The following is a 115,343-nucleotide window of genomic DNA, read 5'->3' on the forward strand; positions in this document are numbered from 1 at the left end:
CATCGTCGCGGCTCAGCTGACGGCCCAGACGGGAGTCGAGCACGGGGCCCAGCCAAGCCAGCTGGTCGCGGGCGGCGAGCTGGGCGTAGCGCAGGGCCTGCAGAAAGGTGTAGCCCGCCGGGGCCAGGCGCAAGTGGTGCTCGGTTTTGCGGCTAAACCCCACCGGCAACCCGGTAAAGGTGCGTAAGGCTTCACCCCGGCCCAGGTGCACGGTCAGCTCGGCCACGTTGAGGCCGTCGTGTAGGCGGCCGGCCGTCCAGGAGCTGATAACCCAGGCCGGCACGTCGCCATACTGGTCGAAGAGGTGGCGCACCAGGCTTTCCAGCTGCCGGAAGGGGTTGCGGCTGCGGGGTTGCCAGCTGGCCAGCTCCCGGCAGCGCCGGGGCAGTAGCCGGGCCACTGCCGCCAGGGCCGGGGCCAGCTCGGGCCGCCAGAGCAGCTCGGTGCGCTTGGCAGCCAGGCCGCGCAGCAAGCCGGCGCACTGGTCGCGCTGCGCGTCCTTTTGCTCGTGGATGCAGCGCCGGTAGAAGGGCGCCAGCGCTGAATTTTCACCCAGGTGGGCATTGATAACGGGCAATGGACCGTAGAGCGAAAACAGATAGTCTACCTGCCGCGGGAGCGGCCAGCGGCGCCAGTCGAGGCGCTTGGCCGCCGAAAGCACTATGCGGGCTTGCTGGGCTTGCCAGGCGGCGTGGGGTAAGGGTTTGAGACGGTTGGACATCGGGGCGGATACCCTTCACGAGGGCGGTTACCGATTGAAAAATCAGATTGGGAATTGGGCCCGAAGGCGGGCACACTGAGCAGAATCCGGAAGCTTTCGTACATGACGCAGGCAGTAAAAGAGTGGGGTTTATAATTCGCGTTTGATGGCGAATTCAATTGTTATTTTTAATTTATTAATCCCGAAAATACATACCTCTTCCAGGCCGCTGGAAATTAATTTTCAGCGAATAAATACCATGAAAAAAGCCCAACTTCTGGGAGAAGCCGGGCTTTTTTCACGAATCAGTCACGTAGTATTTATCTACGCGGATTGTTCGACGAAAAATCCCGGCCACACCGATTCCACTCACGGCTAACTGGCCGTTTGGGTTGTGGTTGGTGTATAGAGCTGTCCTGCTGGAGGTACATGGCCGAAGGATAGAAAGGGCTGAAAAACAAACCACCCGAACCTTCTGGGGTTCGGGTGGCGGAAGTATCAGAGGAAGCCTGCTGCTACTTAGCTATACCGAACCGAGGCCGAAGCCACTGGCTTCATACCTTCTTGCTTGCTGGTGTAGTTAAAGTGGCGGAGCATGGTTTCGAGTTGTCTTTTTGTGGTTGAGTGATGCAAATATGAAGGTAGTTTTTCTATCCACCAAATTAGTTCGAAAAATAATTCAAATATTTTTCAGGCGAACTTAATTACACGGAATTACCAGCGCAGCAATTAAGGAAATAGGCTCTTTCTAAATGATTACACACGGCTAATCCCGCACTTATTTAACCGAATGCAAAAGTATAGTATGTCAGGAGCTACTTACCCAGAAACAAACACGGGTTTTGGCCGACCGAGGAGAATAATTACTCCTCGCTGGTAGTGGTGTGGGTAGCCGGAAAGCCCGCGGCCTGCAGGGCTTGCTTGATGGCGGGACAGTCGGGCTCGGTGCCGGTGGCCACGGGCGCCGGCCCCTCGGTTAGCTGATTGACCAGCAAGTGGTGGCACTGCAGAATTTCCCGCACCGCTACCAGGTTGTCCAGAGTGGTCATGGCGGGCACCGCAATGCTGTAGCGGACTAGCTGGGTGTTGTTGGCGGAAGGATTCGGAGAAGGAAGAAAGGTGGGCGGGTGCTGAGCCGGAAAGGGGGCATGGCCTTCCCTCCCTGGAGGTGTACTACGCCGGGCAGCTTTGGTTATGCTTCACGTGCGTGGCCCCAGAAGCGCGAACAGGTAGAAATACGTGGTTTTTAAATCCCGTGCTTCTACGCTGAGAAGCCGCTCCGCGGGGCTATTCCTTTGCATCGTTAAGGCGCTTACGCATTTGCCGTTACAAGTCGCCGGTTGCTGCAACCAGGCGCTTTCCGGCGCTTATCTTCCACCTTTTCTCCCCGATTACTATGGGCTTTCTTGGACTTATTCCCGCCACCGATCTGGCGGCTACCTACAACGTGCGGACGCGTCTGCTCACGCTTTCTGCCAGAGGCGAAGCGCGAGATTTTACGTATGGCATCACCTTCGACCGGGTGCCTTACATGGGCGGACTCAAGTTTCAGCTGATGGGCTGGACGGGGCCGCTGAAAGACCCTGAGTCGTATTCGCCCTACACCCACCAGCAGTCCTATGCTATTCAGCTTCCCTCCCCGGCGTTTCCCTCCAACTCCTTGCTAATCGTGGATGAAAACCACCCCGAGGGTTTGGTCGTCGATATTCGCTTTACGGGTGGCATCCCTACGTCGCAGGCTGACCAAGGCAACGCGGCGGCTCCGGCGGCCAGCCCGGACTCCGGGCCGGCTACTCCCCTGGATGAGCACGTGACGGTAATGCTTGGGGAGAATTTCAGCATTAAGGCAGCGGCCAGCTCGCCTCCAATCGGTACTGTCACCATCAAATACGACACGACGGTGCTGGAGCTGCTGCATTCCCGCATCGAAAACCTCTACATCGTCTGGACCCTCAGGCCTCTGCGCAGCGGTAGTACGCAGGTATTTGTCACGACGTACTTATCCTTGACCGTTGACCCCGTTCCATTCATTACGTGCTACGACGTGAAGGTCATTGAGTATAGCGAAGTCAAGGAAACGACCAATGCCTAGCGCGTTTGGCCCACGCCTTGCCTTAGTCTGACCAGGCGCGGGCTTCTTCCCCTACCTACGCGGGCCCGACTCACCGATGAGTTGGGCCCGCGTAGCTGCTTTAGGGCAATTGGGGCCGGGACTACGGAAAACCGGCCGCCAGCGGCCCGTACGGCAACAGGACGTGACTTTCGGGCGCTACTTCCCGTACAGACGGCTTATCCGCTCCACTGCCCTGCTGCCGCTCCATGCCCTGCCTTGCTACTTCCGAACGCTACACCCTCGACTTACCCACCGGCCACCGCTTCCCTATTGCCAAGTACGAGCTGATTCGGGAGCAGCTACTGTGGCAGGGCATCGCGCCGGCCCACGACTTTTACGACCCGGGCCTGTGCGCCGAGCAGGACGTGCTGCGGGTGCACACGCCCGAGTATTGGCACAAAGTGCGCGACCAACAGCTTTCCGCGGCCGAGGTGCGCCGCCTGGGCTTGCCGCAGAGTGAGCGGCTGGTACTCCGCTCCCTGAGCAGCTCGGCCGGCACGGTGCAGTCGGCGCGGCGGGCCCTCACCGATGGCGTGGCCCTGAACCTGGCCGGCGGCACCCACCACGCCTTTGCCGACCGGGGCGAGGGTTTTTGCGTGCTCAACGACATTGCCATTGCTGCCGCCCACCTGCTCCACCACGGCCTGGCCCGACAGGTGCTCATCGTGGACCTCGATGTGCACCAGGGCGACGGTACGGCCAGCATTTTTCGGAACGAGCCGCGGGTTTTCACCTTCAGTATGCACGCCGGGGCCAACTACCCGTTGCGCAAGGAGCAGTCGGACCGGGACGTAGCCCTGCCGCTGGGCCTGGACGACACCGGCTATATGGAGCAGCTGAAGGCGGCGCTGCCGGGCCTGCTGGAGCAGGTGCAACCCGATTTCGTGTTTTACCTGGCCGGCGTTGATGTGCTGGCTACCGACAAGCTGGGCAAGCTGGCCCTCACCAAAACCGGCTGCCGCACCCGCGACGAATACGTGCTCGGGCTGTGCCGCCAGCACCAGCTGCCGGTGGCCGTGAGCATGGGCGGCGGCTACTCCGAGCGTATCGGCGACATCGTGGACGCGCACTGCAATACGTTTCGGGTGGCGTATGAGCTGTATGGATAAGTGGTGAAATGGCGAGATAGTGAAATAGTGAGCTTCGTTCGAACCGTCTGATTTCTGTTTCCAGCAGCCGTTAGGTGAGCACAAGACATATATAGCGAGCGGAAAAGATGACCAAGAAAACAGCTCACCGTCTGGCTGTCTACCTTTGCCCTATGAATCTGCACAACCCCGCCACCGATTTACCCGCTGCTAACTCCCTGCCAACCCGTGCCCCGGAAGCGGCGCCCGGTACGCCGGCTCAGCAGGCTTTCCGGCAGGCTATTCAGGAGGTCGAAAACCTGCGGGAACGGCTGCGGGAGCTGGAAGATGGGCAGGCTGAGGCCCGGCGGCGCTACTGGCAGCAGGTAGGGCCGCTGGCCCAAACGGTGGTAGCGGCCCGGCGGGCGTTGTTTGAGCCCTTGGAAGAAGCCCTGCTCCTGCCTTATTTCAACCGCGCCGAGCACCGGCAGCTGGAGGAGCTGATTCTGACGAATGCCCGTTCCCTGCAGCAGCGGTTTGGGGAAGATGTGGCCGATATTCTGCGCCGCCACGCGCCGGTTGGGCAAACTTCCCGGCCCGAAATGACGGATGATGCAAACCCCGAAGCATCTGCCCAGCCGGAGCCCGGCGCGCCGGATGGTGGCTCGGCCAAGCGCAAAACCAAAAAGCAGAAGGCCAAAGAAGCCGCGGCTCAGGAAGAACAGCAGAAGCTAATGGGCAACACCAAAAACCTGTACCGGCAGCTGGCCCGCGCCAACCACCCCGACCTGGAGCGTGACCCGGCCCTGGCCCAGCTCAAAACCGAGCGGATGCAGCAAATCACGCGGGCCTACGAAGCCAACGACCTCTACACGCTGCTACAGCTGCTCTCGGAACACGCCCCCGGCAGCACCGATTCGGAGTCGGAAGACCTGCTGGCCCGCTACACCCAGGCGTTACGCCAGCAGCAGGACGAGCTCAAGCAGCGCATGAACGAGCTGAAATACGGTACCACCAGCGCCTTTGCCGCCACTGGCAAAAAGCAGGAAGCCGAGCTGCGCCAGGTGAAGCGCAGCCTGCGGGCCGAAGCCGAGTACCTGCAGCGGGTGCTGCCCCTGCTCCAGGAGCCCGACGACCTGCGCGACCTGCTGCGCCAGCTAGCCGCCGAAGGCCACGACTCGATTTAATGTGAGAATGTGGTTGAATGTGAGCAATGTGCTTAAAATGTGTCATTGCGAGCTTGCGAAGCAATCCGTCCTCTGCGCAGGTAGTCATGTCCTTTTACCACAAAGCTCTTTGCTACCGCAGTAGTAAAGGGCTTTTCACTTAAGGACACTCAGCACATTTCAGAGGACGGATTGCTTCACAAGCCCGCAATGACACAAGAACTTCAACTCACCAGCTCACTATCTCACTGCTCCTCCAGAAACTCCACCACTTGCCCAATAATTTCCGGGTCGCGCATGATGCGGTTGTGGCCCAGGCCGGTGGTGGGCCGGAAGTCGAGGCCGGGCCAGCTGTGGGCAATGGCTTGCGCCTCGCTGAAGGGAATGGTTTCGTCGGCGCGGTCGTGGAGCAGCAGGGCGCGCTCGGCCGGCACCTGGTAGCCCACCTGCGTCAGGCTGAAGCTCTCGGCACTACGGCCGTGGCGCGCTTCGGCAAACTGCGTCATGCGGGCCAGCACTTTGTTGGGCAGGTGCAGCAGCTCGGCAAAGCGCCGGAATACGGCCGGCGTACTGCCCGGCACACTCAACAGCACCAGCCGGGGCAGCAGCTGCCCGCCGTTGAACTGCACCGGCAGCCCCGCCGTGGCTGCCGCCCCAAACGAGTGCGCCACCACCGCCCAGATGGGCCCCACCTCATCGGCTACGGCCTGAATGGCGGCCCCGAAGGCCGGCAGCGTCGTGCGTCGCCCCGACGAAGCGCCGTGGGCGGGCCCATCGAGGGCCACCACGCGGTAGCCGGCTGCCACCAGGCCCTGGGCCATAGTGCCCCAAAAGCTGGCCCGGTGCTCCCAGCCGTGCACCAGCAGCACGGTGCGGTGACCGGTCGGATTCCATTCGTAGGCCACCACTACACCTTTGCCAAATGGCACCTCAAACCACCGTGCTTCGGCCAGCGCCGCCGTTTCCCAGGGCTTCACGGGCAGTCGGCGCGGCGTCGTAAACAGCCGCCACGCCGACTGGAAAGCCAGCGTAGTAGAAACCGTTGCCAACAGCCGAAACTTGAGCCGCAGCAGCTTGAGTTCGGGTGGTTCTGGGGGCGGGGCGGGCGTAGTGGTCGTCGTCATGGGCCGCAAATATCCGTACTCCGGCCGACTCACGCATTCGTAGACGGTTTAGTCTTCCTGCTCGCTGAGGCGGGCCAGCAGCTCTTCCACCTGCCGCTCGAGGCGCGTGAGGCGCTCTTCCATGGTGGAAGGCGGGCGCAAATGGGTGGTGAACACGGCCTTGACTTCCCAGATTTCCAGAGCCTGCTCCAGGACAAATTCCTCGGTACCGTAGTCGGGGTTGTCGGCCCGGAGCCGGAGCCGGGAGTCCGAAATCCGCTCGGCTAGGCGGCGCACCAGCAGCTTGCTTTGCGTTACAAACGCATAAATGCGGTGTACGCGTAGGTTGGGTGCAGCCAGATCCACGCGGCGGCACAGCACCACGTCCTGGTGGCGCAGGCCCTGCTGCTGGTGCTGCATTTCGGCCCCTACTATCTCAAACGCGCGCGTGGCCGGCCCCAGCGCGTGCGGAAACGTGAGCGGCGGCAGCGCGTCCAGAAAAGCCGAGTCGTGGTGCTGCACGATGTATTCGAGCAGGCGGGCGGCGGGCACGAAAGGTGTTACCCCGGTTTGCTGATCGGCGCGGGCAGCCGGTTTGGCAGCAGCAGCCGGTACCGTTTCCTTCTGGAAAATATCGAAGTGGTAGAGCTCATTTACCGTTAGCTCTTTCGTTAGTAGCAGATCTACCGACAAGCCAAAATGCTGAGCAATCTGGATCAGCGTCTCCATTTTTGGCTCGGAGCGCCCCTCTTCATACGCCCCCACACTAGGGCGGGCCAGACCAAACAATTCGGCAAAAGCAGCTTGACTCAGCTTTTTAACCGTTCTGATCTTGCGAATGTTCTTGCCGACGTAGGACATAAGAGAAAAAAATTATTCGCTCAAAGTTTGAGCATCATCTAAACTTTGAGTACACTTGCATCGTAAAGCTACCACATTACGCTCAAGCCTACTTATTAGCTCGCTATTTTTTTGAGCCGCCAGCCTAGCAGTATCGCCTCCGGTTTCCTGCTCAGCTTTACTTACCTTCTGGCTTTCCTTGCACTTTATCCTTTTCTATGGCCGACGCCTACTTCGCCAAAATTCAGCGCTACCTGCTGGAGCTGGACTTCGACATTCAGCACCAGGACCCGGCCACCAACATCTTCGTCGTGAGCAAGCCCGAACTGGGCATCGAGCACCTGGTGCTGGGCTGCGGCGAGCCGCTGCTAATAATGGAGCAACACCTGCTGGACTTGCCCGGCCCCAGCTGCGACGTGTACCAGCGGCTACTCCAGAAAAACCGCGACATCATCCACGGCGCCTTCGTGCTCGACGAGTCGGGCCGCAAGGTCATTTTTCGCGACACGATGCAGCTCGAACACCTCGACCGGCCCGAGCTGGAAGCAGTATTCAACTCCCTGGCCCTGCTGCTGAGCGAATTCAGCGACGAGCTCATTGCTTTTTCCAAACATTCCAGCCCTGCATAGCCATGAATATTTTCAGCCGCTTGTTCAAAATTGGTCAGTCGGAAGCCCATTCCGCCGTCAATCAGCTCGAAGACCCGATTAAGCTGACCGAGCAGGGCCTGCGCGACCTGCGCCAGGATCTGGAAAAAAGCCTGCACGCGCTGGCTGAGGTGAAAGCCCTGGCCATCCGGGCCCGCAACGAGGCCGAAGCCTTCCGCGCCAAGGCCCTCGACTACGAAAACAAGGCCGTGCTGCTGCTGCAGCGCGCCCACAAAGGCGACCTGCCCGCCGCCGAAGCCGACCGGCTGGCCAGCGAGGCCCTGCTGAAAAAGACCGAAAACGAAGCCCACGCCGCCCGCGCCACCGCCGACCAGGAGAAGTTTGCCGCCTCGGCCGCCCTGCTCGATCAGAACGTGCAGCAGCTCAAGCAAACCATCAGCCAGTGGGACAATGAGCTCAAAACCCTGAAGGCCCGCGTGACGGTGAGCACGGCCACCAAGACCATCAACCAGCAGCTGGCCCAGATTGACTCTTCGGGCACGGTAGCCTTGCTGGAGCGCATGAAGGAGAAGATTGCCACCGAGGAAGCCCTGGCCGAATCGTACGGTGAAATAGCCCAGGAAAGCCGCTCGGTAGACCAGGAAATCGACAAGGCGCTGCAGGCCAGTGCCGGTGGCCAAGCCGCCGCCGATTTGCAGGCGCTGAAGGAAAAGCTGGGGCTGAATTCGCCGCCGCAATAAGCACCGGAGCCAATGGGAGGAAATAATTCGGCTTCGGCACCGGGCTTCCGGGTTGGCCCGCGCAGCAAATCCGCTACCTTTAAGCTGCCCTTTTTATGCCCATGACCGAACTGCTCCAAGCTGCCGTTGCTCCACCTAATCTGCCGGCCACGGGCCTGCTGATTTTCGTGCTGCTCTACTGGCTTACGGTTATCATCGGGCTGCTCGATTTCAAGACGCTGGACCTGGACCTGCACGTCGACAGCACCCACGACGTGGCCCACGATGCCCACCTGAGCGTGGCCTGGCTCAACCACGCGCTGGCCTTTTTCAACCTGGGCCGGGTGCCGCTGATGCTGTTTCTGAGCTTTGTGGCCCTGCCCCTATGGGTGGGCAGCATCCTGACCAATTACTACACCCACAATACTTCCCTGCTGCTGGGCCTGGCCTTCGGCGTGCCGCTATTTCTCGGCAGCCTGCTGGTAGCCAAGGTGCTGACGACGCCCTTCGTGAAGCTGTTTGCCACCTTGGAAAAAGACCCGGCGGGCGGCGTCAGCCCCATCGGCAAGATGTGCACGGTACTGCTGCCGGCCTCCTACGAGCAGCTGGGCCAGGCGGTGGTGAAGGCCAATGGCGACACGCTGATGCTGAACGTGAAGGCCGCCTCGGCCGCCACCGAGCTGCACAAAGGCGACACGGCCCTCATTATCGACTACAGTGCCCGCAGCCGCTGCTACTTGATTGAGCCCTACGATGACGATGCCCGCTAAGCGGCGTATTTCCCACTCCTTTTTCTTCTCCAACTGACATTACCTCTACCCTCCTTATTATGATTGGTCAACTCTCACTCGTCGTGCTGGTCGTGCTCGGCATATTTCTGCTCGGTTTCCTGGCCATTGTGGCCCGGATGTATAAGAAAGCCGTGCAGGGCGAGGCCCTGGTACGCACCGGCATGGGCGACACGAAGGTGTCATTCACCGGTATTTTCATCGTGCCCGTGCTCCACAAGATGGAGGTGATGGACATCAAACTCAAGACCATCATCATTCAGCGGGCCGGCTCCGAAGGCCTCGTCTGCAAAGACAACCTGCGGGCCGACGTGAAGGTGAACTTCTTCGTGCGCGTCAACAAAACCCACGACGATGTGCTGAACGTGGCCCAGAGCATCGGCGCCCACCGCGCCTCCGACCCGGCGGCCCTGGAAAACCTGTTCGACGCCAAGTTCTCGGAAGCCCTCAAAACCGTGGGCAAGCACTTCGACTTCATCGAGCTCTACAACTCCCGGGAGCAGTTCAAGCAGGAAATCCTGCGCATCATCGGCACCGACCTCAACGGCTACGTGCTCGACGACTGCGCCATCGACTACCTGGAGCAAACTCCGCTGGCAGCCCTGAACCAGGACAATATTCTGGACGCCGAGGGTATCAAGAAGATTATTGCCCTGACCTCGGAGCAGAAGATTCAGGCCAACTCCATTCAGCGGGAGCAGCAGAAAACCATCAAGAAGCAGGACGTGGAGGCCCAGGAAACCATTCTGGAGCTGGAAAAGCAGCTGGTGGAAAACCAGGAAAAGCAGAAACGCGAAATTGCCAACATCAAGGCCCGCGAAGTGGCCGAAGCCGCCAAGGTGCAGCAGGAAGAAACCCTGAAATCGGAGAAGGCCCGTATTGCCACCGAGGAGGAAGTGGGTATTGCCGAGCAGAACCGCGACCGGCAGGTGCTGGTGGCCGAGCGCAACAAGCAGCGCACCGACGTGGTGGAAACCGAGCGGGTAGCCCAGGCCAAGGCCCTGGAAGTCAACGAGCGGGAGCGAATTGTGGCCCTGGCCCAGATTGAAAAGGAAAAAGCCCTGGAAGAAGAGAAGAAGAACATCCAGACCATCATCCGGGAGCGAATCACGGTGGAAAAAGCCACGGTGGTAGAAGAGGAGAAAATCAAGGACACCCGCGCCCAGGCCCAGGCCGACCGCGAAAAGATGGTAGCCATTACCGCCGCCAAGCAGCAGGCCGAAGCCGCCACGGTGAGTTTGGTGGGCAACGCCGACATGGAAAAGCAAGCCGCCGAGTTCCGCGCCAAGCAGGTGCTCATTGATGCCGAAGCCGAAAAAGCCGCCTCCGAGTTCAAGGGCCAGGCCATCCGGATTCTGGCCGAGGCCGAAGCCAGCAAGGCCACGGCCGTGGGCCTGGCCGAAGCCCAGGTGATGCAGGCCAAAGCCACCGCCCGCCAGAAAGAAGGCGAAACCGAAGCCAACGTGCTCCAGCTCACCGCCGCCGCCGAAGCTCAGGCCATCCAGTCGAAAGCCGGGGCCCAGGCCGAAGCCGACGAGAAGCTGGGGTTGGTAGCGGCCAAAGTCAACCGCGAAAAAGGCATTGCCGAGGCCGACATCATCCAGTTCCGCGCCGATGCCGACCAGAAGAAGGGTCTGGCCGAAGCGGCCGTATCGGAGCAGAAGTTTGCCGTGGAAGCCAAGGGTATCGAAGCCAAGGCCGACGCCATGAAAAAGCTCGACGGCGTGGGCAAAGACCACGAGGAGTTCAAGCTGCGCTTGGACAAAGACAAGTCGGTGGAGCTGGCCCAGATCAACATCCAGAAGGACATTGCCGCCTCGCAGGCCGAGGTGATTGGCGAGGCCCTCAAAGCCGCCAAAATCGACATTGTGGGCGGCGAGACCATGTTCTTCGACCAGATCATCGGCTCGATTACCAAGGGCAAGATGGTGGACCGCACCGTGCACAACAGCGAAGTGCTGGGCACCGTGAAAGACGCCTTCTTCAGCACCGACGGCGGGGGCGACTTCAAAACCAACCTGCGCCGCTTCGTGGATCAGTTCGGTTTGAGCTCGGAGGAAATCAAGAACCTGAGCGTCTCGGCCCTGCTGCTGAAGATGATGAACAAAGCCGGCGACGACGCCACCCGCAATACCATCACGGAGCTGGCCAGCACGGCCACGGCCCTGGGTATCGGGGATAAGCCGGCGAAGATGCTGGAGCTGAAGTAAAGGGCGCCTCACCCCTAGCCCCTCTCCTTTTCGGAGAGGGGTTGGGGTGAGGCGGCTAGAACTAAGCCCCGAAACTCTGGCTATATACCCATGCAAGCACCCAATTCTACCACCCCTCCAACTAAAACCCGGCAAATAATAAGCCTCGTCCTCGGGCTGGCTGTCGGTATTGCCTTCTTCGCGGGGGGCGTCTACTTCGTTAAAAAGGATAGGGCCGAAAAGCGGGAGTTGATTCTGAAAAATCCGGGGTACGCCACGGGCATCATCACCCGAAGAAGAACCTACAAGGGCAGGCGCATATCCGTGCGGTACACCGTTGGCGGAGTGGAGTATTCCCTTCGAACGAGGGTGCCCAGAAACTTTTTGCGCACCCACGAAAAAGGCGATACTACTGCTGTCATTTATTCTACAGTCGATCCATCAAACGCCATTCTGAAGGCCAAACTCCGGTCTTCAGCTAACTAGCCGTTTTTCTCCCTGCAAGGGTCTGTGCCTTGCCCTCCTATGGAAGCTCAAGCCCCCACCCAACTCGAAACCGGCACCTACGAAATCCTGCGCAACCGCCTGCAAAAAAGCAGCACCGACTTGCGCCAGCGCCTGGACCTGCTCAATACCGAGCGTAAGCAGGTGTTCGGGGCCGTGGATACCCGCCTGATTGGCACCGGCCGCATTACCACCGAAAACAACTGCGTGCCCTGGGACATGGTGCCGGTGGGCCGACGGTTCATCTTTGGGTATAACGTGGTGCTGGGGCTGAAGGCGGAGCCGGATTTGGCCGACGTGTTTGGCGTGTACGAGTACGCCGAGCACGACTTCCGGCCGCTGGGCCTGGAGCTGCTGCAGAACCCGCAGTTTCTGGAGGAGTTCCGCAACCTGTACCGCTACTACAAGAACACCCAGTTCGTGAAGTTTGCCGTCATCGGGCACCACTTGTTCATGGTGTTCCGGGTGGGCAAGAGTGCTTCCGACGTGAAGACGTTCAAGTGGCTGATTCAGGGCGAGACACTCAACTACATTGATAACCGCTCCGACCACGAGTACACCTTTCCGCCCCAGCACGAGTTCCAGTGGAAGCGCGCCACGCGGGACATGCAGCGCGGCGGCCGGCACCCCCACATCAGCATCGAAGACAAGGTGTTTGTGGAAACCGTGGGCGGCGACCTGACCATCAAGGTTGAAGACAACACCACTTCGGGCCACGGCATTCTGAGTGAGCCGGTGGACGACAAGGACCAGACCCTGGACGACTCGGAAATCTACTATGCCGTGGTCGGCAACCTGATTCTGCTCAAAATCCGGCCCTACCAGGAGCAGCAGTACCGTTATTTTATCTTCAACCACAAGCTTAAAACGGCCCAGCGCCTTGATGCCCTGGCCGATGCCTGCGTGCTGCTGCCCGACGGGCAGGGCCTGATTTTCCCCCACGGCTTCTACCTGCAAACCGGCGACAACAAGCTCTTCGACAACGGCCTGCGGGAGATGCTGTTTGAGAAGCGGGTGGTGTCGCCCAACGGGGAGGATTTCCTGTACGTGTTCTTCAACAAGGACCACGGCACCTACCTGCTGCTGAGCTACAACCGCATTGCTCAGCACGTCGATAACCCGATTGTGTGCCACGGCTACGCGCTGTTCGAGAACGGGGAACTGTGCTACTTCCGGGCCGACGACGAGCCCAAGAAGCACCACGCCGTGCAGATCTGGCAGACGCCCTACACCGCGCCGGATTTCCAGCTGCCCGTCACCTCCGACTCCTACCTCTACAAGCTGGGCAACAAGGAAATTGTGCGGGCCATGAGCGAGGTGCAGGAAGTGCTGACCCTGACCGGCAAGGACGACAGCTACGCCGGCCTCTACCTCGACCTGATTCGCCAGACGACTAGCCTCACCGACGCCTACCATTGGCTGCGCGAGCCCGCCGCTCAGGCGTTGGCCGAGCCCCTGGGCGAAATCCGGCAGACGGCCACCGCCGCCGTAGAGGAGTTTGAGAAGGTGCAGAGCATCCGCAAGAACACGGCCCAGCAAACGGCCGCTGTGTTCCAGAAAGCCGACGAGCTGACCGGCCGAATCCGCCGCTCGGCGCCCGACTCCGTCACGGAGTTCGTGCAAATGCTGGGTGAGCTGCGCGGGGTGCGGGGCGAGGTAATTTCGCTGAAGGAGCTGCGCTACGTGGAGCTGCCGGCCGTGGAGAAGCACGCCGCTGACCTCGAAGCCCTGAGCAAGGAAGTGGCCCTGCAGACCGTGGACTTCCTGCTCAAGCCCGATGCCCTGGCGCCCTACTCCCAGCGCGTGCAGGCCATTGCCGACGGCGTGGAGCAGGTGAGCAAAACTATCGAAGCCGACCAGCGCGAGCAGGAAACCGCCGCCGTGGCCCAGGAGCTGGAACTACTGATTGAGGTCGTGAGCAACCTGCCCATCCCCGACCCCACCCAGACCACGGCCATCATCGACAACATCTCGACGGTGTACGCCCGCTTCAACCAGATTCGGGCGGCGCTGAAGCGGCGGCGGCAGGCCCTGGCCGGCACCGAGGCCCAGGCTGAATTCACGGCCCAGCTCAAGCTGCTGGAACAGGCTCTCACCAACTACCTCGACCTGGCCGACACCCCCGTCAAGTGCGACGAGTACCTGACCAAGCTCATGGTGCAGCTGGAGGAGCTGGAAGGCAAATTCCCCGACTTCGACCAATTCATTGAGCAACTTACTACCCGGCGCGAGCAGGTAGTGGAAGCCTTCGAGTCGAAGAAAACGGTCCTGGTAGCCGCCCGCAACCAGCGCGCCACGGCCCTGCTGCAAAGCGCCGAGCGGCTGCTGAAAGCGGTGCAAAGTCGCCTCACCCGCCTGGAATCGGTGGCCGACATCAACGGGTACTTTGCCGCCGACGTGATGGTGGAAAAGGTGCGCCAGACCGCTCAGGAGCTGCTCAACCTCGGCGACTCGGTGAAGTCGGACGACGTGCAGAGCCGCCTGAAAACCCTGCGCGAGGACGCCGTGCGCCAGCTCCGCGACCGGGCCGACCTGTTTGCCGACGGTGGCCAGACCCTCAAGTTCGGTCCCCACGCCTTCACCGTGAACACCCAGCCCCTAGAGCTGACCGTGGTGCTGCGCGACGGCGACCTACACTACCACCTCACCGGGACCAACTTTTTCCAGAAGATAACCGACCCGGCCCTGCTGGCTTCTAGGCCAGTCTGGGAGCAAACCGTACTGTCGGAAAACCAGGACGTGTACCGGGCCGAATTTCTGGCCTGGCGCATCCTGCAGGCGGCTCAGCACCCCGCGCCGGCCGATGCCGAAGCGGGTCGCGCCGCCGTGCTGTCGGTAACCGAGCTAGGCCACCTCAGCTCCGCCGAACTACTGGCTTACGTGCAGCAATTTATGGCCGCGCGCTACCAGGAAGGCTACCTCAAAGGCGTGCACGACCACGACGCGGCCCTACTGCTCACGGCCCTGGTCCGCCTCACCCGCACTGCCGACCTACTCCGCTACCCCGCCGATACCCGCGCCGCGGCGGCCCTCTACTGGCTGCGCTTCGCCAACCCCGACCAGCGGGCCCACTGGGAGCGGCAGCTCCAAGGCATCGGAGTGCTGCTCCAGGTGTTTCCCGATTCCCAGGAATTCGATGAGCTCAAAACCGAGCTGCAAACGGCTGTAAACCACTTCGCCGAGCAAACCGGCCTCTTCACGCCCGCCCAGGTGGCGGAAGCCGGCGACTACCTTTTCCACGAGCTGACCCACACCGGCACCTTCATCATTGCCGCCGAAGCCGCCGAGCTCTACCAGCAGTTCCAGAAGCAGCTGCAGGAGCGCCAGGCCACGGAGCTGTTTCAGCAGTCAGTGATGGGCCTCCAGGACCAGCCCGCCGCCCAGCTCCCCCTAATTCGGCAGTGGCTACAGGCCTACCTGCGCCAGGCCCCGGCCGCCGCTACCCTCTCCGATTTCTGCAACGAGTGCGCCGTGCTTTTGCTCACCGGCACCTACGACTCCGCCCGCGTAGTACACACGCCTTTGCGCGAAACCCTCGAAGGCTTCCAAGGCACCCACCCGCGCATCATCTCCACTAACAACGGACAACTAACAACCAACAACTACCACCTCGACTTCCCCGATTTCCGCCGCCGCCTGCTGCACTACGACCGCGCCACGGTGGCCCAGTACGAGCAATTTCAGGAAGTGAAAAAGCAGCTGCTGGCCCGGGCCGCCGAGGACATGCGCCTGGAAGACTTCCGCCCCCGCGTACTCACCTCCTTCGTGCGCAACCGCCTCATCGACCAGGTGTATCTGCCCATCATCGGGGCCAACCTGGCCAAGCAGATCGGGACGGCGGGTGAGGGCAAACGCACCGACCTGATGGGCTTGCTGCTGCTCATCTCCCCGCCCGGTTACGGCAAAACCACCCTCATGGAGTACGTGGCCAACCGCCTGGGGCTCATCTTCATGAAAATCAACGGGCCGGCCATTGGGCACGCCGTGACCAGCGTGGACCCCGCCCAGGCCCCTAACGCCGGGGCGCGGCAGGAGCTGGAGAAGCTGAACCTGGCCTTCGAGATGGGCGACAACGTGATGATTTACGTGGATGACATCCAGCACTGCAACCCCGAGTTTCTGCAGAAGTTCATCTCGCTCTGCGACGCCCAGCGCAAGATTGAGGGCGTCTACCAGGGCCGCCCCCGCACCTACGACTTCCGCGGCCGCAAGGTGTGCGTGGTGATGGCCGGCAACCCCTACACCGAAAGCGGCGACGTATTCCAGCTGCCCGACATGCTAGCCAACCGCGCCGACATCTATAACCTGGGCGACATTCTCACGGCCGGCTCCGAAAACGCCTTCCGCCTCTCCTACCTCGAAAACGCCCTGACCAGCAACGCGGCCCTGGCCCGCCTCGCCACCCAAAGCCCCCAGGACGTGCCCGCCCTCATTCGCCTGGCCGAAACCGGGCAGCAAGATGGCCTCAGCTTCGAGGGCAACCACACGCCCGAGGAGCTGAACGAGTACGTGGCGGTGCTCCAGAAGCTGCTACGCCTGCGCGACGTGGTGGCCCGCGTAAATGCCGCCTACATTGCCAGCGCCGCCCAGGCCGACGCCTACCGCACCGAGCCGCCGTTCAAGCTGCAGGGCTCCTACCGCAACATGAACAAGCTGGCCGAGAAAGTGCGCCCCGTGATGAACGACCAGGAAATTGAGCAGCTCCTGGCCGCCCACTACGAAAGCGAAGCCCAAACCCTGACCAGCGCCACCGAAGCCAACCTGCTCAAGCTGCGCGAGCTGCTTGGCTGGCTCACCTCCGAGCAAGCCGCCCGCTGGCAGCAAATCAAGCAAACCTACCTCGACAACCTCCGCAACTCCGGCGCCGGCCAACTCCTGCAGATGCTCGATAAGCTGGAAAACATTGCCGGCGGGTTGAGTGGGATTCGAGAAGCGCTAAAGCGGGAGTAACGTACACCCCATGTCCGCAATGACGACCAACAACCTCGTGTTTCTTCTCACCGGCACCGGTCTGTTCTTTTGGGGCTTATGGCTCTGGCGGCAACGACAACGGCTTGTCCGCCACGGACAGTTTACAACGGGCATGGTCATCGGCCACGACGAAGGTCCCATTGTTAGGTTCTACACCCAGGACCAAAAACCGGTATCCGGTAAATCTGCCGCTAGTCCATCGAGTAGATACCATCCGGATGGTGCGTCCATCGGCGTGTACTATGATCCTGAAAAGCCGCGGGATTTTGTGCTTGATACCACAGAGCACAAGGTAACTCCCCTGCTCATCATGCTTATGGGCATTGTCTTTTTTTTGGGTGGACTCTTTTCCAAAATAGACTAGTCTTTCCCTTGATCCTACTTTATTTAACAACCTGCGCAACTCCGGCATCGGGCAGCTTCTGCAGATGCTCGATAAGCTGAAAAACATTGCCGGTGGGTCGAGTGGGATTATTAATATAGCTACTCAATACTCACTTGCTGTTTTTTTTATCATTCAATAAAGCCTCTAACTTGACTTTGGTTTCCGGAATAACTTGCAGAGTCAATGCTTTTTTGAAATTCTCGATGGCTTTGGTTTTAGACCCTGTTTCAAGATAAAAGTCACCTAAAGAATCATAGCAGTTGGCGCTGCTTGGATTGTTGACCACGTTAAGCTTAAATAAAGCCTCTGATTTTTTAAACTGCTTGGTCCGCAGCATTTGATACCCAAGGTTATTAACTTGACTTTCACTTGGCTTGATAGTATAGCCCATTTGCTCCGATACTCTTTTGTAATGAGTAGTCAACAATGACTCTAGATTAAATTTAGGATCCTGTAACTCACTATCATAGATTTTTAGCTTGTAGAAATCGTATACAAATCGAAGGGCATCATACTCTCCAATCAACCTTACGGAGGAGTGATTATCGTCTTCATAGAATTTGTACTTAAAGCGCAGTTCGTTTTTCTTGTTCCTAGTAAGCTCTTTAATGATGGCTATATTGCTACGAATAAGAGAGGTAGTATTACTTGTATCCTTTTGAACGCTTAGCGTATCTACTCCTCTTTCCAAACGATTGGCCATCGCCATGAATAACTTTTTCCCTTTGTAGGTACGGCCAGGTAAAATTATCTTAGCTTCTTTCACAACTTTTTGGTCACTCCACCACAAAGCGCCGTCGAGAGAAACATACGAATTAAATAAGCTTGGATTGTGCAGAAGCGTATTCACAACCGTCAACCCTCCAACCGAGTGACCGATAAGTGTCCTATACGTTGTGGTTGGATACGTCGCATCGACGTAGGGAATCAATTCCTTTTCAACGAACGACATGAACTTATCACCACTGCCAATGAAGTTAGGAAACTCCTTTTCAGTGCCCGTTGTGAGCTCACTCAACCTATCTGTATGTACAATTCCAATCACAATCGTAGGAGGGCAAAGGCTTGATTCCTCCATATGCTCTACTATACTTACGACCGAGTTGAAATTATCGCTTCCATCCAGTAAATAAATAACTGGATAACGCCCTCGGTCTTTGATTTTATTTCCTCCATTGCTTGTAGGAATATGAATCAGCACGGCGCGCTTTTGTCCTAGTATTTCCGAGGACATGGTTTCCTCAAATCCAAGAATTAAGGGGCTACCCTCTTGTGCGTTTGCACAAAAATAAGCTAATAAGAATGCGCAAAAGAATAGGATAGATTTCACAGGATTATGCAAGCAAAAATGAGAATAAAACTGATTTAGAGCGCCGAAGGTAGGAATAAAAGCCAGACGAGCATTACTTCGAATCATTAAGCCTTTGTTTTCGATTCTAGTAGCTAATATGCTTCCTGATTCCTTCTTACTGGCGCGGGTTTAGCACTGCGTAACCCATAATCAGCCTTGTGGGGAAACTTGGCACCAACCCGCAGCAGCCCTACCTTGCCCCCTCGCTAAACTCCTCCTCTATATGGGCAAGCAATATCCTACTATCAGCGCCGACATTCAGGCTTTTATTGAGCGGCAGCACGTGTTCTTCGTGGGTACAGCTGCCGCCGATGGGCGCGTCAACATCTCGCCCAAGGGCCAGGATACTCTGCGCGTGCTCGGCCCCAACCGCGTGGCCTGGCTGAACTTAACCGGCAGCGGCAACGAAACGGCTGCCCACTTGCTGGAGGTGAACCGCATTACGCTGATGTGGTGCGCCTTCGAGGGCAAGCCCAACATCCTGCGCCTCTACGGTACGGCCACCATCTACCACCCCCGCGACGCGGAGTGGGCCGAATTGCTGCCGCTGTTCCCAGTGCTGCCCGGTGCCCGGCAGATTCTGGTGGTTGACGTAGACCTGGTGCAAACCTCCTGCGGCATGGCCGTGCCCTTCCTCGACTACCGGGCCGAGCGCGACGAGCTGAATAACTCCATGGAAAAGCGCGGCCCCGAGCAGGTAGCAGAGTACTGGCACAACCGCAACGCCCGCAGCATCGACGGCAAGCCCACCAGTATTTGAGGTGAGTGCCTGGAAGAAGCGTAAGGCATTCATCCTGCCGCCATCAGGTGGCTGGACCACAAAAACGCCCTGCAACTTACGTCACGGGGCGTTTCTTCAGGGTTATTTGTCAGGGCAAGGGTTATCGAACTTTGTAGTTCACGTGCCAAAACGATTCTACCGGGTTATGGACGCGAACTACAAAGTTTGCCCTACTGCTGCCGCTACGGCAGGCCCTTGCCGCCGGCCGCGCCGTACACCTGCCCCGTGGCGTAGCTGGCCTGCGGATCGGCGAGCTGCACGTAGATGGAGGCCAGCTCCACGGGCTGTCCCGGCCGCATCATGGGCGTATCGCCGCCGAACTTGACCAGCTTTTCCTGGGTAGCGCCGCCGCTCACCTGCAAGGGCGTCCAGATGGGGCCGGGGGCCACGCCGTTTACCCGGATGCCTTTCGGGGCCAGCTGCTTGGCCAGGGAGCGGACGTAGTTGGTAGTAGCGGCCTTGGTCTGGGCGTAGTCGTAGAGGTCCTCGGAGGGGTCGGTGGCCTGCTCGGAGGTGGTGCCGATGATGGCCGAGCCCGGCTTGAGGTGGGGTAAAGCGGCCTTGATAATCCAGAACGGGGCGTAGACGTTCGTTTTCATTGTGGCGTCGAAGTCCTCGGTCGTCACGTCCAGAATCGACTTGCGGGTTTGCTGCCGGGCCGCGTTGCTGACCACGATATCCAAGCCGCCCAGCTGCTTCACAGCTTCATCCACCAGCTTTTTGCAAAAGGCCTCCTCGCGCAGGTCGCCGGGAATGGCCACGCCCTTCTGCCCGGCCGCCTTGATGAGGGCAATAACCTCCTTGGCATCGGCTTCCTCGGCGGGCAGGTAGTTGATGGCCACGTCGGCTCCTTCGCGGGCGTAGGCAATGGCGGCGGCGCGGCCCATGCCCGAGTCGCCACCCGTAATCAGAGCTTTGCGGCCCTTCAGGCGGCCCGAGCCCTTGTAGGTTTTCTCGCCGTGGTCGGGCTTGGGGTCCATCTGCGAGGCCAGCCCCGGCCAAGGCTGGCTCTGACTCTTAAACGGCGGCTTGGGGTAAGCCGTGGTAGGGTCTTTAAGCGGCTCGGCGGCCGGTTCGGCGCTGCCGCCGCCTTCCGCGCTCAGCACGGGTCCTACGGCGGCTACGGCCAGGCTGGCGCCCAGCCCACTGATTACCTGCCGGCGGCTAAGCTTGCTTTCTTCTTTCATAGCAATAGAGTTTAGGTTGGAATAAGCACGTACGGAGGGAACCGGCTGCAGAGTTTTATATTCCCCCAGAAACGCCCTGTACTGCCGCCGGCCCAACAAAAAAGGGCGCCCTGCGGGTGCCCTCTTCTTTGTGGTAAAAGCTCTGTTCTGCCGCCCGCGCGGCAGTTGGCGGCCACGCCTTTACGCAAGTTATTGCCGCCTCGCTACTGCTTCCACTTCTGGGCGATGCGCAGAGCCGTTTCCAGCATGTGGGGCGCCCATTCCTCTATCTTCCAGGCTGAGTGCGCCAGGCTGGAAGCGTGGAGCTGCTGCCGGGCGGCCTCGAACGAAGGGGCCGTTTCCAGAATGCGGGACAACTGCTGCTGCTGCTCGTGCAGGTGCGCATCCTCGGCCACCGGCCCGGCCAGCCAGGGCTGCGGCGGCAGAAACAGCTGGCTGGCCCGAGGCGCCGCCCGCCGGCGAAACTCACCTACCAGGGTTTCCATGCGCCCGAAGTCGGCCCGGAATTGAGTGCGGCTGGCTTCAGTTTTGAGGGCGTTGCCTAGCTGCTCCAGCACCACGTACTTCAGGTTGGGGCAGCGGGGCAGGGTCAGCGCCAGCAGCTCAAACACTTCTTCCGGCACACTGTCGTCGTGGGTGTCGCGCCGCACCTGCCGCCCCGGCTCCTGCCCCGATTTCTCCCAGCTGCCGCCCGAAATATGGATTTCCCGCACCCGCTCCAACGGGTACAGCTTGATGAGCTCCTCGTAGGGCACGGCAAAGTTGTGGAGTTGGCAGAACAGGTTGTGCAGATCCAGAATCAGGAAGCCGTTTACCGGCTCCACCAACTGGTCCAGAAACTCGCCGTGCCGCTGCACTTCGTCGAGGGAGTAGGCAAAGGCCAGGTTTTCTAATCCTACCGGGCACCCGGCGGCCTGCTGAATGCGCCGCAGGCGGTCTTGGCCCAGGCGCAGCGCGGCGCTGGTATAGGGAATGGGCAGCGGGGCCCCGGAGTGGAAATTCTGCCCCGTAAAAAAGCCAAAGTGCTCGGTGATGTGGTCGAAGGCGAAGCGCCCGGCCAGCTCCCGCAGTTGCTCCAGCCACTGCTGCTGCTCCCGCGTCCAGCGGCCCGAAAGCAGCGAAAAATACACCCCGTGGCCTACCAGCCGCTTTTGGTCGGCAAAGGCCCGCAGCAAGTCGGTAAACCACTCGGGCACCTGCTCGGCCCAGAACAGCGCGTCAAACGACCATTCCAGGGCTTCCACCCGGCCCTGCTCCAACAACGGAAAGGACGCCGACAGGATGTCGGCGTCCAGGTTGCAGGCTATGGCCGACAGGATGCCGGGCTCCGACACTGCGGCGGCTGGCACTTGCGTACTCACCGTTTAGCCCAGGCCGCAGGCGGGGCAGTTGTCACCGGGGACCGGTGTTTTCTTGCCTTTGAGGGTACCCTGCTCACTTTTAGGGCCGGGATTGTCTTTTTTGCAGCTGGTCGTGGTCTGGGCTACCATCCCAACCAGGACGGCTCCGAGTAATGCCTGTGAGAGTTTCATTGCGTAAAGGTTGGGTTCAGAATGATACGATAAAGTGGTAAGCCGGACGGAGCGGTCCGCGCGTCCAGGTATAGGAGCCTGCCAGTAGCGGCGGGGTTGCATCGGCAAATCGAAAAAAGTGCCACCGGCTATCTACGGCGCAGCGGGCAACTATATTCAGGTAGCAAAATAATTGTTCTTGCGCGCCGTTAACAGCCCGCGTTGCTACCCTGGCTACCTGTTGTTTATTCCTTAGCATTCCTTCGTGTACACTATTTCTTTGCCCCCGCTACTGCGCCTGCTGGTGGCGCTGGCATGCCTGCTGCCGCTGGTGGCCCGCGCCCAAACCGCTCCTACCTTCGACATGGCCGTGCAGGTGCTGGCCCCTGCCGGTAATGCCCGGCCCCATTCCCAGGATGTAGCGGTGGATGCGGCCGGCAACAGCTACATCAGCGGCGCCGTCTCGGGCACGGTGCGCTTCGGCAACACGACCGTTTCGCCGGGCGCAAATGACACCTACATTGCCCGCCTGGATGCGGCCGGCGGCTACCGCTGGATAGTGCAGTTGCGGACCGGCAATACCAGCGGCGCCTACTCCACCAGCCTGGCCGTTGACGCCAGCGGCAACGTGTATGTCGCCGGCATCTTTTCGGTGGCCTCCCTCACGCTGGGCAGCACCACGCTAACCAATACCGGCAGCCGCCGCATCTTCTTAGCCAAGCTTGATGCCGATGGCAGGTGGCTCTCGGCTGTGCAGGTCGGCGGCGGCAGTGTGAGTGACATTGCCCTCGATGCCGGCGGCAACGTCTACCTCACCGGCCAGTTTGAGGGTACTGCCACTCTCGGCAATACTACCCTAACCAGCGTGGGGCGCTCCGACCTGTTTGTGGCCTGCCTCGAGGCCGGCAACCGGTGGCGCTGGGTGGTAAGCGGCGGCGGGGCTGGCGACGACTGGACGGCCGGCATCGGTGTAGATACTCAGGGCCATGCCTACATCGGGGGCAATATGATGGCCGGGGGCAGGCTCGGTGCCCTTAGTGTGCCCGCTACTACGTACGTTGCCCGACTAGATGCGGCCACGGGCAGCTACCAACGGGTAATTACCACCAGCATTGCCAATGACTATGCCTTTATGAACCGCTTCACGGCCGATGCGAAGGGCAACTGCTACGTTACCGGCAGTTATCTGGGCAGCATTAGCTTTGGCAGTCACACGCTTACCAGCGTCGGCAACGGCATTTCCAACGATGACGTGTTCGTGGCCAAGGTCGATGCGGGGGGGAGCTGGCAGTGGGCGACTACCGCCGGGGGCACCTCGGGCGAGTACAGCACCGGTATTGCCGTCGACGGCCGGGGCAACAGCTACATCACCGGTGGCTTCCGCGGCCCCCAGGGCAGCCGGTTCGGAGCCGCAACGCTGTTTCCCCGCAACCCCTCCCTGTATTTCGACGATGTATACGTGGCCAAGCTCGACGCCAACGGTAACTGGCTGTGGGCCGTGCCGGCCGCCGGTGAGCAGGCCGACATCAGCACCAATCTAGCCCTGGGACCTTTTGCCACACCCTATATCGTGGGCGAATACTTCAGCCCCACCATGAGCTTCGGAGCCATCAGCGTGCCCGGCGACGCCAGGTACCAGACTTCGACCTACGTGGCCCGCATGCAGCCCAACGAACTGCGCATCACCGGCGACTCGCTCGTCTGCAATGGCGGCACCGTGCAGCTCACCGTGACTACGCTGGCGCTGGGGGCCCCGGTTGGCTACCGCTGGAGCACGGGCGCCACAACGGCCAGCATCAGCGTGACGCAGCCGGGCCTCTACTCGGTTACGGCCATTTTCAAGGATGGCTACAGCCTCACCGAGCAGTTCCGGGTGCGCGGCCTCACGCCCAGCCTGCAGATTACGGGCAACACCGGCGCCCTGTGCCCCGGCACCCCACGCCAGCTGACGGCCGTGGGCTCGGGCGCGTTGGCCCTACGCTGGAGCACTGGGGCCACTACTCCCAGCATTACCGTCACGCAGCCGGGCACTTACTCTGTGCAGGCTACCTACAGCGCCGCCTGCACCCTCTCCACGCAGGTAGAAGTGCAAGCCAACAAGCTCAGCATCAGGGGCCGCCAGCAGCTATGTCCGGGCCAAAGCACTACCCTCACGGCTACCGCCGAAGGCAGCACCGTAGCGGGCTACCGGTGGAGTACCGGCGCCACCACCCCGACTCTGGTGGTGGCGCAGGCGGGCACGTACACCGCCACGGCTACTTTCGCCGACGGCTGTACCCAAACGGCTACTCACACCGTGGGGCCGCCGGTTGCCAAAGTGGCTTCTATCAACGGCGACACGCTGCTGTGCGCCGGGGCTACCCTCTCGCTCACAGCGCTGAACCCCGACGCCAGTAGCTACCAGTGGAACACCGGCGCCACTACCCCCACCATCACCGCCGACCGGCCCGGCACCTACGCGGTAGTACTTTCCTACCCGGGGGGCTGCACCAGCCGCGACTCTCTGCTGGTGCAGCCCGTGCCCGGCGCTCCGGTCTTCACACTGGGCCCCGATACCACCTTGTGCCTGGAGCAGCCGCTGCTGCTGCGGGCACCAGCCTTCAGCGGCCCGGGCGTGTTTCGGCGCTGGTCGGATGGTAGCACTGGCCCCACGCTGCTCGTCAGCACGGCCGGCACCTACTCGCTGCAAATCAACACGCTCTGCGGTAGCCGTACCGAAAGTCGGCGCGTGGATTATGCCAGCTGCCTCTCTATTCCGAATGTTATTACTCCCAACAACGACCAGCTCAACGACCGGTTCGTCGTCCGGAATCTCACCCGGGGCGACTGGGCTCTGACGCTCTACAACCGCTGGGGCAAGCAGGTATACGCTACCGGCATCTACCGCCACGACTGGGGTGCTGACGCCGCACCCGGCGTTTATTATTACGTGCTGCGACAGGGTGCCATCCGCTACACAGGCCACCTCGAAGTTATCCGCTAAGCCGCTCCAACGAATTACGCACGCAGAACTTCTACCACTTGGTAGCAGCAACAGCATACGGGCTATTGCCGCAGAAACTCCACTATTTCCTGCAAGAGCTGGTCGCGGCCTTTGTCGGGGCGGTCCAGAAATACGAAGTGGGTGGCCTGCGGCAACGTCACGACCTTGTGCCGGGGTGAAAGCACCAGCGCAGCATCGAGGGCGGCCAGGTCGGCGGGCCGCGACCAGAAATCGAGGGCCCCGCGCAGACCCAGCACGGGCATGAGTAGGTCGCTGGCCCGCCAGTAGGCCGTGCCCAACGACTGGTTGAAGCTTTCTTCCCGCCAGCCGCCGGGCACGCGCAGCGTAGCAGGCGTGCGGGTGGCGCTGCCCTGGTCGGTTTCCACGGCCGTTTGAGCGTAGGCCTGGGTCACGGCCGGGTCGCGCCACCGGGTTTTGTCGGCAGCCGGAATGAGCCGGTCCCACTGGGCGGGGCTCATAGCGGCCACGTCGGCCAGCCGCCACGGCCCCAGGCCCCGGTTGAAGCGGGTGGAGTCGCGGGGGTGGGCAAAGCTGGCCCGCAGTGCCCAGGGTGCCCGCACGCCGTAGAGGGAATTGAGGCTGATAAAGTGGCTGATCTGGGGGGCGTGGTGGCTGGCGTAGTAGCCACCCCAGTGGCCCCCGGTAGCCCAGCCAAACAGCGCCATCTTAGGCACGTTTTCCCGCCGCCGAATGGTTTGCACCACGCGGTCAATGTCGGCGCTGGCCTCCCGGCAGGTCACGTTCAGATGAGTCGTATCGGTGGGGGCCATGGTGGGGTCGTCGGAGCCGCCCCAGCCGCGCACGTTCATCAGGTACACCGTGAGGCCGCGCTGGGCCAGGTCGACAGCCAACGAGCCGCCGGGTACCGGCAAATCGAAGGAAGCCACGCCGCCTGCGCCGCCGCCGTGCAGCAGTAGCAACACCCGGGCCCCGGGGGGCGTAGCGCGCGACGTTACGCGCCGCACGGCCAGGGCTCCTACCGGGCCCTTCACTATGAAATCTTCCCGCCGAATAGAGTTCAGGGCCGCCGAGGGTGCCTGCCCGTGGGCCGGGGCCACGGTTAAAGTCCACCCCAGCAACCCCAGCACCAACGCCCGGCCCGGATTCAATTTATGCAGCATACAAGCAGTAAATGGTAGCAACCGCGTAGCGGGCCTTGGTGGCGCCGCCGCGAGTGAAGATACAAGCCGCCCCGGTTTTTCCCAGGGTTCGGGCGTTGCGCGGCGGTATCCGACGAGCCTGGTCGATACCTGATTGGTGCGGGGTGGCGTTGCCAGGGCACCGGAAATGCCATCAAGCCGCCTGGTATACTACAGGCCCCCCGCCGCTCCCGTTACCGAGCAGTTTTTATACTACTGCTGGCCGCTACTCCAGTACCCGCTTATTGTCTAGCTTTGATGCGCGCTATGCCGGCCGGCTTATCCTCTTCGCTTTTTCCCGCCTCTATGAAATACTTTTTCGCCGCTATTCTCCTTTTCTCAGTACACGTAGCCGAGGCCCAGATTCGGGGTCTGATGATGGGCGTGCAGGGCGCAAATGCCGCCTACCGCTTGGCCAACCACAAGAAGAAGCCGACCTCCACCAAGGGGAAGCAGGCGGCCAAAGCGGAACCCGTACCCGCCGTAGTGCTGCCGGCCGTGAAGCAGGTCACACCCTTCACCTACCGGGGCCAGAGCGTGTCGCACCAGCGCACGGCCCCCGACCAGCTCAAGGGCAAGGGGAAAGCCGAAATCCTGGCCCTCGAAGCTCTGCTCGACGAAACCCACACCGCCATGCAGGCCGACACGCTACAGCCTTTCCTGCCGGCGGGCCGCTTCGAGGCAACCGTAGCGGCGGCCCGTACTGCCGCCGCGGCTCGCCCCTCTTGGGACTATGCACCCTACCAAAATGAGCTGGCCTTCTACCAGCAGGAGGAGGCCCGCCGCCAGCTCGTGCTGAACCCACCCCCACCGGCCCCAGTACGCGCCCCCCGCAAGCCGCCGGTCAAACGCGGCAAGTAACCGCCTCGCCTAGCTAGCTAAAAAACACCCCGCAACGTGAGCTGCGGGGTGTTTTGGTTTTTACGCGTACTCTTTTCGAATCATGTAGCACTGCCTGCCTGCGGCTCACCGTTGAACGATGATGTCCAGATATAACCAGAGCAAACACCGTCAGCAACGATTGAGACGCAACCTTACGTCTCTACAGCGGGGCTACTTCTGGGTGGCGGCCCAGGCGTCCATCGACTTTTCGGCAATGGCCAGGGGCATGGCGGCGTTTTCCAGCAGCTGGTCGTGGAAGGCGCTGAGCTTGAACTTGGGGCCCAGCTGCTTCTGGTACTTGGCGCGCAGCTCCATGATTTTCATCTGGCCGGTTTTGTAGGCCAACGCCTGCCCGGGCCAGGCCATATACCGCTCAATTTCGGCCGTGGCGGCCTGCTCGTCGATGGAGCGGTTGTCCATCATGTACTTGATGGCCTGCTCGCGGGTCATGTTTTTGGTGTGCATGCCCACGTCTACCACCAGGCGAATGGCGCGGTGCATCTCCCCGTTCAGGGCGCCCATGCGTTGGTAGGGGTCGGTGTAGAGGCCCAGCTCTTTGCCCAGACTTTCGGTATAGAGCGCCCAACCTTCACTAAAGGCGCTGTAGAAACCGAAGCGGCGGAACTTGGGCAGCTTCTCATTTTCCTGCTGCAGGGCAATCTGGTAGTGGTGGCCTGGAATGGCCTCGTGCAGAAACAACGACTCCATGCCGCGCGTCACGTTGTACTTGGTGGCGTCGATGATGGGCACGTAGAAGATGCCAGGGCGGGAGCCATCGGCCAGGCCGCGGTTGTACTGAGCACTGGCCGAGGCGGCGCGAAAGGCTTCGGTCTGGCGCACCTCGAAGCCGGTTTTGGGCGTGCGGCCGAACATCTTTTTCAGGTTGGGGTCAATCTTGGCCTGAATGCCCCGGTACACGTTCAGCACCTCGTCGGCGGTTTTGAAGGGCATGAACTTGGGGTCGGTGTTGAGGTAGGTGAAAAAGGCGTTCAAATCACCCTTGAAGCCGGTTTCGGTCTTAATCTTCTCCATTTCCTGCCGGATGCGCTTCACTTCGCTCAAGCCAGTCTGGTAGATTTCCTCGGGCTTTTTGTCGGTGGTCGTCCAGAACTTCACGGCATAGCGGTACATATCGGCCCCGCCGGGCACGGCCGAAATGCCGGTGGTGGTGCGGGCCTTGGGCAGGTACTCGTTCTTGAGAAAGTCGTGCAGCTTCTGGTAGGTGGGCGCCACCTGCTCCCGGATGGCTTGCTGGTAGGCCGCCGTGAGGCGCTGCTGCTCGGCGGCGGGCACGGCCGCCGGAAACTTGGCCACGGGCCCGTAGAAGATGCTTTTGGCCGGGTCCGTCGTGACCATGGCCTGGAGCTGGGGCAGCATTTTCTCAACCAGCGGCCGGGGCATCACCACGCCGGCCTGCATACCGCGCCGGAAGTTGCTGATGGCCGTATCGGCCCACACGGGGTAAGCCCGCACCCGGCTCAGCCAGTTGTCGTAGTCCTGGGTGGTTTTGAAGGGTTGATTACCGGAGCCCGCGCCCAGCTGGGCTAGGCCAATAGGCAGGCCGCTGAACTGGTTGAAGGGCATCATCCAGTCATTTTGCTTGAGGCCTTCCAGGCGCATCTGCATCTCGTAGAGGAAGATGTCGTAGCTCACCCGGTCGTTATCGGAGAGCTTGGCGCGGTCCACCTTCTTTACCTGCTCCAGGTACTGCTGAAAAAACTGGCGCTGGGCCGTGCGGTAGGCCTGGGTACCGGTGTTGGGCAGCTGGTCGTTGTAGCGGTTGTCGCCCTGGGAAGTGGCTTCCAGCGGAAACAGCTTGGCGCGCTCATCCCAGTACTTCTCGAACAGAGCGGCCAGCGCCGGCGAATCGGCGGCTACGGGGGCGGCGGTATGGCTCATCAGGGGGCCCAGCAGGGCCACGGCTACGGCGGCCGACAGAAACAGATGCTTCACGGAAGGTAGAATGGTGGTGGAAGCTTAAATGTAGGGCGGTTTGGGCGGGGCTACTATCCGGCGGTGCCGGAAAAACTTTTTCACCGACAGTTTCCCCAATTTCGGGCTACCTTTATAGAAGGATTTCTTGCGTCGTTTATTCCGTATTCCCACCTCATCTTGATGAAACACTTTTTACTTTTTACCCTGCTGCTCAGCAGCCTCGGCGCCCGGGCCGCGCAGCTGACTTTCCGGGTGGATATGCGCCTGCAGACGGTGGCCGCCAGCGGTGTGCACGTCGCCGGCAACTTCCAGGCCGCTGCTGGCTTTGCTGGCGACTGGAACCCGGCTACTACCCTGCTCACCGACCCCGACAACGACAAGATTTACGAGGTGACGGTGAACGTGCCGGCCGGTACGTACCTCTATAAGTTTGTGAACGGCAACGCCTGGACCGGGGCCGAGCTGCCACCCGCTGCCTGCGGCGTGGCCGACGGCGGCGGCAACGTGAACCGCCAGGTGCTGGTAGCTGGCAGCAACGTGCGCCTGCCTGCCCCGGCCTTTGGCGAGTGCAGCACCCAGGTGAAGTTTGCGGTGAACATGCGCGGCCAGACCGTGTCGCGCAACGGCATCCACGTTATCGGCAACTTCCAGCCCCTGGCCGGCTACGGCACCGAGGGTGATGCTACCGCCCTACCCCTGACCGACGACAACGGCGACGGTATCTACGAGGTGCAGATTGCCATGCCTGGCCCCATCCGTTTCCTATACCGCTTTGTGAACGGCAACACCCCGGCCGACGCCGAAGCCGTGCCCGCCAGCTGCGGCCAGCCTGATGGCGCCGGCGTACTGAACCGCTTATTCGATGCCACTGCCGCCGTGAATACCATGCCGGCCGTGTGCTTCAACACCTGCCAGACCTGCTCGCCTTCCCTCTCCGACTACAGCACCCACTGGTGGAACGACGCGGTGTTCTACGAAATCTTCGTGCGCAGCTTCTATGACACCAACGGCGACGGGCAGGGCGACTTTGCCGGCCTCACCCAGAAGCTCGACTACCTCAATGACGGCAACCCGGCCACCACTACCGATTTGGGTATTACCGGCATCTGGCTGATGCCCATGATGGAGTCGCCGAGCTACCACGGCTACGACGTGACCAACTACAAGGCCACCGAGCCCGACTACGGCACGATGGCCGAGTTCGAAGCCTTTATGGCCGCGGCCCACGCCCGCGGCATCAAGGTCATCATCGACCTGGTGCTCAACCATACCTCCAGCCAGCACCCCTGGTTTCAGCAGTCGGCCAGCAGTGCTACCAGCGCCTACCGCGACTGGTACCGGTGGTCGGCCACCAACCCCGGCGCGGGCTGGTACCAGCGCAACGGCAGCTACTACTACGGCTACTTCTGGAGCGAAATGCCCGATTTGAACTGGCGCAGCGCCGGCCTGAAAGCTGCTATGTGGGACGCCACGCGATTCTGGCTGAAAAAGGGCGTGGACGGCTACCGCCTCGACGCGGTGAAGTTTCTGGTCGAAAACGGCACCACCATCGAAAACACGCCCGAGACGATGAATATTCTCGAAGTGTTTCACGACTCGGTGCGGGCCGTGAATCCCAACGCTTTTACCGTGGGCGAAGCCTGGTCGAACACGCCGGCCGTGGTGCCCTACGTACTCAATCAGCGCCTCGATGCCTGCTTTGAATTCGACCTGGCCTCGGCTATCATCAGCAGCGTGAATGCCGGCAACCCTGCCGCCTTGCGCACCCAGCTCGACCTCGTGGACCGCTCCTACCCCAAGCTGCAGTACGCCACTTTCCTCACCAACCACGACCAGAACCGCGTGATGGGGCTGCTCGGCGGCAACGTGGCCCGCATGAAGCAGGCCGCCGCCCTCTACCTGACCATGCCCGGCGTGCCTTTCCTGTACTACGGCGAGGAAGTAGGCATGCTCGGCACCGGCGCCGACGAAGACAAGCGCAAGCCCATGCAGTGGACCAGCGGCGCCAACGCGGGTTTCACCACCGGCTCGCCCTGGCGCGGCGTGAACTCCAACTACGCGCAGTTCAACGTGGCCACCCAACAAGCCGACCCGACTTCGCTGCTCAACCACTACAAGCAGCTCATCCGGCTGCGCAACACCCACGAGGCCTTGCGCAAAGGCTACGTGCTGCCCGTAACTACCTCGGCCTCGCCCCTGCTCGGCTACGCCCGCGTGTTCAATCAGGAAGCCATTGTAACGGTGACCAATATGGGCACCGCCGCCAGCAGCCCCACGCTGGCCCTGAGCGTATCCACGCTGCCAGCCGGCATCTACCAGGCCACGGAGCTGCTCTCGGGCCAGACGGCGGGCACCGTGACGCTAAACGCCCAGGGCGGCGTGAGCAACTGGACGCCCACGCTGGCGGCACTGCCCGCTAACGGCACCTGGCTGCTGCGTCTGGTGCCCACGTTTGCCACGGCCACCAGCGGCAAGCAGTCGAGTTTCACGGCTCAGCTCTACCCCAACCCCGCCACCAACCAGGTGCGCCTGGAGCTGGGCGCTGCCCCCACGGCGTCGGCCACGGTACAGGTATACGACCTGCAGGGCCGGCTGCTGCACACGGCTTCCTTCGCGGGCCGCACCCACCAGCTGAACACCAGCGCCTGGGCCGAGGGCGTGTACTTCCTGCGTATCCAGTCGGGCACGGCCGTGTCGACGCAGCGGCTGCTGGTGACGCACTAATGGTTGCTTAGCTAGTTGTTGGCAGAAGCAGGTATTTAGCATCAAAAACAGAACGTCATTCCAAACGACTTTCCGAAGCTTAGGCCATCAACAAGGTCATACCGCCCATCAACAAGGCCCGGCGCTACGGTAGCGCCGGGCCTTGTTCGTGTTTGCCAACAGGTTTGCAAAGTCCTGCTTACTCGGCCCGCAGATTGGTGACCGGGTTGGCTGTGGCGGCCCGCACGGCTTGGTAGCCCACGGTAAGAAAGGCCACCACCGCTGCCAGCAGGCCCGCGGCTCCGAAGGCCCACAGCGGCATATCGATGCGGTAGGCGAAGTCCTGGAGCCAGCGGCTCATGGCCAGCCAGGCGGCGGGAAAGGCAATAACGGCTGCCACCAGCACCAGCAGCAGAAACTCCTTCGAGAGCAGCGCCACGATGGTGGGCACGCTGGCTCCGAGCACCTTGCGAATCCCGATTTCCTTTTTGCGCCGCTCGGCCGCGTAGGTAGCCAGGCCAAATAGTCCGAGGCAGCCCACGAAAATGGCAATGCCGGTGAAGGTCCAGAGCAGGGTTTTGAGCTTGTCCTCGGCCTTATACATCTCGTCGAAATTGTCGTCCAAAAACCGGTACTCGATGGGGCTCTCGGGGTTGAACCGGCCCCACACCTGCTTGACGCCCTCCACCGAGCTGCCGACGTTGTCGCCCTTCAGCTTCACGGCCACCTTCCAGTAGGCTGGTGGAAATATCTGCAGCACGGCCGGTTCCAGCTTGTCGTAGAGACTCTTGTAGTGGAAGTCCTTGACCACGCCGATGACCTTGCCCACCTTCAACGAGTCGGGGTTTTGGTCGCTCCACACTTGCCATTTCATGATGCGCCCCAGGGCCTGCTCCGGCGTGCCGAAGCCCAGCTCTTTCACGGCCGTTTCGTTGATGATGAAGGCCTGGTCTTTGTCGGTTTTCAGGTCCGGAGAAAAGTCGCGGCCCGCCACCAGTTGTAGGCCCAGGGTGTTGAGGTAGTCATAGTCTACCATCAGCTGCGTGACGCCGTAGTTTTTCTGCTCGCCGTTGGTGGGCACGATGATACCGTCGCCGGCCACCTGGTCGCCGGGGAAGCCGTAGCCGATGCTGGCCGACACCACGCCGGGCACCTGCCGCAGCTCGTTTTTGAAGGTTTCGTAGTGTCGGCTCATGTTGTCGCCGCGCATGGGAAAGAACATGATTTGCTCCCGGTTGAAGCCCAGGTCCTTGTTGTGCAGGTAGCTTACCTGCCGAAACACCACAATGGCGCAGATAATGAGAAACACCGACAGTGCAAACTGCACCACAATCAGCCCGTGCCGCAGCCACTGCACCCGGCCAAAGATTCCATCCGTGACGACGGCGCTTTTCAACACCTTCACCGGCTGAAAGCTGGAGAGCACCAGCGCCGGGTAGAAGCCGGCCAGCAGCCCCACCACCACCGTGAGCACCACCAGAATACCCAGCAGCGCAGGGTTACGAAGCAGGTCAAACGTCATTGTTTTACCCGTAAAGGCGTTCAGGGCGGGTAGCAGCAGGGCCGTGAGCAGCGTTGCCAGCAGCACGCTCACCAGCGTGAGCAGCACCGTTTCGCTCAGAAACTGTAGCATCAGCTGCTGGCGGCTGGCCCCGATGGTTTTGCGGATGCCCACTTCCTTGGCCCGCTGCATCGATTTGGCCGTGGCCAGATTCACGAAGTTGAAGACGGCAATCAGCAGAATGAAAGCGGCTATGAAGCTCAGGGCCTTCACATAGGTGATGTTGCCCTTCACCGTCAGATCGTACTTGAAGGTGGCCGAGTACAGGTGAATATCCCGCAGCGGCTGCAAAAACGGCTTGTCGTTCATTTCCTCATCCTTCATCGTGGGCTTCACCTGCTCCACGATGTAGCGCTGCAGCTTGGCCTGGGTTTGGGCAGCATCGGCACCGGGGCGCAGCCGGGCGTAGGTAAAAAACTGGTGCCAGCCCCATCTTTTCATGCGGGCTGCCGGTAGCTGCGCCGCCGCCAGCGGCACGAGGTAATTTACCTTCAGGTGGAATTTCGACAAGTCGTTGCGCAGCACGCCTTTCACCACAAAGCCCGTAGTGTCTATCTTCACCTCTTTGCCCACGGGGTTTTCGGGGCCAAAAAAGCTGGTGGCCACGTCTTCAGTGAGCACAATGGAGGTGGGCGCATCCAGCGCGCCGGCGGCCGAGCCGTACTTAAAGGCCAGCGGAAACACTCCGAAGAAAGTCGAGTCCACCAGCAGCCCGTCTTTGACGTAAATCTTTTTGTCGCCCACGACCAGCAGGTTGGTGGTTGGATTCATCAGGATGCGCGCGGTTTGCTCGACTTCGGGAAACTCCTGTTTTAGGGTGGTGGCGTACATGGGCGACACCGGGCTGTAGGTTTCCGGCGTTTCCTTGCTGGTTTGCTCGGTGTAGATACGGTACACCCGCTCGCCGGCGGGCAGGAATTTGTCGAACTGTAGCTCGTCGTACACAAACAGGCCGATGAGCAGGCAGGCCGTGAGGCCCAGGGCCAGGCCGGCAATATTGAGAAAGGAAAAGCCCTTGTGCCGGACGAGGTTGCGGTAGGCCACCAGGAAGTAGTTCTTGAACATGGCGGTGAAGATTTAGAAAGGAAACAAAGCAGAAACACCCAGTAAAAGCTGCAATGGCCGCCGCTTATTCGTCGCGCAGATAAAGCGTGGGCGCCACCCGCGCGGCCCGGATGGCCTGGGTGCTGATGGTGAGCCAAGCCACGACCAAGGCCAGCACCCCGGCCCCGGCGAAGTACCAGAGCCGCAGGGCAATGCGGTACTCGAAGCCGTTGAGCCACTGCTGAACCACCCAGTAGCTGATGGGTAGTGCCACAACAATGGCTACCAGCACCAGCCGGGTCAGGTCGCGGGAAAGCAGGTACACGATGCTGGCCTCACTGGCGCCCAGCACCTTGCGAATCCCGATTTCCCGGCGGCGGCGCTCGGCGGTGAAGGCCGTCAGCCCGAACAGACCCAGGCACGAAATCAGAATAGCTAAGCCGGCGAAGTAGCGGGCCAGCACCCCCACGCGCCGCTCGGAGGCGTACTGAGCCTGGTAGTCCTCGTCGAGAAAATGGTAGGTGAGAGGCGTCTGACCGGGGTTGAAAGCGGCGTAGAATTGTTGGATTCGGCCGATGGTTTCCTGCTCCCGGCCCGGGGCCAGCCGCACCAGGATGGTGCCGGCCGTTTGCGGCTCCAGCCGGAAAATAAAGGGCTTCACCTTCTCGTGCAGCGACTCATAGTGAAAGTCCCGCGCCACGCCCACAATCCGCTGGTTGTCGAGCAGCTGGCCCACCGGGTTTTGCAGGCCCAGGCTGGCCACCAAGGCTTCGTTGACGATAATCTGCACGCTGTCGGTGCGGAACTGGGGCGAAAAGCTGCGGCCTTCTTTCAGCGTAATGCCCAAGGTTTCGAGCATGTCGTAGTTCACGCTCAAATTGTTGGCGAGAATCTTCCGGCCCTCCCATTCCACCGGACGCCCCGCGCCGTAGGTACTCACTAACGAGCCCCACATGCTGGAGGCATTCACCGCGCCCGGCAGCCGCTTCAGCTCGGCCAGAAACGTGGTAGGCTGCTGCTGCGCCCTACCCGCCGCCTCAAAAGACACAATGCCGTTGCGGTCGTACCCCAGGTCTTTGCTTTCAACGAAGGCAAGCTGCCCCTGAATGACCCACACGCAAACGATGAACAGCACGGAGAGCATGAACTGGAAAACCACCAGCCCTTTGCGCGTCCACAGGTCGGCAACCGAACCGGCGAGCTGCCCCTTGAGCACCTCCACCGGCCGCAGCCCCGACAGGTAAACAGCCGGATAGCTACCCGCCAACAGCCCCGTAATCAGCGTAATGCCAAGCGCCGAAAAAACCAGGTGCGGCGTGAAAGCCAGCGCAAGGTGCTTGCCGGTGATGTCGTTGAACTGCGGCAGCAGCAACTCGACCAGCACCAGTGCAATCAATAGCGCAAGGAAGCTCATGAGCACCGATTCGGCCAGAAAGTGCGCAACCAGCGAAAAGCGGCTGGCACCCAGCGTTTTCTTCACCCCGATTTCCTTCAGCCGGCGCGAGGCCTTGGCCGTGGCCAGGTTCATGAAATTGATGCAGGCAATGACCAGAATAAACACCGCAATGGCTGAAAACAGCTGCACGTACTCAATCCGCCCGCCCGACGGCACGCCGTTGGTGTACTCGCCGTGGAGGTACATGTCGGCGTAGGGCTGCACGAGCAGAGCCCGTTCCGTATTCGTGGCCAGTTTGCGTTGGAGCAAGCTCGAAATCTTGGTTTGAAACTGCGCTTCGTCGGCGCCCTCGTGCAGCACCACGAAGGTGTTGAAAGGCCCGTCCTGGGCCCAGTCTATCGACTCGCCCATTTTCATGATGTCTTTGAAGGCATCGAAGCTGAGCACGCAGTCAAACTGGTCGGTAGAATTGGGCGGAATGGGCCCGAACACGCCCGTTACGATGACGGTTTGCTTGAGGTCAGCCAGTTGCCACTCCACCGTTTTGCCCATGGCATTGGCTGCCGTGCCGAACAGCGCCGCGGCCATTTCCTGCGAGAGCACGGCGGCGGTTTTGGTGGCCAGCACCTGGCTGGCGTCACCCTGTTGCAGGTTGTAGGAGAAGATGTGGAAGAAGTCTTTGCCGGCAAATTTGGCGTCGGCCCGCACGGTTTTTCCTTTGGCCACCAGCGTGAGACCGGGAAAGAAATCGGGCGGGGTGGCCACGGCCGCGTACTGGATTTCGGGCATTTCCTCGGCTAGCGCCTCAGCCAGCAGCGGCGCCGTGCCATAGGTGTTGAGGCCTTCCGCCGTGCGCTGATTTTCCAGCACCTGAAACAGCCGCCCGGTAGTGGCGTGGTACCGGTCGAAGCTCCATTCATCATGCACCCACAGGTAGATAGTAAGTGCCCCCGCCAGGCCTACCGACAAGCCAACCAGATTGATGAAAAAGGTGGTTCTGAACCGCTTGAAGTTCCGGTAAATCAGAAGTAGGGAATGCTGCAGCATAGGGCCGGCGAAAAGCGTGAATACCTCGAACTATGAGGGCCGCTAGGCCCGAGCGTGCTCCAGCACCACCTGTCCGTCGAGCAGCCGGATAACGCGGTGAGCGTAGCGGGCGTCGTGCTCGGAGTGCGTGACCATGATGACGGTGGTGCCGGCCTCGTTTAGCTCGGTGAGCAGCTCCATTACCTCGTTGCCGTTGCTGGAGTCGAGGTTGCCGGTGGGTTCGTCGGCCAGGATCAGGCGCGGCGAATTGACCACAGCCCGGGCCACGGCCACGCGCTGCTGCTGCCCGCCCGAGAGCTGCTGGGGAAAGTGGTTGCGGCGGTGCATCACCTGCATTTTTTCCAGCACCCGCGTCACTTTGGCCTGCCGCTCAGCCGCGCCCACGCCCAGGTAAATCAGGGGCAGCTCCACGTTTTCGGCCACGGTCAGCTCGTCAATCAGGTTGAAGCTCTGAAACACGAAGCCGATGTGCTGCTTGCGCAAGGCGGCGCGCCGCCGCTCGGGGGCGTGGGCCACCTCGGTGCCGGCAAAGGTGAAGCTGCCGCCATCAGGCTCGTCGAGCAAGCCCAAAATGTTGAGCAGCGTGGATTTGCCGCAGCCCGACGGCCCCATGATGGCCACAAACTCGCCCTCCGCCACTTCCAGCGACACGTTGTTCAGGGCCTTGGTCTGCACTTCGTCGGTGCGGTAAATCTTTTCGAGGTTTTCGATTTTAATCATCGGCGTAAAGGTGTAGGCAGAAGGGAAGTTACGGGTTGGATTCAAGGATTAACCGGGACAGTAGCGCCCACGGCGCCGCAGCTTTTCTACCGCTTCGTTGCAGCGAAGGAAGGTTGTTCTTCCGGGTAGAAACGCCATTCTCCGTTCACCATCAGATCGGCTCCGCAGGCGCTAGTTGACCGGCTTTTATTCGGTGTTCAGTTTAAATCAGGCGGCTACTGGGGCTTGGCGCGCAGTTCCAGCTCGCCCATCGTGTCGTAGCCCTCGTAGCTGGAAGTCACCACTTGGTCGCCGGGCTGCAGGCCTTCGAGTACCTCGTAGTAGTCGGGGTTCTGGCGGCCCAGGCGAATGTCGGTGCGGTAGGCCTTGGAGCCGTCTTCGCTCACCTTAAAAATCCAGTTGCCGCCGGTTTTCTGGTTGAAGCCGCCCTTGGGCACGCGCACAGCCACCGTCGGATCGCTCAGGGCCAGGCGCACGGCCACCGTCTGGCCCCGGCGCAGGTCGGGTGGCACGGGGCCGCTAAACTCCATATCGACCTGCACGCCCTTGGTTACTTGGGTGAATATCTTCTTCACGCTCAGGGCGTAGGGTTTGCCGTCCACCGTTATTTCGCCCTTTTGCCCGGGGAAGATGCGCGAAATGTAGTACTGGTCGAGGGTGGCGCGCACCTTCAGGCCGGTAAGCATATCGAGCTGGCCGATGCGCTGCCCCCGGGTTTTAAGCTCCCCGATTTCGGCGTTGAGCGAGGTAATGCGGCCCGCCGCGGGGGCCTTGATAGTGAGGTCGTCGAGCTTGCGGCGCATCAGGGCCAGGTTGCTTTGCATGCGCCCCACCGACTGGGTCATCTGGCTGATTTGTTCGCGCATAGCCAGCGAATCCTGGCGCAAAGCCTGGCGGCTGAGCTGCCGGCGGCGGCGCTGGTAGTCGTAGTTGTTTTTGGCTTGCTGGTAGTCCTGGCGCGAAATCACCTTTTCCTGATACAGCGTCTCATTCAGGTCGAATAGCCGCTTGGCCTCGCGCAGCTGGTTGTCGATTTCGGCCTGCTGGTTGAGTTGCTGAATGCGGTTTTGCTGGAGCAGGTTGCGGGTGTTGTGCAGGTTGTTCATCAAGTCGAATACGGCCGTTTCGCGGTTCACCATTTCCAGCTGCAAATCGGTGTTGGCCAGCTGAATGATGGGCTGCCCCGGTGCGAGGGCCGCACCATCTTCCACCAGAATGTGCTGCACCGTGCCGCCCTCGGGCGCGTCGAGGTAAATGGTCTTGATGGGCATCACCACTCCATCGACGGGCACAAACTCCTGAAACGGCCCGCGCGTTACCTTGCTGATCGTCAGCCGCTCGGGGTCCACGTTGAGCTTGGCTGGGCCGGCTGAGGTGCGCAGCCCGGCCACCACGGCCACTACCAGCAGCAGCAGGCCGGCCAGCAGCAGCAGGCGGGTCGGCGTCCAGGTTTTTTTTTCAATTCGTTCATCCATGACCAGGCAGCAATTGGCAGCAGCGGGCTATTCGGCAGCCCGCCCAAAATGCTCAGGAAGAACGATGCCAACTTGCTAAAGCATTAATTATCAAATTCTTAATTCCAAGCTTACCGCAACTGCCGCTAAAACTGTTCGGTTTCGATACAATCTACCGTCCGGTAGTGATACAGCCGCCGCACCGGGCCAAGCCAAAAGATGCCGCCCAAGCCCGGACGGGGCATTTTTAAAATCTAGTACAATTGTGGCGGGTATTTCGGTGCTTCGTAGTCGGGCGCGGGTGGCCGCCCATTTTTGCTTTAGCTAGTACACGGTATGATCTTGAAAAAAGCGCGGGTTTTGGTGGTAGACGACGACACGGACGTGCTCTTTGCCATGCGCATGCTGCTGCGCACGGAGGTGCAGGAAGTGGTGACGGAAAAGAACCCGGAGCTGCTGCTTTCCCTGCTCAGCAAGCAGCGCTTCGACGTGATACTGCTCGACATGAACTACAAAAGCACCCTGGGCACCGGCAACGAGGGGCTATACTGGCTGGGGCGCATCCGCGAAAAAGCGCCCGGCAGCGCCGTAATCATGATTACGGCCCACGGCGAAGTCAGCACGGCGGTCCGCTCGCTCAAGGCCGGGGCCACCGATTTCCTCGTCAAGCCCTGGCACAACGCCCAACTGCTCGATACCCTGGCCGCCGCTTTGCAGCCTCTCGAAGCCGGCAAAGCGGCCCCGGCCGGCCCGGCCGCGCCCCGGCGGCCGGCATCCTTCGCCGAATTTTCCCTGCTGGGCGAGTCGGCGGCCATGCAGGAGGTGTTCCACAAAATAGAAAAGGTGGCGCCCACCGAGGCCAACATTCTGCTGCTGGGTGAAAACGGCACCGGTAAGGAGCTGGTAGCCAAAGCCATCCATCAGAAATCCTTCCGCGCTGCTCTGCCCCTGGTTACGGCCGATTTGGCCGCCATGAGTGAGGGAATCTTCGAGAGTGAGCTGTTTGGCCACCGCAAAGGCGCTTTCACCGATGCCCGGGAAGACCGGACCGGGCGGTTTGCGGCGGCATCGGGCGGCACGCTGTTTCTGGATGAAATCGGCAACATTTCCCTGGCCCAGCAGGCCAAGCTGCTCACCGTGCTCCAAAACCGGGAAGTGCTGCCCGTGGGCAGCAACGTGCCCGTGCCCATCGACATTCGCCTGATTTCGGCTACCAACGCCCCGCTCTACGAGCTGGCCGCCGAGCAGCGGTTTCGCAAAGACCTGATTTACCGCCTCAACACCGTCGAAATAACCCTGCCGCCCCTGCGCGCCCGTGCCGATGACGTGCTGCTGCTGGCCCGTCACTTTGCCGGTATCTACGCGGCCCGCAACCGCAAGCCCACCCCCGACTTTGAGCCGGCTACGCTTACCAAGCTGCGGCAGCACCACTGGCCGGGCAACGTGCGCGAGCTGCAGCACGCCGTGGAGCGGGCCGTCATTCTGGCCGAAGACGACGTGCTGCGCCCTCATGATTTTCACTTCTCGGCTATGGATGCCCTGGCGGTTACCACGCTTTCAGAAGGCCCGCTGCAGCTCAACGAAGTGGAAAAGGCGACTATTCTGCGGGTCATTGAGCGCCACAACGGCAACATCACCAAGGCCGCCAAGGAGCTGGGCCTCACGCGCACCGCGCTGTACCGCCGCCTCGAAAAACATGACCTTTAATGACGTTTAAGCGGCTCGAAATCGGTATTGTACTGCGGCTGCTCGGGCTGTTGGCGCTGCTCTACGGGGCCCAGCGGGCCCTGGAGCACGGCCATTACGCCCTGCTGGGGCTGGCCACGCTGCTGCTCGGGCTGGCCGTGTGGGAACTGGGCCGGCACCTCACGCGCGGCACCCGGGCCCTGGCTGATTTTCTGCTGGCCGTGCAGTACCGCGACTTTTCCCTGCACTACAACGAGGCTCACCCCAACCGGGCGCTGCGGCCCCTGCACGCGGCCTTCAACCAGCTCAGCACCACTTTTCGCCAGCTCAGCGCCGAGCGGGAAGCCCAGTTTACCTACCTCCAAACCGTGCTGCAGCTCATCGACACGGGCATTATTTCCTTTGATGCCACCGGCCAGGTCGAGTCCATCAACGAGTCGTTTAAGCGCACCCTGGAGCTGCCCTACCTCAAGCACATCAGCACGCTGCACAAGCGCCTGCCCGAGCTCTACGAAGCCATAAACCGGCTGCAGCCCGGCGCGGCCACGGTGGTGAAGGTGACGGTGGGCCGCAACACTATGCAACTGCTGCTTTCCGCTACCACGTTTCGGCTGCAGGGCCGGGAGTTTACGCTGGTGGCATTCAAAAACGTGAGCCACACCCTCGACGAAACCGAAACCGCCGCCTGGCAGAAGCTGCTGCGCGTGATGACCCACGAAATCATGAACTCGGTGGCCCCCATTGCGTCCCTGGCCGATACGCTCCGCCGCGACCTGAGCCGGGAATTGGCCCAGTCGGAAGCAATGCCCGCCGAGCGGCAGCGGTTGGCCGACGTAGCCGAGGGTATCGGCATCATTCAGCACCGCAGTGAGGGGCTGCTCCGCTTTGCCCAGGTCTACCGCAACTTCAGCACCATCAATACCCCTGCCCTAACGACCGTGTACGTGCAGGAGCTTTTTAACAGCATCGGCGGGCTGCTGAGTACGCAGCTCAGCCAGGACGGAATCGAGCTGCTCACCGTCGTGGAGCCCGCCGAGCTGCACCTGCAGGCCGATTGTCAGCTCATGGAGCAGGTGCTGATTAATCTGGTGCTGAACGCGGCCCACGCCGTACGCCCGCAGCCCCAGCCCCGCATCCGGCTGCGCGCCTACCAAACCGATGCCGGGCGGGCCATTATCGAAGTGGCCGACAACGGCACCGGCATTTCGCCGGAAGTAATGGACAGCATCTTCATTCCCTTTTTCACCACCCGCCCGGGCGGCACCGGCATCGGCCTGAGTTTGGCCAAGCAGATTCTGCACCTGCACCAGGCCAGCATCAAAGTGCAGTCAATGCCCAACGAAGGCACGGTATTTCAGCTGGAGTTTTAGGTAGTCATCTACTAATAAGCTCTGAGCTTATCAGGCTGTGGCTACAAACTCTCTTTGGGCAAAAAAAAACGTCATGTCGAGTAGCGCGAGACATCTCGCGTGGTATCGTTGTTTTCAGACCTAGCCACCGCGGGCCCCGGCTTTACTGCTTCAGCAGCTTCACCGTGGCCGTGCCCGCGGCGTTGCTCACCCGCACCACGTATAGTCCCGCCGTCTGCACCACGGGCACCGTCAGCGCCTCAGTGCTGCTTCTGGGTTGGAGCTGCTTTTCCCAGACCACCACGCCCAGCAGATTAACCAGCTGCACCAGCGTGGGCTGCCCCTGCGCACCCCGGATTTCGATTTCGGCTTGGCTGCCCCGCACCGGGTTTACCAGCGCCGCTACCTGTAGCCCCGCCGCCGCCTGCCCCGGCCGTACTGAAGTCACCACGCACGCGGCGGGCACGTTGGCCGACCAGTCGGTGGGGACCATGCTGATGAGCGTGCCCTGGTGGCCGTGGCCGGTCTGGTCGACGGCTACCGTGCCGCTGCCTTCGTTGAAGGGCCAGTAGCCTTCCAGCCCCGCGGCCGTGGGGGCCACCGCGCACATATTGGCCTGAATTTCGGCCGGTGTCAGGGCCCGGGTCCACACGCGCACTTCGTCGAGGCTGCCGTTGAGGATGCGGCTGTTGTCGAAGTTGCGGCCCATGTAGAAGATGCTGTTGGCCGTAAACGAGCCCGTGGCATTCAATGAGGCGTTGAGCTGCCCGTTCAGGTAGAGCCGCAGCACGGTGCCGTCGAAGGTGGCCGCCACGTGGTACCAGGTGCCCGCGACGAGGTCGGTAGGCGAATTGACCTTGCGAGTAACGCCGTTTACGAGCATCACAAACTGTAGCCGGCTGGCGGCCAAGCCGGCGTCGCCGAGGCGGATAAGGGCCGTATTGGCCCCGTCTTCCATACCCAGCACGCTCGAAATAAAGGGCGAAGCAGTTTTGAAGGCCGTGGGTTTCAGCCAGCATTCCATGCTCAGGGCGGTGCCGGTCAGGTTCACGGCTCCCGCATCCACGAACTTGGTGGCCCCGTCGAATACCAGCGCCGTGTTGCCGGTGGAAGTACCGGGCTGCACCACCGTGATGTAGCCGGTGCGCGTGAGCGAGTCGCGGCCCGCGGCATTGGCGGCCCGCAGCTTCACGCTGTAGGTGCCGGGCGAGGCGTACTGCACCACCGGAAACACGGCCGTGCTGGTAGCCGGCGTGCCGCCCTCAAACGTCCAGCGGTAGGAGTCGGCGTTGGTCGAGGCGTTGGAAAACGTGACGGACTGATTGGTCGTCACCACCGTGGCGCTGGCCGTGAAGCCAACGGTGGGCGCGGCCGTTACCGCTGCCCCGTTGTAGAACTTGAGCCGGCCCAGGTTTAGGCGGTAAGTGGCCACGGCCGCCGAAGCCGCCGCCCGCACCCCGATGACGGCCACTTCCCGGCCGGCATAAGTAGTCAGACTCACGGTGCGCGTGTTCCAGAGCGTATCGGGCGCGGTGCCCAGGTCCAAGGCGGCGGGGTTCAGCAAATCGTCGGCAAAGTAAAGCAGCAGTTGGGCATTGGCGGCCCCGGCCGCGGCCGTTTTGAAGGTCACCTCGCAGCTGGTTTGGGCCGCTACGGGCAGCTTGGTCTGGAACAGCTTCACGGTGCTGCTGTTGGTGCCGCTCAGGCTGCCCTGCAGCTTCAGGGACGTGCCGGCGTACACGGCCCGGCTGAAATCGTAGCCCACGGTGATAGGCGCGGCGCCGGTTTTGTTCCACTGCCACGAGGGCAGCAGGCTTTGCTTGCTCATGTCGGTCCAGCCTTTCACGAGCTGGGTACCGTTGTTGGCAAACATCTTGCCCTGGCCCACCGAGAAGTAGGTTTCAAACGGCAGGGTGTTGATGATGCTGCGCACCGGCACATACTGGCCAAAGCCTTTCCAGCCCGTAGCATCCTCAGTAGTCACGTCCAGGTCGTTGCCGGCAAAGAGGCGCTGCTCGGTCTGGTAAAAATTGGCGTAGTCGGCCGCGTTGCTGTTGAACGAGTTCAGGCCGCCGTTGTAGGTCAGGTTGGTAGCAAACAAACCCAGCGACAGGCGCGGCTGGGTCAGGTCGCCGCCGGTGAAGTAGTTGTTGATCCAGTTGGTTTGGGTAAACAGCGCCTGCGGGTTGCGGCCCGGCCACAAATCGGCGCCCATATATACGTCGAACGGGCTCCGGCCCAGGGCCGTAGCGGTATTCACGGAAGTGGTGATGTTGGTAGCACCCGACCAGAAGTAGTTGGTAAACATGGCATCTGACACGCGGGCCGTACCATCCTGGAGCAGCAGCTGGTTGTTGGCGTTCAGCGCGTTCTGGTACGAAACCGCGCCGCCGGGCAGCATGGCGTCGTACCAGTGAATCTCCATGCCGGCCGGCCGTAGCACCTGCAGGCGCTTGAGCAAGTTGCGCAGCTCCAGGGCCGTAGCCGCCGGCACCGACGATTCCTGGTTGAAAAACCACCCGTCGAAACCGTAGTAGTTGGCCACTTCCACCAGCTTTTGAGCCGCCGTGTACTCGCCACTGCCGTCCTTCTGAATCAGCAGGGCCACGTCGGCCGCCGAGCTAAACACCGAGCCGATAACCTTCACGCCGTTGCGGTGGGCCGCCTCCACCCAGGGCCGGGTCGGAATGGCCACCGGCCCGTCGAACCAGGTCAGCACGTCGATATATTGCCAGTGGGTGAAGTTGTAGAGGTTGAAGCGGGGCTGCTCGTTGAGGTAGCCCGCGAAGCCCGCCATACCGTCGGGAATGTAGTTGATCTTGTGGCTGAAGCTCTGGGCCGGGTTGAGCTGGGTGGTCAGCGTGTTCTGGCGGGCGGCCAGCGGCACCCGGCTCACGTTGGCCGGCACGGCGGTGGGGCCGGTGGGCGTCCAGGCCAGCAGCTGGGCCACCGAGAGCTTGGTAAACTGCGCCGCCGGCTCCATCTGAGCCTGGGCCGTAAGCGAGCAAACCAGCAGCGCCAGCAGCCCGCCAAGGCGCCAGGACCGGAGAGAAGACAAACGAATTCGAGAGTAGCGTAATAGCATCGGCTTGCGGGTTAATGGCTAAGAATGATTCACTTGCCGGTCAAGGTACAACTGAATTCAATTTCTCCTATACTCTTCCCTGCATTTGCCAGCAGCAAAAAAGAACGTCATGCAGAGACGCAGCCGAAGCATCTCGCGTGGCGTTGTTGTTGGAAAAAGAACGTCATGCCTGGCGTCCGCAAAGTCGAAGCATCTCTACCGCTTCGTCTGTCATCCTGAGCCTGCGAAGGACCCTATGGGATATAAACAACAGGCACAACAAAGACTCGTGCTGACGTGATAAGGTCCTTCGCAAGCTCAGGATGACAGATTAAACAACATCAGAAGCTGATTTATATAATTATTTTATTTATAAATAGTATTTTGTCAGACATACCTACCTCCCATCCTTACGCCCGCCACCCATGCCTGCTATCCGCCCTATCCTCCTATCTATCCTGACCTACTTATTATTCATACCTCCCGCCGCTGCCCAGGCTCCCGAACCCGCCGTTACCCGCATCGGCACCATCCAGGGCAGCGGAGCGGCGGCTAAGCCGGGCAGCTACACCGTCGAGGGCATCGTCACGGCCGTGTACCCGGGCCTAAACCCGGCGGGCTTCTACGTGCAGGAAGCCGCCCCGGCCACCGACGGCAACTCCGCCACCTCCGATGCCCTCTTCGTGGTGCAGGCCGCACCCACCGTCGCCATCGGCGACAAAGTCCGCATCAGCGGCACCGTGCAGGAAGCCGCCGCGGCCCCGGCCTTCGACCAGGCGGTGCTGACCGAGCCCGTCATTCGGGTGCTGAGCAGCGGCAACGCCCGGCCCGCCTTCACCCCGCTGTCCACCACGTCCCTGGCCCCGGCCACCCTGGAGCGGCTCGAAGGAATGCTGGTTGAGGCGGGCGGCGCCCTTACCGTCTCCGACGTATTCAGCCTCTCGCAGCGCGGCGAAATCATCCTGACCCTGGGCGGCGTCACCTACCAGCCCACCCAGTTCATCGACCCCAACGACAACTCTGCCACCGGCACCACCAGCACCGGCACATCCAACGTGGCCGCCGTGCTGGCCTACCAGGCCGCCAACGCTGAGCGCAGCATCCTCCTCGACGACGGCACGGCGGCCACCAGCCCCAGGCCCACGCCCTACGTGAGTGCCGCGCTGAACACGCTGCGGGTGGGCAGCACCATCAGCCAGCTGCGGGGCGTGCTGGGCTACGGCTTCGGCAAGTGGCGCGTCCAGCCCCTGCCCGGCCCCGACGCCCCGGTGTTTGCCGTCAGCCGCCCCGCCATGCCTTCCTTCGGCCGCCTCGACCTTAAGCTGGTCAGCTTCAACCTGCTCAACTACTTCAACGGCGACGGGCAGGGCGGCGGGTTTCCCACGCCCCGGGGGGCCAAAACCCCGGCCGACTTCGCCCGGCAGCGCAGCAAGCTCATTGCCGCCCTCTCCCAGATGAACGCCGATATCGTGGGCCTCACCGAAGTCGAAAACGACGGCACCGGCCCCGCCTCAGCCCTGCACGACCTCGTAACTGGCCTCAACCAAGCCCTGGGCGCGGGCACCTACGCCCTCATCGACGACGGCGGGGCCACCCGGCAGCCCAATAATACCGACGTCATTCGCTGCGCCCTGCTCTACAAGCCCGCCGCCGTGCGCCCCTTGGGTTCCGCCCTGGTCGCCACCGTGCCCGACGTGTTTGAGCGCCCCCCGCTGGGCCAGCTCTTCATTACCCGCCGCAAAACCCGCCCCGATACGGTAGCCGTGGTCATCAACCACTTCAAGTCGAAGGGCGGCAACGCTACCGGCCCCAATGCCGACCAGAACGACGGGCAGGGCGGCTCCAACGAGCGGCGGCGGCAGCAGGCCCACGCCCTCGTTAGCTTCCTCAACGGCCAGGTTCGGCCCGCCGGCACCAGCCGCCTCATCAGCATCGGCGACTACAACGCCAACTACGAGGAAGACCCCATCGACATTCTGCGGGCCGCCGGACTGGTCGTCGTTACGCCGCCCACCAGCGCCTCCTACGTCTTCAAGGGCCTCACCGGCTCCCTCGACCACTGCGTGGTGTCTTCTAACCTGGTGGGCTTCATCGACGTGCGCAAGTGGCATATCAACTCCGCCGAGCCCCTGTCGCTGCAATACGACCAGGCCGGGGCCGCCACCGACACCCGCAGCCCCTTCCGCTCCTCCGACCACGACCCGGTACTCATCGGCCTCAACTTCGACGGCCTGGCCCCCGCCAACGCCGCCGCGCCCCGCCTCTTCGTGTATCCCAACCCAGCGGCCGGCCCCACCCTGTTCACCCTACCCAAAATACCCGCCACCGCCGGCCCCGTCACCCTCGACGTATCTCTGCCCCAGGGCCCGCCCATGCTCCACCTCCACGGCCCCGTAGCCCTCGTCCGCGCCGAGCTAAACCGCTACACCGCCCACCTTGCCCCCGGCATCTACCTCCTCCGCCTCCAGGGCAAAAGCCTCAACCAGACTAGGCGGATTATGAAGGAGTAGCAGGAAACGTGTCATTGCGAGGAGGCACAATTCATAATGACAGCGTATAGAATATCTCAAGCATTATAAATTTCAATTTTTTATGCAAAATCATAACTATTTCATTTAATAATGAATGACATACGGTTACTCGCTAATAATCCAACATTTCTCGTTCTTGATATCGGATTCTAACTTTTTATATTTCCCGACGACAACATCACCATTGTTATATACCACAGTTATGTTTTTATTTTTAAAACTTTTAGGAATTACTACCTTATTCTCAAACAATGGCAAAAATTGCTGATAACTCTCAATAGCAGATTCCTTTAGAAAGACAAGAGCTTCATTACCCACAAATGAAGAAGCAGAACTTTCTATCTCATTCTTACTGTACAAGTTAAGTATATTTCTTGCCCTCCTGAATACAGAAAGAAACTTAGACTGATTTCGCATCAATTGCATTTCATAATAATCTATCAACATTATCTCTAAAGCGGGCCTATCCGCCAAATCAAAATATTTTTTCCTCAACGTAGTCAATAACACTTCAGCAAACGACAAATCACCCCTGATTATACTTTCTCTAAGGAGCATAGACATATAATTGGCATCCTGGGCATCCATTTGCTTAAGAAGATCCTTCTTCAATAATGGCTCAATAAAAAATTTTCCAGATCCAGAAACCGTAATCAACTTCGATTTTTTATACACATAATATCCAAATAAAATTTGATCATCGCTTAACAAACTGTGTTTATGTTCAAAAATGAATGAGTACAGGTTATCTCGAAATCGAGTATTTATGGTATCAAACTTATCATCAGAATTATTCATTTGCTCATAAACACTAATCATACTCATATCTATTGACACAATATACTTGACAAGGGACTCACACAATACGATATCATAGTTATTTAATTCAACAAGTATTTTGTATATCACTTCATAACCTACGCTCATAGGCTTTTCTATGTTATATTCTTGAGGCTTCAACTGATTATCAATTATTATATTTGCAGCAACTCTTAAATTATCTACTGAGGCCGCTTTATCAGAACCCAACAAATAAAGATGATACAGAATAATAGGACGATACGCAATAAAAGGCAATTTTAGAGCTGCTTCAAAATTCAATTTAGACAGGTCTAACATATTGTTGTCATAATAATACTTACCAAGATTGTAATATGCAATATTCTTCAACTCCTGTACTTCATCAGTTTTTAACTTTAATTGCATTTGAGACAACTCACTAACAATATTATTAAATACAATAACCGAATCCGCCGAGCCATTTGCATAATCAATATTTAAAAGAGAGCTACCCATGTTTAGCATTGACCTATAATGAGTCAAGTCTCTTCTATTGTAAGAAACTATTTTATCAAACGCATTAGCAGCCTTCGCGAATTCCTTAATATAATACCAAGACAAACCGTATAAATATATTGATTTGATATCAATATCAGCCTTAGCAGGATCAATAATCACTTCATTCTTTTCATATATTTTAATTACACCTAAAAAATCTCCTGTATTATAACAAGCGGTAATAAGCAAATGCTGAATAGTTAAAAACGTTGAATCAACTGGCAATTGATCAATTACTCCATCTACGATTGAAATAACTTTCCCATAATTTCCTTCAAGAAAAGCAGCATTGACAGCTTCTACCAGTTGACCGTTTTCATCTGAACGCAATTCATATAACCACTCAATAGAAAGTGCATTATCAAGAACTCTATTTTTAATTTCCAAAACCTCCTTTTCGAAATCAGGGCCAACTACTCCAGACAAATAAAGCTTTCTTCTGGTTGACTTCTTAATGCTAATAAAATCTTGCTCCTTGATTGAAATCACTGCATCCAGCATTTCTGAATCATTTTCAATCAAACCACGAATATGATCTATGGGTGCTTGATCAGATGAAGAAAGATACATATTACTAATAACTTCGTCTATTAATTCAATATCAACAATTGAATTGGTAATAACGAAATCTTCAATAGCAGAACATATGTCGTATGTCATACGGGGATTACCGTTTGTCCAATAATAAATTCTATCAATCACTTTGGCATCTAATTCAAGACCACTCTTTTGAATAAAACTATTATACTCATCCAAGCTAAAATCGCCTAATAATATATTTTGCCCAATGTTGAAAGGCGAGATTCTAGGATCCTTAATCAAGCTTGAAGGCTCAGCCACTCCAGATAATATATAAGTTAATCTCTCAAGTTGTGGATAATTGGTACGGGAAAAATAGACGCTTCTAATGTGCTTGAATATAGTATCCGAAAAAGTAATTTTTGACAGTGCATCTACTTCATCTAGAATGATAACAAGTTTACCTCTGATAACGCCAAGAAGCTTCCTCAATTCAAACAAATGTTCCAAATGATCAACCAGATCATTATCTGATCTAGATTTAACTATTTCATTGTACAGGAATGAGAAATTATCAGGGTTCGTTTCAATTGCGGTATCAATTATATATCGAAAACATTCCCTTGCACTTCGAAAAGAATTTGATAAATCTATATAGACAAATGCATCTTCCTTTCCTGCCAAAGTTCTTTTAGCATTAATTAGCAAATTGGTTTTACCCATTTGCCTAGCAACAAGAACATAGCCTGGCCTTCCCATATCCTCAATGATATATTGGAGAAGCCTATCTGCTTCTCTATACACATATAGTGTGGAGGGCACAATAGTATGAGATCTTAATTTTTTTGAATTCATCATTTAGAAATTAGATTTAAACTCGTTAAGCGAAATATTAAACAAAGCACTATTAGCTTTATTATATACCAAAAAATGATATATAAATCTTTTTAAAAACCTAGGATTTCCGTTAGACTCCCGCAATAATTCAGCTGCATTCTCACTAAGCAATTGGAAGCTCAATGATTGTTGTATTAAATTCAATAATCTTAACATATCCTTTTCATCCCACTTGCACAGTTCATGAAATCTAATCCTTTCATGTATTTTCGCATTTACGCCTACAGCAACTAGTTTGGGATTGCCGATAGATGTACAAGCAAACCTAACAGTTGACCTAGGGAAGGCATTAACATGCTTTATCATCAGGGAAAATATATATTTAACAAAATCAACATCATTTTCATCCACAGGCATCTCTTCGAAGACAATATATTTACCCTGGTAATATCTATTTAATGTAGACGAAACGACATCTATAGCCTGCATAATATTTTGCGGCTTAAATTTATCAGAAACATTAACTTGCTCAAGGAGCTTAGAATTTATATACTCAAATGAAGAAAGAATATCTGCATCACACAAAGACAGATCAATAACATGAATACCCTTGCTAATCAAATTCCTATACACTAAAGAAGTTTTACCATAACCACTACCACCATATACCCATATATTAGCTTCGCTGCTGATTAAATTACAAATAAAATCATCTTGTTCTCTCTCGATGTAATACATTTCAATATCTTGTGAATATTGATTAAATAGGGCATCACTTACTTTCTTTATATCAATAACTTTTGGCAGAGAAACTATTGGTGCAATAGCGTGTATATCCAAATCGCTAAAGGAATCAAGACTAAAAACTGAATGACAAAGATCTACAGCAGCTCTCGCCGCCAATTTTTGGCGCTTTACTTTATCTTTTGCTTTATCACCATCAGCAAAATCGCATATACCTTTTACAAGAATCCAACTTTTATTAAATGAATATGCTGATGAGACCAAACCAGCCCCTTCCATTTCACCGCCAATAGCAGTAGGAAATTGTCTGATTATATTATTTCTGTACTTTATATTATCAACAAGAACTTCTCCAGAAAGTATATCTCCAAAAATAACATTTGATAATCTCCTACTCCCTATAGAAAATTTCCAATCTTTTATATTAGCAAATCTATTGATCAGTAACACGCTTGACATATGTTTTGAACCTCTATATTCAGTTTTGAGGCGTCCTACCTTTTTAACTTCATAAGATATTATTTGTTCTGAGACGAGAACATCACCTATTCGCTGCTTTTTATCATCAACTCCAAAGGCAATTCCGATCATAATAATAGCCTCTGGACTAATATGCTCAATTGCTAGCCTTGTTGTCAAGACAGAAGCACCTACTCCAATACTACCCATTCTAGATTCCACATGGCAAACTATATAAATACCAAATACACCAATGTAATAAGTCATGATATCTTTTTGGTACACTAATATCGATTCGGACCCAGTTATGGGACTTAGTTTCTCATGAAGGCAAGTAGTCTCGATTTTTGTAACCGTAATTAAAACAAGCTGTAACTTGCCTTTTATTTTTTCAAAATCTGCAGTGTTGATATGCAGATATGGATCTTCTATATTCATTGAAGCAATAATGATGTACACCAAATATAACTATTAATTTATTCACAATAAATTAATAGTTATATTTGAATAGACAATATCTTCAAAGCCAGCACAAACAGCCGCCATTGAACTGTTATTCAAATACATACAAATATTTTATCTTCAACCCTCCCTCACTATACATCTCCCAACAAAAAGGCCCCGGCAAACGCCGGGGCCTTCCTCATTCCCAACACCCGCGGCCCCTCTCCCCTGGCGAGGGGGCCGGGGGGTGAGGCCCTACCGCACCACCCAACGCCCTTCCCCATCCACCTGCTCCAGCACCACCAGCAAGTACGGCGCATCCTCCGCGCCCAGCTGGCTGTAGTCCGAAAGGTGAGCCTCGGTCTTGTGCTTCACCACCAGCCCCTGCCCCGGCGCGGGCAGCGCCCCGGCCGTGGGAGCCGTGTAGTAGCGCAGCGTGAGGCCCTTGCCGCTGCGGTTGCCCAGCGTGGGCGCCACCACGCCCGCCTCCCGCCTATCGAATACCAGCGCGGGCTTGCCGTAGAGCACCGGCCCCCGGTACTCGGCCCGCCGGCTGGCCGCCGTTTTTACCGGCGTCCGCACTGCCTCATACTGCCGCACCAGCTCGGGCTGGGCCAGCTCCTGAGCCCGCACGAAGGGGTCGAGGGCAGTTTCGAAGGTTTCGCGGGCCGCCGCCAGCAGCTCGGGCAGCGTGGCCGTGGCCGCGCTGGTACCCGTCTCAATCAGCCGCGCCTGGCCCTGGGTAGCCATCAGCTCGGCCAGGTCGGCCTGCAGGGTCTGGCGCACCGCCGGGTCGTAGCCGGCATCGGCCAGGTCGGCGGCGGCCAGCGTGCCAATGGCCCGGTCAATCTTGCCCAGGTACGCCAGCAGCTCGGCATCCTTACCGGGCAGCACCCGGCTCAATGGCGCTTTCAGCTCCCCGCGCAGGGCCGCGTCGGCAGTCAGAGCTACGGCCAGCAGCCGCAGAATCTCGGCCTTCTGCGCAGCTTCCAGTTTCACCACTTGCCGGTCGCGCGTTACGCCCGTGGTGGTGTGGTCCTGCGCCGTGGCCGTCTGCCCGATGCGTTCCACCAGGCCCGCCAGCGCAGTACGCCCCATGGCAATCCGCTTAATCGTCGTCAGCGGCGCCCCCGCTTCTTCCAGAAAGCGCAGCACCGCCCCGTACATCGTAATCTGATTCTGCTGTTTGGTATTCATAAAGCAACGGTAAATAGGTAAAAGTGAAGTACATCCGACCCATCACGGCCGGCCGCAAAAGCTACTGCTTTTATACATAGCCTCAAGTCTATACTTAGTTCACACCCCCGCTTATTTTTGGGTCGTCAGCTACCTCCTGCAGCCCGCCCGCTATTCCCTGCAAAGCGCCAGACTACCGCTGCACTTCGCCAGACATTCCCTGCACCCCGCCACCCTTGCCCTGCAGCATGTCAGACATCTCCTGCACCCCGCCACTTATCTCCTGCACCTGGCCAGACATATCCTGCAAGCCACCACGCATTTCCTGCCACCCGCCACTCAGCGCAAGGCGTATGCCAACGCCGAGCTGTAGAAACGGTAGTCTCAGCGGGGCAACACCAGTCGTTGAACGGGTGATGTGCCGCCCCGCTGGGCTAAAAGCCAATAGTCCGCCGCCGGCCCAGGCAGGCGCACCATTTCCCGTCGTCAGGCTCCCCCTCTCCTCTTTCATTCCGCGCATCAAGCGGCGTAGGGGGCCGGGGGGTGAGGCGCACGTAAGGCACCCGCCCGAAACCCACTATTTTTACCCCATTATCCTTTCCTTTCCCTTAACTCCATGGACGCCAACACCCGCCAAACCATCGTGGCCGAGCTCATCGGCCTGCTCGAAAAAGGCTACGCCCACTCCTCCCTCGAAGACGCCTGCGCCGACATTCCCGCCGCCGCCCTCAACCAGCGCGTGCCCCAAGTGCCCTACACTATCTGGGAGCTCACCGAGCACCTGCGCATCGCCCAGCACGACATCCTCGAATTCTGCCGCGACCCGCACTTCGTGTCCCCCGAGTGGCCCGCCGGCTACTGGCCCGATGCCGCCCAGCCCGCCGACGAAGCCACCTTCCGGGCCACCCTGGCCGCCATTGCCCATGACCGCGCCGCCTTCATCACCCTCCTCCACGACCCCCAGCACGACCTGCTCGCCCCCTTCCCCCACGGCACCGGCCAAAACCTGCTCCGCGAAGCCATGCTCATCGCCGACCACAACTCCTACCACATGGGCCAGCTCGTGCTGCTACGCCGCCTGCTCGGCATCTGGGAATAGGCAATGAAACGTAGCGCGTATTCCTGGCCGTCATCCTTCCTCAATAGAACGTACTTCCATATTGGTCGTCCTTCCGCATCGGCCGTCATTCCGAGCGAAGCTGAGGAATCTCGCGTGCAATGGTAATCACCATCGGCTACCATCGTTGCTCCGTCTGTCATCGTTGTTTGCTCTGTCATCCTGAGCTTGCGAAGGACCTTCCTCACCTATCCCGCCGCAGCTAGTACCAACGTAACAAAGCCCTTTACCGCACCAGCAGTAAAGGGCTTTGTCACGTTGGCAACATGCTTGTCACTGAGACGAGGAAGGTCCTTCGCTGCACTCAAGATGACAGACCAAGCAACGATACCCTAAGAGCCGCCAGTCTCAGCCCGCGCGCCCACCGCCCCCAACTGCCATTTAATGCGGGTATACGCCACCCGAAACCCGTTCTTCTCCGCATTGCGCTGCGACTGGCTGCCGGGCAAGGCCCCCATCATGGCCAGCGTGCAGCCCTGCTTAGCCGCGTAGCCCAGCCGCGCCCCCAGCAGCGCCGACTGTGCCCCCTGCCGTCGCCCGGCCGGTACCGTGCTGGCCCCCATCAGCAGGGCCGTGCCCTCGTGCAGAAACAGGCCGCCGGCGGCTATTGGCTGCCCGCCCAGTTCGGCCAGAAACGGCGCGGACCCGGCGCTGGCGGCGCTAAGCTGGCCGTAGTGAAACATGAAATCTTCGTACTCCTGGCCCTCAGTGCTCCAGCCCTCGGCCGAGGTGCGGGCCCAGAGGTCAGCTTCGGCATCCTGGCTGCGGCGCATAGTCAGGCCCGGCGTGCGCACCGGGGCCGGCTCGTAGTCGGGGCCCAACGGGCGGTAGAGCACGTTGGTATATTCCAGCGGGTAGTAGCCCCGGGCCGGCAGCAGCGCCAGCAGCGCCGCATCGGCCAGGGGGCTCACCTCGTGCAGCACCAGTGCCTGCCGCTCGGCAAAAAATTGCTCTAGTCGGCCCATTTCCTCGTTTCCCACGGGGTCGAACAACCCGAGGCCAAAGCTCTGCGTCAGCGGCGACTCCAGCCCGTCGAACATGGCGTATGCCCCAGCCACCGCAATCCAGGTGGCGTTGCTTTCGGGTAGCAGCCGCTGGCGGGCTTCCACGAAGTTGGCGTTGGCCTGGGCCTCGGTACGCTCAAGGCGCCGGGCCAGCGACCGGTCGGCAGATAGCAGGGTCATCACAGGGAGGGTAAAGTGGGCAGGCAAGGTACGCGGCCCGCTCGAAAAGCGCAGCAGCTAGTGGCAATACGCCGCCGCCGCTTGTCAACCAGCAGGAGTATATTGCCACTACCGTCTGGCCGGGGCAGCGCATAGCATAGCGCCCATCCGTGCGGCCCCGGTTCATTTCTATCCTTCCTTACCCACCAATTATGCTCGTAAAACTTCTGATTCCTGGCGTAGTGCTGGCGGCCTGCGGCAGCTTGTTTTCGGACCCGGCCTCCACACCGGCTCCACCCGCGTCGGCGGCCATCCTGGTGTTCTACAAAACGGCCGGCTTCCACCACAAGTCCATTCCCGACGGCCTGCGCGCCCTGCAAAAGCTGGGCAAGGATAACGGGTTCCGCGTTGATACCACCGCCAACAACGCCCGCTTCGCCCCCGCCCAGCTGACCGCCTACCAGGCCGTCGTGTTTCTCAACACCACCGCCGACGTGCTGACCGCGCCCCAGCAAACGGCCTTCGAGCAGTACATCCGGGCCGGGCACGGCTACGTGGGCATTCACGCCGCCTCCGATACCGAGTACGACTGGCCCTGGTACCACGGCCTGGTAGGTGCCTACTTCGTGAGCCACCCGGCCGTGCAGCCCGCCACCATCCGCATCCAGGCCGGCGGTGGCCACCCGGCCACCGCCGGCCTGCCCGCCGCCTGGCCCCGCACCGACGAGTGGTACAACTTCCGCGACATCAAGCCCGACCTCACCGTGCTGGCCACCCTCGACGAAACCACCTACACCGGCGGCACCAACGGGCCTACCCACCCCTTCGCCTGGTATCACACCTACGACGGCGGCCGAGCCTTTTACACCGCCGGGGGCCACACCCCCGAAAGCTACCAGGAGCCCCTGTTTCTGCGGCATCTGCTCGGCGGCATCCAGTACGCTATAGGCCGGTAGCCGCCCTGCCTGTTGCAGAGCAAATGTGGCTTGTTGGAGCTAATGAAGGGCCGTTAATCAAAAGTCTTTGTCCTTGCTTACTACTGCTGGTAAACCCCGCTTGGTAGACCACTCAGGACGCAGGAAACCGGACGGCAACCGGCTTACCTAAGAAGCGGCCGTAGCGGCCGGCGGCCTCGGTTATAGCTGCCACCTGGGTCGTCGTCAGCACTACCGCGGGATACACGTCAACCACTACGGCGGCCTTCTGCACCGTGCGCCGCCACCGGCCCACGATACGCCCATCCAGCACCACCATACGGTTGTACTCCGAGTTGGGGTCAATGACCTTGACAACCGCGCTGGCCGGGTGAAATAACGCACTGCGGTCTTTGTAAGCCATACCATACTCGTCGTAGTCGGGCATCAAAAACGTGGCGCTGCCCGCCGGCCTACCAGCCGCTACCGCCTGCGGAACCAGGAAGTAATCCTGCCCCTGCATTTGCACTTGCTCCAGGTGGGGCTTCACCAGCGCCACACCCGTTTTCACCTGCTTCATCGTCAGGCTCGACCAGCCGGCAAAATCGGCCAGCGTGGCCGGGCCGCGGCTGGTGTAATAGCGCAGCGTTAGGGCGGCCAGGGCTGCTTCCGGAGTCAGGGTGGCCACCGGTGGCACCCGCTCGTCCAGCAGGGCGTAGGTAAACTGGTTGCCGCGCCGCGGGCCGCTGCAAATAAGCCCATCCAGCTCGGCGCGCATCATCAGGGTGCTTAGGCGCAGCCCGCTGGCTGCAATATTGTGCTCAGCCAGCGCTACTGCCAGCTCCTCCCGGGTAAGGTGGCGGCCACCCTCCAGGGCACGGGCCAGCACTTCGCCGCTGCGCCCAAAAGTGACTTCATCCAGCTCCGCCTGCCGGTAGGTATAGGCGCTGGCCCGAATGATGTGCGGGGCCGTGAGGGCCAGCAGCCAGCGAATATCCGGCGGGCTCACAAAGTGCCAGGTGGGCCGCAGCAGATGCGTGCGCAGGATGCGGCCGGCGTTGAAATCGGCTTCCACGGCCTCGTCGGTGCTACCCGGCACGCGCAGGCCAACTGCCCATTTGGCCATGCTGTATTCTTGGGCCTGCATAGCGCCCATCCAGGCCACGAGCTGGGCCGGCTGGGTAAATTCGGGGCTGGTAATGTGCTGGTTGGCTAGCCGCCGGCTCAGCAGCTCAGGGGTAGTCGTGCTCATGGGCGTAGTCAAATCTGGTTCGGGCGGCGGCGGGGAAGGTAGGTGGTGCTGGCGGCTTCAGCAATGAAAGTCCTTTCAAACTCCGTCAGGATAACTCAACAGCTACAAAAAAGCCCCGACCAACCGGCCGGGGCTTTCAGCAACAATGATAGTAACCGGTTTAACGGCTAATAACCAGCCGTTGCGTAAGCGTCTGCCGGCCCGACACTAGCCGGAGCAGATACACGCCCACCGGATACTGGCCGACCGGCACGCTCACCTTCTGCGGGCCCGCGCCGGTGCCGCTGGCAATGGTTTGCACGAGTCGGCCCTGCAAATCATAGAGCTGCAGCGAGTAGCCACCCGGCTGGGGCTGGCTGAAGCGCACCGTTACCAACCCAGCGCCGGGGTTGGGCGCTATGAGCAGCTCAGTGGCCGCCGCTGATGCCGCGCTGCCACTGGCCAGCGCGGTGCGGGCCTGGGTGCAGCTGGTGCCCACCGTGTAGCTGAAGGGTGTAGCGGCCGTGTTGCGCTCGGGGCCACCCGCACCTACTTGATACGTGAAATACAGGCTCGTTACCGTACCCCCGGCAATGGCTTTGGTGTAGGTAAAATCACCGGCCGCATTCTTGGTCATGGCATAGCCCGGGTAACCGCCGGTGCTGCCTTCGCGCAAATACAGGATAGCCAGGTTGCCGCCCACAGTAGCCCCAAGCGGATGGAACGTGAAGGTCACGTTGCCCCCGCTGGTTACCGCGCCGTAGCTGAAGTCGGCGGTAGTGGCGCAGTAGCCGCCGGAGCTGGTGCCGCCGGTTACCGTCACGGCTACGGCTGCCGAGGTCGTGGTGGCACCAGCATTATCGGTGGCTTTGGCAGTAAGCGAATAGGTGCCGGCCGCTACGCTCGTCCAGCTGAAGCTGTAGGGTGCCGAGGTATCGGTGCCGAGCAGCGTGGTGCCCCGGTAGAATTCTACTTTGCTGACTGTGCCGTTGGCATCGGCCGCGTTGGCCGTGATGGTAATCGTGGCTGGCGCGGTGAAGCTGGCGTTATTCGCCGGCGAAGTCAGGCTAACGGTAGGTGGCGTATTGGTGGGTGGGGTGCTGCCGCAGCTGCCTACTACCGCGCTGTGCGGCGTCTGGCTGGTGTTCCGCTCCCCACCTTCGGGCACGCTATAGGTGTAGTAGAAATACACTGTCTGCCCCGCGGCGGCATTCAGGGTGAAGGGTGTATTGGCTTGCACGACATAGCCCGGATAGGGCCCGGTGGCGGCAGTACCGTAATACAGCAGCAAAGTAGTGCTGCCCACGCCGGTGCGGCCGGGTACGAAGGTCAGCGTCGGGTTGGGGCTGGCCGACGACACGGAGTAGGTGTAGTCGCCATTGGTAGGGCCGCCGGTGCAGGTACCGGTCGGCGGGTTGGTGCCGCTGGTTACGCTTATGCTGGCCGCCGCCGAAGTCGTTACGGCCCCAGCGTTGTCGGTGGCTTTGGCCGAGAGAGAGTACGTGCCCACGGCCACACCGCTCCAGCTGTAGGCGTAAGGCGCGGTCAGGTCTTCGCCCAGCTTAGTGCTGCCCTGGAAGAACTCGACTTTGCTCACCATGCCGTTGGCGTCGGCCGCGTTGGCCGTGATGGTAATCGTGGCTGGCGCGGTGAAGCTGGCGTTATTGGTGGGCGAGGTCAGGCTGACGGTGGGCGGCGTGTTGGTGGAGCCGTCGGTATAGGTGAAGGCTAGTCGGCCTACGTTCAAGCCGCCCTGGGTAAAGGTGAGGCGCAGTATATGCTCCCCGGCCGGCAGGTTGAGGCCCGTTATGGTTTTGGTAGCCCAGGTGCCCCAGTTGCTGGTCGTTGTCACGGTCTGGGCGCTGCCCACGGCGCTGCCATCCACCGACAGCTGGAACGGTCCACCGCCTTCGGCATTGCCGGCCGCGTAGCGTAGCGCCAGCGTGTAGGTGCCAGCCGTAGCCACGTTCACGGTATACTCCAGCCACTCGCCGACATCTACCCAGCCCACGGTAGCGCCCTCGGCCGCATCGGTTACGGCATCTACGCTTTCGGTGGTGCGGAAAGCCACGGTTGGCGCGGGCTCAAACGTAGCCTGGTTGCCTTCCGAGGCATCATTATAAGCAATATCCTGGCCCTTGCCGCCAGCATACGTGTCGTACTTACCGGCCTCAATGGTGCCCGGAATGGCTTGCGGCGCACCCGTGAACGAAGTCTGCTTGCCCACCTGCACCGTGGCAATGTTGGTCACTTTAAACAGGGAGCCGGCAAACACTTTCGCGTAGAAGTTGTGAATGGCAACGGGCAGATTGGCCGCCGTGCGGGTGTAGGGTGCACTCGTCACGGTGCCTAGGGAAGTGCTGCCGTCGAAAAACTCGACGCCGGTAATGCCCGAGCCGGTGGTAGCCACGCTCAGCGTTACGCTGCCGTTGGCAGCTACTTCGGTGGCAGTGGCCGTGAGCGTGCCGGCCACGGCCACGTCGCGGCTGGTGGCCAGCTTGCGGGCTGGTACCGGCAGCGAGTAGCCGTCGGAGAAGAGGACGGTGATGGGCGCACTGCTGTAGTTGTGGGCCACGTAGGTTTTCTGGCCGTTCTTGTTGAACACGGCCGCCTCGGGGTTGTTGGCCGTCACGGTGGCGTCCACTTGGCCCAGGGCATTCATAGCGTGCAGCCAATAGTAGGTCTGGGCATCCGAGACGCCGAACTTGATGCTGCGGTTGGGGTAGGAATCGTAGAGCTGAATGGCTTTCACGGGGTCGATAAAGGCCAGATACTCCCAGAGCAGGTCGTGCCAGGTGTTGGGGTTGGCCTCGTTCTGCAGAATGCCGGTGTTCTGGGTAATTTCCGTCCAGAGCTTCTGCACGTAGGGCTTGTTCAGGCCCAGATACAGCGAGCCGCCGTGCATGGGGTACAATTGAATGCCGTAGACGGCCCGGATGTCGGGGGTCCAGAAGGTACCCGCGTCGTAGCCCGCGCCCCACACCCGGCCGGTTACGCTGTAGGCGTAGTCGGGCTGGAAAGTACGGTCATTCACGTCGAACCAGTATTCCTCAATGGCGGCCTGCTCGGTGGCGTAGAGGTAGATACCCAGGTCGCGCGTGGCTTTGTTATTGGTAATGGCGCCCCAGTGAATCAGGGACGAGTTGAACTGCATGCTTTCCGACGTGGACTCCTGGTTGTTGCCCTGCGGGAAGCTGGCGAAGCCGTCGGCCCAGGCGTGGCCAGCGTAGGGGTCGAAGTTGCGCAGAAACGGGAACTTGGTATCGGTGCGGCTCGGGTTGGCCGCGTCGCGGATGAGCATGTTCACCATCTCGCTCCACTGGCTGGCCCAGCCGGGCTGGTACTGCTCGACGAAGGCGGCGGCGTGAATAAAGTAGCCCCAGTGGAAATGGTGGTCGTTCAGGTTGTCGTCCTGGTGGTGGCCGGCCGGGTAGCCCAGCAGCGCCGACCACTTGGTGTCGTAGTAAAACAGGAAGGCCTTTTCGCCGCCTTCCACCGACAGCCAGTCTTCCAGCCGGGTCTTGATGGTGGCCAGAATCTTGTTGCGCGCTTCCACGTTGCCGGCCTCATCGGCAATGCGGGCCGTCTGGATCAGCTTGTTCATTTCCTGGCCCTCGTTGTAGGAGTCGGTCCACTCGGCCAGGCCGTTGTTTTGCAGGGCCTTTACCTTGTCGTTGAGCTTGACGGGGCTGAAACCGGCGCTGTAGTTATCCAGGTACGGCAGCGTGGGCAGCACGCCGTGGAAGGTGTAGGCCGTCGAAAAGGTGTTGCCGGCCAGCATTTTCAGCTGCCCCCGCACCGATGGATACACCTGCCCCGCCGGTTGGGCCGAGCCGCTGGCCAAATAGCCCCACTGGTGGGGCAGCAGGCCTTGCAGCACGGTGGTACCGGTGCCTTCCTTTACCGAAGGTGTCACGGTAAAGGTCGTTTTCACCACCGCCGTGCTTTCCGTGTACTGCCAACTCACCGTAGTGCTGGCCGGGAAAACGTAGGCGTACTTCTTGTAGTCGTTGGCGGCGGCCAGCGCGTCGGCGGCCGTCGGGTTTAGGAAGGCCATCGACCAGTAGGTCTTGCCGTTCAGCGTGGACGTGTAGGTGCCCGCGTTGTTGGTCCAGATGGAGCCTACCGGGGCGTACACAGCGTAGTCGGCCCCGTTGTAGGAGTCCCGGATGAGCAGCATTTCGTTGTTGATGGTCACCGTGCCCACCGTCACTTTCACCACGGCCACGTCGGCGGCGCCTTTGGTGAAGTACAGAAACGGCATGCCCATGCCCACGATGGCGTTGAAGTCGTTCGAGCCGCTGTGCCAGTTCATGGTCACGGTCCAGTCGGAGTAGTCTGCCACCGTGGCGCGCACGGCGTTTAGGCTCTGTACGCCCACCGTTACGGCCATTACGTCGCTGTTGGGCTGCCGGTACTCCTTGGGCCCCGAGGGTGGAATAATGTAGTTCACCACCAGCCCGGTTTCGTGGGTACGCAGGGCCAGCGGGTAGTTGAAGATGTTGTTGACGTGGTCCTTTTGCAGCTTGGCCGACCAGAATTCGTTGGTCGGCACCGGCTTGGTGGCCGCCACGCCACTCACGAGCGGGGAGCCGGGCGGCACGGCGTTGCGGCCGGCGGCATCGGTACCCGGAAACGTAGTGGTGTAGCTGCCCGCGCCCACGGGCACGATTTGGCTCAGGGCCGGCGCGGCGGCTAAGCTCAGTCCCAGGCAGGAAAGAGCCATCAGTTTCAGGGCGCGCAGCTTACGCGTCGCAGCGGACGGTGCCGGCCAATTGCCGGGCACGCGGTTAGGTAGGGATATACCCATTGGTAAAAAGGTTTTGGTGGGGTTATGGAAAGAAAGAGTGCGGCGAAAACAAGGCGGCTTGATGAACCGCAAATCAGCTCAACTGTGCCAAACGCGGGAGCCGATGAAAACCCAGCAACAGCAGTATAGACCAGAGGCAAAACCCGTTCTATGAAGCAGTTACATATCCAATCCAGCGAAGCTGTTCATATGCCCGGCACCTTTCTACCCAGCCTCAGCCCAACTTCCTCAACTATTGCGGCAAATAGCATTTCCACAGGGAAACCACTGGTAAAACCGAGCAGCCCAAAGCTAATTTTTTATCATTTCAACCCCTCTACCTGCTGAAAATAAACACTTTACACACAATGCAGCTTAGCCGGCAATTCTACCTGGTGCCCCACGCCGGTGGTGTTACGCAAGTGTATACCGGAGGCACCCGTTTCACTCAGAATACGCCGGCAGAAGCTAACTATCAGGCTATTATGCAAAAAGGCCGTGAGCAATAACTGGTATTGCCCACGGCCTTTGCCTTAGATGTTGCACGCACACGTATGGCGCTTACGGCACACTCTCAGGAATTACGAGCTGCATGAAAGCGTGGCGCAGCCGGGTTTCTCGCGGGCCCACTCGGGGCGCTTGGCGGCCAGCTCCTCATGCTCGGGCTGCTCGGCAAATGGGGTTTTGAGCACCTCCATCAGCCGGTTCAGCACCGATAAGTCGCCGGCTTCGGCGGCCTCAATAGCCTGTTGGGCCAGGTAATTACGCAGCACGTACTTGGGGTTGGCACCGAGCATCAATTCCCGAATGGCCTCCGGCGCGGCGGTTTCCTGCTGCAGGCGCGCCAGGTAGTGGCCCAGCCACTGCCGCAGCTGGGCTTCCTCCTCCGGAGCGGTAGAATACGAGGCCGCGACCAGCAGCTCCGTCCAAGCCGCTTCCGCCGATTCTGGATTCATCAGCACAACTGGGGCAGCATGGGAAAGGTGGCGGAAGAAAAGCGTCATATCCACTTCCGAGCCGGCCAGGGCTTCGTGCAGGGTTGCAAGCAGTGCCTTGTCTTCCTCGGCGGTCTGGCTCGTCAGGCCCAGCTTGCGCAGCAGCATCTCGTGGCGCTTAGCCTCAAAAGTGGCCGAGTACAAATCGAGGCCGGGGCGCAGCAGCTCGGGGTTTTCGACGAGGTGAGCCAGGGCCCGGGCCAGCTGCCAGAGGTTCCAGAGGCCCACGTTGGGCTGCTGCCCGTAGGCGTAGCGCCGGGAGCCGAAGTCAGTGGTGTTGGGCGTCCAGTCGGGGTCGTAGGGCTCCAGCCAGCCGTAGGGCCCGTAGTCGATGGTGAGGCCCAGGATGCTCATATTGTCGGTGTTCATCACCCCGTGCACAAAGCCTACCGACATCCAGTGCGCTAGCATAACGGCCGTGCGGCGGCAGATTTCCTCGAACCACCGCACGTACACTTCCGGTCCGGTAGGCTCGCCCAGCTCCGGGTAGTAGCGCCGAATTACGTAGTTGGCCAAGGCGCGCAGGTTATCTAGTTCACCGGCGGCGGCCATCATCTGGAAGTTGCCGAAGCGCACAAACGTAGGCGCCACCCGGGCCACGATGGCGCCCGGCTCGGCCTGGGGATTACCGTTGTAGAACATGTCGCGCACTACTTCGTCGCCGGTGCGCACCAAGCTCAGGGCCCGGGTAGTAGGCACGCCCAGGTAGTGCATGGCCTCGCTGCACAGAAACTCGCGCACCGAGGAGCGCAGCACGGCGCGGCCGTCGGCGCGGCGCGAGTAGGGCGTGGGGCCCGCGCCTTTCAGCTGAATTTCCCAGGGCGTGCCGTCGGCGGCAGTTACTTCGCCCAGCGAAATGGCGCGCCCGTCGCCGAGCTGCCCGGCCCAGGAGCCAAACTGATGTCCACCGTAGCGGGCCGCAAAGGGCTTCATGCTACCGGTTACGAGGTTGCCGGCCAGCGCATCCACGGCCGGGCCTCTTTCGGCGGGCCGGGCCAAGCCCAGGAAGGCGGCTAGCTCATCGGCCCAGGCCAGCAGGTGTGGGTCGGCCACGGGCGTGGGCACTACGCGCGAGTAGTGGTAGCCCGGTACCTGCCGGGGCCGGTTGTCGGCAGAAATTTCGCCGCGCAGCTCCGTTACGAAGGAGTTTTGAAATTCAGCCTGGTCGATGGTTGGAAGAGTAGCAGACATAGATGAGTAGTAGTCGAATTGGGTAGAAGCCGGGTCGGAAATTGGCGGCTGGTTTCAGCTAAACGCCTACCGGCCGGCCGCAAGTTCGCCAACAGCCGGCCGGCGTGCTTGTTTGCGGTAGTTTGGTGGTGCTTTAGCAATGGCAGTTCAGAGGCACAGCCTTGGGTATTCAGGCAGCTGTATGATATGTTAGGCAGGAATAATAGCTGGCGCGGCTTGTCTCTGCTAACATCCTACAACAAGATGCTAAAGGCTGGTACAGGCGCCAGACCGGGGAATTTAAATTTGTATACGCATCAGCTGGCATCCGTTCGGCCGGTGCGGCAGGCCTTGCTGACGCCTGCTTTTGCGGCCCGCCTCACCGGCAGCAGCTACACAAATTCTGCCCTGTTCCACCACCAGTCATCAACCGAAAAAGGAAAGCAATGCGGTTATCTTTTTCCTTGAGCGTTGGCAGTTGGCGGTGGCTGAGCAGCATCCTGCTGCTGCTGTTGCTACTCGGCCCGGCAGCGGCCTGGGCCCAGCGGCTGGCCGTGGCACGCCTGACGTGTGCATACCAGCCCCAGCCGCTGGGTGTTCAAACCCAGAAGCCTAACCTAAGCTGGGAACTGACCTCCGACCAGCGCAATACCACCCAAACCGCCTACCGCATTCTGGTGGCCGACAACGAGAAAAGCCTCGCCAAAAACACCGGCAACGTCTGGGATTCGCAGAAAGTAACGTCCGGCGCTTCCATCCAGGTACCGTACGCCGGGCCCGCTTTGCAGGCCACCAAAACGTACTATTGGAAGGTAATGACGTGGGACAACCACGGCAACGCCTCCGCGTGGAGCAAGCCAGCCCGCTGGCAGATGGGCTTGCTGTCGGCCGCCGACTGGCAGGGCGCGCAGTGGATAGCCTACGAAGAGCTGCCGGCCGAGCGGGTGAACGTGCTGCCCGTAGACGGCAAAAAGGACGACTACCTCGGCAACAACGTGTTGCCCTTGCTGCGCAAAGATTTCACGGTACCCAAGAAGCTGCAACGCGCTACGGCCTACGTGTGCGGCCTGGGGCAGTTTGAGCTGCACCTAAACGGGCAGAAGGTCGGCAACCACTTTCTCGACCCCGCCTGGACCAAATTTGACAAGCAGGCCCAGTACGTCACCTTTGACGTGACCGAGCAGCTGCGCAAGGGCACCAACACGGTGGGCGTGCTCCTGGGCAACGGCTTTTACTACGTGCCGCCGGTGAAAAACCGCTTCCGCAAGCTTAAATCGTCGTTCGGCTACCCCAAACTGCTGTGCCGCGTGGTGCTCGACTACCGGGATGGCACGAGCGAGAGTGTAGTGAGTGACGCCAGCTGGAAAACCGCCGCGGGCCCCGTCACTTTCAGCAGCATCTACGGCGGCGAAGACTACAACGCCAGCCTGGAACAGCCCGGCTGGGACGCCTCACGATTCAACGACAAAACGTGGAAACCGGTGGTACTGACCACCGGCCCCACCGAACTGAACGCCCAGATGGCTGAGCCGCTGAAGGTGCACGAAACTTTCACCAGCCAAAAAATCACGCCCGCTCAGCCCGGCAAGTGGGTGTACGACTTCGGGCAGAATGCCTCGGGCATTATCGAGCTGCAAGTGCAGGGCCGCGCCGGCGACACGGTGCGCATCACGCCGGCCGAACTGCTGGCCGCCGACGGCACTGTGAACCAGAAAAACAGCGGCCGGCCCTACTACTTTACTTACGTGCTGCGCGGTAGCGGCGTGGAAATGTGGCGGCCGCGCTTCAGCTACTACGGCTTCCGCTATGCCCAGCTGGAAGGCGGCGTGCTGAAGGACCAGGCCAACCCCACCAACCGCCCAGTAGTAATCAAGCTCACCAGCCTGCACACCCGCAACGCCGCGCCGTTTGTGGGTAAATTTGCGTGTTCCAACGACCTGTTCAACCGCACCAACACGCTGATTGACTGGTCCATCAAGAGTAACCTCGCCAGCGTGTTCACCGACTGCCCCCACCGCGAAAAGCTGGGCTGGCTGGAAGAAACCCACCTCATGGGTGCCTCCATCCGCTACCGCTACGACATTGCCAGCTTGTGCCGCAAAACCATTGCCGACATGCAGGCCTCGCAGCTACCTAACGGGCTGGTGCCGGAAATTGCGCCCGAGTACGTGAAGTTTGAGTGGGGCGGCGACATGTTCCGCGACTCGCCGGAGTGGGGCAGTGCCAGCGTCATTCTGCCTTGGTACGTGTACCAGTGGTACGGCGACCGGCAGGTGCTGGAAAGCAGCTACCCCATGATGCAGCGCTACGTCACCTACCTCGGCACCAAGGCCCAGGGCCACATCCTCAGCCAGGGCCTCGGCGACTGGTACGACCTCGGCCCCAAGCCGCCGGGCACTTCCCAGCAGACGCCCGTGGGCGTAACCGGCACCGCCACCTACTACTATGACCTCACGATTCTCAGCCAGGTAGCGCGCCTGCTAGGCAAGCCGCAGGAGGCTGCCGCCTATGACAAGCTGGCTGGTGAAGTGCGCACGGCTTTCAACCAGAAGTTCTTCAACCCCAGCACCAAACAGTACGCCACCGGCAGTCAGGCCGCCAACGCCATGGCCGTATACATGGGCTTGGTGGAGCCCCAACACAAAGCGGCCGTGGTGGAAAATCTGGTGCAGGACATCCGCAACCGCAACAACGCCCTTACGGCCGGCGACATCGGCTACCGCTACCTACTGCGCGTGCTGGAAGATGCGGGCCGTTCCGACGTCATTTTCGCCATGAACAACCGCACCGACGTGCCCGGCTACGGCTACCAGCTGGCCCAAGGCGCCACGGCCCTCACCGAATCATGGGCGGCGCTGCCGACGGTATCCAACAACCACTTGATGCTGGGCCACTTGCAGGAATGGTTTTACGGAGCCCTGGCTGGCATCCGGCCCGCTGATGAGGCCGTGGCGTTCAACAAAATCGACATTCAACCCGAGCCAGTGGGCGACGTGACCAGCACCAAAGCCAGCCATACGTCGCCCTACGGCCTGATTACCAGTGAGTGGAAGAAAACCGGCAACAGCTTCGAGCTGAAGACTACCATCCCGGCTAACACCACGGCCACCATCTACCTACCGGCCACGGCCACTTCTACTATTCTGGAAGGAACGCAGCCACTGGCCCGCCATCCGGAGCTTAAACTGCTGGGCATCGACCAAGGCAAAGTTCGCATCCAAACGGGTTCGGGCACTTACCATTTCACGGTCAGCACCCCGGCTAGCACCAACTGATTTTTACCTGCTTCTCGCATGAAACTGAAATCCACCTGCGTCCTTCTTTTCGCCTGTCTCAGCCAGACATACGCCCAGGCGCAAGCAGGCAAGCCCAAAGAGGTGACCGCCGCTGTGATGCAGAAGGTGTACGAGGAAGTGAAAACGCCCCACAAGTACGGCTTAGTGCTGGTGACAGACGACAACAAAAAGAAGATGGACTGCCCAAGCGTGTTTCGCAAAAACGGCCAGTGGTGGATGACCTACATCATTTATGACGGTCGCGGCTACGAAACTTGGCTGGCCCAGAGCAAGGACTTGTTGAAGTGGGAAACCAAGGGCAAAATCATGGCTTTCACCGACACCACCGACTGGGACACCAACCAGAAAGCCGGCTACGTGGCCTTGCAGGACTACAAATGGGGCGGCAGCTACGAGTGGCAGCCCTACCAAGGCAAGTACTGGATGTCGTATTTCGGGGGCAAGTCGCGGGGCTACGAGAAGGGCTTGCTGTCCATTGGCATGGCCTACACCGACAAGGACCCGACCACCGTGCACCAGTGGCAGCGCCTGCCCCAGCCAGTATTGCGCCCCGACGACAAGGACGTGCGCTGGTGGGAAAACCACACCATCTATAAAAGCTCGGTTATCTGGGACAAGAGCAAGCGCACCGGCCACCCCTTCGTGATGTACTACAACGCCAACGGCGACTCGCTGGACACCAAGCGCGGGGCCGAGCGCATCGGCATGGCCGTTTCGGACGACATGAAAAACTGGAGCCGCTACATGAAGAATCCAGTGCTCAACCACCACAAAGGCATCACCGGCGACGCCTACATCCAGCAGATGGATCAGGTGGACAAGGGGCTGTATGTGATGTTCTATTTCGGCGCCTTCTACCCCGGCGTATCAGGCGCCGTGAACCGCTTCGCCTGCTCCTACGACCTGAAAACCTGGACCGACTGGACCGGTGCCAACCTGATAGAGCCCTCGGAGCCCTACGACGAGCTATTCGCGCATAAGTCGTTCGTGGTGAAGCACAAAGGCGTGGCGTACCACTACTACTGCGCCGTCAACAAGCCCGACCAGCGCGGTATTGCCGTGGCCACTTCCAAGGACCTAGGCAAAAGCAAACTCACCTTTATTGCTCCACCCGTGAAGAAACCGAAAGAAGCAAAGTAGCGCAGACGAGGGGCCTCACCCCCCGGCCCCCTCTCCGAAAAGGAGAGGGGGAGCCTGACGACTATAACACAGCATCCTAATACAACCACAAGCCAGACCTACGCCGCCGTGGCTCCCCCTCTCCTTTTCGGAGAGGGGGCCGGGGGGGTGAGGCCCACCGCAAGAACGACAACTATGCCCCGTCTCATCTCATTCCTTCTGCTGCTGTTGTTGCTCGGTACCTGGCAAGCTGCCGACGCCAAGCCGCGGCCGGCGGGGCGAGTAGTGGCGGAGTTCAATAAGGGGTGGAAGTTCTTTCTTGGCGACGAACCTCAGGCCAAAGAGACGGCCTTCAACGATGCTAGTTGGCGGCAACTGACCTTGCCGCACGATTGGAGCATCGAGGGTAAATTCGATGAGAAGAACCCAGCTAAGCCGGAAGGTGGCGGCCTGCCCACCGGCATCGGCTGGTACCGCAAAACTTTCACGCTGCCCGCGGCCAACAACAAGCGCGTGTGCATCGAGTTTGATGGAGTGCAGCAGCACAGCGACGTGTGGGTGAACGGCCACCTCCTAGGACATCGGCCCAACGGCTACATTTCCTTCCGTTACGACCTGACGCCCTATTTGCGCCCCGCCGGCCAGCCCAACGTGCTGGCCGTGCGCGTCGATAATTCGGCGCAGCCGAACTCACGCTGGTACACCGGCTCGGGCATTTACCGCAACGTGCGCCTGGTGACCACCAATTCTGTGGCGGTGGACCACTGGGGCACCTTCGTGACGACGCCGCAGGTAAGCACCACGGCCGCCACGGTAGCCGTGCAAACGCAGATTCGTAACGCCACCGGTGGGTCACAGCAAGTGAACCTGGAAACGGTGGTGCTGGATGCGCAGGGCAAGGAAGTGGCTCGGCAGCTCACCAAAGGCGTTAATCTGACCGATTCGATTACTCGCGTAGCTCAAAGCCTCAACCTGAATAACCCGCAGCTGTGGTCAACCACGCGGCCCTACTTGTATCGGGTGCAAACCACAGTGCTTCAAGGCAAGAAAATTATTGATTCCTATAGCACACCGCTGGGTGTGCGCACCGCTGTGTTTGGCCCCCAGGGTTTCCTGCTGAACGGTCAGGTGCTGCGTATTCAGGGGGTCAACCAGCACCACGACCTGGGGGCGCTGGGGGCAGCTTTCAACGTGCGGGCCGCTGAGCGGCAACTGGAAATCCTGCGGACTATGGGCTGCAACGCCATCCGCATGTCGCACAACCCGCCCGCGCCCGAACTGCTCGACCTGTGCGACCGAATGGGCTTTCTGGTCATGGACGAGGCTTTCGACCAGTGGCAGAAAAAGAAGAACAGCAAAGATTACCACCTCGACTTCCCGCAGTGGCACCGCCGCGACCTAGAGGATATGGTGCTCCGTGACCGAAACCACCCGTCGGTGTTCATTTGGAGCATCGGCAACGAAATCCGGGAGCAATTCGACAGCACCGGCACGCGCTTGGCCAAGGAGTTAACCGCCGTTGTGAAGCGCCTCGACTCCACCCGGCCTGTCACGTCGGCGCTGACAGAACAGGAGCCCGACAAGAACTTCATCAGCCAAGCGGGAGTGCTCGACGTGCTGAGCTTCAACTACAAGCACGCGGAATACCCCAAACTGCCCCAGCGCTTCCCCGGCCAAATCTTCCTGGCCACCGAAACCGCCGCCGCCTTCGAAACCCGCGGCCACTACGACCTGCCCTCCGACAGTGTGCGCGTTTGGCCGCTGGATGGCAAAACCAAGTTCACTACAGGCAACACCGACTTCACGGCCTCCAGCTACGACAACGCCCGGCCCTATTGGGGCGCCACCCACGAAGCCGCCTGGGGCGCCCTCAAGCAGAACCCTCACCTAACCGGCACCTTCGTGTGGTCGGGTTTCGATTACCTCGGCGAGCCGCTACCCTACCCCTGGCCGGCGCACAGCTCCTATTTCGGTGTCATCGACCTGGCCGGCTTCCCCAAGGACGCCTACTACCTCTACCAGAGCGAGTGGACCACCCAGCCCGTGCTGCACCTGCTGCCTCACTGGACCTGGCGCCCCGGTCAAACCGTGGACGTATGGGCCTACTACAATCAGGCTGATGAAGTGGAACTGCTCCTGAACGGCAAGTCGCTCGGTACCAAAAAGAAGGCCCCCAACGACCTACACGTATTCTGGCGCGTACCCTACGCCCCCGGTACGCTGCAAGCTGTGTCGCGCAAAGGAGGCCAAACCGTGCTGACACGCACCATCAACACCGCCGGCCCCGCCGCCAAAATCGAGCTAACCGCCGACCGTAGCAAGCTGCAAGCCGACGGCAAAGACCTCTCCTTCCTGACGGTGCGGGTGTTGGATGCCGCCGGCAACTTGGTACCCAATGCCCCCAACCTGGTGAAGTTCGCCGTCAGCGGCCCCGGCTTCGTGGCGGGCGTGGACAACGGCTACCAAGCCAGCCTGGAACCCTTCAAAGCCGACTCCCGCAAAGCTTACAACGGCATGTGCCTAGCCATCATCCAGACCAGCGAGAAAGGTGGCACCATCACGGTGCAGGCCACGGCAGAAGGGTTGGCACCAGCTACAGTAACGCTGACGAGCCGGTAGTGCGCCTCACCCCCCAGCCCCCTCTCCGAAAAGGAGAGGGGGAGCCAGCCGAATAAAGAAGTAATCGAAGACACAATGACTGACTCCTTCTTACATAATCCTATCGCCCATCCAAACCTGCGCCGCCGTGGCTCCCCCTCTCCTTTTCGGAGAGGGGGCCGGGGGGTGAGGCTCTTTGTCTGGGCCGCTTTCCTGCTCCTACTGCCCTTTGCAGCCAGCGCCCAGGAAGCCAGCGTGTACTTCTTCCCCGGCGTATCTAACCCGCCTAAAATCTACCCCACGGAGGCCGACGGCTACCAGGTTCCGCAGATTACCGAGCTGAACCGGGACCCGTCGCGGGCCACGGCCTACTCCTTCCCCACCGAAAAAGACGCCCTGCTTGGCGACCGGACCAAAACGCCGCGACTGCTGAATTTGAATGGCAACTGGGACTTCAGCTTCGCCAGTAAGCCCGCTGATGCGCCTAAGGACTTCTACAAGAGCCGCGTGAGTGGCTGGAAACAGCTGGCCGTGCCTGCCAACTGGGAAATGAACGGCTACGACCTGCCGATTTACAAGAGCGCCAAATACCCGTTTCGGCCCGTGAATCCGCCCTTTGTGCCGCAGGACTACAACGGCGTGGGCTCCTACCAACGCACGTTTACGGTGCCCGCTGGCTGGCAAAATCAGAACGTGACGCTGCATTTCGGCGGCGTCAGTTCGGCGTTTAAAGTGTGGGTGAACGGCAAGTTTCTGGGCTACGGCGAAGACAGCTGTTTGCCCTCGGAGTTCAACGTGACGCCCTACCTGCAAGCCGGCGAAAACGTGGTATCGGTGCAGGTGATGCGCTGGTCGGATGGCTCGTATCTGGAAGACCAGGACCACTGGCGGCTCAGCGGCATCTACCGGGAAGTGCTGCTGCTGGCCGAGCCGAAAATGCGCCTGGCCGACTTCCACTGGCAAGCCAAACTCGACAAGCAGTACAAAGATGCGGTGCTCAGTATCCGTCCGCGCCTGGAAAACCTGACTGGCAACAACGACCTCACGGGCTATCAGGTGAAGGCCCAGCTCTACGACAAAGCCGGCAAAGTGGTGCTCGACCAGCCCCTGCAACGCACCGCCGAAAGCATCATCAACGAGCCCTACCCCCGCCTCGACAACGCCAAGTTTGGCTTGCTGGAAACCACCATCCGCAACCCGCTGAAGTGGAGCGACGAAGCGCCCAACCTCTACACGCTGGTCCTGACCCTGACCGATAAATCCGGCGCGGTGCTGGAAGCCAAAAGCTGTAAAGTCGGCTTTCGCAGCATTGAATTCTCGAAGGATAACGGCAAGCTGCTCATCAATGGCAAGCAAACCTACCTCTACGGCGTCAACCGCCACGACCACCACCCCACCAAGGGCATGGCCGTGTCGCGGGAGGATATTCGGGAGGATGTGCGCACGCTCAAGCAGTTTAATTTCAACTGCATCCGCACCAGCCACTACCCCAACGACCCGTATTTCTACGACCTCTGCGACGAGTACGGCATTCTGGTAATAGACGAAGCCAACCTGGAAACCCACGGCCTGGGCTCCAAACTCAGCAACGACCCGGCCTGGACCGCGGCCTACCAGGAGCGCAGCATGCGCATGGCCCTACGCGACAAAAACCACCCCAGCATCATCTTTTGGAGCCTTGGGAACGAGTCGGGGCGCGGGCCCAACCACGCGGCCATGGCGGCCTGGCTGCACGATTTCGACATCACCCGGCCCATCCACTACGAGCCGGCCATGGGCGACCCGCACGTGGAAGGCTACATCGACCCCAACGACCCCGCCTACCCCAAAAACCACGCCTACCGCATCCAAACGCCCCGCGACCAGGCCTACGTGGACATGGTGAGCCGTATGTACCCCGGCTTGTTTACGGGCGAGCTACTGGCCAACCAGCAAAACGGCGACACCCGGCCGATTTTCTTCTGTGAATACGCCCACTCCATGGGCAACGCCACCGGCAACATGAAGGAATTCTGGGACGGCTGGCGCGCCACCAAGCGCGTGATTGGCGGCTGCATCTGGGAGTTCAAAGACCAGGGCCTGGAGAAGCGCGACTCCACCGGCACAGCCTTCTACGCCTACGGCGGCGACTTCCAGGAGAAGTACTACGACGACTTCACCATCAAAGGTATTGTGGCTTCCGATGGCAAGCCCCACGCAGCCATCTACGAATGCAAGCGGGTGTACCAGCCGCTGGAAAGTACGCTGACTGATGCTAGCAAAAGCCTAGTGAAAGTCGAGAACCGGCACGCTCTGAAGTCGGGTGCTGACTACGCGGTGGCGCTGGTGGTGCGTGAGGATGGCCGGGTGGTAAGCACTAAGCCATTGCCGCGGCTGCAGCTGGCGGCTGGCCGCGACACAGTGCTCAACCTCAAGCCTTACTTGCCCAAATTCAAAGCTGGCGCAGAGTATCTGGCTACCATTTCCTTCACCTTGCCCGAGGCTACTGGCTGGGCTCCGAAAGGCCACGAAGTAGCCAGCAACCAGTTTGCCCTCACCGGCCTGGCAGCTCCCGCCACCGCCCGCAAGCCACAAGGCGCCATAGCCGTACGCGATGAAGCCGCAGCCTACACGCTAAGCGGCAAGGATTTCCAGGTGACTATCGACAAGACCACCGGCGCGCTGACCTCCTACCGCCACCGTGGCACCGAGCAGCTGGCCACGCCCCTGCTGCCGCACTTCACCCGCCCGCTCACCGACAACGACCGGCGCGGCTGGAAGGCCGACAAGAAGCTGAAAGAGTGGTTTGCGGCCGAGCCCAAGCTGCAAAGCCTGACTGTCAACAAGTCGAACCCCAGCCAGCCCAGCCTCACCAGCACCTACTCGCTCATCGACGGTAAAACCACGATGCGCGTGATATATACCCTGAACAGCGACGGGGCCCTAAAAGTAGACTATGCCCTCACGCCCGCCGCTGGCCTGCCTAACATTCCGCGGGTGGGTATGCAGGTCGGCATCAAGCGCGCCTACGATAACATCAGCTTCTACGGCCGCGGGCCCATGGAAAATTACATCGACCGGCGCTACGGCTTCGACGCGGGGATCTACAGCCAGCCCATCAAGGAGTTTGCCGATTCCTACGTGGTGCCCATGGAGTACGCCAACCGCACCGACGTGCGCTGGATGCACCTCGCCGACAAGCAAAACACCGGCCTGCTGGTGGTAGCCGACAGCCTTCTAAGCATGAGCGCCTGGCCCCACACCGAACAGAACATCCAGAAAGCCCGCCACACCAACAAGCTTCAGGATGCCGGTTTCATCACCCTCAACATCGACCTGGCGCAAATGGGCGTCGGCGGCAACACCAGCTGGGACGCCCAAGCCGCTCCCATCGACAAGTACCAGCTGCCCGCCAAACCCTACAGCTACAGCTTCTACCTGCTGCCCTTAGCTGGTAAAAAGACGGATATCAGCACCCTGGCCCGCAAAGTCCGGTTTTCCAGCAAGCAGGGCGCTGGGGAATACAAACCGTCTACTGTCGGCAGCACCGGCAAACTGTAGCATGAACCGTAGGCTCTCTCCTTCTTCCCTCACGTGCGGCCTGCTATTCAGCCTTGCCTCCTGCGTAGCCAGCCAAACGGCGCAGGCTCAATCCAGTGCGCCTGCGGTTGACCTGCAAGCCGCCTTTCAAAACCCGCCGGAGGCCGCCAAGCCGTGGGTGTTCTGGTACTGGATGAACGCCGCCGTGACGCCCGAAGGCATCACCGCCGACCTAGAAGCCATGCGCGAAGCGGGCATTGGGGGCGCCTACCTCATGCCGATTAAGGGCGTGGAAAATCCGCCGGCCATTACGCCGCCGGCCGTGCAACTCTCGCCGCGCTGGTGGCAGATGGTGAAGCACGCCATGACCGAAGCCGACCGCCTCAACCTGAAGCTGGCCATGCACGTCAGCGACGGGTTTGCGCTGGCGGGCGGCCCCTGGATTACGCCGGAGCTGTCCATGCAGAAGGTAGTATACACCCAAACCCAGGTGCAAGGCGGCCGGCGCATCAGCCAGGTGCTGCCCAAAGCCACCACCGTGCAGGACTACTACCGCGACATTGCGGTGTACGCCTACCCCACCCCAACGGGCGCTACTACTCCTGCCGTTAAGCCGCAGGTAACGAGCAGTATAGCCGGCACTAAGCCGGAACTACTGGCGGTAGCAGGCAATAAAGAAGGATTCAAAACCAGTGAGCCAGGCTGGATTCAATACGCCTACGCGCAGCCGTTTACCTGCCGCTCCATCCGTATCCGGTCCAGCGGCTATAACTACCAGGCCAACCGCCTGCGGGTGGAAGCCAGCACCGACGGCCGTACCTTCCGGCCCATCCTGCAACTAACGCCGCCCCGCAGCGGCTGGCAGGACAGCAGCGCCGTCACGCACGCCATTCCGGCCACCACGGCGCGGTTTTTCCGCTTCGTGTACGACCCGGCCGGCTCGGAACCGGGCGCCGAGGACCTCGATGCGGCCAAGTGGAAACAGTCGTTGAAGGTGACCGAAATTCGGCTGTCGGGTGAGGCGCGCATCAACCACTACGAAGGCAAAAACGGCGAAGTATGGCGCGTGAGCCCGCGCACTACCACCCAGCAGCTCCCCGATTCGCTGTGCGTGCCGCTCAATAAAGTGGTCAGTCTCAGCGGCAAGATGGATGCCAGCGGCCGCCTAACGTGGCAAGCGCCACCCGGCAACTGGACAATCCTGCGCGTAGGGCACGGCTCGACCGGCCAAATCAATACCACTGGCGGCGGGGCCCGCGGCTTAGAGTGCGACAAGTTCAACCCCGCAGCCGTCAAGCTGCAATTCGACAGCTGGTTCGGCGAGGCCATCCGCCAGGGCGGGCCGGAGCTGGCTGCTCGGGTGCTGAAGATGTTTCATGTGGACAGCTGGGAGTGCGGCTCGCAGAACTGGTCCACCAACTTTGCCGCCGAGTTTCAGCAGCGCCGCGGCTACGACTTGCTGCCCTACCTGCCGGTACTAGCCGGGGTGCCTCTGCAAAGCGCCGACGTATCGGAGCGGGTGTTGTTTGACGTGCGCCAGACCATTGCCGAGCTGGTGAACGACAAGTTCTACGCGACGCTAAAAGAGCAGGCCCACGCCAAAGGCTGCACGTTTTCGGCCGAAGCCATTGCGCCCACCATGGTCAGTGACGGCCTGCTGCACTACCAGCACGCCGACGTGCCGATGGGCGAGTTCTGGCTGCGCAGCCCCACCCACGACAAGCCCAACGACATGCTCGACGCCGTGTCGGGTGCCCACATCTACGGCAAAAACATCGTGCAGGCCGAGGCCTTTACCGAGCTGCGCCTAGCCTGGGACGAGCACCCTGGCATGCTGAAAGCCCTCCAGGACCGCAACTACGCGCTGGGTGTCAACCGGATGGTGTACCACGTGTTCGTGCATAATCCCTGGCTCAACCGCAAGCCGGGCATGACGCTGAGCGGCATCGGTCTGTTCTTCCAGCGCGACCAAACCTGGTGGAAGCCCGGCCGCGCCTGGGTGGACTACGCCCGCCGCTGCCAAGCCCTGCTGCAACTCGGCCACCCCGTAACCGACGTGGCAGTTTTCACCGGCGAGGAAACCCCGCGCCGCGCCATCCTGCCTAATAAGCTGGTCCCTGACCTACCGGGTATTTTCGGGCCGCAGGCCGTGCAAGTGGAACAAAAGCGCCTCGCCAACGTGGGCCTGCCCATGCGCGAGCAGCCGGAAAAAGTGTCGGCTTCAGCCAACATGGAAACCGCCGATATGCTGGTGGACCCGCTGCACGGCTACAAGTACGATTCGTTCAATAAAGATGCGCTGCTGCGCTTGGCGAAGGTGGAAAACGGCCGCATTGTGCTGCCCGGCGGAGCCAGTTACGGCCTGATGGTGGTGCCAGGAGCCCAGAAGATGAACCCCGACAGCACCGCCATGTCGCCGGCCGTGGCCCAGCGTTTGCGTGAGTTGGTGCAGGCCGGAGCTACCGTGCTGCTTAACCGTCGCCCAACTCACTCGCCGGAGCTGCGCAATTTCTCTAAAGCCGATCAGGAAATCCAGCAGCTTACCGCGCAGCTACCGGCCGCGAATGGCCCCACGGCTTCCGCCGCCGTAGCGCCGTTGTCGTTCGGACAAGGCCGGGTGGTACAAGGGCCGTACATGGCTAACTCGTTTGAGGTGCTGGGCTTGGCGCGCGACGTGGTAGCTAACACCGCCAATGGCCAACAGGCCCGCGGCATTGCCTGGACCCACCGCGCCGGGGAAGGGTTCGACATCTATTTCATTTCCAACCAGCTGGATTCGGCGCGCACCCTTGACTTGTCGTTGCGGGTAGCAGGGCGCAAGCCGGAACTGTGGGACGCCGTGACCGGTGAAATCCGGCCGGCGCAAAACTGGCTTAACGAGAACAACCGGACGCGCCTGCCGCTGTACCTGGACCGCAACACCTCGGTGTTTGTGGTGCTGCGGGAGCCGACCACGCAAACCACCGTTTCGGCGGGCATGAACTGGCCTAAGCTGGTGCCGACCCAAACGCTCACTGGACCGTGGAAGGTCAGCTTCGACGCCAAGCAGCGCAGTCCGGCGCAGCCTGTTACGTTCAACCAGCTCACCGACTGGAGCCAGCATTCCGACGACGCTATCCGCCACTATTCCGGCACCGCCGAGTACACCCAAACCTTCCGCTGGAAAAGCAAAAAGCGCCCGCAGCAACGCGTGTGGCTGGAGCTAGGACAGGTGGCGAACCTGGCGGAGGTTCAGCTCAACGGCAAGCCCGTCGGCACCGCCTGGACTGCCCCCTACCGCCTCGATATCACCGATGCCGTGCGGAAAGGCGACAACCAACTCCGCATCCTCGCCACCAACACCTGGGCCAACCGCCTCATCGGCGACCAGGCCCTCCCCGCCGACCAGCGTCCCACCTGGACGCCCGCCCCTTCCCCCGCCGCCACCAAGCCCCTGCTGCCTGCCGGCCTGCTAGGCCCCGTGACCATCAGCGTTTCCACTGAATCAACACCTTCAAAATAGGCCTTGCAATAATAGACCGTCATGCAGAGGCGGAGCCGAAGCATCTCGCGTGCTGACGTTGGATTACTACTCTCACATCAGCACGCGAGATGCTTCGCTGTGCTCTGCATGACGGCCATATTTACTTACTACCATGACCTTTCCCACCCATAAATTACTCGCTGCGGCACTGCTGTTGGGCGCAATAGCGACCCGGCCGGCGGCGGCCCAGCAAAAGGCCCTGACCAACACTTCCGCCAGCACCCACGCCAAGCTCAGCAGCGTGGACATGGGCGGCGCGACTTGGACTACCGGCTTCTGGGCCGAGCGGTTTGATGTGTGCCAGAAGTCGATGATTCCGACCATGTGGGCTCTGTACCACTCCGACCGGAACCACGCGTACAAGAACTTCGAAATTGCCGCCGGCTTGGAAAAAGGCGAGCACAAAGGCCCACCCTTCCACGATGGCGACTTTTTCAAACTACTCGAAGCCCTGGCCGCTTCCTATGCCGTCACCCACGACCCCAAGCTGGACAAGCAGCTCGACGAAGCCATTGCCCTAATTGCCAAGGTGCAGCGGGCCGATGGCTACATCAGCACGCACAGCACCATCGCCGAGCTGAACAATCCGGGCCAGAAGGCGGCCTTCAAGGACCGGCTGAACTTCGAGACCTACAACCTGGGCCACCTGATGACGGCGGCCTGCGTGCACTACCGCGCCACCGGCAAGACGTCGATGCTGGACCTGGCTAAGAAGTCCACGGACTACCTCTACAACTTCTATAAAAGAGCCTCGCCGGAACTGGCCCGCAACGCCATCTGCCCTTCACACTACATGGGCGTGGTGGAAATGTACCGCACCACCCGCGACCCGCGCTACTTGGAGCTGGCCCAGAGCCTGATCAACATTCGGGGCTTGGCTGCTGAAATCGGTACCGACGACAACCAGGACCGGATTCCGTTTCGGCAGATGCAGAAGGCTGGCGGCCACGCGGTGCGGGCCAACTACCTCTTCGCGGGCGCGGCCGATGTGTACGCCGAAACCGGCGACAAAACCCTGCTCACGACCCTGGACCGGATGTGGGACGACGTAACCCAGCACAAAATGTACGTGACTGGAGCCTGTGGCGCGCTCTACGACGGGGTTTCGCCGGACGGCACCGCCTACAAGCCCGACACGGTGCAGAAAATCCACCAAGCCTACGGGCGCGACTACCAGTTGCCCAACCACACGGCCCACGGCGAAACCTGCGCCAACATCGGCAACGTGCTCTGGAACTGGCGGATGCTGCAAGTAACCGCCGACGCCAAGTACGCCGACGTGCTCGAAACAGCCCTTTACAACAGTGTATTGTCGGGCATCAGTCTGGATGGGCAGCGGTTCTTGTATACCAACCCGCTGGCGTACTCGGCGGCGTTGCCATTTTCGCAGCGGTGGTCGAAGGAGCGGGTGGACTACATCAGCCTCTCCAACTGCTGCCCGCCCAACGTGGTGCGCACCATTTCGGAGGTCAACAACTACCTCTACAGCGTGTCGGACAAGGGCCTGTGGCTGAACCTGTACGGCGGCAACAATCTCAACACCAAGCTCAAAGACGGCTCCCCCATCAAGCTCACCGAGGAAACCAACTACCCCTGGGACGGCGCCGTGAAACTGACGCTGAGTGAGACGCCGAAGAAGCCGTTTTCATTGTTTCTGCGGGTGCCGGGCTGGTGCGAAGGAGCCACGCTGCTCGTGAATGGCAAGCCCGAATCAACGACCCTAAAGCCCGGTACCTACGCTGAAGTAAACCGCCGCTGGAAAGCCGGCGACAAGGTGGAATTGAGCTTGCCGATGCCCGCGCAACTCGTTGAAACCAACCCACTGGTAGAGGAAAACCGCAACCAAGTGGCCGTGAAGCGCGGCCCCGTGGTCTACTGCCTCGAAGCCAACGACCTGCCCGCCGGCAAACCCCTAAGCGGCCTGCTCATACCCGCCAACGCCACCCTCACCCCGCGCCACACCACTGTAGCCGGCTCCGATATTGTGTGGCTGGAAGGCCAGGGCGAGTTCGTGGACAATTCGGCGTGGAAAGGCAAGCTCTACCACCCCATTACTAAGCCCCAAACCACACCCGTGCCCTTCAAGCTTGTTCCCTACTACGCCTGGGGCAACCGCGGCTTAGGAGATATGCAAGTGTGGCTGCCGGTGAGCCGGTAATTACTTTACCACAATCAGAGTAAAGTCATGAGCTAATTCTCCTCCTCTGCTGATGTTGCACATCAAGCAAGGAGAGGAACCAGACTATCTTTCCCGCGTCGAAATAACACCTCTCTAAATCTGCCCTACTTTCCATGAAAATAAGAGTCCTGCTCATCCTATTTCTTGCACCGCTCCTACTCCGGGCTGAAGTACGGTTGCCGTCCATTTTCACCGACAACATGGTGTTTCAGCAGCAGGCCGAATGCGCCGTGTGGGGCTGGGCAAAAGCGGGCAGCACCATAACGGTAAGCCCGTCGTGGAGCAAGCAGAAGTATACGGCCAAAACCGACGCAACCGGCAAGTGGCGACTAAAGGTAAAGACGCCCGCGGCCGGTGGCCCGTTTGAGCTGACCATTAGCGACGGTAAGCCCGTGACACTGAAAAACGTGCTGGTGGGCGAAGTCTGGATCTGCACCGGGCAGTCGAATATGGAGATGCCGATGAAAGGCTTCAAGGGGGAACCGGTGCTGAACTCCAACGAGGCCATTCTGCACTCCGCCAACCCGAATATTCACCTCTACACCGTGCCGCGTAACTCGCGCACTGCCCCCAAAGACAACAGCAAACCTTCGCCCTGGCGCGTGGCTACGCCCGAAACCGTGGCCAATTTCAGCGCTACTGGCTACTACTTTGGCCGCCTGCTCAACCAAATGCTGCACGTGCCCGTGGGCCTGATCAACTGCAGCTACGGCGGCTCTACTACCGAGGCCTGGATGAGTGCCGAAACCCTACGGCAGTTTGCCGGCGTGCAAATTCCGTCCCCCACCGACTCTATTGCCTCGGTGAACCACACGCCCACCACCCTCTACAACGGCATGCTGCACCCCGTGGTCGGCTACGGTATTCGGGGGGCTATCTGGTACCAAGGCGAATCAAACTACGAGTATTCGGAAGAATACGCGGCCCGGCTGGTGGCCCTGGTGAAGCAGTGGCGCACCGAGTGGGACATGGGCGAATTCCCGTTTTACTACGCTCAGATTGCGCCCTACAACTACGCCCAGCTACCGCCCTATAACAAAGGCGGCAAGTTCAACTCAGCCTTTCTGCGGGATGCCCAGCGCAAGGCCGAACGTCAGATTCCCAACGCAGCCATGGCCGTGCTGCTCGACTTAGGCGAGGAAAAATCGATTCACCCGATGCGCAAGGAGCCCGGCGGCACCCGGCTGGCGCTATTGGCATTGGCCAAAACCTATGGCCTGAAAGGCTTCGGGGCCGTGAGTCCGGCTTATGAGTCGATGGAGGTGAAAGATGGTGCGGTGGCCGTGAAGTTCCGGGACGCGCCGAACGGCATGAGCAGCTTCGGGCAGGAGCTGACGGGCTTTGAAGTAGCCGGCGCCGACCAGAAATTCTACCCGGCCATAGCCAGCATCAGCGGCAGCGTCATCACCGTGGCGAGCGAGGCGGTGAAAGCGCCGGTGGCCGTGCGCTACGCCTTCCAGGATTTCACCCGCGCCACGCTCTTCAGCACCGAGGGTTTGCCAGTGTCGTCTTTCCGGACTGACGACTGGGCACAATGAGGAGGCAGACGTGGATTCCTGCGGATGCGCACAGAGGATTGCGCGCAGGTACACAGAGTCGTGTAACAATCTCTACGTACCTGCGCGCTCCTCTGCGGGAACTTGGTTTGCTATTGCTGCTTTGCTGGCTACCCTTGCAGGCCACCGCCCAACGGGAGCTGACTACCAACAACATCAGCTGGATCAGCCCCAGCAAAAACAGCGGCGAATCCATGCCCTGCGGGGGCGGTGATATTGGGCTAAACGTCTGGAGCGAGGGTGGTGACGTGCTGTTCTACGTGGCCCGTAGCGGCACTTTCGATGAGAACAACAGCCTGCTGAAACTAGGCCGGGTGCGGGTGCGCCTGAGCCCGAATCCGTTTGAAGGCGGCACTTTCAAGCAGCAGCTCACCTTGCAAACCGGCGACATCACGCTAACCGGCAGAGTTGGCAACCGTTCGGCGCAGGTGCACATCTGGGTGGATGTATTCCGGCCGGTGGTACACGTGGAAGTGAGTAGCAGCGAGAAGCTGACGGCCACTGCCAGCTACGAAAGCTGGCGCTTTCAGGACCGAGTACTCAAAGGCAAGGAAAACAACCAGAATTCCTACAAGTGGGCACCCCAAGGCGAGGTAAAAACACGCCACGACAGTATCAGCTTCAGAGGCCAAACCGTGGAGTTTTTCCACCGGAACCGCCCGCAAACCGTCTTCGACGTAACCGTGCAACAGCAGGGCTTGGCGGCGGTGAAAGCACAGCTGTTCAACCCGCTGCAGAACCTGATTTTTGGTGGGGCGTTGCAAGGACCGAACATGGTGCCGGCCGGTGTCACCGATGGCCAGTATCTGCGCACGCCCTACCGCGGCTGGGTGCTGAAAAGCCACCAACCGGCCCGCTCCCACTCCTTCATTCTGGCGTTGCACACCACCGTTGCCCCAACGGTGGCGCAGTGGCAGCAAGAGCTACAACAACCCCTGAAAGCGGCTCGGCAGAACCCGAAAGCGGACCGCACGCGCACCGTGGCGTGGTGGCGCGAGTATTGGCAACGCAGCTTTATTCACATTGAGCCCGAAAAGGCGGCAGCCAATACGCCGCAGTGGCAGGCGGGCCGCAACTACCAGTTGATGCGCTACCTGCTGGGCTGCAACGCTTTCGGGCAGTACCCGACCAAGTTCAACGGCGGCCTGTTCACCTACGACCCGGTCCTCACCGACTCCACGCTGAAGTTTACGCCCGACTTCCGCAACTGGGGCGGTGGCACCCACACGGCCCAGAATCAGCGCCTCGTGTACTGGCCGATGCTCAAAAGTGGCGACGCGACCCTACTCAAGCCGCAGTTCGATTTCTACCTCCGCCTGCTGCACAACGCCGAACTGCGCAGCCGTACCTACTGGAACCACCCCGGCGCGTGCTTCACCGAGCAGCTCGAAAACTTCGGGCTGCCCAACCCGGCCGAGTACGGCTGGAAGCGCCCCGCTGGGTTTGACCAGGGGTTGGAATACAACGCCTGGTTGGAATACGAGTGGGACACGGTGCTGGAATTCTGCCTGATGATGCTGGAAACCGAGCAGTACGCCGGCCATGATATGGGCCCGTATCTGCCCTTCATCGAAAGCTGTCTTACTTTTTTCGATGAGCACTACCAGTACCTGGCCCGGCAGCGCGGCGCCAAAGCACTCGACGGCGCGGGCCACCTCGTCCTGTATCCCGGCTCGGGGGCCGAAACTTACAAGATGGCTTATAATGCCACCTCCACCGTGGCCGGCCTGCGCACCGTGCTTACACGCCTGCTCGGGTTGCCGGCCACCTACGGCACCCAGCAGCAGCGCCAGCAGTGGGCAGCTATGCTCAGCCGGATTCCAGAGCTCAGCTTTCGGGAAATCGATGGGTATAAAATGCTGGCACCGGCCAAAACCTGGGAACGGGTCAACAATGTGGAAAGTCCGCAGCTGTATCCGGTGTTTCCGTGGGGCCTCTACGGCCTGGGTAAGCCCGGCCTGGCCACGGCCCGCAACACTTACCGCTACGACCCGGACGTGCAGAAATTCCGCAGCCACGTGGGCTGGAAGCAGCACAATATTTTCGCCGCCCGCCTCGGCCTGACCGAGGAAGCCGCCGAGCTGACAGTGCAGAAGCTGCAGGACTCGGGCCGCCGCTTCCCCGCCTTCTGGGGCCCTGGCTACGACTGGGCACCCGACCACAACTGGGGCGGCGCGGGCATGATTGGCCTGCAGGAAATGTTGCTCCAAACCGACGGCCGAAAAATCTATCTGCTGCCGGCCTGGCCCAAAAGCTGGGACGTGCACTTCAAGCTCCACGCACCTTACCAGACTACCGTGGAGGGCATGGTGATAAACGGCCGAGTGCAGGAGCTGCGCGTCACGCCCGAGTCGCGCCGCGCTGATGTAGTGGTGATGCTGGGTGAGTAAGGTGGTGGTTCATTCTGCGGCGGTTTCTCGGCTGTCATCCTGAGCAACGAGTAGGACATTCATCACCTACCCCGCTGTAGTTTATACTAACGTGCAAAAGCCCTTTACCGTCGGCACGGTAAAGGGCTTTTGCACGTCGAATTATGGTTGTCACTCAGATGAGGAAGGTCCTTCGTTTCACTCAGGATGACAGCCGAAAAAAAGACAAGAAAACAAGCTCAGTTCCCAGCCTGATACGTTACCACGTACTCGCGGCCTTGCTGCAGCGGCAGCTCATACTGCCCATTGCCTTTGGCCTGAATCTTCGCGCCTTTACAGCTGGGCTTCGACTTGCTCGTGAACCGCAAAACGCCGGTGCCGGCGGCTCCTTTCACCTTTAGCTGCTGGGGCGTGGCGCGCACCGTAATATCACCCTGGGGCGTGGGCACGGTGCCTTCCATCCACTGCAGGCCGCCGAGGCTGGGCACGATTTCGTAGGTGGCGTAGCCGGCCGTGAGGGGTTTTACGCCCAGGTAATACTTGCCCAACAGGTAAATCGGACTGGCACCCCAGGCGTGGCAGAGGCTTTTGCCGAAGGGCCGGCCGTACATGGCCAGGTGCTCGGCGCCCTTCTTGGTCGGGTCGTACTCTTCCCAGAACGACGTGGCACCCAAATCGAGCATGCCGCCCCAGTAGCTTTTCATTTCCTTGAGCACATAGCGCTGCTCGCCCAGCGCGCAGAGGGCCTCCAGCTCGTAGAAGCGCATGTAGGGCGTCGTGATTTTGGGCACCGCCGGGTTCAGCAGCACCGACTGCTTCACCTGCTGCTGCTGCTGGGCTGAGAGGTAGCCGAAGAAGATGCTGAACATATTGGCGTAGCGCGTCACGTTATCGGTGGGCTGGCCGTTGATGCGGCTGTGTACGAGGGCGCCTTTTTCAGCATTCCAGTAGGTAGCAAAGATTTTGGCTTTCAGCTCGGTGGCCAGCTGCTGGTATTTCCGGGCCCCGGCCGGGTCGTTTACCAAGCCCGCGCACAACGCCATGCTTTCCAGGCTGCGGCACAGCAGCAGCTGCTCGAAGCTGACTTCGCCCTTCTTGCTGAGCCCGTCGGCCCAGTCGATAAACACCCAGTCGCCGGCCAGGCCTTCCATGTAGCCGTCCTTGTTTCTGCGCGAAAGGCAGTAGTCCATCAGGCTCTGCATGCGCGGGTAGAGCTGCGTCACCACGGTTTTGTCGCCGGTGTACTGGTAGGCGTCGTAAATGCCGATAAACCAGTAGAAGGTGTAGTCCATGATGGTGTTGATGTGGCTGGTTACGGGGTCTTTGCCGCGCAGCGCGAAGGTGGTGCGGCTTACCGTGGGCGTGTCGAAATAGAGGTAGTAGTTCATCAAATAGCTCTGGTAAGCGTCGCCCGACCAGATCCACCGGTCCCGCTTGATGCCATCGATGAAAAACTCGCGGGTGTTAAGCTGCATGGTGTAGGCGGCCACGTCCCAGATTTTGTTCAGCTGCTCATCCGAGCACCGGAACTTGCCCCGCTCGGTCACGGGCGCGTACTCGTAGAGCATCGACACCGAATCCAGCGTCACGCCCGGTTCCGGGCGGATATTGACGTAGCGAAAGGCCTTCGACAGCGAGGTGAGCTTGTCGGCTTTCTGGGGCTGATTGACGCTAAGCTGCTCCAGCGTTTCGCAGGTTTCCGTCGCCAGGGCCTCCTCCCGCGACTCGCCAAAGTACAGCGTGACGCCGCCCTTGCCCCGCAGCCCGTGCAGGCGCACGTAGCCGAAGGTTTCGCGCCCGAAATCCACCACCTGCCCGCCGCCCTCGGTGCGCATGACGCTCACGGCGCGCCGGGGCTCGGTTTTGAGCTGGAAGGCGGAGGGCAATGTCTGGGCCGCGTCGAAGTTCCAGCTGCCGGCCGTCAGCCACGTCGTGCCCGATTGGTCGGAGGTTTTGCCCGAGGCGTCAATCCACTCCTTGTCCTCGTAAGTCACCAGCCAGCGGCCGTCGGTGCCGATGGTTTTGCCCTGCACAAACACGGCCGGCACGTGCTGCTGGTTGTATACTTTGATGTTGAGCCGGTGCTTGCCGGCGGGCACCGTGAGCCGCTCGGGGGCTCCGGCCAGCAGCTTGCCATCGAGCTTCACGTTGTACTGGCCCTCGGCGCGCAGCTCCACTTGCTCGGCCTGCTTCAGGTCGAAATCCTGGTGAAAGTCGATGAGGGCGTAGTGGCTGTCGAGGCGCCAGAAAGGCGGGAAGAACGAGCCCCGCTCAGTGCGCCGGTTCTGCATCTGGTTGCCCAGCCAGATTTCGTAGTCGCCGGGGTACCAGATCCAGGTGGCTTTGGCCGTTTGCTGGGCCTGGGCGGAGATGTCGAGCAGCAGCAGGAGCAGCACAGCCACAACTCGTTTCAAGTATGGTTTTATCATCAGATGAGGTGATAGAATGACTTGTGATGGTCATGCAGAGCGCAGCGAAGCATCTCTCCCACTTCGTTGCAAGGGCATTGATTACCAGTGCCCGCGAGATGTCTCACTGGGTTCGACATGACGTTCTTAGTTATTATTTGGTATTGCTTTGCGCAACTCCTGAAAAGCCGGTTCCAAACCCGCGGCTTGTTTGATGGCCTCACTCACCAGAGGACCGTTGTTGATCCAGACGTTGTTGGGGCCGTTGGCATTGGCCAAGAACTTCTCGGCCGGGCACCAATTGTTTTGCACCGTAATGCCGCTGGAGCCTTCGTCGAGGTAGAGGTAAAACCAGTGGTCAGGGTCGTGCACGTAGGGGGCCCGCCCTATTTCCTCCACCCGATTTTCGCTGATTACCGTGCCCGGCTGGGCCGAGAGCGTGTAGATGCCGGCCACGTCGTAAGTGTGCTGCCCGTAGTGGTGAATGTAGTTCTGCGTCACGCGGTTATCCTGCATGGCATTAGCGGTTTTGGTCCACCCCCAGCCCAGACTGATACCGGTGTAGGGCACCTGCGCTATTTCGTTGTGGCGGATGGTAGTACCGCGCACGTAGCCGGCCGCCAGGCCCACGCAGCCCCAGTCCTCGTTGCCGCAGTCGAGCAGCAGGTTGTTTTCCAGCAGCTCGTTGGTGACTATTTCGCGCGGGTCGGTGGGGTTGTAAGGCAGGTGGGTTTCGGTGCCTTCGTCGGAGAATTTGCCCAGCTGAATACCGTTGCCGGCAATGTCGCGGAAGGTGCAGCCCGTCACCGCGTCGTCGTGGGTGCCGCTCTGGTAGTCGAGCCCCGCCGAAGCCAAATGCTCGAAGCGGCAGCGCGTGAAGCTGGTGTGGTGAGCCCCGCTGAGCGCCACGGCGGCGGGTGGGCGGCCCAGCCAGGCCTGGTTTTCGAGGTCTTTCTTGTCGGGGGTACCGGGCGTTTGCAGCGAGTAGGCATCCAGCATAAACAGGCCCGCTTGCAGCGGCACGTGGCCCTGCTCGGAAGGCCGCAGCCAAGTGGTGTAGGCAAAGGTGAGGCCCCGGAACTGTACGTAGCTCACCGGCTGGTCGAGGCTGCCGGCCACGCGCACCAGGGTTTCCAGCGCGGGCACGATTACCTGCGCGGTGCTCATGGTTTCGTTGGGCCGGGGCCAGTAGAGAAGCTGCCCGTGTGGAGCATCGTAAAACCACTCGCCGGGCGTGTCGAGCAGCTCCACCGCGTTGGTCAGGTAAAAGGCCGAGCTGCCGTTTTTGCCGTCGATGATAGGCCGGGGCCAGGGGTGCTCAAACTGGATGCGGCTTTCGGGCTCGTGAAACGTGACGCGGGCCTTGCTGCCCTGCATCGTCAGGCTCCGCACCCGCAGCACATTTACGGCCCACATCTGGTGCAGCACCATTTCCAGCTGGCCCGGCTGCCGCACAGCACCCACCGCCGCGGCCGGAATCCAGGCTTCGCGCTTGTCGGTGTCCCAGCCCAGCAGGCGGGGCAGGTTGTCGTAGTTGGGCGTGCGGGCCCGCGTGGCTTTGCGGCCATTCACCCACAGCTGCCGGATACTCAGCGCGCGGCCGGCTACCAGTGGAACCCTGGCGGCCCACACCTGCCCCTGCGCAGCGGCGGGCAAGCCCGGTATTTTACCCGTCACTTTCTGCCAGCCCGTAACGGGCACGCCTCCGCTGAGTACGGGCTGCTCGCCGGGCGCGGCTTCAATGATGGTGGGGTTGCTGGCCGTACCGGAGTCTTCGGGCCGGAAAAGCCAGGGCTCGTGCAGCCGGTATTCGCCGCCGCGCAGCCAGATACGCACCCCGTTCTGCACCGAGGCATCGTGCAGGCGGCGCAGGTTGCGTGCTTCCCGGAGCGCCGTGTTCAGGGTCGCCAGCGGCTTTTCCTTCGTGCCCGGGTTGCGGTCCGAGCCCGAGGGCGCCACCCAGATATCGGCCGCGTGGGCTGCGGTGGTTAGCAGGTGCAGGGCGAAAAGCAGGCTGACGGAAAACGAGCGGATCATGCAGTGGATTTGCGTGTAGCGCTGACGTTGTAGTCGGCGCTGGCGCTGAGGGCGCCAATTTGGTTCTAGGCAATTCAGACGGAACAGATAGCAGAGCCAGATGGTCCGAATCCGCATTGCGGCGTTCCGCCGCCGCGCCGACTACAAAATCAGCGCTACACGCGGGCCTAATTCTTCTGTGCCTGAGCTTGCGTCACCGACTTACTGAACACGGCCTGCAGTGCCTCAAAACTGCGCAGAGCAGTGGCGGGCAGCAGCTCCCCTTTCGGGCCGAACACTTTCTGCGCTTCCTCTTTTTCCACGGTCACTTTCGACTCGTCCAGCTGGCCGGCCGCATCCTCGGCGGCTTGCAGATTCAGACCCAGGTGCTGGGCCAGAAACCGGTACATGGCCTGGCGCTTCGAGGGGCCGTAGTCGTGGCCTTCCTTGGGCAGATGCGTGTTTTGCACGAGGCCGGTTTTGCCGTAGTAGCCGTAGATTTTCTGCAGGTAAGGATAGGCTACTTCCGGCGTCTGGGCGGTCCAGTCGCCGCCGTCCGTTATGGCCAGCTGAGGCCGGGGCGCGGCCATGGCGGCCAGCTCGGCGTTGTTGGTGCCGCCGCCGCAGAGGTGCACCGGCATCCCACTTTCGCAGGGGCAGCCCCCGCTGTGGTAGGTCGAGAGCATCACCACCGGCACACTCACTTTGATCCGGTCGTCGAGGGCGGTGAGCAGCATGGTTTGGCTGCCGCCACCCGAGCCGCCGGTAATGGCCACGCGGGCGGCATCGGCGTTTTTCTGGGTTAGCAGAAAGTCTAACGCACGCAAACCATTAAGGGCCTGTACCGTCATGGCCAGGCTACGGCGGTGGTCTTCGGGCCTGAATTGCAAGAGCGACTCACCCCAGGCAAACAAGTCGTAGCTGTAGACCATAGCGCCCATGCGGGCCAGCGTGGCGCAGCGCTTTTGGGCATCGGCCCGGTAGCGCCCGTCGCCGAAGTGCCCATCGGGACTGATAATCACCGGGATTTTGCCCTTGGGCTTCAGGGGCCGGTACAGCGAGCCGGTAACGTAGAGACCGGGCAGGGTTTCGAGGGCCACGTTTTCCACCGAGTAGCCGTCGAACTGCCGCTTGTTGGTAATAATAGGCTTGCTGGCGGGCTTGGCCGGCATGGGCGAGAGGCGCAGCGCCGACCACAAACAGCCACGCAGCTCGGCTTTGCGCTTTTCCCAGCTGGCAACATCATTGTAGCGGGAGGCCAGGTAGGCCAGCTGGGCAGCGCCTTCTTCGGGCGTTTTGAGGTGGTACTGAAACGTCTTGAGCTTGTAGGCGTTGGCCCCGGTTTTGGTCGCCTGCAGGTCAAACGGGGCCAGCACGTTTTTCAGGGTTTCCTCCACGTCGGGGCGGTAGCGCCACTCGGCGTAGGTCAACCACTTGTCCTGCACCATAGCCGCGTCGGGCCTGATTTTCACGCCGTAGCGCTGCTGAATCTGCTCCAGCACCGTGTGCAGCGGCAGGCGGTACTGCTCGTCCGAGGTTTGCGCCCAGGCCGCGGTGGCAAGGGTCAGCAACAAGGTTAGCAGGAAGAGGATTCGGGACATAATGGAGCTGGTGTACGCCTCACCCCCGGCGCCATCTCCGAAAAAGAGAGGGGGAGCCAGACGGGCTCTATTTGGCATTAGAATAGAATGGTGTTTTTGCTTAGGCGCATACTCTTATGTCGTTTGGCTCCCCCTCACCTTTTTCGGAGAGGCGCTGGGGGTGAAGCGCCTAATCCTGGGTGATTTCCGCCGTTTCGCCGGGGGCTTTGTAGCCTTTGATAACGGGCCACTTGCCGTCTTTAATCTTCACCAGCTTCATCTTCTTAGGGTCCAGCACGGCGTGCTTGATGCTTTTGCGCCGCCAGGTGTACACGAAATGCACCAGCCCATCCTGGGTTTGAATCACGGACGGATACGAGTACTGGCTGATAGGTGAGTCTTCGAGAATGGCCGCGGCGTACCACGTTTTGCCATCCTTCGACACCGACACGTTCAGCGGGGTGCGCGGACCCTTGGCCAGCGTGCCGGGCGGCAGCACATGGTTGTAGACCAGCAACTGGCGGCCGTCTTTGAGCGTCACGGCATCGGTGCCGGAGTTGTTGCCGGGCAGCGTGGTTTTGGCCAGCGGCGTCCAGGTCCGGCCCTGGTCCGACGACCACGACTCCAAAATGGCCCGGTCGCGGCTGCGGCAGAGCAGCTGCAGGCGGCCGTCTTTATGCTTCAGAATGCTGGGCTGGATGGCGCCCTTGGTTTCGCCGTTTTCGATGGGGCCAATCATCTTCCAGGTTTTGCCGTTGTCGGCGGTTTCCTCCAGGTGCACGCGCCAGCCCAAATTGCCCTCGGTGCTGGTGGGGCTCAGCAGGCGGCCATCGGCCAGCAGTACGGGCTTGTTTTTCACCGGCCCGATGTAGCCCTCAGGCAGGGCTTCGGCCGCCGACCACGTTAGCCCGTTATCCGTGGAGCGGCGCAGGTAGCCTTTCCAGTCGCTAGGCTTGGGGCCGATTTTGTAGAAGAGCAGCAGCTCACCGCCGGGCACCTGGTAGAGCACCGGATTCCAGGTGGGGTAGCGTAGGGTTTCATTTACGACACCGTTGGCCACTTCCACTGGCGCGGTCCACCGGCCGTCTTCCTGCCGGCTGATCCAGATGCCCACGTCAGGGTTGCGCTCCTTGGTGCCCCCAAACCAGGCCGTTACCAGGCCCCCGGGCGTTTCGGCAATGGTGGCGGCGTGGCTTTCCGGGAAGGGCATTTTTTCCAGGATAAACTCGTCGGTAAGGATGCCGTGCTTCCAGGGCTTGGTCTGGGCCGTGGCGCTCAGCAGCAGCAGGCTACCCAGCAAAGTCAGAACTGTCTTTTTCATGCGAAATCGTTGCGGTCAGGCGAAAGGCTATTGGTTTAGCTCCAGACTGGCCAGAATAAAAGGGCCGGTGCCTTTGGGGTCATTCACCCGAATCGGCTCCTTGATGTAGTACTCGAAGCTGCCGTCCCGGTCGGCGCTCAGGCCGGCCACTTCGCACACCTGCAGCAGGTTCACTTCGCCGTCGGGCTTCACTTCCACCAGCTGCCCGGTGATGCCCGCGTAGCCTTTTTCGGCCGCGGCGCGGTAGGGTTTAGGCAGGTAGCCGCGGTTGGCACCTTTAGCCAGCGCGTACACGAACATGCTCGACGCCGAGGCCTCCAGGTAGTTGCCGGGCCGAGTAGGTTGGTCCACTACCTGGTACCACAGGCCCGATTTGGGGTCCTGGTACCTGACCACGGCCACGGCCAGCCGGTCCAGAATCCGGAGCAGTTCCTGGCGCTTGGGGTGCTTGGCGGGGAAATAGTCGAGCACGTCCACCAGGGCCATGCCGTACCAGCCCATGGCCCGGCCCCAGACGTTGGGCGAGGCGCCGGTTTGGGGGTTGGCCCATTTCTGCTGCCGGCTTTCGTCGTAGCCGTGGTAGAGCAGGCCGGTCTGGGGGTTGCGCAGGTGCTTTTCCAGCAGGATGAACTGCCGGGCTACCTCATCGAAGGCGGCCGGCTCGTTGAAGGTGGCCGCGTACTGAGCCAGAAACGGACTGGCCATGTAGGCCCCGTCGAGCCACATCTGCTGGGTGTATTTGAGCTTGTGCCAGTAGCCGCCCTCACTCGTGCGGGGCTGCTTGCGCAGCTGCTCGCGCAGCTGGTCGAGGGCTTTGCGGTACTTTTCGTCCTTGGTCTGGGCGTAGAGGTTGAAGAGCACCTTGCCCGAGTTGAGGTTGTCGAGGTTGAAATCCTCAAACTTGTAGGTTTTGATCTGGCCCTGGATGTCAATCATCTTGTCGCCGTAGCGCTGAATGTAGGCCAGGTACTGCGGGTCCTTGGTCTGCCGCCAAACCTGCTCCAGGGCGTAAATAATCAGCCCCTGCGTGTATCCCCAGGTATCTTTTTCGTTGGCATCAGCCATCCACGGGCTGCGCTTCAGCACCGACTGCAGCATGCGCTCCGACCATTTGGCCGGAGCCGGCGCGGGCTGTTCTGTGCCGGGCACAGAGGTTTGCTCAGCGCTTGGCACCGGAGCTGCCGCACTTGACGCACTGACGCAGCCGCTGCCCGCCACGAAAGTCAGCGACAACGCCAGCAGGCCGGTTCGGTAGGTGGTTGATTTTATCATTCGTTAGTAAGCAAGTAGATCTTGAGCTGTTTAGATGGGTAAAAGGCCGTCATGCTGAGCTTGTCGAAGCATCTCTACCGCTTCGTTGTAGAAGTAATCATTTACCACTGCGGTAGAGATGCTTCGACAAGCTCAGCATGACGTTCTGGGGTTAGTGTTCCAGGCTGGTCGCTCAGGCTCATTTCACCACGAAAGCATAGTCGCCGGAGCCGACTTCAAACACGGCCCTTTCCCCTTCCTGGCGCAGAAACTTCACGCCCGGCGCGGACGCAGCTTTCTTGCCGCTTTCCTGCACATCCTTAGCGTCCTTAGCCGGAATGTAGACCACGGCTTTGGTATTGCCCGGCACCGTAATATTCCAGGTGAAGCGCTTGGCCTCCTGTTTCCAGCTGCTTTTGATCAGGCCGCGCACCGATTGGTAGGAAGCATTGACGAAGGTCAAACCGGCCGTGGGCGTGGGCTTCATTTCCAGGCGCTGGAAACCCGGCGCGTCGGGGGCGGATTTGATGCCGGCCAGGTTTTCGTACTGCCAGATGAGCAGGTCGCCGAGCAGCATCACGTGGTTCTGGGAGTTCATGGCCGGGTCGGCGGTGTTGCCGTTCCACAGCTCCCAGATGGTGGTGGCCCCGTTGGCGGCCATGTAGCCCCAGCTTGGGTAGTCGCGGTTGGAGGCCAGGCGCAGGGCCACGTCGGGGCGGCCGCGCTGGGTGAGGCCGCGCATCAGCCACTGCGTACCGATGACGCCGGTGCTGATGTGGCCCTGATTTTCGACCATGATTTTATCGACGATGTTCTGGAACACCTTGGCCTCGGCCTCGGCGGGCACCATGCCGTAGGACAAGGGCAGCAGGTTGGCCGTCACGGTGTTGTTGGAGTACTGGCAGCTTTCCCGGTTCAGGAATTTCTGGTTGAAAGCCGTTTTCAGCGCGGCCATCTGCTGGGTGTACTCGTCGGCGTCCTTGGTCTTACCCAGCGTCGCGGCGAAGCCACGCATGAGGTCCAGCATATGATAATAGGTGCTGCTGGCAATGAGCACGCCGTCGGTGTTGCGGGCGGGGTCTTTGGAGTGAATCAGCTCTTTGGACTCCGGCGGCACGCACCAGTCGCCGTACTTGTCCTTGGTCACGAGGCCGTTTTCGGAGTAGTTCTGGCTCATGTACACCAGCCAGCGGCGCATGGAATCGTAGTGGCGGGCCAGCACCTGCTCGTCGCCGTACTGGCGGTAGAGCATGTCGGCCACGGTGAGGTAGGTGCCGGGCCAGGTCACGTTGTCGCCGTAGTAGCGCCAGAAGGCCGGGGCCACGTCGGGGATGCTGCCGTCGGCTTTCTGGGCCTGCTCGATGTCGCGCAGCCACTTGGCGTAGAGGCGGGAGTTGTCGAAGAGGAAACTCTCGCCGTAGGCCCCGGTGGTCCGGTCGCCGAGCCAGGGCTGCCGCTCGTTGCGCTGCGGGCAGTCCACGGGCATGCCCTTGTAGTTGCTGCGGATGCCCCAGTAGGCGTTGCGGTACACCTGGTTGATGGTCGCGTCGGAGGTGGTCAGCGCGCCGGTGGTGGGCATGTCGTCGTACACCACGCGGCCGTCGAAGTCGGCCAGGGTGGGCGCCGCGCCGGCGGGCCAGCCGCTGATTTCCACGTAGCGGAAGCCGTGGTAGACGAAGCGCGGCTCCCAGGTTTCGCGGGCGCCGCCTTTTAAGGTGTACACGTCGGTCACGCGGGCGTCGCGCAGGTTACGCACGTACAGCTCGCCGCTGGGCTGCAGGGTCTCGGCGAAGCGCAGCGTCACCTGCTGGCCCGCTTTGCCCTGCACGTGCAGGCGCAGCCAGCCGGCCAGGTTCTGGCCCATGTCGAGGATGTACTTGCCGCCGGCCAGGGGCTTGATTGAGACGGGCCGGAGCGTTTCCATCACCTTCATGTTCTCGTTCATCTGCGCCTCGAAGGCGCCGCCGGGCTCCTGCACCAGTTCGGCCTTGAGCCAGCTTTTGGCGTCGAAGCCGGCCGAGGCCCAGCCGGGCATTTCCTTGGTGGCGGCGTATTCCTCGCCGTCGTACTCGTTGTTGGTGCGGATGGGGCCGTCGGCGGTGCCCTGCCAGGTGTCGTCGGTCTTGATGATGTCGCGCGAGCCGTCGGCGTAGGTCACCTCGATCTGCATCAGCAGCTTGGGGTAGCCGAAAGTCTTGATTTTGTAGGGCTTGTAGTGCTGCCGCATGGTGTAGAAGCGGCCGTTGCCCAGGGTCACGCCCACCGCGTTGGGGCCGGCTTTCAGCAGGCCAGTCACGTCGTAGGTGTTGTACTTCACGCCCTGGCCGTAGTCGGTGGGGCCGGGGGCCAGCACCTGCTCCCCTACCCGCTGCCCGTTCAGGTGCAGCTCGTACAGGCCCAGCCCGATGATGTAGGCCGTGGCCTGGCGGATGGGCTTGGCGGCCTGGAACTCCTTGCGGAAGTAGCGGGCCGAGAGGCGAGCATGGGTGGTTTCATCGTCCCAGGGAAAGGCACGGTCGAAGCCAATCCAGCGCCCTTTCCAGTTGAGGTAGTTGAGCAGGCCCATGCTCCAGGAAGCCGGGGCGCTCCAGGCCGTGGGGCCCTGGCTGGTCCAGGTGCGCACCTTCCAGTAGCAGCGGGTGCGGCTGCGCAGCGGCTGGCCGGCGTAGCGCACGTGCACCGATTGGGCCGACGTGACCTGGCCGGAGTTCCACAGGTCGCCCTCGTCGGCGGCCAGCTTGTCGGGCGAGGAGGCCACCAGCACCTGGTAGGCGGTTTGCTCCAGGCCGCGGGCGGCACCGCTCAGCTCCCAGCTCAGGCGCGGGGCGGTGGCGTCGATGCCTTCGGGGTTGGTGAGCAGCTCGCAGCGCAGGCGCTGCAGCTGCACGGCCGCGGGCTTATCGGCGCGGAAGGCCGTGAGCAGCAGGGCGGTGAGAAGCGAAGAAAGTATAATGCGCAGGGTCATGGGGCAGGCCGGGCCCGGCGGCCCCCGCGCCCACTGAGGCGAGGGGAAGCCGGCCGATGGGCCGGCCGGGGCCGCGGGGTTGTGCTGGGCACTTTTGGCGCTACATAGTTCGCCAATTTCCCCGGGCCATCATTCTACGATCTTAGCAGAAAGCTTTAGGATTTGGGCATGGCGGGGTGGAGGCTTACTCTTTTTAGCATCTGAATCGAGAACCTAATTTAGCCTCCATTGTGATGTTGACTTAATTCCATAATGAATGCCGCTCATAATTCCCTGTATGATTTTAGAAGACAACACATTCAATTCAAATGGTTCAAATCTTAAATTTTTACCAGGAAATGGTACAGTCGTAACGTACTTATTATCAAAAGAGGCGAAAAGAACTTCATTCACATCGAGCAGGCTTATAAAAATATAGTAGCTGGGGATAGTTTTATATATTTTATCATGAACTATTTTACTTGCATTTATAAAATCATCAATAAAATAAAACAAGTTATCTACTTTAATAAATTTATAACCATAACCCAATGCATCCCTAATCTCAACAGGCCTAAAAGCTTCAGTTATTCCATTTTGAAAACATATATAATACTCATCATTTGGCGTATAACTCAACACTCTATCATCTAGATTAGTATACTTAGCCTCAAGACCAGAAAGACGCCTAAAAGAATTTTTTATCTTAAATTGATGATCTTTACTTGACCAATCCAGCACATTATTATCTAGTAAATTTTCAGGTATAAAATGAATTAATACCCCACTATTATTTAAAAAATCTTTGTCAACTTCTTTATTTTCGACACTGCGTATTCTTTGACCAACAAAATTCTTCATTTCCTCAATGTCCATCTCAATTGTTTTTAAAGTTCAATCTTTATTTTAGCATTTATCAAGACGAGCACCTCAATGGCTCAAGTCATTTTGCTTTACGAGCGGATGATTTGAGCCATTAACCTTATTCTCAATTACAGTGTAGTTGCTTAAGCTCTCAAAAAGCTGAGTCAGCGTCTTGAAGCCATAAGTTCTTGGATCAAAACTAGGATCAATTTTCCTTAAAGCTAGGCCGATTTTTGATATATGCACTTCATAGCCTTCATTAGATGAAATTTCAAAAGCTTTGTCTATTATATCATTATCAATAGCTGGGAATTTATTTTTTTCTGAAGGTCTGCTCTTTGTTTCTGAAGGCTTTTTAATTTCATTTTTAGCACTAAAACTTTTACTCTGCTCTGTAATTGAATCGGACTCTACGTTGAGAATCTCCGTAAATGTGAAAATTTCACAAGAATTAACAAATGCAATAGGAGTATTATGCTTACCTATTCCCATTACAAAAAGACCTTCTTCTCTTATTCTCTTCGCCAAACCTGTATAATCACTGTCACTTGACACAATACAAAAGCCTTCTACGCTTTTACTGTGCAGTATGTCCATTGCATCAATAATAAGAGAACTATCCGTGGAGTTCTTTCCAGAGGTATATGAAAACTTCTGAATTGGACTAACAGAATGAATATTAAGAACATCTTTCCAACTATTCATATTAGGAGATGTCCAATCCCCATATATTCTCCTTATTGTAGCCTTGCCATATTTTGAAACTTCCTGTAGCACCTCTTTAATTAATTTAGCTTGAGCATTATCACCGTCAATTAAAACAGCAATATTAAATTTAGATTCCTTCATACTTTAATTCGTTTTATTTTTGCATTAGATTGCTTCACACAAAGCATTATCTCTACCAACCTAGATATCAGTTTTGCAATGTAGCAATGTTAATCGAACTTCTCATTCTTGATTATGGAATGATTGCACTAACCTACTGCTGCCCGACGGCCCCAGCCGGCGCCTGCTGGCCGGAGAAGTCGAAGTACAGGGTCATTTCCTTGGCGTACGAGGGGTCTTTGCCGTAGTCGTAGTACATGTTGGTTTTGCCCATCGGGCCCATGTTCTCGGCTTTCTGCGACTTGGTGCCGATGGCCGAAATGCCGTGCATGAAGGAGAGCTGGCCGCCGGGGAAGGCCGGGGCCGTGTTGTAGGGCGTGGCCGAGAAGCGCGGCGTGAACAGGCGCAGGTACACGTCTTCCTGGTCGCAGACGATGGTGAGGGGCTGGCCGGTGGTCTGCAGGGTGAGCCAGTAGAAGTTGGAGTAGTAGCCCTTGAACTCGGGGTACTCGGGGCCGCGGGTGCCCTCCATTTCGCCGGTGCTGGTGTTGTTGTAGGCCTTGGTCCACACGCCCAGGTTGGTGCCCTTCAGGCGGTCTTTCCAGACGCGGTAGGGCCCGTCGCCGCGCCACTGAATGCCTTGGACTTCCTTTTCGGGGTAGTTGAAGTTGAGGCCGGCCAGCTGGAAGTCGTAGTCTTTGGGGAAGTATTTGGCGGTCAGCTTCACCCAGCCCGAGGGGTACACCGTCCACTGCAAGGACTGGTAGCGGCTCTGCTTGCCGAATCTGGCTTCGATGACGACGTTCGGGCCGTCCTGGCGCTGGCTCAGGCCCTCGAAGGCAGTTTCACCCTCGGCCAGCACGGGGCCGTTGGAAAGCGGGATGATGCCCTTGGCGTTGCGCACCTGGCGCAGCAGGCCCGAGCGGCGGCTGAAGGTCAGCTCCACGCCGTTGGCGGCCACGGCGTAGAGCGAGTCGGTTTCAGTGAGGCGGGCGGCGCCGGGGGCTTCGAGGCGCACGAGCTGCTGGGCCACGGCGGCGGGGCGGGCAATGGGCCAGCTCCAGGTGTATATTTCGCGGCCGTCGGGGTACTGGGCGGTGATATAGAGCACGTCGAATCCTTGCCACTTCGAGGGCATTTCGAGGCGCAGGGTGCCGTAGGTGCCGCCGGGCGCGATGCTGGGCGCGGTGAGGGTGCCGGTTTGGGTGGCGAGGGACGCGGCTTTGGCGCCGGGGCCGGGCAGCTGGGTTAGCTTCCAGGTGAACTTACACTGCGACAGGTCGGTGAAGTGGAAGCGGTTTTGCACGCGGAAGGTGCCGTCGAAGGCCGGGGTGATTTCGCGGCGCTCGAAGAACACGGGGCTCCAGACTTCCTTGATGGTGAAGAAGCTGCCCTCCTTTTCGCGGTAGGGCCCGAGGATGCCGTCGGCGCCGTGGTTGCCGTCGGTGTCGAGGATGCCGCCCTTGTCGGTGCGCACCACGCCGGCGTCGGAGAAGTCCCAGAGGAAGCCGCCGGCCGAGCGCGGGTGGGCCCACATCTGCTCCCAGTAATCTTCGAGGCCGGCGCCGTGGCCGCCGTCGTAGAGGCCGTGCAGAAACTCGGTGGGGAACACCACGTTGTGGCCCTGCAAGTGCGTGCCGTTGCCGTAGTCGTAGTTGATGTAGTGCTGGGTGTCGGTGCCGCGGAACACCTGCCAGGCGTGGATGACGGGGCGCTGCTGCAAATCCAGGCGGTCGAGCACCGGGTCGAGGTCGAAGTTGTGGCCGCCCTCATTGCCGTTCACCCACACCACGATGCTAGGGTGGTTTTCGTCTTTGCGCACCATCTCCTCGGTGAGCTTGGTGCCGGTGGGCGTGTCGTAATTGCCGTGCCAGCCGGCTATTTCGTCGAGCACCATGAGGCCCAGCGAGTCGCAGGCGGCCAGGAAATGGTCGTCGGGTGGGTAGTGGGCCATGCGCACGGCGTTCATGTTCATCTCGCGCATCAGGTTCACGTCCTGAATGCTTAGGGCCTTGCTGGTCACGCGGCCCGAGGTCGGCCAGAACGAGTGGCGGTTGACGCCCTTGAACTTGATTTTGACGCCGTTCAGGTACATGCCGTCCCGCTCGCGCACTTCCATGGTGCGGAAGCCGATGCGCTTATCCACGGTGTGCACCGGCTGCCCGCCCTTGCGCAGGGTGAAGGCCACGCGGTAGAGGTTGGGCGTTTCGGGCGTCCAGAGCCGTGCTTGGCTGAGCGCGGTTTGCAGGCGCGTAGTGGCAGCGCCGCCGGCCACGGCCGCGCGGAACTCGGCGCCGGCTTTCTGCCCGTCGAGGGTGTAGAGCTGGCCCACGACTTCGTCGGCCCCGCTGCCCTGGGTGTACACGTTGGCGCGCAGGGAGCCGTCGGCCTTGGCATCCACGGCTACGCGGCTGATGTGGGTGGCGGGCAGGGCCTCCAGGAACACCGGGCGGAAGATGCCGCCGAACAGCCAGAAGTCCCCGCGCCGCTCGGCGTCGTTCACCGACTCGTTGGCCGAGTGCTTGCTGACGGTGGCTTCGAGCAGGTTGGTTTTGCCCGGCTTGAGCAGCTTGGTGATGTCGTACTTGAAGCGGTAGTAGGAGCCCTGGTGAATCGGGCCCGCCGACTGGCCGTTAATCTTCACCTCGGTGTCGGTCATGGCGCCGTCGAAGACGATATTCACCGTCTTGCCGTCCCAGTTTTTGGGCACCTTGAACTCGTACTTGTACTGGCCCACTTCCTTGCCGCGGGCGGTGTCCTTGGCGTGGCCGTAGTTGTACTTGCCGAAGCCCTGCAGCTCCCAGTTGGAAGGCACCGGGATGGTGGTCCACTTACCGGCTTTGCGGCCGGCTGAGCAGTAGAACTTCCACTTTACCGTGTGGTCTTTGTCGGGACCGGAGAGCAGCTGAATTTCGGTCTGCTGGGCTTGAGAGGCCAGGGGCAGGAGCGCGAGGAGGTATGGGAGGAAACGTTTGAGCATATCGGGCTGGGGGTGCCTCACGTGCGCCTCACCCCCCGGCCCCCTCTCCGAAAAGGAGAGGGGGAGCCTGACGACTTGGGGACTTTTGGCGCTGAGGCTCATGGTAAGTTGGCTTTGATGGCCTGGAGGACTTTCTCGGTTTCGTTTAAGGCTTGGTCATTGGCGAAGCGGAGGACGTGGAAGCCTAGCTCAGCCAGGATTCCGGAGCGGCCTTTGTCGTATTCGGCCTGGTTGGGTTCCAGGTGGCCGGCGCCGTCCAGCTCGACTATCAGCTTGTGCGGCAGGCACACGAAGTCGGCGATGAACCGGTCGATGCTGTGCTGGCGGCGAAACTTCACCCCTAGCTGATTACCGCGCAGCCGCTGCCAGAGCAGCTCCTCGGCCGGCGTCGGCTCGTGGCGCATTCCGCGCGAGCGGGCTTTCAGGTCAGCCGGCCGTACTGCTTCCGGTCGGCGGTAAAGATTTTATCCTGCGGCAGGTAAGGCTCGTTGGTTTCCATAGAATCGGCTAGCATCAGCAAACCAACAAGCTAGCAGAACCACCCGCGCCGCCGTGGCTCCCCCTCTCCTTTTCGGAGAGGGGACCGGGGGGTGAGGCGCACACGAGGCGCCTCTAGGGCGTCACCACTCCCCCACTCGTCTTCAGCGACTTCAGGTAAAACACTGCCAACTTCTCCGACTCGCCGGCTCGGGGCAAATCGTAAGTCTGGTCGGCGGGCGTGTCGGGCGTGGGGAAGTGGCGGGCGGGGCCGGTGCGCAGCATTACCCGCTCGAAGGAGGCCACCGGGGCGAAGAAGATGAAGGTGCTGGTCTTGCCGTTGGTCGTGACGGTGCAGGTGCGGTTGGGCGCGTCCAGGGTCACTTTCAGGTCGAGCTGCTGGCCGGCCTGGTACTTGGTCACGCCCTTGAAGCGCGCCCCGGCCTTGTAACTGAGCGTGCCGGTGGAGTCGAAGGAAAGCTGCACGGCGGGCTGGCCCTTGGCGTCCTGAAACTCGATTTGCAGCAGGCCGTGGTCGTTCTGGCCCGGTACTACCGACAGCTCGGCTACCAGATGCTTGCTCTCGGGGATGATGCGCTCGGCCTTGGCATAGTCGAAGCGGTCCGAGTCCTTGAACACGAGGCCCTTGCTCCCATCGGGCAGCGGCCCAATTTCGACTGGCGCTTGGACTAAACTGTACGTGTTCCACTGATCCAGCTCCTGGCCGGCGGGTAGCTGGGCAAACACGTCGTTGGCGTGGCTGGTAGCCGTGGCGCGAATGGGCACCGGCGCCGAGGCAATCCACAAATCCTCCTTGTTCACGCTGTAGCTCACCCACATTTTCTTGTCGGGCGGGGTACCGTCGCCTTCCTGGATGCCGCGCACGTACTGCGGGCCGTAGCTTTTGTAGTTGCCGCCGTAGCGCATGGGCGTGATTTCGCCGTGCACCAGCCACAGGTCGATGTAGTCGAGGCCGTTCGGGGAGGTCGACACGGCCAGCGGCCAGCGGAACTCCGAGGGGTTGTACACGGTGGCGTAGCGGCCGTCGGAGGTGCGCTGGCCCCAGATTTTGGCGTTGCTGTTGACGAAGTGCGGGGCGCGAATCACCGGGTTGGGCCAGGTTTTGCCGCCGTCGGGGCTGATGCTGGTCAGCGCGTGCTTCCAGAGGCCCACCACCCGGTTGTCGGGTAGGTGGTAGTAGCTGAAGGCCTTGTACTCCTTGCGCAGCGGGATGAGCTGGTCGTCGCGGTCCTGCTCCTCCACCATCTGCTGCATCATCAGCGGATTCGCGAGAATTTCCTCGCAGGCCGCCACGAAGCCCTTGTCCTTGCTCTTGGTGTAGAACGGGTAGGCCGATTTCGACTGGTCCCAGGTCTTGTTGTAGCGTAGGAAGTAGATGGGGCCGAACTTGCCAGCCGGCAGCACCTCGCGCACCACCCGGCCGATGCCCTGCCCGTCGTTGGGGTCGTCTTTGGCGTCGAGGGCAATGCCGTAGTAACCCAGGGTCAGCAGGCGGTTTTTCTTGGAAGTGTAGAAGCCCACGCGCTGGTGCATCACGGCCTCCAGGTTCTGGGCCACCTTGCCGGGCTGGTCGGGCTTGGTGAAGCCATCAGGCACCTTGTAGGGTGGGAAGATGACCACCGGGTCGGTCCAGGTATAGCCGTCCTTGCTGGTCAGCAGCAGGGTGCGGCCGGGCGGAATATGCTCGCCGGCGGGGTTGCTCAGGTACTGGTAATAGAACTGCCCCTGCCAGTAGGCCAGCATGGGCGCGTGGTTGTAGGTCCACCCCTCCCCGTTCGCCGCGCTGGGCTGCTCCCGGTTGGCGCGCAGCACCTGCCGGGCGTGGGTGCCAATGGCCGGGCGCAGCTGCCCGTGGTGGTAGTCCACGTTGCTGAGCGTGGTGCCGGTGTAGCGGATAGTTTCCTGGGCCTGCGCCCCAAAGCTACCCAGCGCCGCCGCGGCCAGAAGTGCTATCTGCTTATTCATGCGTTCCGCTGGTTGAGGTAGTTGCCGGTGCACCCATCGGGGCACTTCGCAGCAGGGTTTTCAGGGTTTTGCGCGAGGCCCGGAACACGGTGCCGTGCTTGTGCCCCGGCGGCACGCTGGTTTGCTCCGACACATCGGTGAACGTCTTGAAATCAGCCGTTTTCATCACGCCGTAGCGCTTTTCCTGGTAGGCATCATAATAAATCAACCATTCCTTATTGGGCAAACCCAGCACGCTCGGCCCCTCCGTGAAGTTGCCAGTAAAAGGTGCCGACACGTTTGGAAATGGCCCCAGCGCCGAGGACCCAAAGGCCACCTTGATGTTGCGGTTGGGCCGGGTATTGTCTTTTACTACCAGCACGTAATCCTGCGGCCCGCGTGGCACTACCACCGCATCAATGGCGCTCCAGCCCGGGTCCAGAAACAGCTTGGTGGGTGTGAAGGCCTGGAAATCGGTAGTCGTGGTGTAGTACAGGCGGTGGTTGTTGTCGTCGGCTTCTACGCCCTTTTCAAACCGCCCGGGAATAGTGCTGGCCCACACGATAAGGTACTGCCGGGTGGGCGCGTCGTAGAAGATTTCCGGGGCCCACACGTTCACGGTCGTCGGCTCCTGGCTCATCACGTCGATGAAGCGCTGCGCCGACCAGTGCACCAGGTCTTTGGAGGAAGCATAGCCGAAGCCTTTGTCGCCCTTCCAGCCGCAGGTCCACACGAGGTGGTAGGTGCCATCGGGGCCGCGGGCAATGCTGGGGTCGCGCAGGAGCTTGCTCGGGCCTACCTGCGGGGTGAGAAACGTGTGGTTCAGGTCCTGCCACTTATAGCCGTCGTAGCTGTAGAGCAGGCGCAGGCCCTCGTTGGCCGGCTCGTGAAAAGACGTGAACATGTACACGTCCCTAGAAGCGGCGCAGGAGCTCAGCAGCGCGCCGGCCAGCAGCCAGCCCATTCCTTTTGCCATACCGTTCACCCTTTGATAGTGCGGGCCGAGTCCAGGGTCAGCACCCAGTCGTTGCCGTTTTTGGGCTCCCCCGGCGGGTTGAATTCTCGCACGCCGGTGTTGGGAAATTTGCCAATAAGGGTAATTTTTCCATCCCGCGGATTGTACCAGGCGGCCTGTACCTCCTTGCTCTGAATCTTGCCCATGTTCACCTTGATATTGCGGCCGGTGTAGGTGTAAATAAACGCGTAGCTATTGCCCCGCGTGGCAAACAGCCGGTCGTACTTCTCTCCCACCTCGCCCGCAATCAGGCTCTGGTCGGGCACCCGCTCGAAAAAGCGCCGGGACAGCATCAGGTTTCTTAGATGCACCATCTGGGCCGCGCCCGGCGCGTTCAGCGCCTCCGACCACAGCTCCTTAGAGCCGTAGGCGCTGCCTTTGTCGAACGCGCTGTGCATCTGCATCACCGAGTTCTGCCCGTAGGTGTAGCCAAAGGCGCCCGCAAACACCGACCAGTAGCCGTAGCGGCGCACGTCGGCATCATTCCAGCGGGGCTGGGTAATGTCGTGCAAACCCTGCGGAATGCCCTCATACGACGGCTCTCCGTCGATGCTGGGCTTGGCGGGCTTCAGGGCATTGTCGACGAGCTGGTAGCGCCAGTTGTCTTCGCCGTAGTGCTTCTTCTCGTTGCGGGAGGTATCCTGCTCGTAGCGCCGGTGGCCCGACTGGTACATGTTGAAATCCAGCCACGCGGCGTTGTGGAACCAGTCCGACGACTGCGTGCGGCCGCGCGGGTGGTAGGTTACTAGGTGGTTGGGGTCGACGGCTTTCAGCGTGCTGCCGATGACGTTCCAGACCTTGAGCGAGTCGGAGCCGGCAATGTCGCCGCCGTTGAGCCAGATGATGTTCGGCCGGTTCTTATACCGCTCGGCCAGGAACGTGGCGTAGGTTTTGACCTGCTGCTGATTGACCTTGCCGGCCTTCACGTTGGTACCCCACACCGGCACCAGGCCCATGTAGAGCCCCTTTTTGGCGGCCAGGTCCACGATATAGTCGACATGGTCCCAGAAGTCGTACTGGGCAGCATCGGTGGCGGTGCTGCCCGGCGTGGTCAGGGGCCGGGCCACGTTGCCGCGCACCAGGGCCGAGTCGCCGTACACGTTTACGGCCGGCACTTGGTGCAGCACCATCACCTGAATAACGTTGAAGCCCTTTTTGCGCCGGTCTTCGAGGTAGGTTTCGGCTTCTTCGCGCTTGAGCTTGTTGAACAGCAGCCAGCCGGTGTCGCCGAGCCAGAAAAAGGGCTTATCGTCGGCCGTAGCCAGAAACCGGCCGTTGGCGGATACCTTCAGCTTGCCTGTGGGCGCCGGGGCCGGGGCAGCGGCCAGGAGCGACGCCAGCAAGAAGGAACAGGAAAGGCGCAGGGCTTTCGTCATGGATTTGGGTAGTACTATCTAAAGCCTGCAATCAGGCTGTTTGGTCATGCAGAGGCGCAGCCGAAGCCTCTGCATGACGTTCTTTTTGCTGCAGCCGGCGCTGTTAGCTACGACTTGCTTTTGCTGGCGACGGGGCGCACATTTTGTAGCGGCACCACACTGTTGAGGTATTCTTCGATGTTGGCGTAGCCGTCTTGGTCGCGGTCCTGGGTGGCGTCGGCGGCGTTTTTGGGGTTCAAACCGTGGGCTTTTTCCCAGGCGTCGGGCAGGCCGTCGTTGTCGGCGTCGGCGTAGGGCTTGCCGGCGTACGTTGGGTAGCCGCCCACCTGGGCGGGGTCGGTGATGATGCCCTGCTTATAAGAATCGGCGGGCAGGCGGCGCTTGATGTAGGGACTTTGCGGGGTAGGCTGGGCGTTTTTAGCGTAGGTAATTTTGCCGGTGCGCACGTCTTCCACGATGCGCGCATCCACTGCGTCGCGCCGGGGCAGGGAGCAGCCGGCGTTGGCCAGCACGTACTGGAAAGCCTCCGGGGCCGATAAGACAGTACCCATGTTCGGCAGTGCAAACGGTTTGTCGGTCTTGATTTCGGCCAGCGTTTTTTCTACCTCGGGCAGGTCTTCAAGCTGCACGCCCCCGGCCCAGTTGTCCTGGGTTACCTTGGCGTTGCCATCCACCACATTGCCCGCCACGTAGGCTTTGCCAAACAGGTTTTTCTGGTCCTTGTCGCGGCCCGACTCAGGCTTCAGAATCCGGTAGCTGATGGGCTGCCCGGCCGGCGTAATGGGGCCGGGTTTGTAGTAGTTGTTTACGAAGTTGTACTCCGATTTATTGTCGCCCCCATCGGCCGAGCGGTTCCACCAGTTGAACACCACGTTGTTGGCGAAGTTGAAGTCACCGTACATGCCCACCGAGGGGTTGCGGGCAATGTTGTTGGCCCACAAGTTGCGCGTAAACAGGCTGTTGAGCCCGCCAATGGTACTCCCGAAGGCGTGGTTGTAGGTATCGAGTCCTTCCGAGAAAATGGAGTTTTGAATGGTCACGTTCACCGTCGGCAGCTTGTCGGCCTTACCGGTTTGGGGGTTCTGGTACACGTGCCGGTAGATGGACATGTTCTCATCCAGGCCCCAGCTTGCCGAGACGTGGTCGATGATGATATTGCCCACCGGGTTGCCGCCCAGGCCGTCGTCGCGGCGGGCTACGTCGGTGGCCCCGCGCCGGAAGCGCAGGTAGCGCACCACCACGTCGTGGGTGTTGATCCAGATAGATTCGCCGGCCACGCAGATACCGTCGCCGGGCGCGGTCTGGCCCGCAATAGTCACGTAGGGTGCCCGGATGATGATGGGGCTTTGCAGCCGGATAATGCCGGCTACGTTGAAGACGATGATGCGGGCCCCGCCCTGCTCCAGGGCCTCCCGCAGGGTGCCGGGGCCGCTGTCGGCCAGGCTCTTCACCACGTATACCTTGCCACCCTGCCCGCCAAACACGTGCGCCCCGCCGCCTTCCGCACCCGGAAACGCCAGCCGGCTCGACTGCGGCAAATCCGACGGCTTGGCTGCCCACGGCACGTAGGGCTTGCCGGCCTTGGCTTCGGCCTCAATGATGGGCAGGGCCTTTTGCCAGGCTTCGTCCGAGCGTTTCTCGGCCTCGGCCAGGGCCGCATCGGCTTTGGCCTGCACCTCCGGCGGAATTTTGGGGTATTGCGCCCGGGCAGGCGTAACGGCCCATACGGAGGTGGCTAAAGCGGAAAGTAAAAGCAGGCGCTGATTCATTGTGGATAAGCTGTATTTCGTTTGCCCTGCTGGGCTTGCCGAAGCATCTCGCCTGCAGTAGCAATTCATTTTACCATTGCGGGAGAGATGCTTCGACAAGCTCAGCAGAACGTTTTTTTTATGGTTCCTATTTCCAGGCTTAATACCCCGGATTCTGCTGAAACTCGCCCTTGTTGGTTACCGCGTCGATGTCGCTCTGCGGAATGGGGCGGCGGGCGTGGAAGTCCTGGATGGAGGCTTTAGCGTCGGGGTTGTGGAGGCGCACCCGCTCGGTGAGCTTGCCGGTCCGCTTCAGATCCAGCCAGCGCACCTGCTCACCGGCCAGCTCCCGGGCCCGCTCGTCGAGCACAAAGTCGAGGTTCATCTGCGCGGGTGTCACCTGCATGGCGGCGGTGCGGCCGGGCAGCGCGGCGCGGGTGCGCACCAGATTCACGTAGTACGCCGCCGAGTCGGCGCGGCCGAGGCGCACCTGGGCTTCGGCTCCGATGAGGATGATGTCGCCCAGCCGGAGCATATTGGCATCCCGGGCGCTTTCGGTGGTCGTGGCCGTGGCCCGGGTCGGGTCGTCGAACTTGCGCAGCGAAGGATAGTAGCGCCGCTCGCCTTTCAGCGAACCGTCGGCGTTATAAAGGTCGTCGATGTCGTAGGTCTTGTAGCGGAAGCGGCGGGTGTAGAGCTGGTCAAAGGCGGGGATGCTGCGCTTGGTGGTCAGCACGGCCGTGTCGCCGACGGCAAACTTGGGCTGGCCCAGCAGCGGCGCCAGGGCCGCGTTCTGGTTGACTTCGGCCTGCGTCCAGCGCGGAATGTTGGTGGCGCTGTTGGCAATCCAGGCCTGCTTGAACGAGCCGACGTAGCGGGCATCATTCTGCTCGTTGTAGAGGTCGAGCAAAAAGCGAGTGGGCATGTAGCGCACACCCGGCAGGCCGTTGGCTACGTCGCGCACCAGGCCCGGCTGGTCGTCGTACTTCATCAAGAACCACTGGTGGCCGGTGTGGCTGCCCGCGTTGAAGGTCAGGTTGGTGGAGTAGTTCACGGCCCACAGCACCTCGGAGTTACGCTGGTTGGCAATGTCCCACAGGCTGGCATAGCTGGTCACGAGGCGGACGCCCTGGGCGGTGTAAGCCGTAGTAACCTTGCGGGCAAAGTGTGCGGCGCGCTGGTAGTTTCCGCTCGACAGATACGCTTTGGCCGCAAAAGCCTCGGCAGCGGGCCGCGTGATGCGGCCGTAGTCGTTGGCCGTGGCCGGGGCCGGGTACGTGGCCAGCGTCACGGGCAGGTTGGCCACGGCAAATTCCACGTCGGCCAGAATCTGGGCGTACACCTCGGCCACCGGGGCGCGGGTGGCCGTTGTCACGACACCCTCGGTAGGCTCCAGGCGCAGCGGCACCGGCCCGAAGCTTTCTACCAGGTGATAGTAGTACCAGGCCCGCATAAAGCGCAGCTCGGCCTCGGCCGAAGCCCGGCGCGACGACGCCAGCCCGGCCGTGTTGATGTACTTCAGGGCCTGGTTCACGAGGTTGATACCGGCGTAGCAGGGCGTCCAGAGGTTGTTTTTCACCCACACGTTGTCGGTGTTCAAGGACAAGTAGTTCATCAGCGGGGGCTGAGGACGCACGTTGCTGGCGGCCGTGCCGTCGTTGGAGGCGGCGCTGGTCCAAATGTCGGTGCCCATTTCCAGCAGCGCGTAGCCCGATTCCTTGCCGTAGATGGTACGGTTGTAGGTGTAGGCGCCGTTGATGGCCGTTTCGAAGCCTTCAGGAGTGGTAAACACGGCTTCGGCGGTGGCGCCGCTGGGGTTGAATTCGTTGAGCTGATCCTGGCAGGCGGAGGCGGCCAGGGCCAGCAGGGCAAACGTCAGGGGGCGGATGGTTTTGTGCATGACGAGTCTGGTCGGATTAAAAGCCCACGTTCAGGCCTACCACGAAAGCGCGGTTTAAAGGCCGGTCGATAACACCTTCGCCCTCGGGGTCGAAGTCCTTCAGGTTGCTGATTGTATAGAGGTTACGCCCCGACACGTACACCCGCACGTTGTCGATGCGGGCCTTGCCCACCAGGCTTTTCGGAATGGTATAGCCCAGCGTTACGTTGCGCACCTTGGCCCAGGAAGCTTCGCGCTCGGTCAGGGTGGTCACGTAGCTCAGGGTGCGGGTGGCGTGGGGGCGTGGGTACTCGTTGGTGGGGTTTTCGGGAGTCCAGTAGTCTACCACGGCGCCGTTGTTGTTACCGCTGCGGGTGTACTTGGCGTAATAGTCGGAACTGATCCACTGGCCCACGCGGGCCACCAGCAGCACGTTCAGGTCGAAGCCCTTGTAGCGCACGTCGTTGCTCAGGCCGCCGGTCCACTTGGGCACGCGTGAGCCAATGACGGTGCGGTCGGCAGCGGTGATTTTACCGTCGGGCACGCCGTCGGGGCCCGAGAGGTCGGCCACCTTGATGTCGCCGGGCAGAAACACGCCCGCGCCGTACTGCGAGGCATCCTCGCCGAGCTGCCAGATGCCGATTTTCTTGTAGTCGTAGTATACCTGCGCCGGCTGGCCCTCAATGAGGGAGTTGCGGTAGTCATCGGCAATAACGTTGCCGTTGGGCAGCTCCACGATGGTTTCGCGGTTGGCGGCAAAGGTGGCCGTCGTCGACCAGGTCAGGCTTTCACCGCGCAGGTTCTGCGTGGTCAGGGCTACTTCAATACCCTTGTTGCGGGTGCGGCCGATGTTGCGGTTCACCGTTGTGACGCCCGTAAACGAGGGCAGCGTGTAGGGAAAAATCAGGTCCCGGGTTTGCGCGTCGTAGTAGTCCACGGTGCCGGTGAGGCGGTTATCGAGCAGGCCGAAGTCTACGCCCAGATCCAGGGTGTAGGTTTTCTCCCAGCCCAAGTCGGTATTGCCAATCAAGGGCGCAATGGTGTACGTCGGGGCGGCGTTGCCATCCACGTAGGCAAAGGACGTATTGGTCAGCGCGTTCTGGGTGCCGTAGGGGTTGATGCCGTCGTTGCCCGACACGCCGTAGCTGCCACGCAGCTTGAGCTCGGTGAGGAATTTGGCATCCTGCATAAACGACTCATCGATGAGGCGCCAGCCCAGGCCCACCGAGGGAAAGTAGTCCCACTTGTGGCCCGGGGCCAGCTTCGAGGAACCATCTACCCGGCTGGTGGCGGTAAGCAGATAGCGCCCTTTCCAGCTATAATTCACGCGGCCGGCAAAGGAAACGAGGTTGCTGCGCACGAAGCCCGAACCGTAAAACGGGTTCTGGTTGGCCGCGCCCAGGTTGTAGAACGACTGTGAGGGCAGTACCTGGTTGTTGCCGCCCGCGAAGCTGTTGGTGTTGGTAAAAATCAGGTCGCTGGCCACGCCGGTGAGCGTGAGCGAATGGTCGCCGATGTCCTTCTTGTAGGTCAGCACGTTTTCCCAGCTCAGGTTGCGGTTCTGGTTGCTGGTAATGGAAGCCTGGGACCTGTTGCCGGCCCCGTCGATGGTGTTCAGGCCGTAGAAGCTGCCGGCCTCGGAAGTGGCGTAGTTGGCCGCGAAAGTAGAGCGCAGGCTCAGTCCGTCGAGGGGCGTCAGCTCTATGTATGCGGCAGCGGTGAGGCGGTTGGTTTTGGTGTTGCGCTCGTAGGCACCGGGCTGCTCGTCGGCCAGCGGGTTGATCTGGGTGCTGCCCAGCAGGCGGTAGATGAGCTTGCCCTCGTCATCATATACACGGCCCAGCGGCACGGCCTGGGAAGCCAGGTTGAACGGGTCGCGCCGGATGTCGTTGTTGATGTAGGCCAGCTGGGTTTGCAGGCCCACTTTCAGCCACTTGTTCACCGTCTGGTCGATGTTGGCGCGGGTGGTGTAGCGCTTGAAGCGGTCCAGCTTCATGAGGCCCTTCTCGTCGTAATAGCCCAGTGAGAAGTACACCTTGGTATTGTCGGAGCCGCCGGTAAGGCCGATCTGGTAGTTTTGCTGCATCCCGTTGTGCAGCAGCTGGTCGGGCCAGTTCACGTACTGCTCGTTGGCAATGGCCTCGCGCTGGGCCGGCGTGAAGGCCACCGCGTCGTCGGCGGGCGAGTTCCAGGTGCCGGCGGCCCGGAAGGCTTCGCGGCGAAAGGCCACGTACTGCGGCCCGCTCATAAACTCGCCGTAGCCGGCCACTTTCGTGACGCCGGTGTAGGCGTTGAAATTGATTTTGGGCTTGCCCGAGCCGCCGCGCTTGGTGGTGATGATAATGACGCCATTGGCCCCACGTGAGCCGTAAATAGCCGTCGAGGAAGCGTCTTTCAGCACCTCGATGCTTTGCACGTCGTTGGGGTCAATGTCGGCCGCATTCACGTTCTGCACGCCGTCCACGATGTAGAGCACGTTGTTGGACGAGCCGGGGTTGGCAATGGAGCGGTTGCCCCGAATGCGGATGCTGGCGCCCTGGCCCGCGTAGCCGTTGGCCCTGGAAATATCAGCCCCCGGAATCTTGCCCTGCAGCGCCTCGGTTACCGTTGTTACCGGCAGCTTGGTTACCTCCTCCCCTTTCACCGATGTCACGGCCCCGGTCAGGTCCCGCTTGCGCACCGTGCCGTAGCCGATAACCACCACATCGTCGAGCTCGGCCGTGGCCGGCGAGAGGCGCACTTCCAGGCGGGTCTGGTCGGGCTTCACGGCCAGCTCCTGGTTGGTGTAGCCGATGTAGGAAATAACCAGCGTCACGTCCTGCTTATCGGGCACCTGGAGCGTGAAGCGTCCTTCAGGGTCGGTGCTGTTGCCGTTGGTGGTACCTTTCACCACGACCGTGACGCCGGGCAGCGGCTCGGCCTTTTCGGTACTGACTACCTGGCCCGTGATGGTACGCGTCTGAGCCTGGGCGGCCGCCGCCACGCACAGCACGGAGGCAGTGAGAAGGGGGAAGAAGGGTTTCATCGGGTGGGGGTTTAGGGAGCGAAAAATAGGTGTCGGGAATTTGGGGCCGCTAGCGGGGCAGCACCAGGTGCCGGGCCCGGTCTTTGGCCGCATCCGGCGCCAGGCCGATTACGTCGCCGCAGAAGTGCACTTCCACGCCCAGCTCGGCCAGGGCAGCGGCCTTGATGCGGCAGGCCTGGTGGGCCTTGGCCTCGTAGGGCGCATACACCACCTGAATGTGGTTGGCCTTGTGGCGGGCCATCATCTGGTTGCGGCTCACCCCGCGTAGCACGGCGTGCATGATGGGCCATTCGGGCGTCGTTTCCTGCCAGCGGCGCTGGGTTTCGGCGGCGGGCAACGCCACGGCCTCGCCCACGCCCAGGTCGCAGTGCAGCTTGCCATTCATCACGTACACCCGGCTCCAGACGATAGAGCCCGGCCGGCTCACGCCCTTCAGGCTGCCGCCGCCGAGCCGGAAATACATGGGGGGCTGCCGCTCACTGCTGGCGCCCTGGTAGCCGCCCACGAAGTGCGCCGGCGGGGCCGCGCCCGAAATCAGGAACAGCCACACAAACTCCTCTCCTTCGCCGGTATCGTAGGTTTCGCCCCAGCGCAGGTCGTGCAGGGTGGTTTCGCCGGGCAGGCCCAGCTCTTCCCAGAGGCGGTAGGTGAGCAGGGCGTCGAGGCCGGCGCATTCGTCTACTTCGTTGAAGTGGGGCAACGCCCGGCCGGGGTACAGCTCCTCTCCTGCCACCGAAAATACTGGGGGCCGGTCGGTGTTGTTGAGCAGGCCTTCCACCAGGTCGCTGGCCGCCGTCAGGTCTTTGAGGCCCTGCTGGTACTGAATGCCGATGGTGTCGCAGCCAAACTCGGCGGCCAGGCGCACGGCGGCCACGTACATCTTGCACTGCTCCAGCGTCTGGGCGCGGGTCAGCTCGGTGGCTTCATCGGTGCCCCAGTTGAATTTCATACCCTTGGCCAGCAGCCAGTCGAGCACGGCCTGGGCCTCGGCGTCCGCGACTTCGCGCATGGCCGCATACAGCGTCGACTGGCTCAGACGCTCCTTGAATACGCCGGTGGGGTGCAGCAGCTCATCGGGCACAATGGCGTTATACATGCCCATGCAGCCTTCGTCGAACACGCCCATAATGGCTTTGTGCTGGCGGAAGCGGCGGGCAAAGGCACGGCCGGTTTTCTCATCGGCAGCCGGCAGCATGGCGCCGGCAAACGGCTTGACGTGGCTGGCATCCTGCGTAATAATGCCTTCGGTAAGCCACTGGCGCAGGCCGGCGGTGAAAAACTCGTCGGTAAAATCCTCGCTCCAGAGCGTGCTGTAGGGTACACCGGCCTTGGTGAGGCAGCCGTTCAGGTTCAGCATGCCCACCAGGCCGGGCCACTGCCCGCTCCAGTTAGCCACCGTCAGAATAGGGCCCTGGTGGGTGGTGAGGCCGGCCAGCACGTGGTGCGAGTACTGCCACACGCTTTCGGCCACGATGAGGGGCTGGTGCGGGTCGAGGGTCCGGAACACGTCCATGCCCATCTTCTGCGAGTCGAGGAAGCCGTGCTGCTTGTCGGGGTCGTAGGCGTGGGCGCGCTTCACGGCGTAGCCCAAGTGGGCCAGGGCCGCGCCCAGCTGCTCTTCCATGGCCTGCTGGGCCGCCCAGCAGTTCTGATTGGCCGCGAGGCGCAAATCCCCACTGGCGACTAACAACACTTCTTTGGGGGTAATAGAGGCCACTGCTTGCTGGTTAGAGAGTACAAGAATAGGACCGATGCGCGCTGCTTTCCACTCTGGGCCCGGCACTGGCGCGGATAAGTTTCCGGGGCGGAAAGCAGCGAGAAAGTCGGCGTAACAAATATGCCGGATGCCGCCGCCGAGTCCCTCCCGGTTCTTAGCTACTTAGTATAGGATATTAGCATAGCCCCCGGCCAGGGCTCAAACCCAGGCCCAAACCGGGCCGGCGTCAGGAGCCGCTCGGCGCAAGTGCTTACTCACCCCGGCGTGGGGACGGGCAGGCGAAATGCAGGCCCGAGCAGTAGACTACAGGAGAGTTGAGCTTGGACAACAAAATACATTAGTGTCCACTCACTTCACCACGGGCCGGTAACCGACCGCCGTTCTGCATTTTGCCACCCAGGATAAGATCCTAGAGTAAGGCCCGGTCCAGGCCTGGTTTCAGCCTGGCCGAATGGCTCAGCTACCCAGCCATTGGTGTTTTGTGTCTACCCGGCGCGGCAATCGGCCCGCCTCTCTCTCCAGTTCCCACCCCAATCATTCCTCGTCATGAAAGCCCACTTTCACAAAGTCCCGGTCAGCACTCAAAGCTCGTTCAGCATTCGGCACGACCGGAAACCCAACTTTGGCACTACCTGGCATTACCACCCCGAGCTGGAGCTGCACTACGTGATTCGGGGCGAGGGCGTGCGGCTGATTGGCGACAACATCACCAACTTTTCGTCGGGCGAGATTATCCTGCTGGGGGCCAACCTGCCCCACACCTGGCGCTGCAACGAGGAGTATTTCCAGAACGACCCGGAGCTGGAAGTCGAGGCCATCGTCATTCAGTTTCTGCCCGAGTGCCTGGGCCGCTACCTGCTGGGCTTGCCCGAAGCCTACCTCATTCCCAAGCTGTTTGAGAAAGCCAAAAGCGGGCTGCTCATCGGCGGCGAAGCCAAGGCCCGCCTTGCGCCGCTGATGCAGGCCGCCGTGCAGGCCACCGACCTGGACCGCATCATCATCTTCCTCTCGATTCTGAAAATCATTTCCGAAACGTCGGAAGTCAAAACCATTGCCGCCGAGCACCACGCCTACAAGCAGTCGAACGAGTCGGACACGCAGCGCATCAACAAGGTGTGCAACTACACGCTGTCCAACTACAAGAAGGAAATTACGCTGGAGGAAATTGCGTCCATCAGCAACCTGAGCGTGACGTCGTTCTGCCGGTATTTCAAGCTGATAACCAAGAAAACGTACTACGATTTTCTCATCGAAATCCGCATCAGCCAGGCCTGCCGCCTGCTCATCGAAGACAAGATGCCGACCGAGGTTATCTGCTTCGAGTGCGGGTTCAACAACGTGTCGAACTTCTACCGGCACTTCAAGAAAATCACGAAGATGACGCCGCTCGAATACA

General features: G+C 60.4%; 67 protein-coding genes (2 of these 67 only partly in view). 28 read left to right on the forward strand and 39 right to left on the reverse strand.

From position 1 onward, the window contains the following. A protein-coding gene (locus LGH74_RS12535; protein WP_226176213.1) for a PcfJ domain-containing protein crosses the window boundary here: on the reverse strand, positions 1–721 show its 5' portion. 581 nt of this gene lie to the left of the window's left edge; 721 of the gene's 1,302 nt are visible here — the first part of the coding sequence; it begins with the start codon at positions 719–721; its stop codon lies off the left edge, out of view. An 842-nt stretch (positions 722–1,563) separates the two neighbouring features. Continuing rightward, complete coding sequence (locus LGH74_RS12540; protein WP_226176216.1) at positions 1,564–1,749, reverse strand: hypothetical protein; 186 nt, start codon at positions 1,747–1,749, stop codon at positions 1,564–1,566. Positions 1,750–2,096: 347 nt separating this feature from the next. Here LGH74_RS12540 and LGH74_RS12545 point away from each other — a divergent pair, with 347 nt between their 5' ends. From LGH74_RS12545 to LGH74_RS12555, 3 genes are all read left to right on the forward strand, one after another. After that, on the forward strand, positions 2,097–2,792 hold the full coding sequence (locus LGH74_RS12545; protein WP_226176218.1) for a hypothetical protein: 696 nt from the start codon (positions 2,097–2,099) through the stop codon (positions 2,790–2,792). 227 nt (positions 2,793–3,019) lie between these two features. Next, on the forward strand, positions 3,020–3,922 hold the full coding sequence (locus LGH74_RS12550) for a histone deacetylase family protein (RefSeq protein WP_226176219.1): 903 nt from the start codon (positions 3,020–3,022) through the stop codon (positions 3,920–3,922). 152 nt (positions 3,923–4,074) lie between these two features. Beyond that, positions 4,075–5,067, forward strand: a complete 993-nt coding sequence (locus LGH74_RS12555) for a hypothetical protein (RefSeq protein ID WP_226176220.1) — start codon at positions 4,075–4,077, stop codon at positions 5,065–5,067. Between the two features lie 224 nt (positions 5,068–5,291). On the opposite strand, the gene LGH74_RS12560 is transcribed toward LGH74_RS12555, so the two are convergent. Continuing rightward, complete coding sequence (locus LGH74_RS12560; protein WP_226176222.1) at positions 5,292–6,170, reverse strand: alpha/beta fold hydrolase; 879 nt, start codon at positions 6,168–6,170, stop codon at positions 5,292–5,294. 48 nt (positions 6,171–6,218) lie between these two features. Continuing rightward, a complete protein-coding gene (locus LGH74_RS12565; protein WP_226176223.1) occupies positions 6,219–7,010 on the reverse strand; it encodes an XRE family transcriptional regulator in 792 nt (263 codons plus the stop codon). A 197-nt stretch (positions 7,011–7,207) separates the two neighbouring features. On the opposite strand from LGH74_RS12565, the gene LGH74_RS12575 reads away from it, so the two are divergent. The 7 genes from LGH74_RS12575 (at position 7,208) to LGH74_RS12600 (ending at position 17,132) form a co-directional block, all read left to right on the forward strand. Further along, positions 7,208–7,618, forward strand: a complete 411-nt coding sequence (locus tag LGH74_RS12575) for a YbjN domain-containing protein (protein ID WP_262904628.1) — start codon at positions 7,208–7,210, stop codon at positions 7,616–7,618. A 2-nt stretch (positions 7,619–7,620) separates the two neighbouring features. After that, positions 7,621–8,337: a PspA/IM30 family protein gene (locus tag LGH74_RS12580; protein WP_226176226.1), complete on the forward strand. Its 717-nt coding sequence runs from the start codon at positions 7,621–7,623 to the stop codon at positions 8,335–8,337. 101 nt (positions 8,338–8,438) lie between these two features. After that, positions 8,439–9,086, forward strand: coding sequence for an OB-fold-containig protein (locus LGH74_RS12585; RefSeq protein ID WP_226176228.1), 648 nt, complete (start codon positions 8,439–8,441; stop codon positions 9,084–9,086). Between the two features lie 59 nt (positions 9,087–9,145). Then, a complete protein-coding gene (locus LGH74_RS12590; protein WP_226176229.1) occupies positions 9,146–11,314 on the forward strand; it encodes a flotillin family protein in 2,169 nt (722 codons plus the stop codon). A 90-nt stretch (positions 11,315–11,404) separates the two neighbouring features. Next, a complete protein-coding gene (locus LGH74_RS25210; protein WP_431357450.1) occupies positions 11,405–11,779 on the forward strand; it encodes a DUF3592 domain-containing protein in 375 nt (124 codons plus the stop codon). 39 nt (positions 11,780–11,818) lie between these two features. Then, the gene (locus LGH74_RS12595) at positions 11,819–16,747 is read left to right on the forward strand and encodes a DNA repair ATPase (protein WP_226176230.1); all 4,929 of its coding nucleotides are present in this window, start codon (positions 11,819–11,821) and stop codon (positions 16,745–16,747) included. A 19-nt stretch (positions 16,748–16,766) separates the two neighbouring features. Next, complete coding sequence (locus LGH74_RS12600) at positions 16,767–17,132, forward strand: DUF3592 domain-containing protein (protein ID WP_226176232.1); 366 nt, start codon at positions 16,767–16,769, stop codon at positions 17,130–17,132. Between the two features lie 130 nt (positions 17,133–17,262). Here the strand turns inward: LGH74_RS12600 and LGH74_RS12605 are convergent, their stop codons facing one another. Beyond that, positions 17,263–18,483, reverse strand: a complete 1,221-nt coding sequence (locus LGH74_RS12605) for an alpha/beta hydrolase-fold protein (RefSeq protein ID WP_226176234.1) — start codon at positions 18,481–18,483, stop codon at positions 17,263–17,265. 244 nt (positions 18,484–18,727) lie between these two features. Here LGH74_RS12605 and LGH74_RS12610 point away from each other — a divergent pair, with 244 nt between their 5' ends. Further along, complete coding sequence (locus tag LGH74_RS12610) at positions 18,728–19,264, forward strand: pyridoxamine 5'-phosphate oxidase family protein (RefSeq protein WP_226176237.1); 537 nt, start codon at positions 18,728–18,730, stop codon at positions 19,262–19,264. 203 nt (positions 19,265–19,467) lie between these two features. Here LGH74_RS12610 and LGH74_RS12615 read toward each other — a convergent pair whose 3' ends face one another. The 3 genes from LGH74_RS12615 to LGH74_RS12625 all read right to left on the reverse strand — a co-directional run bounded on the left by LGH74_RS12615 (position 19,468) and on the right by LGH74_RS12625 (position 22,004). Next, the gene (locus LGH74_RS12615) at positions 19,468–20,472 is read right to left on the reverse strand and encodes an SDR family oxidoreductase (RefSeq protein ID WP_226176239.1); all 1,005 of its coding nucleotides are present in this window, start codon (positions 20,470–20,472) and stop codon (positions 19,468–19,470) included. A gap of 203 nt (positions 20,473–20,675) precedes the next feature. Beyond that, positions 20,676–21,833 carry a multinuclear nonheme iron-dependent oxidase gene (locus LGH74_RS12620; protein ID WP_226176240.1) on the reverse strand — a complete coding sequence of 386 codons (1,158 nt, stop codon included), beginning with the start codon at positions 21,831–21,833 and terminating at the stop codon, positions 20,676–20,678. A 3-nt stretch (positions 21,834–21,836) separates the two neighbouring features. Then, entirely contained in the window at positions 21,837–22,004 is a 168-nt protein-coding gene (locus LGH74_RS12625; protein ID WP_226176242.1) for a chryseobasin-related MNIO class RiPP peptide, read from the reverse strand. A gap of 244 nt (positions 22,005–22,248) precedes the next feature. On the opposite strand from LGH74_RS12625, the gene LGH74_RS25100 reads away from it, so the two are divergent. Beyond that, the gene (locus LGH74_RS25100; RefSeq protein ID WP_226176244.1) at positions 22,249–24,966 is read left to right on the forward strand and encodes a T9SS type B sorting domain-containing protein; all 2,718 of its coding nucleotides are present in this window, start codon (positions 22,249–22,251) and stop codon (positions 24,964–24,966) included. Between the two features lie 62 nt (positions 24,967–25,028). Here LGH74_RS25100 and LGH74_RS12635 read toward each other — a convergent pair whose 3' ends face one another. Further along, positions 25,029–26,108, reverse strand: coding sequence for an alpha/beta fold hydrolase (locus LGH74_RS12635; protein WP_226176246.1), 1,080 nt, complete (start codon positions 26,106–26,108; stop codon positions 25,029–25,031). Between the two features lie 324 nt (positions 26,109–26,432). Between LGH74_RS12635 and LGH74_RS12640 the strand changes: the two genes are divergently transcribed. Further along, entirely contained in the window at positions 26,433–26,987 is a 555-nt protein-coding gene (locus LGH74_RS12640; RefSeq protein ID WP_226176248.1) for a hypothetical protein, read from the forward strand. 192 nt (positions 26,988–27,179) lie between these two features. Here the strand turns inward: LGH74_RS12640 and LGH74_RS12645 are convergent, their stop codons facing one another. Beyond that, positions 27,180–28,961, reverse strand: coding sequence for a DUF885 domain-containing protein (locus tag LGH74_RS12645; RefSeq protein WP_226176251.1), 1,782 nt, complete (start codon positions 28,959–28,961; stop codon positions 27,180–27,182). A 162-nt stretch (positions 28,962–29,123) separates the two neighbouring features. Here LGH74_RS12645 and LGH74_RS12650 point away from each other — a divergent pair, with 162 nt between their 5' ends. Further along, positions 29,124–31,667 (forward strand): alpha-amylase family glycosyl hydrolase, encoded by a 2,544-nt coding sequence (locus tag LGH74_RS12650; RefSeq protein WP_226176254.1) that lies wholly within the window; start codon positions 29,124–29,126, stop codon positions 31,665–31,667. Between the two features lie 178 nt (positions 31,668–31,845). Here the strand turns inward: LGH74_RS12650 and LGH74_RS12655 are convergent, their stop codons facing one another. The 4 genes from LGH74_RS12655 to LGH74_RS12670 form a co-directional block, all read right to left on the reverse strand. Then, positions 31,846–34,272, reverse strand: a complete 2,427-nt coding sequence (locus tag LGH74_RS12655) for an ABC transporter permease (protein ID WP_226176257.1) — start codon at positions 34,270–34,272, stop codon at positions 31,846–31,848. A gap of 64 nt (positions 34,273–34,336) precedes the next feature. Next, positions 34,337–36,694: an ABC transporter permease gene (locus LGH74_RS12660; protein WP_226176259.1), complete on the reverse strand. Its 2,358-nt coding sequence runs from the start codon at positions 36,692–36,694 to the stop codon at positions 34,337–34,339. Positions 36,695–36,736: 42 nt separating this feature from the next. Beyond that, complete coding sequence (locus LGH74_RS12665; protein WP_226176665.1) at positions 36,737–37,414, reverse strand: ABC transporter ATP-binding protein; 678 nt, start codon at positions 37,412–37,414, stop codon at positions 36,737–36,739. Between the two features lie 215 nt (positions 37,415–37,629). Beyond that, complete coding sequence (locus LGH74_RS12670; RefSeq protein ID WP_226176262.1) at positions 37,630–38,889, reverse strand: efflux RND transporter periplasmic adaptor subunit; 1,260 nt, start codon at positions 38,887–38,889, stop codon at positions 37,630–37,632. Positions 38,890–39,204: 315 nt separating this feature from the next. Between LGH74_RS12670 and LGH74_RS12675 the strand changes: the two genes are divergently transcribed. Together LGH74_RS12675 and LGH74_RS12680 are read left to right on the forward strand one after the other, a co-directional pair. Beyond that, complete coding sequence (locus LGH74_RS12675) at positions 39,205–40,575, forward strand: sigma-54-dependent transcriptional regulator (protein WP_226176265.1); 1,371 nt, start codon at positions 39,205–39,207, stop codon at positions 40,573–40,575. Continuing rightward, a complete protein-coding gene (locus LGH74_RS12680; protein ID WP_226176269.1) occupies positions 40,575–41,924 on the forward strand; it encodes a sensor histidine kinase in 1,350 nt (449 codons plus the stop codon). The genes LGH74_RS12675 and LGH74_RS12680 overlap by 1 nt, the downstream gene beginning before the upstream one ends. A gap of 142 nt (positions 41,925–42,066) precedes the next feature. Here the strand turns inward: LGH74_RS12680 and LGH74_RS12685 are convergent, their stop codons facing one another. Next, positions 42,067–44,961 carry an endo-beta-N-acetylglucosaminidase gene (locus tag LGH74_RS12685; protein ID WP_226176272.1) on the reverse strand — a complete coding sequence of 965 codons (2,895 nt, stop codon included), beginning with the start codon at positions 44,959–44,961 and terminating at the stop codon, positions 42,067–42,069. Between the two features lie 431 nt (positions 44,962–45,392). Between LGH74_RS12685 and LGH74_RS12690 the strand changes: the two genes are divergently transcribed. Continuing rightward, the gene (locus tag LGH74_RS12690) at positions 45,393–47,477 is read left to right on the forward strand and encodes an ExeM/NucH family extracellular endonuclease (RefSeq protein WP_226176275.1); all 2,085 of its coding nucleotides are present in this window, start codon (positions 45,393–45,395) and stop codon (positions 47,475–47,477) included. 126 nt (positions 47,478–47,603) lie between these two features. Here the strand turns inward: LGH74_RS12690 and LGH74_RS12695 are convergent, their stop codons facing one another. The 3 genes from LGH74_RS12695 to LGH74_RS12705 all read right to left on the reverse strand — a co-directional run bounded on the left by LGH74_RS12695 (position 47,604) and on the right by LGH74_RS12705 (position 53,036). Further along, positions 47,604–50,213 carry an AAA-like domain-containing protein gene (locus tag LGH74_RS12695; protein ID WP_226176277.1) on the reverse strand — a complete coding sequence of 870 codons (2,610 nt, stop codon included), beginning with the start codon at positions 50,211–50,213 and terminating at the stop codon, positions 47,604–47,606. Beyond that, positions 50,214–51,833: a 5'-methylthioadenosine/S-adenosylhomocysteine nucleosidase family protein gene (locus tag LGH74_RS12700; protein ID WP_226176279.1), complete on the reverse strand. Its 1,620-nt coding sequence runs from the start codon at positions 51,831–51,833 to the stop codon at positions 50,214–50,216. It abuts the gene before it with no gap. Positions 51,834–52,094: 261 nt separating this feature from the next. Beyond that, positions 52,095–53,036, reverse strand: a complete 942-nt coding sequence (locus LGH74_RS12705) for a hypothetical protein (RefSeq protein WP_226176280.1) — start codon at positions 53,034–53,036, stop codon at positions 52,095–52,097. Between the two features lie 595 nt (positions 53,037–53,631). Between LGH74_RS12705 and LGH74_RS12710 the strand changes: the two genes are divergently transcribed. Next, positions 53,632–54,114 (forward strand): DinB family protein, encoded by a 483-nt coding sequence (locus LGH74_RS12710; RefSeq protein WP_226176282.1) that lies wholly within the window; start codon positions 53,632–53,634, stop codon positions 54,112–54,114. A gap of 350 nt (positions 54,115–54,464) precedes the next feature. On the opposite strand, the gene LGH74_RS12715 is transcribed toward LGH74_RS12710, so the two are convergent. Further along, complete coding sequence (locus LGH74_RS12715; RefSeq protein ID WP_226176284.1) at positions 54,465–55,316, reverse strand: GNAT family N-acetyltransferase; 852 nt, start codon at positions 55,314–55,316, stop codon at positions 54,465–54,467. A 191-nt stretch (positions 55,317–55,507) separates the two neighbouring features. On the opposite strand from LGH74_RS12715, the gene LGH74_RS12720 reads away from it, so the two are divergent. Next, positions 55,508–56,251, forward strand: coding sequence for a ThuA domain-containing protein (locus LGH74_RS12720; protein ID WP_226176286.1), 744 nt, complete (start codon positions 55,508–55,510; stop codon positions 56,249–56,251). 112 nt (positions 56,252–56,363) lie between these two features. Here the strand turns inward: LGH74_RS12720 and LGH74_RS12725 are convergent, their stop codons facing one another. The 3 genes from LGH74_RS12725 to LGH74_RS12735 all read right to left on the reverse strand — a co-directional run bounded on the left by LGH74_RS12725 (position 56,364) and on the right by LGH74_RS12735 (position 64,415). Continuing rightward, entirely contained in the window at positions 56,364–57,461 is a 1,098-nt protein-coding gene (locus tag LGH74_RS12725; protein WP_226176288.1) for a winged helix DNA-binding domain-containing protein, read from the reverse strand. Between the two features lie 160 nt (positions 57,462–57,621). Beyond that, the gene (locus LGH74_RS12730) at positions 57,622–62,250 is read right to left on the reverse strand and encodes a glycosyl hydrolase (protein WP_226176291.1); all 4,629 of its coding nucleotides are present in this window, start codon (positions 62,248–62,250) and stop codon (positions 57,622–57,624) included. A 560-nt stretch (positions 62,251–62,810) separates the two neighbouring features. Beyond that, positions 62,811–64,415, reverse strand: a complete 1,605-nt coding sequence (locus tag LGH74_RS12735; protein WP_226176293.1) for a protein adenylyltransferase SelO — start codon at positions 64,413–64,415, stop codon at positions 62,811–62,813. 443 nt (positions 64,416–64,858) lie between these two features. Between LGH74_RS12735 and LGH74_RS12740 the strand changes: the two genes are divergently transcribed. The 8 genes from LGH74_RS12740 (at position 64,859) to LGH74_RS12775 (ending at position 84,574) form a co-directional block, all read left to right on the forward strand. Next, positions 64,859–67,669, forward strand: a complete 2,811-nt coding sequence (locus LGH74_RS12740) for a family 78 glycoside hydrolase catalytic domain (protein ID WP_226176295.1) — start codon at positions 64,859–64,861, stop codon at positions 67,667–67,669. An 18-nt stretch (positions 67,670–67,687) separates the two neighbouring features. Continuing rightward, positions 67,688–68,830, forward strand: a complete 1,143-nt coding sequence (locus LGH74_RS12745) for a glycoside hydrolase family protein (RefSeq protein ID WP_226176297.1) — start codon at positions 67,688–67,690, stop codon at positions 68,828–68,830. Between the two features lie 174 nt (positions 68,831–69,004). Further along, the gene (galB, locus tag LGH74_RS12750) at positions 69,005–71,428 is read left to right on the forward strand and encodes a beta-galactosidase GalB (RefSeq protein ID WP_226176299.1); all 2,424 of its coding nucleotides are present in this window, start codon (positions 69,005–69,007) and stop codon (positions 71,426–71,428) included. A 165-nt stretch (positions 71,429–71,593) separates the two neighbouring features. Beyond that, positions 71,594–74,947, forward strand: a complete 3,354-nt coding sequence (locus LGH74_RS12755; RefSeq protein ID WP_226176301.1) for a glycoside hydrolase family 2 TIM barrel-domain containing protein — start codon at positions 71,594–71,596, stop codon at positions 74,945–74,947. 1 nt (position 74,948) lies between these two features. Next, positions 74,949–78,428, forward strand: coding sequence for a glycosyl hydrolase (locus tag LGH74_RS12760; protein WP_226176303.1), 3,480 nt, complete (start codon positions 74,949–74,951; stop codon positions 78,426–78,428). Positions 78,429–78,561: 133 nt separating this feature from the next. Continuing rightward, positions 78,562–80,607, forward strand: coding sequence for an aceric acid hydrolase (locus LGH74_RS12765; RefSeq protein ID WP_226176305.1), 2,046 nt, complete (start codon positions 78,562–78,564; stop codon positions 80,605–80,607). Between the two features lie 134 nt (positions 80,608–80,741). Then, the gene (locus tag LGH74_RS12770) at positions 80,742–82,166 is read left to right on the forward strand and encodes a sialate O-acetylesterase (RefSeq protein WP_226176307.1); all 1,425 of its coding nucleotides are present in this window, start codon (positions 80,742–80,744) and stop codon (positions 82,164–82,166) included. Positions 82,167–82,300: 134 nt separating this feature from the next. After that, positions 82,301–84,574, forward strand: coding sequence for a DUF5703 domain-containing protein (locus LGH74_RS12775; RefSeq protein WP_226176309.1), 2,274 nt, complete (start codon positions 82,301–82,303; stop codon positions 84,572–84,574). 218 nt (positions 84,575–84,792) lie between these two features. On the opposite strand, the gene LGH74_RS12780 is transcribed toward LGH74_RS12775, so the two are convergent. The 17 genes from LGH74_RS12780 to LGH74_RS12860 all read right to left on the reverse strand — a co-directional run bounded on the left by LGH74_RS12780 (position 84,793) and on the right by LGH74_RS12860 (position 113,947). Continuing rightward, positions 84,793–86,955: an alpha-L-rhamnosidase-related protein gene (locus LGH74_RS12780; RefSeq protein WP_226176311.1), complete on the reverse strand. Its 2,163-nt coding sequence runs from the start codon at positions 86,953–86,955 to the stop codon at positions 84,793–84,795. Between the two features lie 153 nt (positions 86,956–87,108). Then, positions 87,109–88,998 carry a right-handed parallel beta-helix repeat-containing protein gene (locus LGH74_RS12785; RefSeq protein WP_226176313.1) on the reverse strand — a complete coding sequence of 630 codons (1,890 nt, stop codon included), beginning with the start codon at positions 88,996–88,998 and terminating at the stop codon, positions 87,109–87,111. Positions 88,999–89,165: 167 nt separating this feature from the next. Further along, on the reverse strand, positions 89,166–90,578 hold the full coding sequence (locus LGH74_RS12790) for an alpha/beta hydrolase family protein (protein ID WP_226176316.1): 1,413 nt from the start codon (positions 90,576–90,578) through the stop codon (positions 89,166–89,168). Between the two features lie 169 nt (positions 90,579–90,747). Further along, complete coding sequence (locus LGH74_RS12795) at positions 90,748–91,878, reverse strand: sialidase family protein (RefSeq protein WP_226176319.1); 1,131 nt, start codon at positions 91,876–91,878, stop codon at positions 90,748–90,750. A gap of 27 nt (positions 91,879–91,905) precedes the next feature. Beyond that, a complete protein-coding gene (locus tag LGH74_RS12800; RefSeq protein ID WP_226176322.1) occupies positions 91,906–93,150 on the reverse strand; it encodes a glycoside hydrolase family 88/105 protein in 1,245 nt (414 codons plus the stop codon). Between the two features lie 178 nt (positions 93,151–93,328). After that, positions 93,329–96,094 carry an alpha-L-rhamnosidase gene (locus LGH74_RS12805; protein ID WP_226176325.1) on the reverse strand — a complete coding sequence of 922 codons (2,766 nt, stop codon included), beginning with the start codon at positions 96,092–96,094 and terminating at the stop codon, positions 93,329–93,331. A gap of 213 nt (positions 96,095–96,307) precedes the next feature. Beyond that, positions 96,308–96,949: a hypothetical protein gene (locus tag LGH74_RS12810; protein ID WP_226176328.1), complete on the reverse strand. Its 642-nt coding sequence runs from the start codon at positions 96,947–96,949 to the stop codon at positions 96,308–96,310. 54 nt (positions 96,950–97,003) lie between these two features. Then, positions 97,004–97,786 (reverse strand): NYN domain-containing protein, encoded by a 783-nt coding sequence (locus tag LGH74_RS12815; RefSeq protein ID WP_226176331.1) that lies wholly within the window; start codon positions 97,784–97,786, stop codon positions 97,004–97,006. 133 nt (positions 97,787–97,919) lie between these two features. After that, complete coding sequence (locus LGH74_RS12820; protein ID WP_226176334.1) at positions 97,920–100,745, reverse strand: glycoside hydrolase family 2 protein; 2,826 nt, start codon at positions 100,743–100,745, stop codon at positions 97,920–97,922. A gap of 98 nt (positions 100,746–100,843) precedes the next feature. After that, on the reverse strand, positions 100,844–101,149 hold the full coding sequence (locus tag LGH74_RS12825; protein WP_262904630.1) for an endonuclease domain-containing protein: 306 nt from the start codon (positions 101,147–101,149) through the stop codon (positions 100,844–100,846). Positions 101,150–101,357: 208 nt separating this feature from the next. Further along, entirely contained in the window at positions 101,358–103,208 is a 1,851-nt protein-coding gene (locus LGH74_RS12830) for an exo-alpha-sialidase (protein WP_226176336.1), read from the reverse strand. Next, positions 103,201–104,163 carry a glycoside hydrolase family 43 protein gene (locus LGH74_RS12835; RefSeq protein ID WP_226176337.1) on the reverse strand — a complete coding sequence of 321 codons (963 nt, stop codon included), beginning with the start codon at positions 104,161–104,163 and terminating at the stop codon, positions 103,201–103,203. Before LGH74_RS12835 ends, LGH74_RS12830 begins: the two co-directional genes overlap by 8 nt. 5 nt (positions 104,164–104,168) lie before the next feature. After that, entirely contained in the window at positions 104,169–105,578 is a 1,410-nt protein-coding gene (locus tag LGH74_RS12840) for a glycoside hydrolase family 140 protein (protein ID WP_226176338.1), read from the reverse strand. A 107-nt stretch (positions 105,579–105,685) separates the two neighbouring features. Next, positions 105,686–107,347 carry a pectate lyase family protein gene (locus LGH74_RS12845; protein ID WP_226176339.1) on the reverse strand — a complete coding sequence of 554 codons (1,662 nt, stop codon included), beginning with the start codon at positions 107,345–107,347 and terminating at the stop codon, positions 105,686–105,688. Positions 107,348–107,486: 139 nt separating this feature from the next. After that, entirely contained in the window at positions 107,487–109,226 is a 1,740-nt protein-coding gene (locus tag LGH74_RS12850) for a RagB/SusD family nutrient uptake outer membrane protein (protein WP_226176340.1), read from the reverse strand. Positions 109,227–109,242: 16 nt separating this feature from the next. Continuing rightward, a complete protein-coding gene (locus LGH74_RS12855; protein WP_226176341.1) occupies positions 109,243–112,230 on the reverse strand; it encodes a SusC/RagA family TonB-linked outer membrane protein in 2,988 nt (995 codons plus the stop codon). A 49-nt stretch (positions 112,231–112,279) separates the two neighbouring features. Next, positions 112,280–113,947, reverse strand: coding sequence for a fucose isomerase (locus LGH74_RS12860; RefSeq protein ID WP_226176342.1), 1,668 nt, complete (start codon positions 113,945–113,947; stop codon positions 112,280–112,282). 546 nt (positions 113,948–114,493) lie between these two features. On the opposite strand from LGH74_RS12860, the gene LGH74_RS12865 reads away from it, so the two are divergent. Further along, positions 114,494–115,343 carry the 5' portion of an AraC family transcriptional regulator gene (locus LGH74_RS12865; protein WP_226176343.1) on the forward strand. The gene runs 44 nt beyond the window's last position, so only the first 850 of its 894 coding nucleotides appear in the window; its start codon is at positions 114,494–114,496; the stop codon falls past the right edge of the window.

The organism is Hymenobacter lucidus (genome assembly GCF_020447265.1).
Taxonomy (GTDB): Bacteria; Bacteroidota; Bacteroidia; order Cytophagales; family Hymenobacteraceae; genus Hymenobacter; species Hymenobacter lucidus.

Excerpts from the sequence above, each read along its gene's own strand:
- LGH74_RS12810 (WP_226176328.1), bottom strand. The coding sequence starts at position 96,949 with ATGGACATTGAGGAAATGAAGAATTTTGTTGGTCAAAGAATACGCAGT.
- LGH74_RS12800 (WP_226176322.1), bottom strand. The coding sequence starts at position 93,150 with ATGATAAAATCAACCACCTACCGAACCGGCCTGCTGGCGTTGTCGCTG.
- LGH74_RS12705 (WP_226176280.1), bottom strand. The coding sequence starts at position 53,036 with ATGAATACCAAACAGCAGAATCAGATTACGATGTACGGGGCGGTGCTG.
- LGH74_RS12595 (WP_226176230.1), top strand. The coding sequence starts at position 11,819 with ATGGAAGCTCAAGCCCCCACCCAACTCGAAACCGGCACCTACGAAATC.
- LGH74_RS12600 (WP_226176232.1), top strand. The coding sequence starts at position 16,767 with ATGACGACCAACAACCTCGTGTTTCTTCTCACCGGCACCGGTCTGTTC.
- LGH74_RS12635 (WP_226176246.1), bottom strand. The coding sequence starts at position 26,108 with ATGCTGCATAAATTGAATCCGGGCCGGGCGTTGGTGCTGGGGTTGCTG.
- LGH74_RS12830 (WP_226176336.1), bottom strand. The coding sequence starts at position 103,208 with ATGAATAAGCAGATAGCACTTCTGGCCGCGGCGGCGCTGGGTAGCTTT.
- LGH74_RS12640 (WP_226176248.1), top strand. The coding sequence starts at position 26,433 with ATGAAATACTTTTTCGCCGCTATTCTCCTTTTCTCAGTACACGTAGCC.
- LGH74_RS12650 (WP_226176254.1), top strand. The coding sequence starts at position 29,124 with ATGAAACACTTTTTACTTTTTACCCTGCTGCTCAGCAGCCTCGGCGCC.
- LGH74_RS12540 (WP_226176216.1), bottom strand. The coding sequence starts at position 1,749 with ATGACCACTCTGGACAACCTGGTAGCGGTGCGGGAAATTCTGCAGTGC.
- LGH74_RS12770 (WP_226176307.1), top strand. The coding sequence starts at position 80,742 with ATGAAAATAAGAGTCCTGCTCATCCTATTTCTTGCACCGCTCCTACTC.
- LGH74_RS12795 (WP_226176319.1), bottom strand. The coding sequence starts at position 91,878 with ATGAAAAAGACAGTTCTGACTTTGCTGGGTAGCCTGCTGCTGCTGAGC.
- LGH74_RS12550 (WP_226176219.1), top strand. The coding sequence starts at position 3,020 with ATGCCCTGCCTTGCTACTTCCGAACGCTACACCCTCGACTTACCCACC.
- LGH74_RS12670 (WP_226176262.1), bottom strand. The coding sequence starts at position 38,889 with ATGGATGAACGAATTGAAAAAAAAACCTGGACGCCGACCCGCCTGCTG.
- LGH74_RS12625 (WP_226176242.1), bottom strand. The coding sequence starts at position 22,004 with ATGAAACTCTCACAGGCATTACTCGGAGCCGTCCTGGTTGGGATGGTA.
- galB (WP_226176299.1), top strand. The coding sequence starts at position 69,005 with ATGCCCCGTCTCATCTCATTCCTTCTGCTGCTGTTGTTGCTCGGTACC.
- LGH74_RS12660 (WP_226176259.1), bottom strand. The coding sequence starts at position 36,694 with ATGCTGCAGCATTCCCTACTTCTGATTTACCGGAACTTCAAGCGGTTC.
- LGH74_RS12680 (WP_226176269.1), top strand. The coding sequence starts at position 40,575 with ATGACGTTTAAGCGGCTCGAAATCGGTATTGTACTGCGGCTGCTCGGG.
- LGH74_RS12745 (WP_226176297.1), top strand. The coding sequence starts at position 67,688 with ATGAAACTGAAATCCACCTGCGTCCTTCTTTTCGCCTGTCTCAGCCAG.
- LGH74_RS12610 (WP_226176237.1), top strand. The coding sequence starts at position 18,728 with ATGGGCAAGCAATATCCTACTATCAGCGCCGACATTCAGGCTTTTATT.
- LGH74_RS12575 (WP_262904628.1), top strand. The coding sequence starts at position 7,208 with ATGGCCGACGCCTACTTCGCCAAAATTCAGCGCTACCTGCTGGAGCTG.
- LGH74_RS12845 (WP_226176339.1), bottom strand. The coding sequence starts at position 107,347 with ATGAATCAGCGCCTGCTTTTACTTTCCGCTTTAGCCACCTCCGTATGG.
- LGH74_RS12655 (WP_226176257.1), bottom strand. The coding sequence starts at position 34,272 with ATGTTCAAGAACTACTTCCTGGTGGCCTACCGCAACCTCGTCCGGCAC.
- LGH74_RS12805 (WP_226176325.1), bottom strand. The coding sequence starts at position 96,094 with ATGACCCTGCGCATTATACTTTCTTCGCTTCTCACCGCCCTGCTGCTC.
- LGH74_RS12715 (WP_226176284.1), bottom strand. The coding sequence starts at position 55,316 with ATGACCCTGCTATCTGCCGACCGGTCGCTGGCCCGGCGCCTTGAGCGT.
- LGH74_RS12820 (WP_226176334.1), bottom strand. The coding sequence starts at position 100,745 with ATGCTCAAACGTTTCCTCCCATACCTCCTCGCGCTCCTGCCCCTGGCC.
- LGH74_RS12560 (WP_226176222.1), bottom strand. The coding sequence starts at position 6,170 with ATGACGACGACCACTACGCCCGCCCCGCCCCCAGAACCACCCGAACTC.
- LGH74_RS12695 (WP_226176277.1), bottom strand. The coding sequence starts at position 50,213 with ATGATGAATTCAAAAAAATTAAGATCTCATACTATTGTGCCCTCCACA.
- LGH74_RS12730 (WP_226176291.1), bottom strand. The coding sequence starts at position 62,250 with ATGGGTATATCCCTACCTAACCGCGTGCCCGGCAATTGGCCGGCACCG.
- LGH74_RS12675 (WP_226176265.1), top strand. The coding sequence starts at position 39,205 with ATGATCTTGAAAAAAGCGCGGGTTTTGGTGGTAGACGACGACACGGAC.
- LGH74_RS25210 (WP_431357450.1), top strand. The coding sequence starts at position 11,405 with ATGCAAGCACCCAATTCTACCACCCCTCCAACTAAAACCCGGCAAATA.
- LGH74_RS12815 (WP_226176331.1), bottom strand. The coding sequence starts at position 97,786 with ATGAAGGAATCTAAATTTAATATTGCTGTTTTAATTGACGGTGATAAT.
- LGH74_RS12585 (WP_226176228.1), top strand. The coding sequence starts at position 8,439 with ATGACCGAACTGCTCCAAGCTGCCGTTGCTCCACCTAATCTGCCGGCC.
- LGH74_RS12720 (WP_226176286.1), top strand. The coding sequence starts at position 55,508 with ATGCTCGTAAAACTTCTGATTCCTGGCGTAGTGCTGGCGGCCTGCGGC.
- LGH74_RS12700 (WP_226176279.1), bottom strand. The coding sequence starts at position 51,833 with ATGAATATAGAAGATCCATATCTGCATATCAACACTGCAGATTTTGAA.
- LGH74_RS12615 (WP_226176239.1), bottom strand. The coding sequence starts at position 20,472 with ATGAAAGAAGAAAGCAAGCTTAGCCGCCGGCAGGTAATCAGTGGGCTG.
- LGH74_RS12690 (WP_226176275.1), top strand. The coding sequence starts at position 45,393 with ATGCCTGCTATCCGCCCTATCCTCCTATCTATCCTGACCTACTTATTA.
- LGH74_RS12555 (WP_226176220.1), top strand. The coding sequence starts at position 4,075 with ATGAATCTGCACAACCCCGCCACCGATTTACCCGCTGCTAACTCCCTG.
- LGH74_RS12710 (WP_226176282.1), top strand. The coding sequence starts at position 53,632 with ATGGACGCCAACACCCGCCAAACCATCGTGGCCGAGCTCATCGGCCTG.
- LGH74_RS12565 (WP_226176223.1), bottom strand. The coding sequence starts at position 7,010 with ATGTCCTACGTCGGCAAGAACATTCGCAAGATCAGAACGGTTAAAAAG.
- LGH74_RS12825 (WP_262904630.1), bottom strand. The coding sequence starts at position 101,149 with ATGCGCCACGAGCCGACGCCGGCCGAGGAGCTGCTCTGGCAGCGGCTG.
- LGH74_RS12725 (WP_226176288.1), bottom strand. The coding sequence starts at position 57,461 with ATGAGCACGACTACCCCTGAGCTGCTGAGCCGGCGGCTAGCCAACCAG.
- LGH74_RS12850 (WP_226176340.1), bottom strand. The coding sequence starts at position 109,226 with ATGCACAAAACCATCCGCCCCCTGACGTTTGCCCTGCTGGCCCTGGCC.
- LGH74_RS12855 (WP_226176341.1), bottom strand. The coding sequence starts at position 112,230 with ATGAAACCCTTCTTCCCCCTTCTCACTGCCTCCGTGCTGTGCGTGGCG.
- LGH74_RS12760 (WP_226176303.1), top strand. The coding sequence starts at position 74,949 with ATGAACCGTAGGCTCTCTCCTTCTTCCCTCACGTGCGGCCTGCTATTC.
- LGH74_RS12590 (WP_226176229.1), top strand. The coding sequence starts at position 9,146 with ATGATTGGTCAACTCTCACTCGTCGTGCTGGTCGTGCTCGGCATATTT.
- LGH74_RS12785 (WP_226176313.1), bottom strand. The coding sequence starts at position 88,998 with ATGATCCGCTCGTTTTCCGTCAGCCTGCTTTTCGCCCTGCACCTGCTA.
- LGH74_RS12840 (WP_226176338.1), bottom strand. The coding sequence starts at position 105,578 with ATGACGAAAGCCCTGCGCCTTTCCTGTTCCTTCTTGCTGGCGTCGCTC.
- LGH74_RS12665 (WP_226176665.1), bottom strand. The coding sequence starts at position 37,414 with ATGATTAAAATCGAAAACCTCGAAAAGATTTACCGCACCGACGAAGTG.
- LGH74_RS12790 (WP_226176316.1), bottom strand. The coding sequence starts at position 90,578 with ATGTCCCGAATCCTCTTCCTGCTAACCTTGTTGCTGACCCTTGCCACC.
- LGH74_RS12835 (WP_226176337.1), bottom strand. The coding sequence starts at position 104,163 with ATGGCAAAAGGAATGGGCTGGCTGCTGGCCGGCGCGCTGCTGAGCTCC.
- LGH74_RS12545 (WP_226176218.1), top strand. The coding sequence starts at position 2,097 with ATGGGCTTTCTTGGACTTATTCCCGCCACCGATCTGGCGGCTACCTAC.
- LGH74_RS12580 (WP_226176226.1), top strand. The coding sequence starts at position 7,621 with ATGAATATTTTCAGCCGCTTGTTCAAAATTGGTCAGTCGGAAGCCCAT.
- LGH74_RS12765 (WP_226176305.1), top strand. The coding sequence starts at position 78,562 with ATGACCTTTCCCACCCATAAATTACTCGCTGCGGCACTGCTGTTGGGC.
- LGH74_RS12735 (WP_226176293.1), bottom strand. The coding sequence starts at position 64,415 with ATGTCTGCTACTCTTCCAACCATCGACCAGGCTGAATTTCAAAACTCC.